The sequence below is a fragment of the Chryseobacterium gallinarum genome (genome assembly GCF_001021975.1).
Classification (GTDB): domain Bacteria; phylum Bacteroidota; class Bacteroidia; order Flavobacteriales; family Weeksellaceae; genus Chryseobacterium; species Chryseobacterium gallinarum.
Map to the genome: position 1 here is coordinate 3,628,772 of NZ_CP009928.1, position 115,343 is coordinate 3,744,114.

The 115,343-nt window shown below is 37.2% G+C and carries 98 protein-coding genes, 1 tRNA gene and 1 pseudogene (2 of these 100 running past the window's edge); 65 read left to right on the forward strand and 35 right to left on the reverse strand.

Annotation, left to right across the window (positions count from 1 at the left end):
• A protein-coding gene (locus OK18_RS16075; RefSeq protein WP_228377628.1) for an RNA polymerase sigma factor crosses the window boundary here: on the reverse strand, positions 1–574 show its 5' portion. It extends 56 nt beyond the left edge of the window; only the first 574 of its 630 coding nucleotides appear in the window; the start codon lies at positions 572–574; its stop codon lies off the left edge, out of view.
• Positions 575–811: 237 nt separating this feature from the next.
• Between OK18_RS16075 and OK18_RS16080 the strand changes: the two genes are divergently transcribed.
• From OK18_RS16080 to OK18_RS16115, 8 genes are all read left to right on the forward strand, one after another.
• The gene (locus OK18_RS16080) at positions 812–1,753 is read left to right on the forward strand and encodes a FecR family protein (RefSeq protein ID WP_053328660.1); all 942 of its coding nucleotides are present in this window, start codon (positions 812–814) and stop codon (positions 1,751–1,753) included.
• A gap of 65 nt (positions 1,754–1,818) precedes the next feature.
• Positions 1,819–5,103, forward strand: coding sequence for a TonB-dependent receptor (locus OK18_RS16085; RefSeq protein ID WP_053328661.1), 3,285 nt, complete (start codon positions 1,819–1,821; stop codon positions 5,101–5,103).
• Positions 5,104–5,396: 293 nt separating this feature from the next.
• Positions 5,397–6,695 carry a hypothetical protein gene (locus tag OK18_RS16090; protein WP_050021429.1) on the forward strand — a complete coding sequence of 433 codons (1,299 nt, stop codon included), beginning with the start codon at positions 5,397–5,399 and terminating at the stop codon, positions 6,693–6,695.
• Positions 6,696–6,770: 75 nt separating this feature from the next.
• Complete coding sequence (locus tag OK18_RS16095; protein ID WP_053328662.1) at positions 6,771–7,694, forward strand: T9SS-dependent choice-of-anchor J family protein; 924 nt, start codon at positions 6,771–6,773, stop codon at positions 7,692–7,694.
• A gap of 152 nt (positions 7,695–7,846) precedes the next feature.
• The gene (locus OK18_RS16100; RefSeq protein ID WP_228377629.1) at positions 7,847–8,587 is read left to right on the forward strand and encodes a hypothetical protein; all 741 of its coding nucleotides are present in this window, start codon (positions 7,847–7,849) and stop codon (positions 8,585–8,587) included.
• A gap of 6 nt (positions 8,588–8,593) precedes the next feature.
• The gene (locus OK18_RS16105; protein WP_053328663.1) at positions 8,594–9,919 is read left to right on the forward strand and encodes a S41 family peptidase; all 1,326 of its coding nucleotides are present in this window, start codon (positions 8,594–8,596) and stop codon (positions 9,917–9,919) included.
• A gap of 105 nt (positions 9,920–10,024) precedes the next feature.
• Positions 10,025–10,294 carry a hypothetical protein gene (locus tag OK18_RS16110; protein WP_053328664.1) on the forward strand — a complete coding sequence of 90 codons (270 nt, stop codon included), beginning with the start codon at positions 10,025–10,027 and terminating at the stop codon, positions 10,292–10,294.
• 167 nt (positions 10,295–10,461) lie between these two features.
• Positions 10,462–11,184 carry a sterol desaturase family protein gene (locus tag OK18_RS16115; RefSeq protein WP_050021226.1) on the forward strand — a complete coding sequence of 241 codons (723 nt, stop codon included), beginning with the start codon at positions 10,462–10,464 and terminating at the stop codon, positions 11,182–11,184.
• Between the two features lie 72 nt (positions 11,185–11,256).
• Here the strand turns inward: OK18_RS16115 and OK18_RS16120 are convergent, their stop codons facing one another.
• On the reverse strand, positions 11,257–11,679 hold the full coding sequence (locus OK18_RS16120; protein ID WP_053328665.1) for a MarR family winged helix-turn-helix transcriptional regulator: 423 nt from the start codon (positions 11,677–11,679) through the stop codon (positions 11,257–11,259).
• A gap of 51 nt (positions 11,680–11,730) precedes the next feature.
• Here OK18_RS16120 and OK18_RS16125 point away from each other — a divergent pair, with 51 nt between their 5' ends.
• Positions 11,731–13,980, forward strand: coding sequence for an ATP-binding cassette domain-containing protein (locus OK18_RS16125; protein ID WP_053328666.1), 2,250 nt, complete (start codon positions 11,731–11,733; stop codon positions 13,978–13,980).
• 130 nt (positions 13,981–14,110) lie between these two features.
• Here the strand turns inward: OK18_RS16125 and OK18_RS16130 are convergent, their stop codons facing one another.
• The 9 genes from OK18_RS16130 to OK18_RS16170 form a co-directional block, all read right to left on the reverse strand.
• The gene (locus OK18_RS16130) at positions 14,111–15,154 is read right to left on the reverse strand and encodes a phytase (RefSeq protein WP_082129213.1); all 1,044 of its coding nucleotides are present in this window, start codon (positions 15,152–15,154) and stop codon (positions 14,111–14,113) included.
• A gap of 2 nt (positions 15,155–15,156) precedes the next feature.
• Positions 15,157–17,967 (reverse strand): TonB-dependent receptor, encoded by a 2,811-nt coding sequence (locus tag OK18_RS16135; RefSeq protein ID WP_053328667.1) that lies wholly within the window; start codon positions 17,965–17,967, stop codon positions 15,157–15,159.
• A 116-nt stretch (positions 17,968–18,083) separates the two neighbouring features.
• Positions 18,084–18,467, reverse strand: coding sequence for a hypothetical protein (locus OK18_RS16140; RefSeq protein ID WP_053328668.1), 384 nt, complete (start codon positions 18,465–18,467; stop codon positions 18,084–18,086).
• Positions 18,468–18,546: 79 nt separating this feature from the next.
• Positions 18,547–19,080, reverse strand: coding sequence for a Crp/Fnr family transcriptional regulator (locus OK18_RS16145; RefSeq protein WP_082129214.1), 534 nt, complete (start codon positions 19,078–19,080; stop codon positions 18,547–18,549).
• A gap of 10 nt (positions 19,081–19,090) precedes the next feature.
• Complete coding sequence (locus OK18_RS16150) at positions 19,091–19,627, reverse strand: TetR/AcrR family transcriptional regulator (RefSeq protein ID WP_053328669.1); 537 nt, start codon at positions 19,625–19,627, stop codon at positions 19,091–19,093.
• Positions 19,628–19,713: 86 nt separating this feature from the next.
• Positions 19,714–20,184 (reverse strand): transposase, encoded by a 471-nt coding sequence (locus OK18_RS16155; RefSeq protein WP_053328670.1) that lies wholly within the window; start codon positions 20,182–20,184, stop codon positions 19,714–19,716.
• 510 nt (positions 20,185–20,694) lie between these two features.
• Positions 20,695–21,417: a hypothetical protein gene (locus tag OK18_RS16160; RefSeq protein WP_050021219.1), complete on the reverse strand. Its 723-nt coding sequence runs from the start codon at positions 21,415–21,417 to the stop codon at positions 20,695–20,697.
• Between the two features lie 159 nt (positions 21,418–21,576).
• On the reverse strand, positions 21,577–22,458 hold the full coding sequence (locus OK18_RS16165) for a cupin-like domain-containing protein (protein ID WP_053328671.1): 882 nt from the start codon (positions 22,456–22,458) through the stop codon (positions 21,577–21,579).
• 128 nt (positions 22,459–22,586) lie between these two features.
• Entirely contained in the window at positions 22,587–23,390 is an 804-nt protein-coding gene (locus OK18_RS16170; protein WP_082129215.1) for a helix-turn-helix domain-containing protein, read from the reverse strand.
• A gap of 217 nt (positions 23,391–23,607) precedes the next feature.
• Here OK18_RS16170 and OK18_RS16175 point away from each other — a divergent pair, with 217 nt between their 5' ends.
• From OK18_RS16175 to putP, 13 genes are all read left to right on the forward strand, one after another.
• Positions 23,608–24,771, forward strand: a complete 1,164-nt coding sequence (locus OK18_RS16175) for a hypothetical protein (RefSeq protein WP_053328673.1) — start codon at positions 23,608–23,610, stop codon at positions 24,769–24,771.
• A 20-nt stretch (positions 24,772–24,791) separates the two neighbouring features.
• Positions 24,792–26,801, forward strand: coding sequence for a hypothetical protein (locus OK18_RS16180; protein WP_156173312.1), 2,010 nt, complete (start codon positions 24,792–24,794; stop codon positions 26,799–26,801).
• Positions 26,776–27,543 carry a hypothetical protein gene (locus tag OK18_RS16185; protein ID WP_053328675.1) on the forward strand — a complete coding sequence of 256 codons (768 nt, stop codon included), beginning with the start codon at positions 26,776–26,778 and terminating at the stop codon, positions 27,541–27,543. The genes OK18_RS16180 and OK18_RS16185 overlap by 26 nt, the downstream gene beginning before the upstream one ends.
• Positions 27,536–28,171 carry a hypothetical protein gene (locus tag OK18_RS16190; RefSeq protein ID WP_053328676.1) on the forward strand — a complete coding sequence of 212 codons (636 nt, stop codon included), beginning with the start codon at positions 27,536–27,538 and terminating at the stop codon, positions 28,169–28,171. The genes OK18_RS16185 and OK18_RS16190 overlap by 8 nt, the downstream gene beginning before the upstream one ends.
• A 3-nt stretch (positions 28,172–28,174) precedes the next feature.
• Positions 28,175–30,421 carry a S8/S53 family peptidase gene (locus OK18_RS16195; RefSeq protein ID WP_053328677.1) on the forward strand — a complete coding sequence of 749 codons (2,247 nt, stop codon included), beginning with the start codon at positions 28,175–28,177 and terminating at the stop codon, positions 30,419–30,421.
• A gap of 10 nt (positions 30,422–30,431) precedes the next feature.
• On the forward strand, positions 30,432–32,402 hold the full coding sequence (locus OK18_RS16200; RefSeq protein WP_053328678.1) for a T9SS type A sorting domain-containing protein: 1,971 nt from the start codon (positions 30,432–30,434) through the stop codon (positions 32,400–32,402).
• Positions 32,403–32,410: 8 nt separating this feature from the next.
• Positions 32,411–42,319 carry a SpvB/TcaC N-terminal domain-containing protein gene (locus tag OK18_RS16205; protein ID WP_053328679.1) on the forward strand — a complete coding sequence of 3,303 codons (9,909 nt, stop codon included), beginning with the start codon at positions 32,411–32,413 and terminating at the stop codon, positions 42,317–42,319.
• A gap of 1 nt (position 42,320) precedes the next feature.
• On the forward strand, positions 42,321–42,833 hold the full coding sequence (locus OK18_RS16210; RefSeq protein WP_156173313.1) for a hypothetical protein: 513 nt from the start codon (positions 42,321–42,323) through the stop codon (positions 42,831–42,833).
• Between the two features lie 370 nt (positions 42,834–43,203).
• On the forward strand, positions 43,204–44,343 hold the full coding sequence (locus OK18_RS21750) for an RHS repeat domain-containing protein (RefSeq protein WP_053328681.1): 1,140 nt from the start codon (positions 43,204–43,206) through the stop codon (positions 44,341–44,343).
• Between the two features lie 8 nt (positions 44,344–44,351).
• On the forward strand, positions 44,352–44,669 hold the full coding sequence (locus tag OK18_RS16220; protein ID WP_053328682.1) for a hypothetical protein: 318 nt from the start codon (positions 44,352–44,354) through the stop codon (positions 44,667–44,669).
• Positions 44,670–44,948: 279 nt separating this feature from the next.
• Entirely contained in the window at positions 44,949–45,290 is a 342-nt protein-coding gene (locus OK18_RS16225) for a YciI family protein (RefSeq protein WP_053328683.1), read from the forward strand.
• Between the two features lie 178 nt (positions 45,291–45,468).
• Complete coding sequence (locus OK18_RS16230; protein ID WP_053328684.1) at positions 45,469–48,036, forward strand: M1 family aminopeptidase; 2,568 nt, start codon at positions 45,469–45,471, stop codon at positions 48,034–48,036.
• Between the two features lie 561 nt (positions 48,037–48,597).
• The gene (gene putP / locus OK18_RS16235; protein WP_050021204.1) at positions 48,598–50,094 is read left to right on the forward strand and encodes a sodium/proline symporter PutP; all 1,497 of its coding nucleotides are present in this window, start codon (positions 48,598–48,600) and stop codon (positions 50,092–50,094) included.
• Positions 50,095–50,159: 65 nt separating this feature from the next.
• Here the strand turns inward: putP and OK18_RS16240 are convergent, their stop codons facing one another.
• On the reverse strand, positions 50,160–50,936 hold the full coding sequence (locus OK18_RS16240; protein WP_053329402.1) for an MBL fold metallo-hydrolase: 777 nt from the start codon (positions 50,934–50,936) through the stop codon (positions 50,160–50,162).
• Positions 50,937–51,294: 358 nt separating this feature from the next.
• Here OK18_RS16240 and OK18_RS16245 point away from each other — a divergent pair, with 358 nt between their 5' ends.
• Positions 51,295–51,843 carry an AAA family ATPase gene (locus tag OK18_RS16245; protein WP_053328685.1) on the forward strand — a complete coding sequence of 183 codons (549 nt, stop codon included), beginning with the start codon at positions 51,295–51,297 and terminating at the stop codon, positions 51,841–51,843.
• 82 nt (positions 51,844–51,925) lie between these two features.
• Here OK18_RS16245 and OK18_RS16250 read toward each other — a convergent pair whose 3' ends face one another.
• A complete protein-coding gene (locus tag OK18_RS16250) occupies positions 51,926–52,258 on the reverse strand; it encodes a nuclear transport factor 2 family protein (protein ID WP_053329403.1) in 333 nt (110 codons plus the stop codon).
• Between the two features lie 184 nt (positions 52,259–52,442).
• A complete protein-coding gene (locus OK18_RS16255; protein ID WP_082129216.1) occupies positions 52,443–53,588 on the reverse strand; it encodes a tetratricopeptide repeat protein in 1,146 nt (381 codons plus the stop codon).
• A 129-nt stretch (positions 53,589–53,717) separates the two neighbouring features.
• Here OK18_RS16255 and OK18_RS16260 point away from each other — a divergent pair, with 129 nt between their 5' ends.
• The 3 genes from OK18_RS16260 (at position 53,718) to OK18_RS16270 (ending at position 56,586) form a co-directional block, all read left to right on the forward strand.
• Entirely contained in the window at positions 53,718–55,484 is a 1,767-nt protein-coding gene (locus tag OK18_RS16260) for a S41 family peptidase (protein ID WP_053328687.1), read from the forward strand.
• Positions 55,485–55,808: 324 nt separating this feature from the next.
• The gene (locus OK18_RS16265; protein ID WP_053328688.1) at positions 55,809–56,303 is read left to right on the forward strand and encodes a hypothetical protein; all 495 of its coding nucleotides are present in this window, start codon (positions 55,809–55,811) and stop codon (positions 56,301–56,303) included.
• 198 nt (positions 56,304–56,501) lie between these two features.
• Positions 56,502–56,586 (forward strand) — tRNA-Ser (locus OK18_RS16270).
• Positions 56,587–56,787: 201 nt separating this feature from the next.
• Here the strand turns inward: OK18_RS16270 and OK18_RS16275 are convergent.
• Positions 56,788–57,405: a Crp/Fnr family transcriptional regulator gene (locus tag OK18_RS16275; RefSeq protein ID WP_050021198.1), complete on the reverse strand. Its 618-nt coding sequence runs from the start codon at positions 57,403–57,405 to the stop codon at positions 56,788–56,790.
• A gap of 198 nt (positions 57,406–57,603) precedes the next feature.
• On the opposite strand from OK18_RS16275, the gene OK18_RS16280 reads away from it, so the two are divergent.
• From OK18_RS16280 to OK18_RS16305, 7 genes are read left to right on the forward strand one after another with little or no spacing between them, the layout of a single operon-like run.
• Entirely contained in the window at positions 57,604–59,079 is a 1,476-nt protein-coding gene (locus OK18_RS16280; RefSeq protein WP_053328689.1) for a hybrid sensor histidine kinase/response regulator, read from the forward strand.
• Positions 59,080–59,084: 5 nt separating this feature from the next.
• Positions 59,085–60,596: a CHASE3 domain-containing protein gene (locus OK18_RS21755; protein WP_228377630.1), complete on the forward strand. Its 1,512-nt coding sequence runs from the start codon at positions 59,085–59,087 to the stop codon at positions 60,594–60,596.
• The gene (locus OK18_RS21760) at positions 60,593–62,692 is read left to right on the forward strand and encodes a hybrid sensor histidine kinase/response regulator (RefSeq protein WP_228377631.1); all 2,100 of its coding nucleotides are present in this window, start codon (positions 60,593–60,595) and stop codon (positions 62,690–62,692) included. Before OK18_RS21755 ends, OK18_RS21760 begins: the two co-directional genes overlap by 4 nt.
• Before the next feature lie 15 nt (positions 62,693–62,707).
• Positions 62,708–63,073: a response regulator gene (locus tag OK18_RS16290; protein ID WP_050021197.1), complete on the forward strand. Its 366-nt coding sequence runs from the start codon at positions 62,708–62,710 to the stop codon at positions 63,071–63,073.
• Positions 63,074–63,904, forward strand: coding sequence for a CheR family methyltransferase (locus OK18_RS16295; RefSeq protein WP_053328690.1), 831 nt, complete (start codon positions 63,074–63,076; stop codon positions 63,902–63,904).
• 11 nt (positions 63,905–63,915) lie between these two features.
• Complete coding sequence (locus OK18_RS16300) at positions 63,916–64,494, forward strand: chemotaxis protein CheB (protein ID WP_053328691.1); 579 nt, start codon at positions 63,916–63,918, stop codon at positions 64,492–64,494.
• Positions 64,495–64,509: 15 nt separating this feature from the next.
• On the forward strand, positions 64,510–64,881 hold the full coding sequence (locus OK18_RS16305; RefSeq protein ID WP_050021195.1) for a response regulator: 372 nt from the start codon (positions 64,510–64,512) through the stop codon (positions 64,879–64,881).
• An 80-nt stretch (positions 64,882–64,961) separates the two neighbouring features.
• Here OK18_RS16305 and OK18_RS16310 read toward each other — a convergent pair whose 3' ends face one another.
• Positions 64,962–65,261 carry a hypothetical protein gene (locus OK18_RS16310; protein WP_050021194.1) on the reverse strand — a complete coding sequence of 100 codons (300 nt, stop codon included), beginning with the start codon at positions 65,259–65,261 and terminating at the stop codon, positions 64,962–64,964.
• 365 nt (positions 65,262–65,626) lie between these two features.
• On the opposite strand from OK18_RS16310, the gene OK18_RS16315 reads away from it, so the two are divergent.
• Positions 65,627–66,322 (forward strand): hypothetical protein, encoded by a 696-nt coding sequence (locus OK18_RS16315; protein ID WP_053328692.1) that lies wholly within the window; start codon positions 65,627–65,629, stop codon positions 66,320–66,322.
• Between the two features lie 145 nt (positions 66,323–66,467).
• Here OK18_RS16315 and OK18_RS16320 read toward each other — a convergent pair whose 3' ends face one another.
• Positions 66,468–67,394, reverse strand: a complete 927-nt coding sequence (locus tag OK18_RS16320; RefSeq protein ID WP_053329404.1) for a Dyp-type peroxidase — start codon at positions 67,392–67,394, stop codon at positions 66,468–66,470.
• Between the two features lie 167 nt (positions 67,395–67,561).
• On the opposite strand from OK18_RS16320, the gene OK18_RS16325 reads away from it, so the two are divergent.
• Genes OK18_RS16325 through OK18_RS16360 form a run of 8 tightly spaced genes read left to right on the forward strand, consistent with a single transcriptional unit; the run spans position 67,562 to position 74,258 of the window.
• The gene (locus OK18_RS16325) at positions 67,562–68,353 is read left to right on the forward strand and encodes a sulfite exporter TauE/SafE family protein (RefSeq protein WP_228377632.1); all 792 of its coding nucleotides are present in this window, start codon (positions 67,562–67,564) and stop codon (positions 68,351–68,353) included.
• A 13-nt stretch (positions 68,354–68,366) separates the two neighbouring features.
• Positions 68,367–68,609, forward strand: a complete 243-nt coding sequence (gene moaD / locus OK18_RS16330; RefSeq protein WP_053328694.1) for a molybdopterin converting factor subunit 1 — start codon at positions 68,367–68,369, stop codon at positions 68,607–68,609.
• A gap of 35 nt (positions 68,610–68,644) precedes the next feature.
• Positions 68,645–69,061: a molybdenum cofactor biosynthesis protein MoaE gene (locus OK18_RS16335; protein WP_053328695.1), complete on the forward strand. Its 417-nt coding sequence runs from the start codon at positions 68,645–68,647 to the stop codon at positions 69,059–69,061.
• 45 nt (positions 69,062–69,106) lie between these two features.
• Positions 69,107–69,976: a formate dehydrogenase accessory sulfurtransferase FdhD gene (fdhD, locus tag OK18_RS16340; protein WP_050021192.1), complete on the forward strand. Its 870-nt coding sequence runs from the start codon at positions 69,107–69,109 to the stop codon at positions 69,974–69,976.
• A 48-nt stretch (positions 69,977–70,024) separates the two neighbouring features.
• The gene (locus tag OK18_RS16345) at positions 70,025–70,378 is read left to right on the forward strand and encodes a DUF7009 family protein (protein ID WP_053328696.1); all 354 of its coding nucleotides are present in this window, start codon (positions 70,025–70,027) and stop codon (positions 70,376–70,378) included.
• 23 nt (positions 70,379–70,401) lie between these two features.
• Positions 70,402–72,798 (forward strand): FdhF/YdeP family oxidoreductase, encoded by a 2,397-nt coding sequence (locus OK18_RS16350; protein WP_053328697.1) that lies wholly within the window; start codon positions 70,402–70,404, stop codon positions 72,796–72,798.
• A 28-nt stretch (positions 72,799–72,826) separates the two neighbouring features.
• On the forward strand, positions 72,827–73,312 hold the full coding sequence (locus OK18_RS16355; protein ID WP_053328698.1) for a molybdopterin-dependent oxidoreductase: 486 nt from the start codon (positions 72,827–72,829) through the stop codon (positions 73,310–73,312).
• A gap of 28 nt (positions 73,313–73,340) precedes the next feature.
• Positions 73,341–74,258: a bestrophin family protein gene (locus OK18_RS16360; protein ID WP_053328699.1), complete on the forward strand. Its 918-nt coding sequence runs from the start codon at positions 73,341–73,343 to the stop codon at positions 74,256–74,258.
• Positions 74,259–74,280: 22 nt separating this feature from the next.
• On the opposite strand, the gene OK18_RS16365 is transcribed toward OK18_RS16360, so the two are convergent.
• The 5 genes from OK18_RS16365 to moaA all read right to left on the reverse strand — a co-directional run bounded on the left by OK18_RS16365 (position 74,281) and on the right by moaA (position 78,691).
• The gene (locus tag OK18_RS16365) at positions 74,281–75,321 is read right to left on the reverse strand and encodes a HesA/MoeB/ThiF family protein (RefSeq protein WP_053328700.1); all 1,041 of its coding nucleotides are present in this window, start codon (positions 75,319–75,321) and stop codon (positions 74,281–74,283) included.
• A gap of 74 nt (positions 75,322–75,395) precedes the next feature.
• Entirely contained in the window at positions 75,396–76,001 is a 606-nt protein-coding gene (locus tag OK18_RS16370) for an NTP transferase domain-containing protein (RefSeq protein ID WP_053328701.1), read from the reverse strand.
• Positions 75,982–76,458, reverse strand: a complete 477-nt coding sequence (moaC, locus tag OK18_RS16375) for a cyclic pyranopterin monophosphate synthase MoaC (RefSeq protein ID WP_053328702.1) — start codon at positions 76,456–76,458, stop codon at positions 75,982–75,984. Before moaC ends, OK18_RS16370 begins: the two co-directional genes overlap by 20 nt.
• Positions 76,459–76,496: 38 nt before the next feature.
• Positions 76,497–77,771 carry a molybdopterin molybdotransferase MoeA gene (locus OK18_RS16380; protein WP_228377633.1) on the reverse strand — a complete coding sequence of 425 codons (1,275 nt, stop codon included), beginning with the start codon at positions 77,769–77,771 and terminating at the stop codon, positions 76,497–76,499.
• The gene (moaA, locus tag OK18_RS16385) at positions 77,702–78,691 is read right to left on the reverse strand and encodes a GTP 3',8-cyclase MoaA (protein WP_053328705.1); all 990 of its coding nucleotides are present in this window, start codon (positions 78,689–78,691) and stop codon (positions 77,702–77,704) included. The genes OK18_RS16380 and moaA overlap by 70 nt, the downstream gene beginning before the upstream one ends.
• Before the next feature lie 353 nt (positions 78,692–79,044).
• Between moaA and OK18_RS16390 the strand changes: the two genes are divergently transcribed.
• The 5 genes from OK18_RS16390 to OK18_RS16410 all read left to right on the forward strand — a co-directional run bounded on the left by OK18_RS16390 (position 79,045) and on the right by OK18_RS16410 (position 85,991).
• Positions 79,045–79,914, forward strand: coding sequence for a helix-turn-helix domain-containing protein (locus OK18_RS16390; protein WP_050021183.1), 870 nt, complete (start codon positions 79,045–79,047; stop codon positions 79,912–79,914).
• A gap of 224 nt (positions 79,915–80,138) precedes the next feature.
• The gene (locus OK18_RS16395; protein ID WP_053328706.1) at positions 80,139–81,191 is read left to right on the forward strand and encodes a helix-turn-helix domain-containing protein; all 1,053 of its coding nucleotides are present in this window, start codon (positions 80,139–80,141) and stop codon (positions 81,189–81,191) included.
• A gap of 117 nt (positions 81,192–81,308) precedes the next feature.
• Positions 81,309–82,949, forward strand: a complete 1,641-nt coding sequence (locus OK18_RS16400; RefSeq protein WP_053328708.1) for a serine hydrolase domain-containing protein — start codon at positions 81,309–81,311, stop codon at positions 82,947–82,949.
• A 264-nt stretch (positions 82,950–83,213) separates the two neighbouring features.
• Positions 83,214–84,683 carry a tetratricopeptide repeat protein gene (locus OK18_RS21765; protein ID WP_053328709.1) on the forward strand — a complete coding sequence of 490 codons (1,470 nt, stop codon included), beginning with the start codon at positions 83,214–83,216 and terminating at the stop codon, positions 84,681–84,683.
• Between the two features lie 897 nt (positions 84,684–85,580).
• Complete coding sequence (locus OK18_RS16410) at positions 85,581–85,991, forward strand: hypothetical protein (protein ID WP_228377634.1); 411 nt, start codon at positions 85,581–85,583, stop codon at positions 85,989–85,991.
• Positions 85,992–86,127: 136 nt separating this feature from the next.
• Here OK18_RS16410 and OK18_RS16415 read toward each other — a convergent pair whose 3' ends face one another.
• From OK18_RS16415 to OK18_RS16440, 6 genes and pseudogenes are all read right to left on the reverse strand, one after another.
• Entirely contained in the window at positions 86,128–86,565 is a 438-nt protein-coding gene (locus tag OK18_RS16415; protein ID WP_228377635.1) for a hypothetical protein, read from the reverse strand.
• A 4-nt stretch (positions 86,566–86,569) separates the two neighbouring features.
• Positions 86,570–86,917 carry a DoxX family protein gene (locus tag OK18_RS16420; protein ID WP_053328711.1) on the reverse strand — a complete coding sequence of 116 codons (348 nt, stop codon included), beginning with the start codon at positions 86,915–86,917 and terminating at the stop codon, positions 86,570–86,572.
• A 216-nt stretch (positions 86,918–87,133) separates the two neighbouring features.
• Positions 87,134–87,538: a hypothetical protein gene (locus tag OK18_RS16425; protein ID WP_050021177.1), complete on the reverse strand. Its 405-nt coding sequence runs from the start codon at positions 87,536–87,538 to the stop codon at positions 87,134–87,136.
• Between the two features lie 194 nt (positions 87,539–87,732).
• Positions 87,733–88,959 (reverse strand): annotated as a pseudogene (locus OK18_RS16430) (MFS transporter); the annotation flags it as partial.
• 106 nt (positions 88,960–89,065) lie between these two features.
• Entirely contained in the window at positions 89,066–89,677 is a 612-nt protein-coding gene (locus tag OK18_RS16435; protein ID WP_053328714.1) for a response regulator transcription factor, read from the reverse strand.
• Entirely contained in the window at positions 89,674–92,676 is a 3,003-nt protein-coding gene (locus OK18_RS16440; RefSeq protein WP_053328715.1) for a sensor histidine kinase, read from the reverse strand. The genes OK18_RS16435 and OK18_RS16440 overlap by 4 nt, the downstream gene beginning before the upstream one ends.
• Positions 92,677–93,472: 796 nt before the next feature.
• Between OK18_RS16440 and OK18_RS16450 the strand changes: the two genes are divergently transcribed.
• Positions 93,473–93,682: a hypothetical protein gene (locus tag OK18_RS16450; RefSeq protein ID WP_053328718.1), complete on the forward strand. Its 210-nt coding sequence runs from the start codon at positions 93,473–93,475 to the stop codon at positions 93,680–93,682.
• A gap of 131 nt (positions 93,683–93,813) precedes the next feature.
• Here OK18_RS16450 and OK18_RS16455 read toward each other — a convergent pair whose 3' ends face one another.
• Positions 93,814–94,461, reverse strand: coding sequence for a DUF1349 domain-containing protein (locus tag OK18_RS16455; RefSeq protein ID WP_053328720.1), 648 nt, complete (start codon positions 94,459–94,461; stop codon positions 93,814–93,816).
• Positions 94,462–94,545: 84 nt separating this feature from the next.
• Here OK18_RS16455 and OK18_RS16460 point away from each other — a divergent pair, with 84 nt between their 5' ends.
• The 9 genes from OK18_RS16460 to OK18_RS16500 all read left to right on the forward strand — a co-directional run bounded on the left by OK18_RS16460 (position 94,546) and on the right by OK18_RS16500 (position 103,365).
• Entirely contained in the window at positions 94,546–95,286 is a 741-nt protein-coding gene (locus tag OK18_RS16460; RefSeq protein ID WP_050021168.1) for a response regulator transcription factor, read from the forward strand.
• Positions 95,287–95,375: 89 nt separating this feature from the next.
• Entirely contained in the window at positions 95,376–95,735 is a 360-nt protein-coding gene (locus OK18_RS16465; RefSeq protein WP_050021167.1) for a helix-turn-helix domain-containing protein, read from the forward strand.
• A gap of 420 nt (positions 95,736–96,155) precedes the next feature.
• Positions 96,156–97,412: an aminotransferase class I/II-fold pyridoxal phosphate-dependent enzyme gene (locus tag OK18_RS16470; protein WP_053328721.1), complete on the forward strand. Its 1,257-nt coding sequence runs from the start codon at positions 96,156–96,158 to the stop codon at positions 97,410–97,412.
• A 6-nt stretch (positions 97,413–97,418) separates the two neighbouring features.
• Entirely contained in the window at positions 97,419–98,066 is a 648-nt protein-coding gene (locus OK18_RS16475) for a TetR/AcrR family transcriptional regulator (protein WP_053328724.1), read from the forward strand.
• Positions 98,067–98,156: 90 nt separating this feature from the next.
• A complete protein-coding gene (gene dnaX / locus OK18_RS16480; protein ID WP_053328726.1) occupies positions 98,157–99,242 on the forward strand; it encodes a DNA polymerase III subunit gamma/tau in 1,086 nt (361 codons plus the stop codon).
• A 32-nt stretch (positions 99,243–99,274) separates the two neighbouring features.
• Complete coding sequence (locus OK18_RS21770; RefSeq protein WP_228377636.1) at positions 99,275–99,856, forward strand: hypothetical protein; 582 nt, start codon at positions 99,275–99,277, stop codon at positions 99,854–99,856.
• Between the two features lie 391 nt (positions 99,857–100,247).
• Positions 100,248–101,330: a chorismate mutase gene (locus tag OK18_RS16490; RefSeq protein WP_053328728.1), complete on the forward strand. Its 1,083-nt coding sequence runs from the start codon at positions 100,248–100,250 to the stop codon at positions 101,328–101,330.
• 160 nt (positions 101,331–101,490) lie between these two features.
• Positions 101,491–102,417 carry a ribosome small subunit-dependent GTPase A gene (gene rsgA, locus OK18_RS16495; protein WP_050021165.1) on the forward strand — a complete coding sequence of 309 codons (927 nt, stop codon included), beginning with the start codon at positions 101,491–101,493 and terminating at the stop codon, positions 102,415–102,417.
• Positions 102,418–102,948: 531 nt separating this feature from the next.
• A complete protein-coding gene (locus OK18_RS16500; protein ID WP_050021164.1) occupies positions 102,949–103,365 on the forward strand; it encodes a nucleoside-diphosphate kinase in 417 nt (138 codons plus the stop codon).
• 58 nt (positions 103,366–103,423) lie between these two features.
• Here the strand turns inward: OK18_RS16500 and OK18_RS16505 are convergent, their stop codons facing one another.
• The gene (locus OK18_RS16505; RefSeq protein WP_053328729.1) at positions 103,424–105,268 is read right to left on the reverse strand and encodes an alpha-L-fucosidase; all 1,845 of its coding nucleotides are present in this window, start codon (positions 105,266–105,268) and stop codon (positions 103,424–103,426) included.
• 183 nt (positions 105,269–105,451) lie between these two features.
• Here OK18_RS16505 and chrA point away from each other — a divergent pair, with 183 nt between their 5' ends.
• Genes chrA through chrI form a run of 3 tightly spaced genes read left to right on the forward strand, consistent with a single transcriptional unit; the run spans position 105,452 to position 107,282 of the window.
• A complete protein-coding gene (chrA, locus tag OK18_RS16510; protein ID WP_050021163.1) occupies positions 105,452–105,667 on the forward strand; it encodes an MNIO class RiPP chryseobasin precursor ChrA in 216 nt (71 codons plus the stop codon).
• 2 nt (positions 105,668–105,669) lie between these two features.
• Positions 105,670–106,767, forward strand: coding sequence for an MNIO family chryseobactin maturase (gene chrH, locus OK18_RS16515; protein ID WP_053328730.1), 1,098 nt, complete (start codon positions 105,670–105,672; stop codon positions 106,765–106,767).
• Positions 106,752–107,282: a chryseobasin maturation helper ChrI gene (gene chrI / locus OK18_RS16520; protein ID WP_228377637.1), complete on the forward strand. Its 531-nt coding sequence runs from the start codon at positions 106,752–106,754 to the stop codon at positions 107,280–107,282. Before chrH ends, chrI begins: the two co-directional genes overlap by 16 nt.
• A 272-nt stretch (positions 107,283–107,554) precedes the next feature.
• On the opposite strand, the gene rpe is transcribed toward chrI, so the two are convergent.
• Both rpe and chrP read right to left on the reverse strand, forming a co-directional pair.
• Positions 107,555–108,205, reverse strand: coding sequence for a ribulose-phosphate 3-epimerase (gene rpe, locus OK18_RS16525; protein ID WP_053328731.1), 651 nt, complete (start codon positions 108,203–108,205; stop codon positions 107,555–107,557).
• A gap of 101 nt (positions 108,206–108,306) precedes the next feature.
• Positions 108,307–109,380, reverse strand: coding sequence for a chryseobasin maturation metalloprotease ChrP (chrP, locus tag OK18_RS16530; protein ID WP_053328732.1), 1,074 nt, complete (start codon positions 109,378–109,380; stop codon positions 108,307–108,309).
• A 51-nt stretch (positions 109,381–109,431) separates the two neighbouring features.
• Here chrP and OK18_RS16535 point away from each other — a divergent pair, with 51 nt between their 5' ends.
• Complete coding sequence (locus tag OK18_RS16535; RefSeq protein ID WP_053328733.1) at positions 109,432–110,136, forward strand: DUF4294 domain-containing protein; 705 nt, start codon at positions 109,432–109,434, stop codon at positions 110,134–110,136.
• A gap of 22 nt (positions 110,137–110,158) precedes the next feature.
• On the opposite strand, the gene OK18_RS16540 is transcribed toward OK18_RS16535, so the two are convergent.
• Both OK18_RS16540 and mnmD read right to left on the reverse strand, forming a co-directional pair.
• Positions 110,159–110,575 (reverse strand): NUDIX domain-containing protein, encoded by a 417-nt coding sequence (locus OK18_RS16540; RefSeq protein ID WP_053328734.1) that lies wholly within the window; start codon positions 110,573–110,575, stop codon positions 110,159–110,161.
• A gap of 84 nt (positions 110,576–110,659) precedes the next feature.
• Positions 110,660–111,334 carry a tRNA (5-methylaminomethyl-2-thiouridine)(34)-methyltransferase MnmD gene (gene mnmD / locus OK18_RS16545; RefSeq protein WP_053328735.1) on the reverse strand — a complete coding sequence of 225 codons (675 nt, stop codon included), beginning with the start codon at positions 111,332–111,334 and terminating at the stop codon, positions 110,660–110,662.
• Between the two features lie 85 nt (positions 111,335–111,419).
• Between mnmD and OK18_RS16550 the strand changes: the two genes are divergently transcribed.
• From OK18_RS16550 to OK18_RS16565, 4 genes are all read left to right on the forward strand, one after another.
• Entirely contained in the window at positions 111,420–112,490 is a 1,071-nt protein-coding gene (locus OK18_RS16550) for a branched-chain amino acid aminotransferase (protein ID WP_050021160.1), read from the forward strand.
• Between the two features lie 406 nt (positions 112,491–112,896).
• Positions 112,897–113,409, forward strand: coding sequence for an FKBP-type peptidyl-prolyl cis-trans isomerase (locus tag OK18_RS16555; RefSeq protein WP_050021159.1), 513 nt, complete (start codon positions 112,897–112,899; stop codon positions 113,407–113,409).
• Between the two features lie 81 nt (positions 113,410–113,490).
• Complete coding sequence (locus tag OK18_RS16560) at positions 113,491–114,528, forward strand: peptidylprolyl isomerase (protein ID WP_228377734.1); 1,038 nt, start codon at positions 113,491–113,493, stop codon at positions 114,526–114,528.
• A 316-nt stretch (positions 114,529–114,844) separates the two neighbouring features.
• The gene (locus tag OK18_RS16565) at positions 114,845–115,066 is read left to right on the forward strand and encodes a hypothetical protein (protein ID WP_053328737.1); all 222 of its coding nucleotides are present in this window, start codon (positions 114,845–114,847) and stop codon (positions 115,064–115,066) included.
• Between the two features lie 84 nt (positions 115,067–115,150).
• Here OK18_RS16565 and OK18_RS16570 read toward each other — a convergent pair whose 3' ends face one another.
• Positions 115,151–115,343, reverse strand: the 3' portion of a protein-coding gene (locus tag OK18_RS16570; protein WP_050021158.1) for a hypothetical protein. 53 nt of this gene lie beyond the right edge of the window; the window shows 193 of its 246 coding nt (coding positions 54–246); its start codon lies beyond the right edge, outside the window; the stop codon is at positions 115,151–115,153.

Below are 115,343 nucleotides of genomic sequence, written 5' to 3' on the forward strand. Positions count from 1 at the left end.
ACTTGTATTCAGGACTGAGTTGTTCCCGGATTTCCCCAAGTGCCTTACTGAGCTTATTGCTTACCGTTTTATTGCTTATTCCCAGTGCTTCTGCTGTTTCGTTCACAGACATATTTTTCCGTATCCTCATATCATACACCAGTTGTTCGGTGGAAGGAAGTTGTGAAACTACCTTGTCGATCATCAGTAATAGAGAGGAAATTTCATTTTCTTCGAGAATTTCAAAATATTCGGTATCGGTTATCTCTACTTCTTCAGGAGAGGTGAATTCATCAATGCTCAATGTTGGTGAAGCTTTTTTAAGGCTGTTGTAATAATCCAGGATCCTGTAATGAAGATGGCGGATCAGGTAGCCTTTAGCGCTTTCCGATTCATCCGTTTGTATGGTATCTGTGTTTTCCAGAATTTTTATCCAAAGGTTTTGAAGCAGTTCTTCAGAGATTTCCTTGTCTTTGGTCCTCACAAAAACAAAACTGTACAGGGAGTCCCAATATCGTTCATAAAGCAGCATAAATGCAGGACGGTCGCCTGATTTTATTTTCTTTAATAAAGTGGAGTCTGTTAGGTTCATCATACTCTGACAAAATTACCTAAAGGAAAATTAACTTTTTGTGAACTTTAGTTATGGTAAGGTTAAATATTTCTGGAAAATGAAGGCTTGAATATGAATTTAATGTTGAGTAAATGTAAAATAGGTTAAAAATGATTGGAATTTTGGCTTTAATATAAACGGAACGTTAAGAACCGGACAGGGAAGTTTTTCAATTTCACAGTTTTATAGATAGAGTATCTGTGAATACGATGAATATTTATGAAACGGTTAAACAATAAAAATATCAAAACTTTTGTTTTCAGACTTTGGGAACGGGAGGTTTCGGAAGATAAAATTTCCGAAAAGGAAAAAGAAACTTTAAAACACTGGAGGCTCCTTGCAGAAAAAGATCTGGATACCCATCATAGAAGAGAATCTAAAGAGAGGGTACTATCTGCTCTGGAACATTATTTTGCTGAAAAACCCCGTCATATAAAAAGTTTAAAACAAAGCGCCTACAGAATAGCGGCGGCTATTGTGATACTATTGACATTGGGGAGCTTTTTTACTTATACCATTTTCTTTAAGCCTGATGTTTATATGGCAGTATCCGGAAACCGGACTGTTCATCTTAAGGACGGATCTGTGGTAACTTTATTACCCGGTGCAGAGCTTACGGTAGCTCAATCATTTCCTGCTTCTACCAGGGTTGTTGATCTGAAAGGTGATGCCATATTCTCCGTTGCAAAATCAAAATCACATCCTTTTATAGTCTATGCTGAAGGCTTCAGTACCAAAGTCCTGGGAACGGTATTTAAGGTTTCACAATCCGGAAAGAAAAAATCCGTGGACCTTTATGAAGGTAAAGTAGCCGTATCTACTGAAGGAGTACCGGTTTCTTACCTGAAACCTAATCAGAAATGGACCAACCTGGGGATTGCCCGCACCACGGCTATTATTTCTTTTGCTCCCTCTGAAACGTCAGGGAAGCAATTTCCCGAACTTTTGTCTTTAAGCTTTAATGATGTTTCTGTAAAAGATGTTATTACCATTCTGGAAGGAAATTACAGCATAAAGATATATTACCCTAAAGAAATTGAAAGTAAAAAGATCACTGCTGACTTCACAGGAGGAACAGCCGCAGAAAATATTGAATCGCTGGCCTTTATATTAGGAATGGAAGTCCAGAAAAAAGAAAACATCTATACTTTGAAAAAATAGATCCCCTTTAGTAATCAACATAAAAATAATAATCAGATAACCTTATCAAAAAGAGAACGCAACGTATGAAAAGTTTGAAATGTGGTCTTACCATAGCAGCATTGTTTTTTACTGTCACAGCAGAAGCCCAGGAATTGGTCCGGAAAGTATCATTTTCCGTACCGGCAAGCAAGCCATTAATTGAAGTTCTGGAAGAGTTTGCCGGAAAAACCGGGATGAGGCTAGCTTATTCAAAACAGGATATTAAAGAGCTTAAAGTAAAAGGGGTAAAATGCGAAAACTCCTCCATCAGCAGCTGCCTGAAAGACATCACTAACGGACTTCCTGTTATTTTCCGCCTGAATGGTGACCTTATTTCAATAAAATATGAGAACCCGGATGTTTCGGTACCGGGAAACGGACGTATATCCGGGAAAATTGTTGATGAAGTGGGAAGACCTGTTGCCGGTGCAGAGGTTCGTATTGCTCAGAAAACTATAATAACTGATAATAACGGGGATTTTACCATAGATCTTCCTTCAGGGCTCTATACTCTTACCATAAAAGCACCAAGATATAATCCGCTCAGGGTAGAAAAGCTATCTGTTACTAATAAAGAAACCAATACCGTTTCATTCGCATTGAATCCGGCTTCCGATAAAATTACAGACATTAAAGAGGTGGTGGTGACAGCAACCCGGAAGGCCGACACGCAGGCAGGATTACTGGCCCAGCAAAAAAAAGCCGCCCAGATGAGTGACGGAATTTCGGCCGAACAAATCTCAAAAACACCGGATAATGACATAGGCGGAACATTAAAAAGAGTAACCGGAATTACCACTATAGATAATAAGTATGTTGTGGTACGCTCAATGGGAGAACGCTGGAATACAGCCGCAATGGATGGCATCAACCTACCCAGCACCGAAGCATATAACCAGAATTTTTCTTTCGATATTATTCCTACCGCCATGGTGGAAAGTGTTGTGGTGAGTAAATCTGCCACTCCTGATATGAATGCCAATTTTGCAGGAGGTTATGTGGAGGTAAGAACTAAAGATATTCCTAACGAAAACTTTACAACAGTAACCTTGGGTACTTCCTATAATGACCAGTCGGCATTTAAAGAATTTCTGACCCGTAAACGGGGAAGATATGATTATTTCGGGTATGATGACGGAACAAGGGATTTCCCGAAAGGACTCGAAGCAATGAGTGTGAGCAATCCTATGTTCTTTGAACAATCCAAACAGTTTACGAATGATAATTTCACCACTTATAAAACAAAAGGTGATATGGGATCAAACATTCAGCTGGCATTAGGAAGAACATATCGCCTTGCCAACAACAATAAATGGGGTTTTGCCGGTGCTTTTGTCATTCGGAACGAACAGAACAAACTGAATATTGATCATACCGGAAGAGGAAACTGGCTGGATACGACGGGGCCTTTGGACGCCAATGGACAAATTCCTTTTTATGACTTTAAAAATAAAGGGGCATCCTATCAGTATAACTCTACGGTGGCAGGAATGCTTAATTTCGGTTTGCAGCTTAATAAAAGCAGGATCTCTTTCCGGAACTCCTATACCCATATCTATGACAATACCCTGACAAGAATCACGGGATGGAACGAATATACCGGTGGAAGTGGTTTGCCATCCAATGCAGAAGCTTCCTATCATTACTTTTATAATGGTATCATCCCTGATAATGATCCTTCAAAAATCAAATCTTTAGATAAACCTTTTACAGGGAATACGGACTATCCGGTTTACCAGATGTTTTTGCAGAATAAACTGGAAGGTAGCCATAAGACAGGGAATATGGAAATTAACTGGTTTGCTGCCAGGACCGGGGTTTCCTCAGATACCAAAGATTATACGCTGCACCAGACATTATACAATTTTATAGGCCGTGAAATCCTTAGCTATCATGAGGTTAATAATTCCTCAAGTGATTTTGCAAGAGGATATATCATGAGTAAAGAAACAGATTACAACTACGGTGCATCTTTCAAATGGAGTTTTGATCGGGAGCTATTTAAAAATGATATTAAAATAGGCTATGCCGGGGCATCCAAAACCAATACGAATCAACAGCAAAAGTTTTTACTCAGGGTGGATGAAAACAGAAATGTCCCCAACAGTAAAATTTTACAAATGTACGGGGCACTCTCTGATTGGTTTGATGGCTCTCATTATGCTCCCGGAGGAATAGGGTGGCAAACCAGACCGCTCTATAAAAATGAAAAATATGAAGGTAAAGTAGAGCAGCATGCCATGTATGTAATGTTTGATAACCGCTGGAAAAATAATTTCAGGTTAGTATGGGGGGTACGGGCAGAATATTTCAAATATGATCTGGTTTCCCAGCAGCTTGATCCCGGTGACTCACGCAATGTCAATAAACCGGGAGTAGATGACCAACCCTGGCAATGGATGCCTTCTGCCAATTTTACCTATAGCCCTACCAATAAAATCAATCTGAGGCTGGCATATAATAAAACGGTAATCCGGCCTCAATTTAATGAAAGAATTGGATTGCCCTATTTTGACCCTATTGCCAATGGGCATATTTACAATACGGAAATGGTGTCCTCTGTAGTGAATAATTATGACTTTAAATTTGAATGGTTTCCGGGGCTGGGAGAAATTTTTTCTGCAGGAATCTACTATAAAAATATAGATCACCCCATTGAGCGTGAAGGCTATCTTTCCAGTGAAGGAAATCTTTACCTGTATAATGGGAACTCAAAAAATGCAAAGCTGAAGGGACTTGAAGTGGAAATACGGAAGAATTTAGGTTTCATTGCAGAGAATTCGATTCTATCGGATCTTTTTATCAGTGGGAATTTCACCTATAACGATACTAAAGTCATTGCCTTTAAAGACAGGGAAAAAACAGGAGACGGGGATGCCACCTATGAAGTAGCCAGGCCCTTGTACGGACAGACTCCTTATGCATACAACATGGGGCTCATGTATGACGGAGAAAGGCTTGGGTTAAGCTTTCTTTATAATGCCAAGGGCGATCAGTATATCACTGTAGGTTACTCTTTCAACGGGGAGGAAATACAGCGCCCCTATGCCGTAGCAGATGGGCAGATTTCTTATAAGTTCCTGAGAAACCGGAATCTGGAAGTGAAATTAAACGTCAGAAATCTTTTTAACAGGGTAAAGGAATACTATAACAATTTTAATTCTTACGTAGCCAGGAAAGACGGAGGCGGAAGTAATCTGGAAACAGAAAGAGAATCCATGGAATTATTACCTGGAGCTACAAACAAATACGATAAGAATATTGATAAAATCTTATTCCGGGCCTATAGCGGAAGAATGTTTGGTTTGAGTGTGAATTATACATTTTAACCTGCAAAAAAATAAATTAAGAGCTCTTGATAGAGAAGCGTACAGGTTTCGGAATCCTGATAAGAGCCGGATTGATACTGATGATGCGCACAGCAGTACCGGATCAGCTAAACCGAACACTATTGTCTTTTCCCGGGCAGTAGTGGCAAAGAAGGGAACTCAGGCAGGCCAGCTCCTCCTGGTCTGCAGGATGAAAACAATAACCAAATCGCAGAAATATAGAGGCGGATATTTCTGAATATTAAAAATTTCCGGCCATAAAATAAATGCCGGATCTATCAAAAATTATAACAATGAAAAGATTAACCCTAATCGCAGCTGCTGCATTATCTCTTACAGCTTGCCAAAATGATCATTTGGCAGATTCTTCGACACCCTTCGAAATGAAGCCTACTTCAGCTGAATACCTTACAGCTTCTTCACTACCTGTGACTACAGTAAGTGGTCCGATTACTTCTGATACTACCTGGAGCGGAGTAATAGAAATTGATGGTACCGTAGCCGTTAAAAACGGAGCAACACTTACCATCCAGCCCGGTACTTTTATCAAAGCAAAGCCTAATGCAATAGGTGAAGGTTCAGGAATTCTGGTGATTACCAAGACAGGTAAAATCAATGCTACCGGAACAGAAACCCAGCCGATTGTTTTCACAAGTTACAAACTATTGGATGGAAATGAAGATACAACTGCTTCTCCCGGGGATTTCGGAGGAGTGATCCTTTTAGGGGATGCTCCTACCAATGTTCCTTCTACCACAACAATTGAAGGTCTGACCGGTAGCGATTACTATTTCGGAGGAACCAACCCTTCTCATAATGCAGGAATCATGAAATATGTACGTATTGAATTTGCAGGCTATGATTTCGTTGGAGCAAACTCAGGAAATGAAGTGAATGCCTTATCATTAGGAGGTGTAGGAAACGGCACAACGCTGGATCATATCCAGGTATCTTACGGTCAGGACGATTCTTTCGAATTTTTCGGAGGAACTGTAAATGCATCCAACCTGATTTCTTTCGCAGCGGAAGATGATAATTTTGACTTTGATAACGGATATACAGGAACAATTACATGTGCCCTTTCTTTGGCTGATTACAATTCTGCACATACGGTAAGCGGAGGAAGCCCTGATTCTAACGGTATCGAATTGGATAACAATGCTACCGGTACAGCGACTTCATTGATTACCAATCCTGTTATTAATAACCTTACGATTGTAGGTCCTAAATTCGGTAACGCAGGACAAGGTGCTGCCTACGAAAACGGAATTCACATCAGAAGAAATGGTAAGCTGACATTACATAACGCTGTAGTTACAGGATATCCTGTGGGAATCAGGGTAGAAGGTACAGGTTCTGAGCTTTCTTCAGCTTCAACATTGGCTTCCATCCAGGTTCATGGCTTCACTACTTCCGTAATCGGAGCAGGTACGGCAGGAATACCGGCAACCAATCTCCTTACAGGAAATACTGCTGCATTGTGGGGCATGAGCCAGCCATTCTTTAACGAAGGAAGCTGGAATGTTTCCCCAAGAAACTGTGGCAACTTCCAGGGATCCTGGACAAAATACAATTTTACGGCTGTAGAATAATTAAAACTTTAAAAAGCAGGGAACAACGCACGCTGTTCCCTTGCTTTTATTTTCAAAATCTTAATAATCAGTATTATGAAAAAAATAATTTTATCATCTGTTTTGCTGGTATCTCACCTGGCTGCAGCGCAGTCTCTGGTATGGGGAAACTCCTTTGATACACCTGCTGATCTTCAGGGATGGACATTCCATGATCTGAACAATAACAACAACGGGTGGGTACAGGGACAGAATATTTACCACAATGGTACTTCTCTGGTCTACGGAACAGCAAATGTTCTGCGTCATTCCATCAGTCTGGTTCCAAGTGGCAGCGCAACAGGTTTTGCTACAGAAAATGACTGGATTATTTCTCCTCAGATTGATCTGACAGGTGCTGCAGGAACAATTACTTTAGCAGCTTATATCGGAAGACAGAGATCTTCCCATACTATTGTTGCCAGAGATCTCTATATCTACGTAAGCACCCCGCAGAAAGAGGTTCCCGCTTTATCTGACTTTCAGGCAATGACCATAGATGCAGGGGGAAATGATATTCCAAGCCCTTATAAAATACAGGTAGGAGATTCTACCAACCCATTTCCGGCAGATCTTACCCAGTTTGTAGAATCCCTTGTAGACCTTTCCGCTTTTGCAGGAAAAAAAATCTATATCGGAATGTGGGCCAACAGAAAAGCAAACGGTAATAATATTCAGAATATCAATATTGATGAGATCGGTATTTATGCGACTTCGTTTTTAGGAATTAAGGAAGTAAAAAGAAACAAAAATTTAACACAAATAAAAGAAAATCCGGTACAGGATAATTTGCAGCTCCAGCTTAACCCTGCATTGAAAGAAAATACAGCCATTGTCAATATTTACAATATGGCAGGCCAGAAAGTCCTTAGTGTTCAGTATTCCAGGTCTATTCCTGTAGCCGGATTAACCGCAGGAACTTATATCGCAGAAATCACTGACGGAAAGACCGCGGAACAGTTGAAATTTATTAAAAAATAATCATTCGTAAATGTACTTATAAATTGGATTACTGCCTTTACAAAGCAATTGTCCGGAACATATCCAAGTAGTTTTTTTATAATTGTTTTATTGCCCTGCACTATTGGGCGGGGCAATATTTTTAACCTTCATACTATAATTTAATAATAAAGATGAATAAGATCTTTGCATTGCTGTTTTTTATCATATTAGTTTCCTGTACCGGTAATACGGTAATAGAAAAATATGATACAGCCCAGAAGCCCGGTGAGATAAACATCAAGGGATACTCTAAGCCCGATGTACTTCAGCTGAGATTCAACGGGGAACCTGTAGCCATCAACGGGAAAACTTCCTATACCAATAAAATAGAAACCCAGCTTCAATTTGTACTGGATGAAGGAGAAACCAACAAACTGGCTATTTATAATAATGAAACAGGAACTGAAATCACACAATATACCATCACTTATACCAATGCTGAAGATTTCAAAAACCTGTATTTTTTTAATCTGCCGGGAATTTTTTTGCAAACCTATGTGGTAAAACCTCAGGTAAATCTTGGAAAAGTGGGCTTTGAGTTCATATTTCCGAATCTTGGGGAATTTTCAGGATCTTCCCTAATCAATGTTAAGGGGGTATTAAAAAGGGAAAACGGGGTAGTACTCGCAGAATTTGATAATATCGGGAAAGATAATTTTACGCCTGTGAAAATCTATAGTTCCTTCAGTCCTTCAGCACCGGTATATCTGGAACTTTATAAACCGGGAACCACAGAACCCTACGCAGGATCCGGGATCGTTAAGGTAACGCTCAAGCAGCATATGGGAGCCAATCTGATTGTACTTCAGGAAAAGCAGGAAAATGGCGCCTGGATTGTAAAAGGAGATATCGATGTATCAGAATACCTGTAGTCGGCTATGAATAATTTTCTAACCATTCCATTTGTTATCATTTTCACTTTTCTCATTGCATGCACGAATAATGACGAAAGTGTTCCCGTATTCCCTGAAGGAAGCACAGAATCTGTGAATGTATGGGTACAAGACAGTATGAAGCGGTATTATTACTGGGCTGATCAGATGCCTGCCAAACCGGATTACAGACTTCCCGTAAAAGACTTCTTTAAAAGCCTGCTGTCTCCACAGGACCGGTTTTCTTTCATTGTCAATACGGCAGATGCTTCTTCATATCCCCGTTCAATCCGGAATATGTATGGCTTTGATTATACGGTTATTCAGCAGAGCAATGGAAACGTGATCACTGTTGTTAAACTGGTCCTTAAAAACTCCCCTGCATTCAACGCCGGGCTGGAAAGGGGGATGATTATTACCAAAATCAATGGAACATCTGTCACAGCAGCCAATGCAGAAGCAATGGCCTCATCTATGAAAGAACTCACCATCCTGAATCTTACCGTAGGAAGCTGGAAAAATGGCAGTGTTGCAGATGAAAAAGAAATTAAAATATATTACGGCTTTTCCATGGAGCAGCCTCTGTTATCTAAAATTTTTGATAAAAACGGGAAAAAGACGGGATATCTTTATATTTATGATTTTCCTGATGGAATGACTTCCACCCTTTATCAGAAGTTTGCTGAGTTCAAAGGGGCCGGAGTACAGGAACTTATCCTGGATCTCCGCTATAATTATGGCGGGTCGGTATCCTCTGCTGCGGCTCTGTGTTCACTCATTCCTTCAGGTATAACGTCCGCTTCACCCTTCATTATATTTAAAGGAAATAAAAACGGTGGTGAAGTAAAAAGGACATTTGCCCAGCAGATTGCCTATGATCCCAAAGCACTTGATTTCAACACCTTACGTGCTAATGCCTTAGGATTGGGTAAAGTGTATATTCTTACCTCAAACAGTACGGCTTCAGCTGCTGAAATAATCATCAACAATCTGAAGCCCTATATACAGGTAATCCAGATCGGGGATGTTACATTGGGAAAAGATATGGCGGGATTCACGGTAGAAGACAAACGTAAACCACGGAAAATTTCCTGGCAGATCCATCCGGTCATTTATAAAGTCTTTAATGCCGGTGGAGCCGGGGAGTATCATGATGGAATTTCCCCACAGATTGCTGTAAGCGAATATTCTGATTTGCCGCTACTGCCTTTAGGTGATCCCGGGGAAACGTTAATTTCTACAGCATTGGACAATGTTTATTTAAGGTCAGCAAATAAAGCAGCCTCACCTCAGAAAGTAAAGATTCTATATCAGAGTGATATACTTCAGTAATGAACAAATTAATTATGCTGAAATAGAAAACAGATTTACAATTTGCGGTTTTGCCATTTACCTGAAATACCTTTACCACCAACACAATCACATAAAACCAAATCCATGCAGGGAATAGAACCAAAATTTCATACAAGCCTCACCAGTCGGGTAGAACATTACCGCCTGTTAACAGAAGCGATGGATGATCCTGAACTTCGTTCCACTGAGGTCATTGCACAGATTTCAGAATTGAGAGATCTGTATGAGGAATATTTGCTTAACAAAAAGAACCTTGAAAAAAGCATTAAGAATTATAGGGAATATCATAACGAACTGAGAAAGAAACTTACGGTAAGATTCCGGGAACTTAAAAGAAAGGCCCGGCAGAAATAGCTTTCCTATAATCAAAAAACTCCATCATTAGGCTCATAATGAGACACTTTTAGGTGGCTCATTCTTTTGACAGTCAGTTTATACATGATGTTTAAAATCCATTTTATTTATTGCTTTAATCTCAAAATTCTTATTTTTATAACATTAAGTTGAAAGATGGTGTGTCTATGAATTTTAATGGAGCTGTTTTTTCCGGTTATTTAGAAATATTTTGGCAGTTTTCCTGGTTGCAGTGGCTTGTGTTCAGTGTGATTATTAATATTTTCCTGTATTTCTTTTCAATAAGTCTCTATATTTTTATTGACAGAACCTGTCGCAAAAACGTACTGCAGGGAAAAAATCATCCTGTTACAAGATCTGATCTTTACCTGAGTTTTCTTACCATTATCTGCAATAGCCTGGTCATGCTGATTGGAGTTTTTTTATGGAAAACCGGCTGGATTGAGCTTACTATACATCCATCGGTAACGGAAATTGTTTCAGAAGTTATTGCATTGCTTCTTTTGATGGATGTATTGATGTATTTTTTTCATTATGCCGCCCATCTGCCTTTTGTCTATAAACGGATACATGGAAAGCACCATCAGCATGTAAGCACCAATTTCCTGAGCCTTTTTGTTTTACATCCTTTGGAAACAATTGGTTTTGGACTCATGATGCTGGTTTTACTGATGTGTTATGATTTTTCAGCGGTTTCTATTTCAGTTTACCTGTTAGTCAATCTGGTCTGGGGAACTATCGGCCATTTGAACAGGGAGTTTTTTCCGGCTTCTTTTGACCGTATTTTTGTAGGAACCACAAGATTTCATAATCAGCACCATTTGGATGAAACCAAAAATTTTGGCTTTTATACTTCTATTTGGGACCGACTGTTTGGAACTTACAGATAGTGCAATTTGTAGTAAAAGACTATTAAAATTGTTGACGTTTCATCAAATACAAATAAATAAAGGAGACTTTGGTTAAAGTTTTATATGATTTAAAACTTTACCTAGCAGGTGATTAAAATTTTCCAATTCCTTAGCTGTCAGTATAGAAGCCGTTTGCCGGGTGATATTTTTCCTGAAAGTTTCCGAATTTTCTATGATAAACCTGCCTTTTTCCGTTACGGAAAGATTGAACTTCCTACGATCAGCGGCATCCTGTTTCTGAATAATAAAATCATGATTAATCAGAAATTTCAGTTGCTTGGAAACAGCAGCCTGACTGATATTAAATGCCGTGGCCACCTCTCTTCCCGTGGCAATTTTCTTCCTTAGAATAAACTCAATGATATTATAATGCCCTGCAGTAACTCCATTAATATCACCTCGGTTCATATGAGCCAGAATAAGGCACTGGAAATCAGTGAATGTGTTAAAAAAATCTTTTTCAATGGATTTCATAATAAATATACTTAACTTAGTTAATTATTAACAAAGTTAATCATTTTAGACATGGAAAATATAGAAATTACAAATGCCAGGCAAAATAATCTCAAAAATATTTCCATAAAAATTCCAAAACATCAGATTGTTGTTTTTACAGGGGTATCGGGATCCGGGAAATCCTCGTTGGTTTTTGAGACCATCGGGGCAGAAGCTCAGCGCCAGATTAATGAAACCCAGAACAGCTTCATCAGAAACCGTCTGCAACATTACGGGGTACCGGATGTGGACAATATTAAAAACCTGAATGTTCCCATTATCATCAATCAGAAACGTTTGGGAGGAAATGCAAGGTCTACAGTGGGTACAGCTGCAGATGTCTCTGCCTCTTTACGATTATTATTTTCGAGAATGGGACAGCCGTTTGTCGGATACTCCAATGTTTTTTCATTTAATAACCCCCAGGGAATGTGCCTTGAATGTGAAGGCCTTGGATTTGTTCAGACCCTGGATGTTACTGCCTTATTGGACAAGAATAAGTCTTTGAATGAAGGTGCCATCAGATTTCCGACATTCCAGCCGGGAGGATGGCGATTAACGAGATATACCTTATCCGGATATTTTGATAATGATAAAAAACTGAAAGACTTTACGGATGAAGAATGGAATATGCTTTTAAATGCAGAAGAGCATAAACCTAAGCATCCCTATAAAGAGTGGGGGAAAACCGTAAAATACGAAGGCATTATTCCCAGAATTGAAAAGGCGTTCCTGAAAAAGGACTCCAAAGAGAATATAACAAGAAAAGATGCTCTGAACCATGTTGTCATTACGAAAACATGTCCTGTCTGTCTGGGAAAACGGCTGAACAAAAAAGTATTGTCCTGCAAAATTAAAGGAAAAAGTATAGCCGACTGTATGGCGCTGTCTGTTGACGAGCTCCTGGAATTCATCTCTTCACTGGACTCCGGTACCTATGACGTGATTATAAGGGAACTTTCAGCAAAGCTTCAGAATATAATAACGATCGGATTACAATATCTGACATTGGACAGAAATACAAACACTCTTTCAGGAGGAGAATCCCAGCGGATAAAAATGGTAAGAAGCCTTGGAAACAGTTTGGTAGACCTGCTGTATATTTTCGATGAGCCTAGTATTGGTCTTCATCCGAAAGATCTTCAGAATATTATTTCCATTATCCGGCAAATCAGGGATAAAGGAAATTCTGTTTTAATAGTGGAGCACGATCCCGACCTGATTAAGATGGCAGACCGAATCATTGATATGGGACCTAGTTCAGGCAGAAACGGAGGAGAAGTGATATACGAAGGAACATTTGAAAATATAAAAAATTCCAAAGGCAAAACAGGCTCTTATTTTGCAAGGAAACCCGTAATAAAACACATATACAAAAAAGCGGAAGGACATCTGAAAATCCGGAATGCCAGTCTGTACAATCTTAAAAATATCAGCATCAACATTCCTGCCGGGGTAATGACTGTGGTGACCGGAGTGGCAGGATCAGGGAAAAGTACACTCATCAACCGTATTTTGCCTGATTTCTATCCTGAAGTCACTATTATAGATCAATCCCTGTTTGCTGCCAGTGCACGTTCCAATCTGCTTACCTATTTAGCGATATCAGATACCATACGCAAACTGTTTGCGCAATCCAATCATGTTTCAGATAAGCTGTTTAGCAGAAACAGTGAAGGAGCCTGTCCCAATTGTAAAGGATTGGGAGTGGAGAGGATAGACCTTGCTTTTATGGATGATATTGAACAGCCCTGTGAGGTCTGTGGCGGTTCTGGATTTAATCCTGATGTACTGCAGTATGTATACAACGGAAAAACAATTGTAGAGGTAATGGATATGACCGTTTCTGAAGCGGTCTGTTTCTTTAGGGAAGAGTCTGTGCTTAAAAATTTTGATCTGCTCATACAATTGGGGTTGGATTATCTGACACTCGGACAAAGATTGGATAGCTTTTCAGGAGGTGAAAGACAACGTATGAAACTGACCAGGGAATTGAAAAACACCAACCAGATCATCGTTCTGGACGAACCTAGTACGGGCTTACATCCAAGTGATACCAAGAAGTTGCTGACTTTTTTTAACCATCTGGTAAACCAGAATAATACCCTGATTGTTATTGAGCATAATCTGGATATTATTGCACAGGCAGACTGGATTATTGATATGGGCCCCGGGGCCGGAAAATACGGCGGAAAGATAGTGTTTGAAGGGACACCGGAAGACCTGCTGACCAGCAAAACATCAGTCACTGCAGAATTTCTGAGGAAGCATATTCAGTAAATGAAAAAGAATTAAACCATTAAGATAAGCTAGCAGGAATAGTAAAAGTTTTACTAGTCTATACTTTATAACAAGTATAAATTACATTATTTAATTTTCCTGGAGCTTTATGGATCTTAATGGTTTACAATTATTTTGTCCGGGCGGAAGATTTTGCAGCAGATTGTATTTTTTCTTCAATCAGTCTCCAGTCATATAAATGAAATACTCTGCCATTGCTCATTGCAACAAATATCCCTTTCGGAAATTGTGGGCCCAGATTAATATGGGTTACTTCAGAACCATCACTTTCGCTGGTAGAAACAGGTATTTCTGCAATTCTTCCTTTTGAAGGATCTTCCCTCAGGTATACATTAAATGTATCATTCTGTTGATTGGAAACCAGGATATATCCCGTCTCTTTAGAAGTAGAGTAGATAGAAATTCCTTCTACGTCAGACTTAAAATCTCCTTTTCCGAAAACCAGCAGCTCCTGATTTCCTTTATCCGGATCAGCGTAGTACTGATGAACTCCAAATTGTTCGTCAGAATAATAAATATATCCCATTTCATCATCTACAGCGATACTTTCGATCTCTTTCAGCCCACTGTATTTCCCGAACTTACGGACAACCTCTCCCGTGATAATTCCGTTTTTTTCATAAAGTTTATATTGCCAAAGATAACCATCGGCAGGGCCGGACTTTCTTCCGACAATAACAAACTGGTCTCCGGTTGCCGGGCTTTTATATAAAGAAATTCCCATCGGTCCCCGTTCTGTTTCTCCTTCAAATACAGCAATTTCTCCGATCTTCTTCAAATCGGGTAATGAGTAAAATTTTACTTTATTGGTTTCTCTTTCCGTAACGGCAGCAATATCAGTTTTTTTGCCGTTAAGGGTAAATCCATATTCAATATCCACATTATTGGGGCGTTTAAGCCCTGAAACTTTCCGGATGATCTTTCCGTTGAGATCAAAGGCGTACAATCCGCCATCAGTATCTTTATCCGTTCCTATAATGATGCTTTTTGAAGTATCTTCCGGATTGATCCATATTGCAGGATCATCAGTGTCATGAACCACAGCTTCTGTAATGATTGTGGGTTTTATTTTTTGTCCAGGTGTTTGCTGTCCCGTACAGCTAAACAGAAAAGCCGCTGCCGGAAGTGAAAGTATATATTTTATTTTTTTCATTATTAAAAATCAAATTTTATCCCTACAGTAAATCGGGGTCTGTAATATTCTGCCTGGGTTGTTCTGCTCTGAATTCCCTGGTAATATCTTAACGGCTGGTTGGTCAGATTATTGGCTTCAGCAAAAATTCTCAACTGGTTTGTTATTTTGTAAGAAGCATTTGCATCCAGGAAAAACTGTTTGTCGTAATAACGGTCATCAAAAGCTTTACCTCCTAATTCATCAATGTAATGAGATGCATAATTCATAGAAATTCTGGCCGAAAAACGTTTGTTTTCCCATGAAAGAGAGCCATTAAACATATGAGGAGCCGTACCCGGAAGACCTACATCGGTTCTTTCAGCACCATCTTCATTGGTAATTCCTTTTGCTTTGGATTGAGTGTAGGTATAGTTAACATATACGCCCAATCCTTTCCAGAATGCTCCCGGAATAAAATCCATCTGTCTCTGCAAAGCAACTTCAAATCCATAAATATCTACATTATCTCCATTTCTCTGTTGGGTAAACTTCCAGTTGCTTTCCCCGGCAGGGATAGGATTAGACTGTCCCGCAAAATCCGTTGCAAAATCATCGGCTGTGTAGTTTCTTTTGGAATAGGTGTAAATAAAATTATTCAGGTTTTTATAAAAAATCCCCCCGGAAAGAATTCCTACGGACTTAAAATATTTCTCTGCCATAAAATCAAAGTTATAAGCATAGGTCGCTTTTAAACCCGGATTCCCGGCGGCTACTATTTCATCTTCCGGAATGACATTAAGGTAAGGGACCAGCGAATAATAATTAGGACGGGCAAGAGCGGTGGTAAAAGCTGCACGAAGCACCAGATCCTGTACCGGGACATATTTGAATGAAATATTAGGAAGTACGTTGGTATAGGTATTGGTATTGTTGATCTGGCCAATCAGGTCTTTTTCATTCATAACGTAGTTTCCGGTGTAATCTATCTTTGTGGTTTCAATACGGGCCCCTAAGATCATGGAAAGTTGATCGTTTAAATCCTGGTCCCAGCGGATATAGCCTGCATAGATCTGCTCCTTTGCAGTATAATTGCTTGAAAGGAACTTTTCAGGCCTGGATTTTCCATTGAAAAGATTAGGGTTAAATAAATCTAACCCTCCAAGATAGGAAGGATCAACAAATGTCCCGGGGACATAATGGCCGGCCTGGAAGTTATGCCCGTCAAGATATATTGTAGGTACGGAAAGAAGGCTTCCCAGACTGCTGACCGGCTGAAAAGCATAGAAATCATTATTCCTTTCCTTTTCTTTTAAACGGAGACGGAAACCCGTACGTAACCTTCCTTTCCGGCCATCAATTACGGAAAAAGGAAAGCGTACATTCATTTTGGCACCCAATTCCTTCTCCTGTGTAAAACTGTTGGCATCCGACAGATCACTCAGTTTATAACTTCCCAGATCATCCGCAGCAAGAGGAGTAATGACAGGCTTTTCAGGACTGATGAGGTCCTGGGAAAAGGTCATCTTACTGTTTTCAAATTCTATATAACGCTGATGCGGTTTATCTTCACTGGCAATGGCATAGTTTACAGACCAGTCAAGATCCACTTTGGATCCCAGCAAATGCTCACCTCTTAAAGCATAATTCTGAACTTTTTGTTTTTCAAAACGGGTATTGTCATTGTCAGCATCACCGCCTTTATTTTGTCTTGTAATGCTTCCTTTCCAGCCTGTAATTTCGGTTTCATCAGTATTATAAACAGGTTTTATCTTATATCCGAGCGCATACCGTGTTTCTTTATCATTCCTGAAATTATACATGGCGGAAGCATAGATTTTATTCTTTGAATTGAATTCATAATCCATATTAAGGTCAAAACTATGCCTGATACGGTGCTCATTATAATAACGGACACCCATTTTGCTGATATAAACCGTTTGGGTGGCATCATTGGCAAGACTCCATACCGGTTCAATATTGTCTGAACCGAAATTATTATTGTTATAAGAAAAACTGAATACCGCACCCAACTTTTTATCTAAAAAACGGTTTCCATATACCAATCCAGCTGTATAATTTCCCTTTTCGCGGATAGGACTGTATCCTCCCGCTAATGTTGCTGAAATTCTTTCGCCATTGGGCGAAGCTCTGGTAATAAGATTGACAGAGCCCCCTATGGCATCAGCGTCCATATCCGGTGTTAAGGTCTTATTTACCTCTATGGTAGAAATCATATCAGAGGGGATAAGGTCCATCTGAACATTACGATTATCACCCTCAGCAGAAGGAATCCTGTCACCGTTCAGGGTAACAGAGTTGAGATTTGGAGCAAGTCCTCTGATGATAAGGTTTCTGGCTTCTCCCTGGTCATTCTGTATGGTAATACCGGGAACACGTTTCAGCGCATCTCCAATGTTGGCATCAGGAAAACGCCCGATCTGGTCGGCCGAGATCACATTGGTAATATTGGCGTTATTTTTCTGCTTATTCAAAGCCCTTGCCTGGTTTTTTAACGTAGATCCGGAAACCACAATCTCATCAATCGTAGTTTCTTTTTTTGCAAAAATAATATTCTGCCTGGTGTTTTTTTCAGGTTCTACCGTTACATTATATTCATGGACACCATAGCCAAGATAATCTACTTTCATGGTGTAGTTTCCGGGAGGAACATTCAGGAATACAAAATTTCCATGCTCATCGGAAGTCGTATAGATGTTACCGGGACTCAAGGAGATTTTAGCTCCCGGCAAGGCAATCTTTGAGTCGTCGTTGATGTTTCCGGACAGACTACCGGTTTGTGCATAGAAAAAAATAGATGCACAAAATAAAACAGATGTAAAAATTTTCTTCACCTTCCTATATTAGATTAAAATTATGAACAAAATTAAACGTACGTTTGGAAAATGATTTAAAATGAAAATTAACATTGTTTTAAAATTTGTTAATACACAGACGGAACGGTGTTTTCCTAAACTTCAGAACCCAGATTTTTTGCTGTATGATCTCCCTCTATTAATAAAGTTAATTCATTACATTGTATAATTTTTCCATCAGCAATGGTAAACTCCGCCAGTACTTTATGCCTGACCGTACTTCCATCTTTTAAGACAGACTTTGCCAGATGATGGGTAAAAATGATATTCCTGTTTTCAGCGTGGTTAATGATTTCAATTTGTTGTTGCGTTACTTTTTCTTTAAGTTTTTTAATATGCAAAACAAATTCGTTATAGTTCAGACAGGTTCCATCAACATACTGGATATATTCTTTAGAAAAATATTTTTCGATCAGAATCTGATCAAATACCGGATTTTCCAGCACTTCACTGAAAACTTCTTGGATAAAATGCTTCATAATGTTAATATTGTGAAACAAAATTACATCCGGTATTCATGACGGAACGATAACAATTGTAAAGAAAAACTCCAATTACTTATCTGCGATTCCGGATCCTGCTTAAAGAAACACTGGTAATCCCAAGGTAAGATGCAATATAATGTTGTGGAAACCGGAGTAAAATTTCCGGTCTCTTTTTGAGAAGCTGCTTATATCTTTCCTGAGGAGAATCTTTAATAAAAGACATCAGTCTTTTACTGATTTCACTAAACCGCTTATAAAATAAAGTATTAAAGGTTTGTTGAAATCCTGGATTTTCCAGCAATTGCCGGAAAGCTTTGTAATGCAATTCATAAACAACAGAAGGTTCCAGCGTTTCTATCAAAAAATCACTTGGGGTACCGTTCACGAAGCTGTCAAAAGACGCTACAGCCTGATTTTCGGTTATAAATTCGAGGGTAAGTTCTTTTCCATCCTTATAAAAATATTCCCTTAATGCTCCGCTTTTGACTAAAAACATGTTGGCTGAAACCTGGCCTTCTTCAAGGAGTACCTTTTTAGCAGGATATTGTACTTCCCGGAACAGATGAGGAGCGGTATGAAGGAAGGATTTAATATCAGGTATTTGCATGGAGAGTCGATTAGCAGGAAGATAAAAGCAGTCCTTGTACTATTGATTTGGTTTTTTTGATTAATTCATTTGACCTGTAAAGCTGGCTGGTCACTATACAGCTTTCAAAAAGAAGGTAAATATGGTCGGATAGCATATCATCTTTAAGATCCTTGTTAAAGGCATCCCGTAACGCTTTTTTATGGCTGCGGATCACCTTATGAATCTCCACTTTTTCAGAGGGAATTTCAGATAATATATTCAAAAAGCTGCAGCCCCGGAAATTTTCTTTTTCGTTCATGAAGATCAAAAAGTCAAATGATTTCAAAAACCTTTCTTCTACAGTCTGCGCTCCGGAAATAAAGTTCTTTAATTCCGATATCCAATAAGCATATCTTTTGTCAAGAAATTCAATACACAGGTCATCTTTCGATTTGAAATGCTGATAAAAACTGGCTTTTGAAACCGCCGACTCTTCAATGATCTGATTGATGCCGGTATTGTTATAACCTTGTTGATGAAACAAGATCATAGTGGTATTTAGTATTCTTTCACGAGGTTTGGACATGAAGGCTATTTTTAGCAAATTTAAATAAATCTGAACAGACTGTTCTTTTTTGTTTAAACGAAATTACAAGCTATTTCACGATATTTTCAATCATCTGCCGGAGTAGATTGCAATGAAATCAGTTTTTTTTCTGAAGAAGAATATTTTTCGACCCACTTATACAGGGTGGTTTTGGGAATACGGTATTCCGTAATAATCTGCTGTTTTGTTTTGGCCCCGGAACTGATAAGGTCTAGTATAAATTCAATGATTTCAGAGGTGTAAATGTTTTTCCTGAATTGCGGCATGGGATTTTTTGAGACAGCTCCTTTTTTTTGATAATTGACAGCCGGTGGCGAGTAAAAAATCAGATGTTGTGAATAAATCCTGAAAAAATCATATTCCAGCAGCTTGCTCCATTTTAAAAGTAATTCACTTGACATGCTCTTTGCCTCATACATCCTTTCAAGTTCATCCTCTGTACATTTAAGATAACTGCATATCCGGTCTTTATCCAGTTTCTTTTCATCGGTCCTTATCTGTATAAGTTTACCAATGTGTATTTCCTTAAGATTCATCTATATATGTTTGTGTTTTTAATGGTTCACTGCGGCATAATCTTTTTATTGCATGCAGTTATATTGCCTGTGCATCTATAAATAGCCATGACTATCCGGTACAAAAGCATTTTGAAAAATGTGTTCATTTCAACTTGTGCGTCAGGAGCCTGTCAATGGAAAAATTATTAAACTGATAAAGTATTTTCCATCTGAATATTTAAGAACATATTCCGGAATGGCGTCTAGTTGTTACAATGTTAACGAAAAACCTGTTTCAATAAAAAAGAATAGAAGATACATAGGTTCTACTTTTTTTAATGTGTTGATAATCATTGGTTTTAGGTTTATTGTGAAGGAGTTTTGTCGGGCTATCTAACGAAAAATGAGAAGGTTTTTTGATAAAATATTACTCTGTTAATCCGGTTGAACCCCAGATAAACCTCTAAACCTATAAAAACTGTGGATTTCTATCCGGGTGATCACAAGGAAATAAGCAGCAGCAATAAAGTTTGTTGACAGAGGTAAGTTTTATACAAATCCTCTTGCATAATAAACCTGTATAAGGAAGAACAATAAGGTGAAAAACCATATCATATAAGGATGATAGCGGAGGTTTTCTTTCAGAATATAATGCAGGGCTTTAAATAGTTTTATCAATCCGATAATTCCTATAATAAGAAATACAATGAAAATGATGAAAAAGAAATAATCCCTGGAACCATAATTTCCGGAAACAGAAAGTTGGTCAAGATGATTCAAATAAGACTGAACATTCACAGTTTGTCCCAGAAACATGGCAGAAAGAATCAGTATAAAGAAAGGAGTAGAGGTATATACTGTAGTATAAATGAATGAAAATAATAAGGTGCGGAAGGTTATTGTATTGACCTTTTCTTTTTTGTACCCTAATAATATCACACTGAAAGCAACGGCTGTAAAATTGTTCATCATAAATATGAATAAAGCTTTTTCCACCATGCTCAGCCCTTTAATCCTGGAAATAAAGTTGTGTTCCCCGCTGTAATCCATTAGAAGAACGGAAACAATTACCGAGGTATATACCGAAAGTTTGATGGGAGATAAATAATCAAGGAAACGTTCTGCTTCCTCTTTTTCCATTTCCTGAACGGCAAAGTCATAGCAGCGATGAGGTTCTTTAAACAATTTATAAATAGTTACGGGAACCAGTAATATTTCGATAATAATCTGTAAACAGAGTTTTTCAAAGCTATCAATCAATTTTTCAAACATATATCATCCGGTATTAGGCAAAGATGGGCTGACTATGCAATTTAATAATTTTTTAAGTCGTTATTGCCAATCATTTGTTGAATGAAATAAAAGAGTTTAACTTCAGAGACTGATAAATAACGGGCTGGAGATAATTTCCGGCCTGTTATTTATGAATACTTATTTAGGTAATCCTTTTTTTAAAGCAATATTCGCTTTTTTAACAGCTTTTTTCTCCTTCCAGTCCATGTACCTTTTCTTATAACGGGCTTTCATGAAATTATCAAAATTTCGCTGAACGGCTAAGTTCCAAAGTGAGTGTGCTTTTACAGCCCAGCTTTTATCCCAGGCGCGAAGAGAGATGGAAAAAGATCCATCCAGATATTTCATCCAGTGCCACCAGCCGGTAGGCATAAATAGAGTGTCTCCATGCTCTAAATAGCATTCGATGCCTTCAATACCATCCAATGCCGGAAATTTTTCAAAATCGGGATTTGCAATGTCATAGTCTTCCAGGGCGTAAGTTGCATAAGGAAGTTTGTACAGGCGGGTTTTCCATTTATATTCAAAAAGGAGAACATGCTTTCTTCCGTTAAAATGCGTATGGAAGATATGAGGCATATCAATATCATAATGCAGGAAGGTTACGGATCCCTTACCTCCAAAAAACATACTCGGATATTTATCTAGAAAACCTCCCATCAGATTTTTTGGAGGGATGTAATCATCCAGTAATTTGGGCGCAAATTTTATAGGATCAAAGAAAAAGATCCTAAGATCGGTTGGTTCCCTTTGGATAAGGTCAACATATTCGCTGAACGGCATTTTTGTTGTCGGAGTGTTAATAGGAGCTGCAGGATCAGCCTTGGAGCTATCATATAATGGAACTTCAACATCGCCTACTACCTCTTTCATGTATTCCATTGTCCATTTTTGATAGGCCGGCCATTTTATCGCCATATTTTTGATTACCACTGGCTTACATGGCTTTAAGTATTTTTCACGGAAATCTTCCTGTGAAATGTCATCTACAATATCAATCGGTTTAAGGAGTATTCCCATTTGTTTAAATTATCAGGCTAAATTATTAAATATTTATGAAAAAAAATGAGAATCATTGAAATAGTATAATAAATTGAAAAATATTTATTGAACAATTTATAATTGATGTAAGTACAATTGCTGATTATTTAAGCTATATTTTTTTGAATATTCTGATTCAGATCCTTCAGGAAATACGTAGGGGTTGTTTTATACTTTTCATGAAATTTTTTAGAAAAGCTTTGGGCCGTTTTAAAGCCTACCATATCTGCCATCTCCTGAATACTTTTATAGCGAAGCCTAGGTGTGGTTTTCCATAATTCTACAGCATGGTTCAACCTTAAATTATTAAGATAAGAGGCAAAATTATTTTTCTTATAATGATTGATTACTTTTGACAGATATGCGGTGTTTGTTCCACATTCCTTTGCCATATTTAAAAGAGAAATATCTTTTATCAAATATTTTTTTTTCAGCTCAAAAGTATTAAGATAAGACAATATATTTTCCACAATCAAAGGGTTGATGTCTAATTGGTCATGGATTGGGTTGCTAATTTCAACTTGTGTATTTTCATATTGATATTCAATATTTATTTTTTCCCGGTTTGTAATGGCTTCAAAATATAAGGTCTTATAGTATTTCTGTTTTCGGTAATACGTGTATGTGAGCCCTAACAGTATAAAAAATGAAAGAAGGGAAATTACAGCAATACTGTTACGGAATTTTTTTTCCTGGGTATGAGATTTTTTTAAGATGGCGTTCTCATTACTTATTTTTTTGAGTTCATCATCCCCGTCTAAAAAACCTGATATGTATTGAACTTTTTTTAGTGGTAAGGTTTTTATGGTGATTTTATCTTCAATGATAGGATATAATCCTCCAACTCGACTTTTTGTAAAAAGCTGATAATAACTCATAACGAATAGTATAACCCATAGAAAAATTCTCATATAGAGGAATTAATATCATCAAAAGTACAAAAATGAATTGAATTTTTTAAAATTTTGATTATCATATTTTTAAGTGTTTTTGCTTGAGTATTTTTACGTAAATATTTTCTGTTTTTACCCATTAAATTTATGAATTTAAATATTTTCCTACCTTATATATTTGCTTGGAAACCGATGCTTATTATAGATTTATATAGGTCAAAAAAACACAATCGCTATGAAAAAAATCACATCTGTTTTCACTATACTTACTATCACTTTTAGTTATTCTCAAATACAACCATGGAATACGACAGGTAATGCCGGAACTAATCCTTTTGATCATTTTATTGGAACTATTGACAATCAACCACTAATTCTAAAAACAAATAATATAGAGCAACTAAGAATTACACCGAAAGGAAAATTTATTCCGTCAGGAACAGATGCTTCGTGGGGCAAAAATCTATTTTTTGGGGGAGGCAATGAAAGCATAGCAGAAGGAAATGGAAGGAATACGATTTTTGGTCTGGATAGCTTTAATTCTGCTGCTGGGCATACTAATACAGCTATAGGATATCAAGCTTTTGTAAATGTAGAACAGTCCACCTATAATGTAGCGGTAGGTTCTCAAACAATAGGAGGTAAAGGGTGGCTATTAGAAAATACTGCAGTAGGAACTTTTGCCTTATCCAGAGATCAGGTTTCAGACATAAATTTTTTTGTAACTGGTAATTCTGCATTTGGATCCGGGGCTTTACAGACTTTAAAACACGGAAGATATAATGTGGCAATAGGTACTCTGTCCTTGTTCTGGCTGGCCTCCCAAGCTATTTCCAGCGAAGATAATGCACAATATTCCAATAATATTGGTATAGGTTATCAGGCTGGTTACAATTTGATAAAAGGCACTAATAATATTTTTATAGGAAATGAAGTGAAATCTTCTCGGTCTATAATTGATAATGAGCTCAATATTGGTAATTGGATTGTTGGGAACAATGGTATTATCGGAATCGGTCAATTTGCTGATTTACTGCCTGCCAATGGAATATCGGCAGATGGCCGTAAATATAAACTTTTTGTAAAAGAGGGAATTAAAACAGAAAAAATAAAAGTTGAAGTGGCTTCTGCAAATGACTGGGCAGATAATGTTTTCAAAGAAGATTATCAGTTAATGCCTTTATCAGAGGTAGAAAAACATATTCAGAATAAAGGACATCTTCCTAATATCCCTTCTGCTGATGAAGTGGTAAAAAATGGAATAGATCTCGGAGATATGAATTCTAAGCTTTTGCAGAAAATAGAAGAACTGACTTTGTATCAGATCCAAATGAGTAAGGATATTAAAGAATTAAAAGAAGAAAATAGAAGGCTAAAACATGTGTTGAAAAAAGAATAACACTTAAAAAAAATATAACCATGAGAAAAGAATTATTTACTACTTTTTTACTGAGCTTCTTTTGCTTGGTTTTCATTCAAGCTCATATTATTAACCGTAGGGATATAAATAACATAACTCACCCACCGAAAGCTTTGGCTGATGTTTGTTTCAACCGTGTACACAATGGCTGGGCAGAAATTATCATACCAGTTAGTCAATGGACCTCGGATAAAGTCACTCTGAAAATCTATGGACAAAATGGAAATCTTATAAATGGGACCAATGGGGTTACTTTCGATACGAATGTTCTTACCAAGGTCTCTACCAATGGGCAAGAATATTATTTTCTGAAAGGGCGACCTGTGAGTGGTGTCCAAAATGTAGAAACTTTCACTTACGAAGTCTCCAGTCCACAGGATGCGGCAGTATCCAAAACTTTTGATGCATTGCCATCAAAAGAACAAGCGAACATAGCAGGAGCCTCTACAGTATGTATTCCTAAGGCTGCCGTTTGTTTCAACCGTGTACACAATGGTTGGGCAGAAATTATCATACCAGTTAGTCAATGGACCTCGGATAAAGTCACTCTGAAAATCTATGGACAAAATGGAGATGCTATAAATGGAGCTAATGGAGTTGCGTTCGATACAACTTCTCTCACTAAGATCTCCTCCAATGGGCAGGAATATTATTTTCTGAAAGGGCGACCTGTAAGTGGAGTTCAAAATGTAGAAACTTTCACTTACGAAGTCTCCAGTCCACAGGATGCGGCAATATCCAAAACTTTTGATGCATTGCCATCAAAAGAACAAGCGAACATAGCAGGAGCCTCTACAGTATGTATTCCTAAGGCTGCCGTTTGTTTCAACCGTGTACACAATGGCTGGACAGAGATTACCATACCGGTCAGCCAATGGAAATCGGATAAGGTTACTCTGAAAATCTATGGACAAAATGGAGATGCTATAAATGGAGCTGATGGAGTTGCGTTCGATACAACTTCTCTCACTAAGATCTCCTCCAATGGGCAAGAATATTATTTTCTGAAAGGGCGACCTGTAAGTGGAGTTCAAAATGTAGAAACTTTCACTTATGAAGTCTCCAGTCCACAGGATGCGGCAGTATCCAAAACTTTTGATGCATTGCCATCAAAAGAACAAGCGAACATAGCAGGAGCCTCTACAGTATGTATTTCTAAGGCTGCCGTTTGTTTCAACCGCGTACACAATGGTTGGGCAGAGATTACCATACCGGTCAACCAATGGAAATCTGATAAAGTTACTCTGAAAATATACGGACAAAACGGAGATGCAATAAATGGAGCTAACGGGGTTATTTTCGATACGACTTCTCTTACTAAGATCTCCTCCAACGGGCAAGAATATTATTTTTTGAAAGGGCGACCTGTTAGTGGTGTTCAAAATGTAGAGACATTCACTTATGAAGTTTCCAGTCCGCAGGATGCGGCTGTGTCAAAAACTTTTGATGCATTGTTATCGAAAGAGCAGGCAAACATAGCAGGAGCCTCTACAGTATGTATTCCTAAGGCTGCTGTTTGCTTCAACCGCGTACACAATGGTTGGGCAGAGATTACCATACCGGTCAACCAATGGAAATCTGATAAAGTTACTCTGAAAATATACGGGCAAAACGGAGATGCAATAAATGGAGCTAACGGGGTTATTTTCGATACGACTTCTCTTACTAAGATCTCCTCCAACGGGCAAGAATATTATTTTTTGAAAGGGCGACCTGTTAGTGGTGTTCAAAATGTAGAGACTTTCACTTATGAAGTTTCCAGTCCGCAGGATGCGGCAGTATCCAAAACTTTTGATGCTGTACCTTCAGACCAGTGGAATGATTTTGAAAAACAAAAAACTTGTGCTACAAAAGCAGGAGGAATTTGTGTGGATCGAAATAAGAATAATTATACCATTTATATTCCGGTATCTGAGTGGAAAGGGACAAGTGTAAAGATAAGATTCTTTAATATCAATGGAGATGTAATAAGTTCACAGGATTTTGCGAGTCCTGCTACAGAAATATAATGGAAGAAATTGTTATAAAATTACCACCAATCTGAACTTAAATGAACAGGTTATTATTGAAGCGTCCAGCTCTACCAATGCAGCAGTTCACATGCTATTGGATACTGTTCAGTCATTATGCTATGAAGGAGCTTGTGGAGGTAATAATAACTGGGAACTTACCGGTAATACAGCTACTGATCCGGCTTATAATTTTATTGGAACCACCGATAAGCAAAGTTTAGTTTTCAAAACCAACAATGTCGAAAGCATGCGTATCGATTCTAATGGAAAGATTGGAATAGGTACTAAAAATCTTTCATGTACTGATTGCTCTAATTACAGACTTTTTGTAAAAGACGGAATTAAAACAGAAAAGGTAAAAGTGGAAGTTGCTTCAGCTAATGGCTGGGCAGATTATGTATTCCGTCCGGATTATAAGCTCCTCAAGTTAGAAGATGTAGAGAAACACATTCATGAAAAAGGCCACTTGCCTAATATTCCTTCTGCTGAGGAAGTCGTGAAAAAAGGGATTGATCTTGCAGAAATGGATGCCAGATTATTAGAAAAGATTGAAGAACTTACTCTTTACACCATCGATTTGAATAAAAAAAATACTGAGCTTCATCAAAAGAACGCTGAATTAGGGGGGAATGTAAAGAACAGAGAGGAAATAATTAAAACTCTTCTGAAAAAAGTGGAAGCTTTGGAAGCTGGAAATAAGAAAATTGTTGACTCTAAAACTTCGAAGAATAATGAATAAATATAGCTTTTTAATAAGTATCATCTTCTTCCAACATGTCTACTCTCAGACTACTCCTAAATATTGGAGCGCAAGGGGAAACGCCGGTACCAGCCCTGATACTCATTTTGTAGGAACTACAGATTCCCAGAAATTACTTCTCAAAACAAATGGTACGGAAGCAATGCAGCTGGATATAACCGGTAAAGCGGGCATTGGAGTTTCTAATTTTTCCTGTACAAGCTGTTCCGGCTATAGACTTTTTGTGAAAGGGGCTCTTAAAGCAGAAAAGATAAAATTAGATATCGCTTCTGAAAATGGTTGGGCAGACTATGTATTCAAGTCGGATTATCAACTTCCAAGACTGGAAGAAGTTGAACAACATATTCAGGAGAAAGGGCATCTACCCAATATTCCATCTGCAGAAGAAGTGGTAAAGAATGGAATTGAACTCGGAGAGATGAAAGCAAGGCTTTTGGCTAAAATAGAGGAGCTAACTCTTTATACAATAGATCTTAATAAAAGGAATCAGAGCCTTACCCAGCAAAGTTCAGAATTAGATAACCAGATTAATAACCAAAACAAAGTCATTGATACACTTCAGAAACGTATAGAAAAGCTGGAGAATGATCATCGCCAAACATTTTAAAATATGAAATCAGCAGTAACCTATAAATATAGCCTGGGCATTGCCATATTGTTTTTTCAGTATTCAAATGTCACAGCACAAATAAGTGAGAAAGATTTCCCCGTTGAAAAGAAAGCTGCTCTGCGAAATATTCTCGCTGCACAGGAAAGACAGTCTGTACAGAGAGAGCAGGCAGTGAGCCGGTTGAAATCCAAAGGATTTAAAGAAATTATTGTAGAAGGGGAGAATGTGAAGCAATTAATTAATGAAGATGAACAAGGGCACCCGATGTATTATACAACATTAAATGCTAATCCTTCCAAACGGATTAAAGCCAATAAATTCTACTCAGGGCAGGGATTAGGGTTGAGTATTTCCGGCCAGGGAATGATCATTGGTCAATGGGATTATTCTAAACCAAGACTTAGCCACCAGCTATTGACGGGAAAGATTACTTATAATACCAATCAAAATCAAACTATTTCCCGTCACAGTACCCATATCGCCGGTACATTGATTGGTAATAATACGAGCAATCCTAATGCTACCGGTATTGCCTATGATGCTACTTCTAAAGCCTATGACTGGGTGAATGATACAGCAGAAATGACAGTAGAAGCTTTAGGAGGTATGCTCGTTGCGAATAACAGCTACGGATTTGATCCGATATACTTACAAACATATCAGTTCGGAAAGTATAATACAACAGCAAAGGAATGGGATAATATTATGTATAATGCTCCTTATTTTCAGATTGTGAAAGCAGTGGGAAATGCCCGGAGTATTGATCCTGCTATTGCCCCTCAGGTCGCTGCAAAACAAGGCTACGACCTGTTAGAAGGAGGAGGAATTGCCAAAAATGTGTTGGTCGTTACTTCAGTCAATGAAAATAGTAATCCTAATGGGGATTCCGACTTTAGTATTTCTTCTTTCAGTAGCTATGGGCCAACCGATGATGGGAGAATTAAACCGGATATTGCCGCTCAGGGAGAAAATGTATATTCTTCTATAGAAACGTATAATTCTGCTTATGGCTATTATAATGGAACTTCTTCCGCATCTGCTTCTGTAACCGGAGGAATTACGTTACTCCAACAATATTGGAAAACCCTTAATCCTAATTATATGTGGTCGTCTTCCGTGAGAGCAATTCTCGCCCATACAGCGAATGATAAAGGCGCTTTGGGACCTGATTATATCTATGGTTGGGGACTGATGGATACGGAGAGAGCAGCACAATTGATCTATAGTAATAACAAAAGTACTTTAGTTAAAGAAGAAAATTTAGCTAATGGGCAAGAATATCGGCTATATGTTGTTGCAACAAAAGCCGATCAACAACCACTGGTAGCTACTTTAGCATGGACAGATCCTGCCGGGAACCTTGGAAATACAGTTACAGATGATGAAGCTAAAGCATTAATTAATGACTTGGATATTACCATCGTTAAAAAAGATGATGCCGGGAATGCACAAACTTTTTATCCCTGGAAGCTGGGAGGAATTAATAACTATACTGCTGTAGCAACGCGAAATTCAGCCAATTCAGTAGATAATATTGAGAAAGTGGAAATTGAAAATCCTGACGGACTCTATCAGGTGATCATTAAACATAAGGGAACTCTTCAGCAAGGAAATCAGAACTTTTCTCTGATCCTTTCAGGAGTATCTTTTTGTTATTCCGATGATTTATATGTATTGGTAAGAGAAAAAGACAATATTGATGCCCCTAATTTTGTAGGAACCGCTAAAGAAATTAAAGCGTCCAATGTTATTAAGAGTACAGCAAAAGTTACTTATAAGGCCACTAAGTCTGTAGAATTATTATCTGATGCATCAGGAGGTAATAACACAGTAGGATTTGAAACAGAACCGGGAGCAGACTTCTTAGCTTATATTGATCCGGATTGTGGCAATATCAGCCTTCCTTTACTCTATAAAGCACAATCATTGGCCAGAACAGCCAATAAGATCACAGCATCCGTTCCTGCAAAACAAATGGAGATTGATAAGCAGGATGAGATTATGCTGTATCCTAATCCCGCTCATGAAGAAGTGAATGTGAAATTCAGATTAGGAAAGACTTCTAAAGTTGTGATGACCTTATATGATGTATCAGGTAAAGAAGTATTGCGTCAGGAAAGTTCCCAGGATTTCCCTGGCGGAGAGTTTATGAAAACATTAAATGTAAGAGGGTTGCCAAGTGGAGCATATATCCTGTATGTAGAAACGGCAACTCAGAAAACCGGTAAAAAACTAATCATTAAATAAAAAAAAGACCATGAATTATTTGCATAGAATCATCTTTCTGTCTTTCAGTTCCCTGGCGTTTTCCCAAAGTCCCGGTGGAGTAGGAGAAGTAAGCCTCTGGCTGAAATCTGATGCAGGGCGAACAACAACACTGTTGTATACGGATTATAGTAGTAATCAACATGCTATATCAGCTGAGGCAGAAAAGAATAAACCCCGGTACAGCTTACTGAATTATAATGATGCGCTGGATTTTGACGGGACTTCTAATTTTCTGAAAATCCCTTACGTGATGGAAACCCTGAACAAGGTCAACCTGTTCATGATTTATCAGAATAAAAATACGAATAGGGAAAGTGCTCTGCTTTCTACGGATTTTTCAGGAGAAAAGGAAATGTACTACAGTACAGCCAACGTTTTCAGGTATAACAACGAGCAAATTAATGATATAGAACCTGGAAAGCTAGATAGCACAGCTTCTTTAAGTATGTATTCCAAATTTGATGTACCCTCTCAGAAAATAGGATATGTGTTGGGAAGTTCAGGAAAAAGCAATATTTATATCGGAAAAGATGCAGGAACAAGAAACTGGGCTGCTTTCAAAGGAAAATTACCGGAATTCTTTATTTACCGTAAAATTTTAACTCAAAATGAAAGAGACAGGGTTAATTCTTATTTAGCCATAAAATACGGAATTACCATACCTATGACTGAATATCTGAGCTCTAAAAGTAAAAAAGTATGGAAAAAAGAAGACTATACAGATTACCCTGAAAATATAGCGGGGATCGGTATAGATCAATATTCGGGGCTTTACCAGAAACAGTCTACCAGTACTTCTGAAAATAAACGCTTAATTATCGCCAGTAAAGAATTGGCTGTGAGTAATAAAACCAATACGGCACAGTTGCCTGATCAGACATTTCTGATTTGGGGAAACAGCCGGGATGGTTTGGTGCTTGATCAGGAAGTATTAGGACAGCAGCTTTTAAAAAGGAAATGGAAAATCCGTTTATCCGCTGAAAAGAAAGAAGAGGCTTTTCCCACAGAAGTTGTTTTCTACATCAAGGATATTATTCCTGTGATTCCTGAAGGGAAAAAATTATCATTGGTGATCGACAGATCCGGAAAAGGGGAATTCAATAGCACAGATCTGGAAACTTACTCTGTAGGATTAATAGATGATAAAGGATTTGCCCATTTCAAAGATGTAGTATTCGACAAAGACTTTTCGGGAACGGATGTGTTTACTTTTGCTTTAGGTTCAAAACTATTGTTGACAAAAGAAATTATACAGGCCAGTTGTAATAATAATTTTGGTGCCTTGAAACTTAATATTCAAGGGGGATCGGGACCTTATAAAATTAATCTTACCAAAGATAATGTACTGGTACAGAATCAGACTTCCCAAAACTCAAAAGTGGATTTTAATAATCTTGCAACAGGAAGTTATACAATGGAAATTTTGGATAAAGCCAATACTTCTTCGCGCTTTAGTTTTGAGATCAACAACTTTGGCTCCGTTCATAATAGTTTAGCTGAAAGTTATGTACTTCCTCAAAATGGATATATTGAACTCGATGCTTCCAAAAATATTGATAACAGGGGAACTCATTATCAATGGACTTCAGATAACGGATTTACAAGCACGCGTCCTGATGTTAAGCTCTATGAACCGGGAGAATATACCATTAAGGCAACCACTTCTGATGGCTGTGTGAGAATAAGTAAAGTGACCGTAACCCAATCATCAGAGAACGGTATTACTATTTTCCCTAATCCTACACGTGCCGGAGAAAGTTTTACGATTCGTGCCCGTCTGTCAAAAGCAGAAGATATTTATGTCAAAATCCTGGATATGTCCGGAAGACTGGCTAAAGAAAGAAAAGAATCCGGCAAATCATTCTATGAAATTAAGGATTCGCTTCTTGTGGGAGGAACATATATCGTAATCGTGGAAACCACTACCCAGAAAAAAACTTTTAAACTAATCATTAATTAGTAACGACTATGAAGACATCTTTATTTAACATAATCAGAAAACAGAAGAAGCTGGTTAATTCCTTTATCTTGCTTATCTCATGGTCGCAGATACATGCCCAGGCCAATCATCTTTTCCTGACGAAAGAAGAGAGGCAACCGGGAGGTAAGGAGTATAAAAGTATAGCCGCAAAAGATCCTAAATTTACCTTTTCTTCAGTTGAAAAGAATTTAGCCGATGCATCAGAACCTTCACCAGAAGTGTCAGATAATAAAGAGAAAGTTGCATCTCAATCTGAAGGAGTTTCAAAAAGTATTAACATTGAGAGAACAACATTTAATACCAGCCATACAAACAGCTCCAGATATTATATTTCAGATATCAAACAAGGTGTTATTGGTAAAGATGAAGCCCATCCTATAGACCAGGTGTATGATAATATCTTTACCGTAATCGTTGATAATGCAGTAAAATCAAATTCTTCCGCCTGGCTGGAATATGAATTGTATGGAGTGACTCATTCCTCCGGAGTAAGCAAATACATCAATGATGAATTGGCTACCGGAGGTAATGCTGTCGAAAAAAACAACCAATGGACTTTCCATTCGGAAGCATTATCAACTTCTGCAATTCTTCAAGGGAAAAACAAAATTACTTTTACCATTCCTTCTGAAGCAGATTATACCTACAAAGTCCGTAATGTCCGTATCAGAGTTGATAAGGCAATTCCTTCATCCTACAAACCGGAGAAAACGGTAGTTTCTGCATTGATCAAAAATATAGCAGCCGGGGAAGCCGGAGAATTACATTGGGAAGGAGCAGGCCTTGAAGTCAACAAAGGAATTCTGAAAACGTCACAGAATTTTTCGGTAACTCCTTTGAGGGATATTGATATTCCGGCTACAACACCAGAATTCGTCAATGTAACCAAAGAACATTTTGCTTATCGTTTTCTTCCGCATGGAGAACATTTCAGTATTCCTGCAAAAGTGACAATGGCGTATGATAAGTCTAAAATTCCTACAGGATATACAGAACAGGATATCAAAGCTTTTTATTTTGATGATATTCAGAAAAAATGGATGGCGTTAGAAAAGGATTCCTTAATGACTGAAAAGCAGATTTTGGTTTCCAAAACAACGCATTTTACAGATATGGTTGCAGGAATCATCAAGGTTCCGGAATCTCCGGAAACCGGGAACTATGCACCTAATTCCATAAAAGATATTAAAGCTGCCGATCCATCTACAGGAATTGTAAGTATAGGAGCGCCTTCTCCTAACAGTATGGGAACGGTAAATACGAGCTTCCCTATTAAGCTTCCTGCCGGTAGACAAGGAATGCAGCCCTCATTATCTGTCAATTATAACAGTCAAGGAGGTAACGGATGGATGGGATTAGGCTGGGACCTCTCTATTCCTGCCATTAGCATTGATACCAGATGGGGGGTACCAAGATATGATAGTGCCAAGGAAACTGAAATCTATTCTTTTGGAGGGGAACAATTGACCTTTAAGGACGGAGATAAATTTGTATTACCCAATCGTACAGAAGGTTTTGATAAAGACAGAACGGCGGAACGGCAGTTTTATCCTAGAATAGAAGGAGCTTATAACAAGATCATCAGACATGGAAGCAGCCCCTCCGATTACTGGTGGGAAGTCATCAGCAAGGATGGTACCAGAAATCTTTTTGGAGGGGATGGCACTGCGGTAGCGGAAAATGCAGTATTGAGACAGCTTGGTACCCGTAATATTGGACATTGGGCACTTTTCAGAACTATCGATACCAATGGGAATTATATAGACTATCACTATAATACCGATGACAGAGTTTATCAGGGAAATCCGGGTAACGGAGGGCAGGAAATGTATATTAAAGAAATCAATTATACTTTACATAATACACAAAATCCACCTAAAAATTATAAAATAGTATTTGAAACAGTTGCAGGAAGATCTGATGTACAGATTAATGGCCGTCTGGGTTTTCTTCAGGTAACTTCCAAAAAATTAAATAAAATTGAAATAACTTATGGAGGAGAGCCGGTAAGAAGTTATCATTTTATATATAAAGAAGGAGCTTTCTATAAAACATTGCTTGAAAGTATTACCGAAAAAAATGCAGAAGGCGCTGAGTTTTATACGAATAGAATAGAGTATTTTAACAACATTGAAACATCCCAGTATGCACCGGAAACCACCATAGACGGTGTGGCTAACGATGCAGGAATCAAGAGTTCTTCATTATTGGGACATGGTGATTCAAAAAATAGTACGGTTGGTGGAGCTCTTACATTTGGTCTTGCAAAAGTAGGAGATACTCAAGCGTATAATCCAATTACTAAAAGTGCAACTCTTGGAGGAGATTATCAGTATACTGAAGGAGAAGGTGGAGGAAGATTGACTATCACAGATGTGGATGGTGACGGACTGCCTGATAAGATTCTGAAAAATGAATGGAATTCTCCGGATACTACTTTTAAATACAGAAAAAAAGGTCCGGATACAGGTGCATTTGGTAGTAATTTATTAACTCCGGAAAATTCAAAATCGTTTTCTTATTCAAAAAGTTATACGAATAGTTTCGGTTTACAAGCAACAGCTTCAATCCTTTTTCAGGCAGGAGCTTCAGGTGGAACATCCAAAACAAAAGATCTGACTTATAATTACTTTACAGATGCCAACAGTGATGGGATTCAGGATATTGTAAGTAACGGGCAGGTTTACTTCGGAAGAGTAGAAAATGGAGTTTTAAAGTACAGTACAGATGTTTCATTAACTCCCAATCCCATTACGAAAGGTGCAGCAATAAGTACACCTGCTGTAGATTGTAATGAGGTATTGGAAGATTATAAAAACTCTCCATTGCATGATGTTGTTAAAGTCTGGAGGGCACCGTTTGACGGAATGATTGGAATATCCGGTTGGATGCAGCTAAAAAATCCTTCATCAAGTCCGGATGGTGTAAAAGTAAGTGTACAACACTTTAAGCCGGAGACTAACACTTCAAGCTTCCTTACACCATTCACGGTCCTTACGGGTACAGCAAGGGCTAATATCACTACAACTTCATTACAGGTAAAACAAGGGGATTATATTTATTTCAGAGTAAACTCAAGGGATAATGGTGTCGGCGATCTTGTTGAAATGGTTGCTGGGATTTCTTATCTTTCAACTCCTATCTCATATCCCTATCCGGGAGCTCTTTCAGACTGGTACAGAGATTCATCAGAAACTCCTTTGGGACAATTAGATAATGTGAGCTTGGTAAGCAGTAAAAATGGTACAGGTGTTCCTGTGAATGTTGCTTCCGGTACTATTACGGGAACTTTTAATAAACCTCTGACAGTACAAGATATTACCGTTAAAATTGTAAAAAAACAATCAGATGGTACGGTAACAACAATAGGAAGCCAGCAGTATCCATATACAACTACAGGAAATCAAACCCTTCAATTGAATACCGGGGCTTTGACGGAGAATGATATTGTATATTTCCAGGTACAATCTAATTTGAATGAGAAATGGGAGAATTTAAAATTTAATAATTTAAAATTGACCATCAATTATGAAGGAAGTGATATAGAGCTTCCTATCATTCCGGATTTCCAGTTTTATAATTTAAGAAACAATACAACGGCTACATTTAAGCCATGGATTGACATGCGTGGTCGTGACGGAAATTATTCACTCTATGCAAAGTTAACAGGTAAACCAGCCGGAAGATATACTTATATCGTAAGAAATAGGGTAATGCAGCGTGGAAACTTTGTAGACCCAATTATTACTACGATCAATTGGACAGGCAGTGTGAATTCTATGCAGGAGCTTTCTATTTCTCAGCCGATCATACGTTGGAATGATTATTATGTTGAATGTTATACGGACTTAGCTTCTGACGCCGGATTGGATGGAGCAATTCCTAATATGGAGGTGGAAATTCGTGAATCTGTGAATGTGAATCCTGCTGCTCCTACCGTATTTGAAACCCATGGTATCAATGTCTATGGAAAAGATACTGATAAAATATACAAAGAAGGTTCCAGTACAGATTTGTCCACTGATAATGGAAGATTTGGAGCAATGTACAGAAGCTGGGGGCAATTTATTTACCATGGAGGATATGGTACATTACCTACTGCTTGTAGCCAACTACAGGATCAGCTACCAGATTATGGAAGTCAGCCTATAGATCCTGGTAAATTAGTTCCTCCTAGTGATGAGAACGATTCTACACCTTTGAATTCCAGGCTTTTCATCATGATGAATGCTTATAACGGAAGAGATTTCAATACTCCAAGTAATACCGACTATGTTCAGAGGTATATTGGAATGAGTAAAACGACTTACGTACAAGGATCAGAGATTTCTTCATCACGAATGGGAATGAATGATATGAGCGTGCTTTCACAAGGTACATCTGCGAATACTCCGGGAGTTTTTAATGCTCCTGTGAAGCAATCGAAAACCACTAATAAGAATGGCGGGATTTCGGGAGGTTTCTCTGTTTTCTCATTGAATAAAACAACGTCTTCAGGTGAAACGATCAACACTCTTGATTATTTTGATATGAATGGCGATGGGTATCCCGATGTCTTAAGTGGAAATAATATTCAATATACCAATATGATTGGTATGCTTTCCGGAAATACTTTGCCGGGAGCAAACGATAATCCACATAGAACCAATCATAAAAATACAGGGGTAGGAGTTGGTCAAAGCTATCCTTTGTCTGGAAAATCCAATGAATCCAGTAATAAAAATGCCTTGAAAGCCGTTGAGCCAGGATTTAATTTTTCAGCGGGAACATCTGATGGAACAGATTTCTCTAATTACAGTTATATTGACATTAATGGAGACGGGTTATTGGATAAAGTAGCGAATGACGGGCAGGTTCAGCTGAACTTAGGGTATTCTTATGCTCCGGCTGAAAGCCTTTCATATGGTAATTTCAGAAATGGAACCACCACTTCAACGAATCTTGGTGCGGGAGCATCTATTGGAGGTACGGTAACAAGTGGTTTACCGAAGGGTGTCAATATGTTTAACGGAAGTATTGCTTTTGGAGCAGGAAAATCTGAAACGTTTACTGATCAGAAAACATCCCTGATCGATATCAATAATGATGGTTTGGCAGATTTGGTAACCAATTCAGGCGGAAACCTGAGTGTACAGATTAATACAGGAAATAAATTTGTTTCCATACCATGGAACGCTTCATCCAATATTCAACAGGATGTTTCCCGTGGATTTAATATGAATGTCGGATTTACAGCATCTATCCTCATTCCTCTTGGAACTACCGGAAATTCACTAAAAATTTCTATAAACCCTAGTACAAGCTTTGGAGAAGGAGATAGTAACGTTAAGCAGCAAATATTAGATTTAAATGGAGATGGTTTCCCGGATTTATTAAAATCACAGGCGGATGGAGACGGTAACTTTAGCAATACGAGCGCACTGGTACAATATTCCACAATAGGGACTACGAATCTCCTTAAGAAAGTAACGACTCCAATGGGAGGATCTTGGGAAGTTTCCTATGAAAGGGCAGGAAATACCTACGAGCTTCCTCAAAATAAATGGGTAATGTCTTCTGTAGTTTCTTATGACGGATTTACTGGGGATAGTCAGTTTAAACCTGATTTTTCTAAAATTACAGTTACTTATGAAAACCCTTACCACAGCAGAAGGGAAAGAGCCTTTTATGGATTTGAGAAAGTAAGAACCAACCAAATCAATACAGGAAACGGAGGAGCTGCGGCTACTGAAATATACCGTTATACATTACAGACTTTTAACAATAATTCATACTTTTTAAAAGGAGCTTTATTGTCTGAGGTATTGTATGATGCTGCGGGAAATAAATGGACGGAGAAGATTAATGACTATTCTGTACGCTTCATCAATAACACCAATACACCGGAAACTAATCTTTTCAAAGGCGATGCAGAAAAAAGTTTGCAAAATTATGCCTACTTTATAGCTTCGGTTAAAACGATGTCCAACTTTTACGAAGGACAAAGCACAGCAGGTAAATCCACCTTCACTCAAAATGTCACATTCGATAACTATGCGAATTTAACAGGATATTTTGATAAAGGAGATGAGAAGATTGGAAGCACAGACGAATTAACAACAGAAATTCAATATCAGATTACTGATAATGCCTCCAACTACCTTATACTACCTACTAAGGTGAAATCAACCGCCACAGGGTTAGTAAGAGAAAGAACGGCTCAGTATGACGGTAAAGGTAATGTTACAGCCATTACAATGATAGGACCTGGAAATCCTGTCAACAGTTATGAGTATGATATCTATGGAAATATTAAAAAAGCAACTGGTCCTGCCAATTATCAGGGACAACGTTTCTTCCATGAATATACTTATGATACCAATGTAGCAACATATCCGACAGTGGTAAAAGATGCTTTCGGGTACAGCAGCAAATCGGAATATGATTTCCGGTTCGGAGTGCCTGTCTTTACTGAAGACATGAATTTACAGCCAACGCAATATGCATATGATGCAGCGGGAAGAACTACTGAAATTACAGGGCCTTATGAATTGTTTAATGACATTCCGTGGACGATACAGTTTGAGTATAAGCCTATTACAAATGCACCATTGAATGCTACAGGAGCACAGTCTTACGCCATAACCCGTCATTATGATCCTGATAATGCTAATAATACTATTAATACGATAAGTATTTCAGATGGTCTGGGTAGTCCTATCCAGGTGAAAAAGACAGCGGATCTTTATCAGAAAGGACTTAAATATGTTATATCCGGAAAAGTTGAGAAGGATGCTTTTGGAAGGGCATTAAAAATGTATTATCCTACAGAAGGACAAGCTTCAGTGAATACTTATGATGCAGCAGTAGATAATATTGTTCCTACGATTAACACCTATGATGTTCTGGATAGGGTACTTACAACTAAGCTACCGGACGAAGACCTGATTTCTGAAGTAGAGTATGGTTTTGGAAATGACCGTGAAGGAAGAAAGATGTTCCGTACCATGATGACGGATGAATTAGGAACAATCAAAAATACATATACGGATATCAAAGGACGTATTACAACAATACACGAACCATCCAATACAGGGGATATCTTTACCAGCTTTACTCATGATGCGATTGGAGAATTATTGAAAGTAAGGGATGTACAGAATAACCTGACCACCAGTATTTATGATGATCTCGGAAGAAGGACTTCCATGACCCATCCGGATAATGGTACTTCAACTTTCGCCTATGACCCTGCAAGCAATATGACTTCCAGAACCAACGCGGAAAATGAAACAGCTACCTATGAGTATGATTACAAACGTTTAAAAGCAATTAATTATCCAAAATATCCTGAAAATAATGTGAAATATTATTATGGTCAGGCGATGGATGCCTCAGCAATGGATAATAATGCGGTGGGAAGATTATGGTATCAGACTGATGCTACCGGTACCCAATACCTGAAATACGGAAGATTAGGCGAATTGACACATCAACGTCGTTCTGTAGCTGCTCCTGGAGCAGGAGTATACTGGTTCGGTACCGAATGGGAATATGATACCTGGAACCGTGTGAAAACAATTACGTATCCGGACGGAGAAAAAGTAACGTACAATTATAACCTGGCCGGAAACCTTAAGAGTATGGCTTCCGTAAAAGATGGATTTGCCAGAAATATCATCAATGAATTAGGCTATGATAAATTTGACCAGAGGGTATTCCTGAAATACGGAAACGGAACCACAACCAGCTATGAATACGAAACGAAGAGAAGAAGGCTACTGAAGCTGAATGCCCAGACTCCTACGAATCGTTACTTCATGAAAAACCTATATCAATATGATGTAGTAAGTAATGTCTTGCAAATCCACAATAATGCTCCTGTAGCACAAGCTGGACTATTAGGAGGAGGAACCAATCATGCCTATGGGTATGATGATTTATACAGATTAACTTCTGCAAGTGGAAACTGGCGTGGGATGAACCCACAAGGTCAGGAAGAGCGTCAGCGTTATACGGTTACAATGGCTTATGATAATATGCATAATGTGATGAGTAAAACACAGAAGCATGAAAGAGCCATGGGCAGTACCGGAACAGTCTGGAATAACATTGAGGCTACTTCTTATCGTTTAAATTACCGGTATGAAGGAACAAAACCACATGCTCCGACAACAATTGTAGATGAGCCTAATGTACCGGGGGCCTTATGTTGTGACGTCAACAATCCACAGGTGAAGTTCCAGAATTACACCTATGATAAAAAAGGAAACCCTACGGCAATTGCACAACAAACCTGTACCGTAACAGAACCAAAAACCAAGTACTTATGGGATGAGGAAAACCGTATGCGTTTTGTAGATACCAATCCTTCCACTCCGGAAGTAGACGGTTCAGCGATCTATACGTATGATGCGGGAGGGGAAAGAATTATTAAAAACGTTCTTTCTACAGCAGTGATCACAGGATCTAACGGAACTTCTCAAACGATCACCAAAAATGATTATAGCTTGTATCCTAACGGAATGGCTGTCGCAAGACTAATCTTCAATACTCAGACCCAGAAATATGAACTTTCTTATACCAAGCATTATTATGCCGGAGATCAGCGTATCAACAGCAAGCTGGGGAAAGGAAAAGATGTAGGATTATTTAACTGTGCATGGTTAATCATTCCTTACGGTGCTGGAGCGTCTTCCATCAATGAAAAAGTAGTAGCCAAAGAAAAACTGGAAGCCAATACTACAGCAAGTTTAGCGATTATGGCAGCGAACGGAATTACGCCACCCCCTAATTACGGACAAAATGCAGGATATACAGAAAATTGTGTACCTTCGTATACAGGCGTGGAAGAGAAGGATACCTATTGGTACCATCCTGACCACCTTGGCAGTAGTTCTTTTATTACCGGTTTAGATGGTGAAGTAACCCAAAATATCGAGTATTTCCCAAGCGGAGAGGTTTTTGTGGAGAATCATAAGAATTCTTACAATACACCTTACAAGTTTAATGGTAAAGAGCAGGATGATGAGACAGGATATTACTATTATGGAGCGAGATATTATAATCCTAGAGTGAGCTTGTGGCTGAATGTAGATCCGTTGGCAGAACAGTTTCCAGGACGGTCTCCATATGAATATACATTTAGCAATCCAATTAAATTTGTTGATCCAACAGGAATGGCGCCAGACGATCCTAAACCAGGATTTTGGAAAAGCTTTTTTGCATCTGTTGGAAGAGGATTGGCGGGTATTGGACGTCATATAATGAATAATCCTAATTATGCTGGTTATGGATATTCTCCAAATATGAAAACTCCTAAAGTAAGTGATTTTTCAGCATATCAGATTAATTGGAAACAGCAGTTAGATCCATATTATCAAATTAATAGTTTTTCGAGGTCATTAGTTGGTGGTACCGTTAATTTTGTGGGTGGTTTATATACTTTAGATGGTGCAAGAACTGCGAAGGCAATACCAGATGTAGCATCTTCATGGGGAATTCTTTTTGGATTATCAAAAGCCTTATCTGTCAATAGTACAGGTATAGCAAGAAGAGCATTATTTGATAAAGCAGGAGATATTTTATCATCTTCAGGTAAAAAGCCATATGTTATCTCTGCCGTTATAGATTCAGAAACAGGAAGAGTATTTTATGGAACAAATCGAACAATAAAATCATTGGATGATGTGAATGATGTTCTAAAACAACATCTTCCTAAAAATAGTCTTGAACGTTGGCCAACCTATAATTGTGCAGAATGTGATGCTTTTAATAATGCTTTAAATGCTGGTGCAAAATGGAAAAATCTAAAAGATATGCACACAATGAGATTAGAAAATGGAAAATATATTGATTTTACCAGATGTCAAAACTGTCAACAAACATTTAAGAATAGAAAACCTACTAGTGAATAATATGGAAAATGATTTTTTTAATAACATATCTATAAATGGTAGATATATATATGGATACTTATGTTTAAATTCTTTTTTTAGTAGTAAAAATACCCCAGATTTACCTGAAAGTCTGAAAAAAGATATAGAAGAGTTTGTAAGCTCAGATAGACTTGATATATGGCATGAAAATATAGAAGAGGTTTTGCCATCAATAATCATTAACAATTCTTTTAATTCAGGATATTATGAAATAATAGATGAAAAATATTATAATGATCTACGAGAATATTATACTAACATAGGTAGTGATTCGTGTAATTTAATAGAAAATTTATTAAATATAGGAGCCAGTAATTTGTTTGGAGCTTTTGATTCAACAATTTCTATAAAATATTTGAATAATATAATTAGTATATTAAAAGATAATAATGTTTATTTGCCAGATCCTGAACGTGTTGCTGCTTTAAATGTAGAAGAGAAAAATGGATGGGGAAATACTGTAAGTATGAAAGATTATTTGCCTTTTCAATAATTGATCGCCCGCTGTGCAAAGTCTTTGACTTTGAGCAATAACAAAAACATAGCCACTATAATTTGTAGTGGTTATGTTTAATAATAATGTTTTTTTAATAAGTAATATAACCTCCGCTGTCGCGAGTTTCTAACTCGTGTGCCAAATAAAAGAAAAAACCACTGTTTTTAGGCGGTGGTTTTTAGTATGATCCTGTCTTGTACCAATCGGCAGCCAGCATATCAACAGCAAGCTAGGAAAAGGAAAAGATGTAGGATTATTTAACTGTGCATGGTTAATCATTCCTTACGGAGCCGGAGGTTCTTCTATTAATGAAAAGGTAGTAGCTAAAGAAAAACTGGAAGCCAATACCACTGCGAGTTTAGCCATTATGGCAGCGAACGGAATTACACCACCTCCTAACTACGGACAAAACGCAGGATATACAGAAAATTGTGTACCTTCGTATACAGGCGTGGAAGAGAAGGATACCTATTGGTGCCATCCTGACCACCTTGGCAGTAGTTCTTTTATTACCGGTTTAGATGGAGAAGTAACCCAAAATATCGAGTATTTCCCAAGCGGAGAGGTTTTTGTGGAGAATCATAAGAATTCTTATAATACATCTTACAAGTTTAATGGTAAAGAGCAGGATGATGAGACGGGATACTATTACTATGGCGCGAGATATTATAATCCTAGAGTGAGCCTTTGGTTGAATGTGGATCCGTTGGCGGAGAAAATGCCGAGCTGGTCGCCGTACAGTTATAGCTTTAATAATCCGGTGAAGTTTATTGATCCAGATGGAAGGTATCCTATTTTACCTTTGGTAGGAACAATAGCTACATTTTTAAAGACCTTCAATAACACTCCTTCTAGGATGGGTACTCTTTCTGGTACAAATGCTGCTGCTGCTATGTCAAGATTAGGGAATACAGAATTTAATTGGAGTCAAGGAAGAAGTCTCCCTACTAATACTGCTTACTTTAATAACAGAGATGGAAGGTATGTTTATACCACTGCAGGGGGATGGATTGATATGGTACATTTTTTATTCTATGCGGGGAGAGCTTATAACTATAAATTAGAAAAAGCTCAAGCTCAAGCTGAAGTTTTGAAAAGTGGAGGTTCTGTATCTCTCAGAACTTTAGATAGATCTAAAATGAATCCTGTTGGAGAATCTTTACAGGATGGATATATGCAAGAAGCGTCTGACGTAATGTTTGCAGCACATTCAGCATATAGTTATGAGGATTTGCCGAGTGATAAATTTGGTGCTGAATTTGGTGCAAATTATTTTGATCCTAAAAGTAAATTATCATTTGGAGAGCAATTACAAAATTATATGAATTCATTAGGAGCAACGGATCCTAAAAATGCACCTAATTATAATGAGCTTCCTAAACAAGATAATCTCAAATCTCCACCTAGAAAAAATTATAACAAAAAACCAGTATATATTAAAGGAGATACAGGAGGCTCAAATGATAAGCCTTGTACATTATGTCAACCAACTAGAGCAAGACAATAATATAAAGTATGATGAAAATTTTTAATACTTTGCTATTTAATATTTTATTATTAGCAGTAAGTTGTACATCTAAGAATATAAAGGAGGCAAACCAAATTATTCATAAAGTAGAGGAGTATAGAAAGTTAGAAAATAGGCTTCCTGATAACCTTAATGCTATAGGAATAAAAGAAACAGAAGAGGGACCTGTTTTTTATAAAAAAATAGATTCATTAAATTATATTGTTTGGATACAAGCCAATTCTTCAGTAGGAGACTCTAAAATTTATTATTCTGACAGTAAAAAATGGGAAGAAGGATATAGAAAAATCAAAACCTCTCATTGAGTGTGTAAGCCCCCTGCTGCCGCGAGTTTCTAGCTCGTGTGCCAGATAAAAGAAAAAACCACTGCTTTTGGCGGTGGTTTTTAGTATAAGCTTGTCTTATATGTCGAGTATCTTGCTAGTGCTCAGAATAAGAATAAAATCCTTGCAACAGTAAGGTTTTTGTTATTTAATCTAATTCTTTTAATTTTATAATATGTGCAGAAAATACAAGTTTCATGAAAAAAGAAGCTTTTACAAGCTTTGCCGCGGCATATTAATCCAAATTTAAAATATAAAACAATGAAAAAGTTTATCGTATTATTCAGAGAACCTGATGGTAGGTCAATACAGCATTCTGAAGATGACATTAAAGTTCATCAGGAAAATTGGAAGAACTGGTTTTCAACCTGGGGACAAAAGGGAAAGCTGGAAGGAGGGAGTGGATTGACCTTAGAAGGAAGAATTATAAAAGATGGAAATACAGTGTCAAATGAAATTTATAAGAATCATAATGAAATCGTTGGAGGGTATTTGCTGCTGAACTGTACTGGTTTTGATGAAGCGGTAGAAATAATGAAAACCTGTCCTATTTACGAGTTTGATGGTTATGCAGAAATCAGAGAACTGCAAAATCAGGATTAAAAAGTCTTTGAAGGATGAGCATTACAATTAATTATATACAATCAGTGGGGATTACGTAAAAAAAATCTGCTGAATCTGAAAATCTGCGAGAAAAGATGGAATATATCGGAGAATTTTTCTTCGATACGAAGGGATATTTCTACACTGTTTATACAATTTCAATCCTTATATTTGATCTATGAAAAAAACAGGTATACTCACATTATTTTTAGTTGTTTTCAATACAGGGTATCATGCACAAATGAAATCTTTACCAAAACTGGAAGCCGGAGTTTCTTATGATCTGGCCCAGTTTCGAAAGAATACATTAAGTGAAATTATATATGAGCTCAACCTGAAAATTCCGGAAAACAAATCGGAAAGGATTGCAGGAACAGAGATGTTATCCTTCAACTATAAAAAGCAAAATGATGCCCCGTTACAGATCGATTTTAAAGAAGAACCCTCTTCTTTAATGGCTGTATCTGTAAACGGACAGTCCATACAACCTGTTATGGAAAATGAACATGTGATTATTGATGCAAAATACCTGAAATCAGGAGCTAATCAGATTCATTTTACCTTTCTTGCCGGAAACGGTGCTCTTAACAGACGTGACGGATACCTGTATGCCTTATTTGTGCCGGATCGTGCACGAACTATGTTCCCATGTTTTGATCAGCCTAACCTGAAAGCGAAGTATTCTTTAACCTTAACTATTCCTGAAAAATGGAGCGCTATAGCCAATGGAAAACTGAAAGAAACTACTGTACAACAGGGGAAAAAAACGCTGCAGTTTAACCAATCAGATCTTATTCCTACCTATCTGTTTTCTTTTGCTGCCGGGGATTTTAAAAACTTTACAGAGAAAATCAGTGAACAGGATTCCAGAATGTTATACCGTGAAACCGATTCTGTGAAAATTAAAAGCAGTATGGATTCCATTTACACCCTGTACCGGAATTCTCTTGATTATTATGAAAAATGGACAGGTATTAAGCATCCTTTTCAAAAACATGGAATGGTTGTCATTCCCGATTTTCAATTCGGTGGAATGGAACATCCCGGAGCCATTTTATTTCAAAATTCTACCTTGTTTTTAGATCAGAATGCTACCCAAAATCAATTGAATAACCGTTCCAATCTTATTGCCCACGAAGTTGCCCATCTCTGGTTTGGAGATATGGTGACCATGGATTGGTTCAACGATGTCTGGATGAAAGAGGTATTTGCCAATTTTATGGCAGATAAAAGTACCGGAGCTTCTGCAGATAAAAGCGTATATGACCTGAAGTTTCTAACGACGCACTTTCCGGCGGCTTATGGAGTAGACCGTACCTTGGGAGCCAATCCAATCCGGCAGGTTTTAGATAACCTGAAAAATGCAGGAATGATGTACGGTTCGATTATTTACAACAAGGCACCGATTATGATGCGTCAGCTAGAGTTACTGATTGGGGAAGAAAATTTCAAAAAAGGAGTGAGTGAATACCTTAAAAAATATGCCTACAGCAATGCAACGTGGCCGGACCTGATCACAATCCTTGATCAACATACTCCGGAAGACTTACAAAGCTGGAATAAAGTATGGGTGAATGATCCCGGAAGACCCGTGATTGATTACGATATACAATATAAAGGCAATACAATAGACCGTTTCACCATCTCTCAACATCCGGAGTACGGGAAAGAGCAGAAAGTATGGCCACAGGAGTTTCAGATAAGCTTATTTTACACAGATAAAGTAGAAAAAGTGAATGTGAAGCTATCAGGAAAGCACCAGGAAATATCAGCATTTAAAGGAAAAACAAAACCTCTTTTTATCCTGCAAAACTCATCAGGAACAGGGTATGGAGTGTTTGGAATTGATAAAGCAATGATGCTCAACTTTTCTGTAATAAAAGATCCGGTAAACCGGGCAAGTGCTTATATTTCGTTGTATGAAAATATGCTGGCGGGGTCAGGTGTTTCCCCATTAGAATTATTTCAGTTTTTTGCAGGAGAATTGCAAAAAGAAAATACAGAGCTGAATCTTCGTTTGATCACCGGATATATTTCTACTATTTACTGGGAATTTTTACCGGAAAATATGCGATTGAGAGAATCCGAAAATATAGAAAATAAGCTATGGGAAGCATTACAGGTACAGAAAGCTAAGAACAATAAGAAAATTTTATTTGATAGCTATCAAAACATTTTCCAGTCTCAAAAGGCATATGATAATCTGTTTACCATTTGGAAATCCCAAACTCCGCCACAAGATGTATTTCTTAATGATGAGGACTTTACAAGCCTTGCGCTTTCTTTATCTCTACGAAGTACCAATAATAATGATTTGTTGCAAGAACAACTGACCAGAATTAAAAATCCGGATCGGGTAAATCGTTTTAAAATTATTATGCAGGCGGCTTCATCGGATCAAAAAGTTCGTGACGAGTTTTTTAATGGGCTTATGCAAAAACAGAACAGAGTGAATGAATCTGCTGTGGGGGCGGCATTGGGGTATTTACATCATCCTTTAAGGCAACAGACCTCTGTTAATTATCTTCCGAAGACTTTAGATGTATTACAGGAAATTCAAAAAACAGGAGACATTTTCTTTCCGGATAATTGGCTTCGTTCTACGTTTAGCAGCTATCAGACCCCAAAAGCACTTGATATTGTGAATCAGTTTCTTTCACAGAATCCGGATTATAATGCCGTTCTGAAGAATAAAATTTTGCAGGCTACAGATAATCTGAGAAGAGCACAAAACTTGGTGAAATAGAATATTTCCCGCAGGTTTTATAAACATAGCTGATCAGAAATATTTCTGTTCGCAGTATAAAAAAACTCTGATTTTAAACTTATGCGCTCTTTTCAACTCAATGCTTTTAACTTAAAATACTAAACTGTTCAAAAAACTTTTTGTGGTTTTAATTTTAACCACAGATGACCCAGATATTCACAGATGTTTGTAGATAATTTTTTGTTCGCTGATTATCCGGGTATAACTGATTATAAAAAGTCTTTGATTTTTAAACTTCTGTGTACTTCTCGCCGCAATGTTTTTAACTTAAAAAGACTAAAGTGTCAAAACTTTTGTGACTTTTATGGTTTTAATTTTAACCACAGATGACCCAGATATTCACAGATGTTTATGGATAATAAAAACTTAGTGTTCAAAGGCTTTTGTAACTTTGACTTCATCAAATCTTCGATTGTGTTTGTTTTCTAAAATCTGAAAATTCATCCTTGAAGTACAGGTTGTATTTGCCGTATAACAGTCTGTGCATCATTCTTCCATTTTTTAAAAAATAACTATCTTCGGCTTCATAAAAAAAATGATATGCAAGTATATGAAGGGATTTCTGTGGGGTTGTATCTATTGCTAATGATAGGTATAGGCATATATTCTTATAGAAAATCAACAAGTAATTCAGAAGAATTTTTAATAGGGGGACGAAAGATGGGCGCTGCTGTTACGGCATTGTCTGCAGGTGCTGCTGATATGAGCGGATGGTTGCTGATGGGAGTTCCGGGAGCCATGTATTTATCCGGGATTTCAAGTTCGTGGATTGCAATTGGCTTAACGATAGGGGCTTTTCTCAACTATATCATTGTAGCACCAAGGCTCAGAATTTATACAGAAGTTGCTCAGAATGCCATTACCTTACCCGTGTTTTTTGAAAACAGATTTAAAAATAAAAATCATCTCCTGAAGATCACTTCTTCTATTTTTATTCTGGTGTTTTTCACCCTTTATACTTCAGCTGGTATGGTATCCGGAGGAAAGCTGTTTGAATCTGCTTTTGGAATGGATTATACGGTAGGGTTGCTGCTAACCAGTTTAGTGGTAGTTTTATATACCTTTTTAGGAGGATTCCTGGCAGTAAGTCTTACAGATTTTGTACAGGGAACCATTATGGTTCTGGCATTGGTGATTGTACCGCTTGTAGCCATTTCCCAGATTGGAGGTTTTGGAGAAACATTCTCATTAATCCAGGCAAAAGATCCTAAATACCTGGATTTATTCCGGGGAACCACTACTGTGAGTATTGTGTCTTTATTAGCCTGGGGCTTAGGGTACTGTGGGCAGCCTCATATTTTGGTGCGTTTTATGGCGATTGATAAGCCAAAAGATCTTGTGAAAGCAAGAAGAATCGGGATTACTTGGATGATCTTTACGGTTGCCGGAGCTCTGGCTATTGGTTTGGTAGGAATTGCTTATCTGCAAAAATTTGACCTGGAAACCATGATGAAATTTGATGGATCGAAGACGGAAGCAGAAACTATCTTTATTTATTTCTCCCGTATCTTATTTCATCCGTTTATTGCGGGATTCCTGCTCACTGCTATTTTAGCTGCTGTAATGAGTACTATTTCTTCCCAACTACTGGTAACGTCCAGCTCATTAACGGAAGATATTTATAAAGCCTTTCTAAACAAAAAAGCCACTCCAAAGCAACTATTGATTGCCAGCAGACTCTCCGTTTTATTGGTTGCCGTGATTGCTGTCCTTTTATCATTGAATCCTAAAGATAGCATCCTTAATCTGGTTGGGAATGCCTGGGCTGGTTTCGGTTCTGCATTCGGGCCATTGATCCTGCTATCCCTATTGTGGAAAAAAACAACATGGCAGGGAGGCCTTGCCGGAATGCTGGTAGGTGGGATTACGGTACTGGCCTGGGTTTACCTTCAGCATCCGTTGAAAGAATGGTATGAAATAATACCGGGATTCGTTTTATCTTTACTGACCAACATTATTGTTTCATTATCAACCTATAAGCCTGATATAATCATCGAAAATGAATTTGATGAAGTTAAAAAAATCATGCAGGAATAAAAAATGATGTGATTAAATAAAAAAATATAGGCTGTCTCAAACGTTAGACAGCCTATATTTTTAAGCTATACTAGCTGGCTTTTCACAGTATATTTTGAAAACTCTTCCCGGTCATGATATCCGAAAACTTCTATCTCTGGATGTTCATTAATGAGTTTTTTTATTTTTACCATAGATTCCAGACGTCTTGTGTTGTCATCTGCTCTGGAAGCTGCGAGTTCTCCGGCAGGATGTTGTTCATCTTCCAGTTCTGCTCTCAGATAATAGGCATCTCCTACATATAAAATCCATTTTTCTTCCCATCGGATAGCAACTCCACAATGGCCTAAAGTGTGGCCGAATAAAGGAATTAAAAAGATTTCAGTTTCTGAGGAAGCATCAACTTTCCTTGCTTCCAGCCCAAACCAATGCTGATCTGAAGCCGGATACTCTTTAACAAGAGGATGATGGGCAAGATGACCTTGCAGATAGCGGGGATTTTCACTGTAAAAATTGATCAATTCTTCCGTGGAAACATGAACTGTAGCATGGGGGAAATCTGCAAGGCCACCTGTATGATCCGGATCCAGATGGCTCAAAACACAATCTTTTACGTGGGCTGGATCTAGTCCTAGTTTCTGAATTTGATGGAAAGCTGTCCGCTCCATATCCAGCTGAAAACCTACAGCTTCTATCAATTCAGCGCCAAGCCTTTCATTAGGATGTTCTACATCCTGGACACCCACTCCGGTATCAATCAGCAGCAGGTTATCATCTTCTTCAATCAGCAAACAGTGGCCGATAACGTCATTGTTCATAGGTATTGAAATCTTTACACAGTTAAGATGATGTATTCTTTTCATATTTTTATGTTGGTTAAACTTCATAACAAGATACTCAATAAAACGTAAATGTGCTGATGGTTTGGAAATTAAAAAATAGTATACCTGATAAACTTTACTTGTATTGATACTGTTTTGAACATTTAAATTTTTATATCTTTATTTTTATAAACCTTTCTCAAAAGGGGTCGAAGCTAAAAATCAGGGTACAGGATTAGGCCTCGGTTACGATGGGAAAAGTGCTGTATCAGCTTTAACAGACAATACCAGCTTGTCTTGTCAGCAGGACGGGTTTTCAGAATCTGAGGCATACAGGTATCACGATGTAAAATATTGCTCTCGATAAAACAAATAGAATTAGCAGATAATAAAACAAAATATGTCAGAATTATATATCATGACCGGAGGTCCCGGTGCAGGAAAAACAACCCTGTTGACTGAACTTGAAAAAAAAGGTTTTATCACGGTGCCTGAAGAAGGACGGAGAATTATCAAAGAGCAAATGAGCGTCGATGGAAACGCTTTACCATGGATGAACAAAGAAAAATTTGCAGCACTGATGTTCGAAGCGTCTGTAGAGACTTACAAGAAAATGAGTGAAATGCCAGATGGAAAAACAATTTTTTTTGATCGTGGAATACTGGATACGATAGGATATATGAGGCTGGAAAAAATCCCTGTTCCTGAAGTGATGGAACTCAAAGCCCGCAGAATGGCCTATCATAATAATGTTTTTATTCTCCCTCCCTGGAAAGAAATTTATGAAAATGATCCGGAAAGAAAGCAAACCTTCGAAGTAGCAATGTCTACGTTTGAATGTATGCTGGCAATCTATCAGGAATATGGTTATAATACCATTGAAGTACCCAGGCTTAAACTCGAACAACGAGCCAGGTTTATTCTTGATATTATTAAAACAAGATGCTGAATCCCGGAGCTTTGGATCAATAATTATTGTACCTGAAAAGAGCATATCCAGGTTCCTTCAAAGCGAACTGCTATTTTGATGGCTAATTATTCAATAATGGTCTTGGGTCGAATACAACTTTTAAAGAATGAATTTTCCCATCAGTAATTTCATACCATCCTGAGGTTAATATTATCTTTTCGCCCATATTGATATTATACCAGAAGCACACGTCTTCCCCTGAAGTAAAGGTTTGAAGAATTTCATATTTGAATTTCATTTTTTTCATATCACTGATATAAACGGAAGCACCTTCTCTGCTGCCTAATACCCCGTTGAATTTAAAATCAGGAGCAAGACAGCTTTCTGCCTTTTCAAAATTCTCTTCATTCAGGTATTGAATAAACTTTTCTGCTACGTTAACTGTATTATTCATAACTATTTTTTGTAAAGCTAATAAGTTTTTTCCGGTTTTGTTTGTGACGCCCGTCATAAAATGTCTTAGAAGTTATCATTGTCACAATTGATAATGACAATAGCTAGCCTCATATATTTAATATGAAAGCATAGTGAACTATAAAATGATTAATATACGGATTAAACCAATCTTTATGGTAATTCTATTTCACTCCTGTTAAAAAGGTGATTCTGCTTTTGGCATAAGAAATCTGTTCATTTTCTTTTTCCTGGTCAGGTTTGTTTTTGAGGTAGAGCTGATAATAGCTTACCGCATTTTTAGGCTGTTTGAGGTTAATATCATAAAGAAGTCCTAAACGGTAATAAATGATATTGCTTGGACCAAAAGTAAGACCTCTTTTATAAGCTGTTATCGCATCATTATATTTATTTTCAGCTTCATATATACCTGCAAGTGCTGCGTAATAAAGCGTAGTGTGATCAGAGATGGCTTCATCTATAGTTTTTTGGGCATAGAGAGCAGCTTTATTATAATCTTTCAGTTCGCGGTAGCTTAAAGCCATATAATATAAAGTTCCTTCATTTTGTACTCCCTGTTCTTCCAGCGTTGTATACAGATTAATGCATTTCTGATAGTCTTTCAGATAGAAATAAGCCTGACCCAGCTCATTGATGATATTGGGATCAGCATTGATTTTTAATAATCTTTCCCCTGTTTCAACAACTTCGGAGTATTTACCCAATTGGTTAGCCAATGGTAACTGGGCCTGTTGCAGGCTGAAGTTTTCCATATCAGCAGAAATAGCTGTCTTTAATACATCATAAGCCTGCTGGTATTGTCTGAGTTCACGGTAAACCATAGACAGGTCATAGGCCACATCAGGATCAGTGGCATTCAGGGTATTGGCTTTTGTAAGGAGCTTAAGTTTGGCTTCAGAGGTATCTTCATAAGCAGCAAGTTGTTTGTAGGCGCTGAAGTTATTAGTATCCAGCTGAATGATTTGCTGAAGGTATGATTTTGCTTTGAACGCATTTCCCCGTTTGGAATTGATGCCGGCCAGGCTAAATAACGTGGATAAGTTATCAGGTTGCAGGGTATTAATTTTCAGATAGCTTTTTTCTGCATCAGATAATTTACCGGCCATCAGTTGACAATAGGCGATCTGGCTTAGTCCCTTTATATCCTGTGTGTCTTCGGTGTATATACTTTGCAGATAACGGGCTGCATCAGCATAGCGTTGAGTTTCATAATACTCCAGAAGCTTTTCAGAATCAATTTTTGCAGACTGGGCGGTCATGTTTAAAAAGCTGATCAGGGCGATAAGCAGGAAAAGTCTGATTTTCATCATTATTAATTTTTATCTAAATTATCAGTTATTTGATAAGATTCCAAATTTTGATCCTGATTATTGATGCAGCTCTGCTTTTGTGGCTATTCAGGCTAAGGTTATTCGTATATTAGCCGCTAAAAAATAATAATGACCAAACCTTTCATTATTCCGTTGTTACTGTGGGTCAATTTCGCTTATGCTCAAACCAGTTTCGAAGTGAAACCGGGAGATACCCTGAAATATTCTCCCCGATCTGCAAAACCTGTCTGGATATCAGTTCAGTCTGCCGAAGCTAATATGGCTGTAGCACTGTTTGTTGACGGTAAAAAAGTAAAAGAACAGGATGATTCCAGAGGAATAAAAAGTGTTGAACGATTACATTATAAACCGGAAAAAGGCCGGAAATACGAGTTTAAAATTTGGGCCAAATCCTATATTCAAAAAAGCAAACCGGCAAAAGTTTCTATCAATGAATCCAAAAATGCAGAGAGGCTGGAAACATATTTTAGTCCGGATCAACTGATAGAAGACCTTCACGTGTTCCGTTCTATCAGAGAGCAGGTGAATTCGGGGTTATATGTATACAGAAGCAAAAAACAAATTGACAGCATGTATCAGCAGGCCGAAACAGAAATCAGAAACAGTAAAACCATCTTTGACTTTTATAAAGTGATTGCCAGGCTTACCGGATTTGAAGGCAGCTGTCATAATTATACTGATCTGCCTAACCATGCTTCTTATTATCTGACGCGGAAACCGGAATACCTGCCCGTTACTTTAAAGAATATTGACGGCCGCTTGTTGCAGGATTCAAAAGATGTGGCATTGCCTCTTGGTGCGGAAATACTTTCCATCAACGGGATTCCCGCAAAAGAAATAATCAGCCGTTTTGCCCAATATTATTTTTCTGATGGATTTTCCACACCCTATAAAGAAACTACCGGCTTTGAAAGAGGAATGCTTGATAAATTTTATATAGAATTCGGAACACACAAAAATTATGTGATCAATTATCGATGGAAAGGGCAGGATCATGAGGTTTCTTTACCGGGAATATCTTTTGAAAATTTCAAAAAACTTCAGGATTCACGTCATTCATTGGCATTTGATAAGAAATTGCTCTCTGAAAAATACAGTTTTACTAAAGAAGGGCAGGGGATATACCGCTTATCTTTAAGAAGCTTTGATTTTGCGGTCGATAAAGAAGATCCGGCCTATAAAAAATTCAGTATTTTTCTTGATCAGATGATGGATACACTTGAAAAGGAAAACATCGAAAACCTGATTATTGATTTAAGAGGAAACACAGGCGGCACAGGAGCCTTGTATGAGAAAGTTTTTTCTTACCTTACTGCAAGGCCATTCCGGGACAGTCAATATGCCTATACAAAATTTAATGAAGTACCCATGGAGGAAAAACTGGTGATCACTCCTCTTTTTCTGTCTAATGGAGTACATGATAAACAAGGATTAAATGCTTATCTGAAGCAGCTGTATCCGAAAGCTGTTCAGGGAAAATATTATTGGGCGGATGATAAGAATCCCTCAATTTTACCTGCGGAAAAAACTTTTAAAGGCCAGATTTACCTGTTAACAGATCAACGTGTAGCCTCGGCAGCATCACACCTTGCCTCATTGATCAAATCCTACACGAATGCCATTGTTATTGGGAAAGAAACAGTAGGAGGGTATTACGAGCACAACGGACATCTTCCTCTTGTATATGAGCTCCCTAATACCGGGATTCAGACCGGTTTTTCCATTGTTCATGTTATCCAGGATGCCCAAAGTCTTCCGGATCAGAAAAAAGGGCAGGGGATTATTCCCCATATTGAAGTTTATCAGTCTGATCAGGAATTTTTAGAACAAACAGATGTCTATCTGAAGAAAGTTTCTGAACTTATGAAAAAGTAAAAGAATAAGATAACGGGGTCTTGCTGTTTGCCGGTGAGATCCCTGTCAATTTTAGCAGTATTATAGTGGAAGGAATCATTTAATCAATGACTTCAGAATACTTGAACGCTACTATATAAAGTCGTAGAATTACTACAAAATTTCAGATTAGGATTGAAAAATTTTCAGAATCTAATTGTCCACTCTATATTTGTGTTACCATCATATAATTACAAAATAGTATTAATCATCAATAAGCAGATTGAAATCCAATCCTATAGGACTTAAAGTGATCATTTGATTGGAATCAATTATTGGCTTAGAATTAAATACCCTTCATTGAATATGAAAAAAATATTTTCTGAACTTAAAGGCTTTGTTATCTATAGTCCGGAGCTTTTAACGCAATATTTACAGGAACATCATCTTCCGGGCAATAATATCCTGAAATATTTTGTAGAGAATGAACATGGAGACGAAATTACCAAAGCAGGGATTGCTATCCCCGTTATAGGAGTGGAAGAAGACTATTACTCCTTCCGGATCTCAACTCAAGGAGAACATATTTTAAATGATCATGAGATAGCTACCCAGTCAGAAGGCTGGATTTTTCAAAGTGCCAGTCATGAGGTGAAAATTGTAGGAATCGGCTACCTTAAAGATATATCTTCCATTAATGAAGAAAATAGCATCACCTTGCCTTTAGAAAATGGCTGGTTCTCTTTACAAATACTTGCCGGCAACAAAGACGGGGAAAGACTCTTTGAACTCCATATGCAGAGACACGAAGAAAAACCGGAATTTAAAGGTGATGTTAGCACAGAGTATTACTATGGATAAAGAAATTAGATTAACAGAATATTTTAATAATAATGAATTGTTTTCTAAACAATTGATGTTTAGAACTTCATCCGGAACAGATGTTCATATTATAAAAAGAAAATAAAAGGAACATTTTTTTCTTGATAAAATATTTTGTCAGTAATAAAAAACTTTCTATATTTGCACCACTGAAAACGACGATATAGTCGCACTTCAGGAGAGTTGGCAGAGTGGTCGATTGCGGCAGTCTTGAAAACTGTTGACTGTAACAGGTCCGGGGGTTCGAATCCCTCACTCTCCGCAATAATAAAATGAAAACCTACTGATGGCAGTAGGTTTTTACTTTTTAAGATTTTCCCTATATCCAACTTTTGCGCTTGATCCTTGATCTCCCATTAACAAATATTTTAATTTTAGTTATGTATAAATCTTGTAAAACTGCCTTTAACAGGTTGGTTTATTACGTTATTATTCTATTTGTTCAAATTGTTGAAAAATTTTACTAGTATAAGATTCTGTGGCCGTCAAGTTTTATAATCTCACTATTGGCCATTTTTCTTACGGTCCTGATAACAGTCTCTACCCTTAACCCGGTAAGGTCAGCAATTTGCTGGCGGGTAAGTTCTATCGGAAAAGAATGCCGGCAGTCATCATCATGATAACTCTTGAGATAATCCAGTAACCCTTTCAGACGTTGAGCTGCATCAGATGACGCCATATTGTTCACCATTAAAATATTGTAATATAATCTTTGTGACAGGCACATATTCATTTCCAGTGAAAGATCGGGTTTTTTCTTTAGCATATCCATAAAATTATTTTTAGACATTCTCACTACTTCTGTTGTCTGTAAACTTATGGCATTGATAGGAGAGAGCTTTTCGATAAAAAGTAACGGATCCCCAAAACTTTGATTTTTTCCTAAAATATTCTGGATAAACTCTTTTCCGTTTTCATTATAGATATTTAGTTTTACCCTCCCGCTGATAATCTGGAAATAATATTGTGGGTATTCACCTTCCCTGAAAATAAGATCTTTAGCACTATAGATAACATTTTCGCCTCCAAATGAATGAAGAATACTCTCATCGATATTCATACAACTTACCGTTTTTTTCATAGACTAATTTTTCCTGAAAAGTAGGAATAAGCTTTCAAAAAAAATAATAAATAATTCAATCTTTCCGCTATGGATATTTTTAATCATAAATATGATGTGGAATATATAGGATAAACATTTAAAAAATGCTATTTTTTGAAATATTGTGAGTATTTTTGGAGCTAAAGTACCTATAATTAATTATTGATTTTAACTTCTATGATTTTAATTGTTGATGACAATCAAAGTAATCTTTATTCATTGCAAAAATTACTTGAATCTAAAGATTTTCAGGTAGAAACAGCCAGTTCCGGGGAAGAAGCTCTTGGTAAAGCCTTGAAAAATGACTATGCCTTAATTATTCTAGATGTTCAGATGCCGGATATGGATGGTTTTGAAGTTGCTGAAACCCTGGCAGACTACAGTAAAACGAAAGAAGTTCCCATCATATTTTTATCCGCTGTCAATACAGATAAAAAATTCATAACACGGGGGTATGCCTCCGGAGCAAAAGATTATGTAACCAAACCTGTAGATCCTGAAATTCTTTTACTTAAGGTGAAGACTTTCTATAGCCTTCAGGAGCAAAACATGGCTATGAAAAAGACCCAGCAGAATCTTGAGCTGGAAGTGAAGGGAAGGCGCGAATCGCAAGTGACGATGAAGTCTCAGATAGATCATTTTCATTTAATGCTGGAATCCCTTCCTCAGATTGCATTTACATTGAATGAAACCGGAACCGTTGATTTTGTTAACGGTAAGTGGTACCAATATTCAGACTCTGAACAGCATTTTCCGGAAGCCCATCCGGACGACCCTGTCATCAGTGAGGAATTTGAAAGATGCAGGAGAAAAGGAAAAGCATTAGAATTGGAGATCAGGATTAAAAATGTCATTTCAGGTGATTACCGCTATCATTTGCTTAGGGTAACTCCTGTATATGATGAAGAGCGTATCAAAAACTGGGTAGGAACTTTTACCGATATTGATGACCAGAAAAAAGTAGAAAAAGAAAAAGATGAGTTTTTAAGCATTGCAAGCCATGAATTAAAAACTCCTTTAACCAGCATTAAAGCATATGTTCAGTTATTGGAAAGAAAACTAAAACTGGATAAAGAAAGCCCGGAAGCTGGATTTGTAATGAAAGTTCAGGGACAGATTGAGAAGCTGAATACGCTGATTACAGATTTGCTGGATGTATCAAAAATTGAAAACGGAAAGCTGAAGATTAATAAGAAACCTGTTAATCTGGAAAATGTTATCAGTAATGCCATTGAAACAATCCTTCAGACCCATGACGAACAGAAAGTAAAAATTGAACGCCACGGGACCAGGCCGGATATTGTAATTCCTTTGGATGAGATCCGTATAGAGCAGGTGTTGATTAACTTTCTGACAAATGCTATTAAATACTCTCCCAATAACAACCAGGTAATTGTTACCACCTTTGTAGATGATGAAGCTCAGGAAGTAAGAGTCAATGTAACTGATTTTGGAATTGGGATTCCTGATTTTAAGCAGGAAGCCGTGTTCAAAAAATTCTATCGTGTGGAAGAATCTTCGCTGCAGTTTCAGGGAATGGGGATTGGACTATTTATCTGTTCTGAAATTATCAAGCAGCATCATGGAAGTGTAGGAGTTTCCAGTAAAGTAAATGAAGGTTCCACCTTCTATTTCACATTACCTTTAAATTAATTTTTATGCCGAAAAAAATTATAAGAAACCTTCAATTTGGAGTAGGACTTTCACTTTTGATTTTAATAACCAGCTCAATAGCTTCCTATTGGAGTATCCGGAACCAGATAAATCACCGGGACAGTCTTTCTAAAAGCAGGCGTTCCGTAATAGCCGTTAAAGATGTATTGGTCGCCTTACTGGATGCGGAAACAGGCAACCGGGGATATCAGCTGACCGGTAGGGAAGACTTCCTTGAGCCATACAAACGCGGTTTAAGAGAATATCCCAGGGCACTGGTGCGTGCAGAATCATTAGGTCTGGAAGACCGGAATCAACTGGAAAGGCTTGCAGGATTAAAAACAGCAGTTAATCAGGTGATGGAAAATCTGAAATATCTGGTTGAGAACAGACGTAAAGGAACTGTAATGACCCAGCAGCAAATCGTTATTGGTAAGAGCTACATGGATCAGTGCCGGAAAATCGTAAGTGATTTTGTACAATACGAAGAAAACCAGGTTGAAATTAAAAACAGAGAACTGAACCGTTCTTCCAACACTACTGTTCTTTTTATAATTTTTTCAGCGTTGGCAGCAATAGTAGTGACTGTTTTCTTTTATATCAAAATGCGGGCAGACCTTATCCGCAGAGATAAGCTGGAGAAAATGCTCAAGGAAAAAGATCAGGAAATGACCCGCAGGGTAAGTGCTATTCAAAAAATTGCAAACAGGGTAGCTAATGGTGATTACAGTGAAAGGGCAGTGGATAATGAACAGGATGATCTCGGAGGTCTTGTAGAATCCCTGAACCATATGACAGAATCTCTCAAGATCTCTTTTGATAGAATTAATAAAAGTGACTGGCGTCAGAAAGGTCTTGCCCTACTGAATGAATCGCTTGTAGGAAATAAATCTGTAAAGGAGGTTTCAGATAAAGCTTTAAGACAATTAATAGAATACGGAAATTGTATCAATGGCTCACTATACCTGTATGATGAAGGAATATTAAAGCTTAATAAGGCATTCGGGCTGGAAGCTAATATGAAAAAAGCCTTTGAGCCGGGAGAAGGAATGGTAGGACAGGCCTTCATTAATGCTAAAACCCAGGTTTACAATAACCTTCATGAAGATGATTTTGTAGTCACCTTCGCCAGCAGCACTATTAAGATTTACGGGATAATATTAATTCCTGTTTTTGCGGACGGACAAGTGATCGGAGTTCTGGAACTGGGTTCAACATCTAACTTTGATGAGGACAGGGTCAACTATTTTGAAGAATGCTGCATCAATATAGGAATTGCATTAAGTGCTGCCAAAGGAAGAGAAAAAGAACAGCAATTATTGGAAGAAACCCAGGCTCAGTCTGAAGAACTGCAGGTACAGCATTCTGAACTCGAAAACCTGAATACGGAATTGGAAGCACAAACGCAAAAACTTCAGGCTTCTGAAGAAGAATTAAAAGTGCAGCAGGAAGAACTGATGCAGGCTAATGCTGAACTGGAAGAGCGTTCAAGACTATTGGAAGAAAAAATCATTTGATTGCAGAACGCAATAATGAAATTCAGAAAAAAGTAGAAGAACTGGCCTTAAGTACAAAATACAAATCTGAATTCCTGGCCAATATGTCCCATGAATTGCGTACTCCTTTGAATTCAATTCTTCTTTTATCACGGCTGATGGTAGAAAACCCTGATGAAAATCTCAACGAAGATCAGGTGGAATCTGCAAGAGTAATTCAAAGCTCCGGAACAAGTTTATTAACATTGATAGATGAAATTCTTGATCTGGCAAAAATAGAATCCGGTAAAATGACCCTGGAATACCAGGATGTGGTTATTGAAGAAATAGTAAAAGATCTGAAGAGCCTTTTCAATCCGGTATTTCAGGAGAAAGCTCTTCAGTTTAATATCCAGATCGACCAGGATGTTCAGAAAGTTATTGAAAGCGACCGTCTTCGCATTGATCAGGTATTAAGGAATTTATTGTCCAATGCCTTAAAATTTACCACGCAGGGAAGCATTGGGTTACACATCAGGAAGCATTCAGAAAAACCTGATTTTATTGTATTTTCAGTAAAAGACACCGGGGTGGGAATTGCAGAAGATAAGCAACAGATTATCTTTGAGGCATTCCAGCAGGCTGACGGGTCTACCAAAAGAAAATTCGGAGGTACCGGTTTGGGGCTCTCTATTAGCCGTGAAATAGCAAGACTTCTCGGGGGTGAGCTCGTTCTGAAAAGTGAACTGAACAAAGGGAGTGAGTTCAGTTTCATCATTCCTGTACATGCGGTTGCCGAAGTGGTTCAGCCTGAAACAGATCAGAACCTGGTGGAAATAATACGGGAAGACGTTGAAGAAATTCAGCATATTCTGGATGAGGGCGAAACCGGATCACTTCCATTGAATACATTGGAAATTCCGGAGGATGTAGCAGATGACAGAGACAAGATCAGGGACGGAGACAAGATTATTCTTATTATAGAAGATGATGTCAATTTCGCAAAAGCCTTGTTAAAATATGCCCATTTACAGAATTATAAAGGAATTGTTGTTGTAAGAGGGGACCATGCATTGTCAGCAGCCCGGAAATATCGTCCGCATGCGATTTTGTTAGATGTTCAGCTGCCTGTAAAGGATGGCTGGGAAGTAATGGACGAATTGAAATCGGATCCTGATACCAAGGCTATCCCGGTACACATGATGTCTGTTCTGCACCTTAAAAAAGAAAGTCTTATGAAAGGTGCTGTAGATTTTATCAATAAGCCGGTTGCCCTGGATAAAATGACGGATGTATTCGGGAAAATTGAAGAAGCACTGAAGAAAGGTCCTCAGAAAGTCCTGATTGTTGAAGAAAATGCCAAACATGCCAGCGCATTATCCTATTTCCTGAGCAATTTTAATATTTCCTTATCTGTAGAGCATAATGTAGAAGACAGTGTAAAGGCACTTACTTCCGATATTATCGACTGTGTTATTCTTGATATCGGAAGCTCAAAAGGAGATGAATATCATGTGATAGAATCAATAAAAAGCTATGACGGGCTGGAAAATCTTCCGATCATTATCTTTACAGAAAATAATCTATCGAGGGAAGAAGAACTGAAAATAAAACAGTATGCAGATTCTATTGTTGTAAAAACAGCACATTCGTATCAAAGAATTTTAGATGAAGTAGGTTTATTCTTACATTTGGTGGAAGAAAAAAATAATGCTTCTGAAAATACTACAGGCAAAGTCCTGGGGTCCTTAACGGAGGTTTTGAGCGGGAAAAAAGTACTTATAACCGACGATGATGTCCGAAATATTTTTTCATTAACAAAAGCCCTTGAAAAGTATAAAGTGGAAGTGATTGTTGCAATGGATGGAAAGCATGCCCTGGAACAGATTCAGCAGAATCCTGATGTGGATGTCGTTTTAATGGATATGATGATGCCGGAAATGGATGGCTATGAAACTATAAAGGAAATCCGGAAAATGCCGCAATTCAAAAGGTTGCCGATTATAGCCATTACCGCCAAATCGATGATCGGAGAACGTGAAAAATGTATTACGGCGGGAGCTTCAGATTACATTTCAAAACCTGTAGATATTGATCAGTTATTATCCTTGCTTCGCGTTTGGTTATATGAAAGTTAAACAGATAAAGTTCTGATGAAGAAGAAAATTTTAATTGTGGACGATGATCCACGTAATATATTTGCATTGAAACTCACCCTGAAAGCCCGTGGATATGCAGTTGAAACCTGTACAACGGCCCAGGAAGCATTTGATATCCTGGGTTCCGGTCATCACTTTTCCGTTGTTCTGATGGATATGATGATGCCGGGAATAGATGGTTATGAAGCAGTCAGGATAATACGGAATACGCCGGAAATAACGAATATTCCGGTTATTGCTGTTACTGCCCAGGCTATGCCGGAAGACCGTCAGAAATGTATGGAGGTAGGCGCTGATGAGTATGTCTCCAAGCCAATTGATGTGGATCTTTTAATAACGACAATAGAAAAATTTTCATAGATGCTGGAACCAAGTATCATAAAAGATCAGGAAGTAGAATATCTGATCAGTGATGTCTATGAGATGTATGGCTATGATTTTTCTGGCTATAGCAGGGCCTCGTTTAAAAGAAGGGTAAACCGGATATGCCTGTTAGACAGATTTACCAGTTTCGCGGAACTCAGATATACCATCATGAATGATCCCGAATATTTAAAACGTTTTGTGGAAGAAGTTACGGTGAATGTTACAGAAATGTTCAGGGATCCCTCTTTTTTTAAAGCTTTGAGAGAGAAAATTTTACCACAGCTTGGTACCTATCCCCTGATCAGGGTTTGGGTGGCAGGTTGCTCAACAGGCGAAGAAGCCTATTCCATAGCCATTCTGCTGAAAGAGGCCGGGCTTTATCATAAATCCCTTATTTATGGTACTGACTTGAACCCTTCTGTACTGGAAGCCGCCAGATCCGGTGTTTTTCCACTACAGCAGATGAAATTGTATTCTGAAAATTATAGACTGTCAGGAGGAATAAAAGATTTCTCGGATTATTATACAGCTAATTATGATAGCGTAAAATTTGACAAGAGCTTACAGGAAAAACTTATTTTATCCACTCATAACCTGGTATCAGACAGTTCTTTTAACAGTTTTCAACTGATTATCTGCAGGAATGTTCTGATTTATTTTGACAGAGAATTGCAGGAAAGAGTATTTCGCCTTTTTGACAACAGTCTGGAAAATTTGGGATTTCTCGCCTTGGGAGCCAAGGAAACACTCAGGTTTTCTACGATTGATAAAAATTATCATCAGGTTGACGGTCAGAAAATCTGGAAAAAGGTTGATCATCATTAATAAGATACACTATGAGGTTATTAAAGGACATAGAATTAATCGTTATCGGAGGATCTGCAGGAAGTCTGCAGGTTATCATTGAGATGATCAAAAATTTAAATGATGCTATACATATCCCGATTGTGCTGGTTATTCACCGCAAAGCCCAGTCAGGTGATGTGTTGCGGGCTTTACTGCAGCAGTTTACCCAAATTCCTGTGGTAGAAGTGGAAGATAAAACCGAAGTCCGGGAGCATGCCATTTATATTGTTCCTGCAGATTATCATTTGCTGTTTGAGAATAAAAGAAATATGTCATTGGACAGTTCAGAAAAAATGAATTATTCCCGTCCTTCAATAGATGTCACTTTCAGGTCTGCAGCGGAGGTTTATAAGGAAAATATGCTTGGAATCCTTTTATCGGGAGCCAATGCTGATGGGGTGGAAGGACTTGGCTACGTTAAGAAATATAATGGCTATGTATGGATTCAGGATCCTGAAACAGCTGAAGTGGAGTATATGCCTAAACATGCTATAGAAGAAATTGATTATGACCTCATTATAAAACCCGGTAATTTGGCGGGTTATATCAATCAATTATTATCTGAATAAAGTAATCTAAATAATATGAGCAAAAAGAAAATTTTAATTTTTGACGATGATGCGGCTATTTTAGAAGTAGTTACCATCATATTTGAGGAAAATGGATATGATGTTAAAATCTCAGAAACATCACACGATATTCTGGAGAAAGTGGCAGAATATAATCCTGATGTTATCTTAATGGATAACTGGATTCCGAAAATTGGAGGGGTGGAAGCCACAAAACTTCTTAAAAGCAGTGCAGAATTCAGACATATTCCGGTAATTTATGTAACGGCCAATAATGATATCGTTGCTTTGGCAGCAGAAGCCCAGGCGGATGATTATGTGTCAAAGCCTTTTAACCTGGATGATCTTGAAGAAATAGTAGCAAAACATATTAAAGAGCAGGTGTAAACATTTTCGGATTCACCTTTGGATCTTTAAAATAAACTAAATCTCTCAAAATTTTGAGAGATTTAGTTTATATGGTAAGCTTAATGATTTTTCCTGAGGTTTTCCAGCTCGGTAATAATCTGATTTTTTGATAAAGAACGGGTGTTGATTTTATAGATTAAAGAACTTAATAAAATATAAAGCTGTGGATTATCCAATATAAAATCCGAAAATGTTTTGACAAGGATTAATTTTTTTGAAACAATATTTTGGGTGATAATATATTCAAAGGCAAAATCAATATCCGTATCCAATTCTTTCTTTACAATTAAATTGAAATACTCATCGATCAAATATTTATCTGTGATCGGATTTAATAGTTCAGTTTTTACTTCATCCATACCTTTGTTGTTAGGTTTTTAAATACAAATTTTATACCGTATGAATAAAATATGGAGTTTAATGCATTCAGAATAAGATTTATATAAAAAATAGGCTTACAGTTGAAGATACCTCCGCCTCATTGTATAGGATTACCGTTGCAAACGCTTTGAAAAAAACATTTTTCTGTTCATAAACATAAAGTATACTTTTTGTTTTCGGATGAAACAAAACTATTGTAACCGCTGATCTCATCAATAAGAAAGTGATGAACTGAGGAAATGAGAAATGAAACAGGGATTTTAAGCAATGAATGTATGCAATATGAATTTTTAATAATAAATTAGAAGCGGTATTTCCTGAAAATGTTATAATAGCTCAAAATATGAATGAGACTTTTCCTGAAATGAAGTCCGAAATATATGGTGACAGATTATTCCCCCTGCTGCGGTGGATAATTATTATTATACTGACCGGTGCAGGAGTGGGTCTGCTGGTTGGTTTGATCACTGCGATGATTACCGGACCTGTTTCTTCCATTATTATATTCTTTTTTCTTTTTATCATTACAGGATCATTAACCGGCTTTTTAATCTATGAAACCGTCGGGTTGAAAGATCAGCGAATCTGTAATATCCTCGTCAATGACAAGGGAATTTCTTTTCTTAACAGAGAGGATACTACCATTTTTGAAATTAAATATGAAGATCTGGCATTTGATGCGGAAGGATATAAGCAGGATATACTGTCGGTGTCTTCCGGTGTCGGAAAGTTCAGTTCTTTTAAAATGAATCTATGTGTTTTCATTAAAGGTAAAGATCAGAAAATCAGAAAGAGATTTGTTAATTTTAATAGCATTCCTCTTAAAAATAAATATGCTTTAATGGGACATTTTCTTAAAGGAGTACGACTGTTCCGTCCTGAGTTGAATATTGACCCCAGAGTATACAGGGATTTTTACCTGGACGAGAAGTCACTACGTTTTGATCCGGAAATCCGCCGTAAGGATTTTATCATAAAAGCTATTAGTATAACGGTGGCATTCCTGATATTGATATTGGTTTTTTATTATACCGGATAGAACCGTAAAATCTGAATCATAAAAAACAGCCTTCAGCATCTGAAGGCTGTTTTTTATTTAAAATACTGTTTTTTCAATCAGCTAACCCATAGAGTCTAGATCTGTTCGAAGATGAATAAGTATTTTATCATTTAAGTTACACCTGTTATGATGAAAAAGCATCCAGCATATCTGCAGAAGGAACAAAGAATAAGGTTCCTGTCCGGGCCGTACTGAAATCGAGGATGCGGTCATAATTTCCCGGTGGGCTTCCGATAAACATATTGGTCAGCATCTTTTCTACCGTACTGAAAGTGCTTGCATAACAAATAAAATAAGTTCCCATTTCATTAGAAGAAACACTTCCGAAAGGCATATTGTCCCTTACGACCTTAAAGTCATCCCCTACATTGGCCAGAGCAATATGGGAATTGGAGGGTTTTACATCATCACTCATTTCTATATCCTGCTCCTTGGATCTGCCGATTACTTTTTCCTGTTCCTCAACAGGCAATGCTTTCCAGGCGTCCAGGTTATGAATATATTTTTGAACAAAAAGATAACTTCCACCCTGGTATTGAGGATCAGAATCTCCGATAATGGCAAAATAATCACGGTCTTTGCCGTGTGGGTTTTCCGTTCCGTCTACAAACCCCAGAATAGACCGGCTATCCCAATACCGGAAGCCCTGAACTTCAACAATACAATCTGCAACTTCTTTCATGAATCCGGAAATAGCAGATGCCATATCATAAGCAAGGCTTTTCACATCTGCACGGATATGGAAATGCAGGTCGCCCCGTGTGCTTACCGCAGTATGTTTACTACCTTTTATTTCCTCAAATCGTTTAAGTTCCTTAGGAAGTGGAGTAGGAAGCTCAAGCTGTAACCATGCCTCATAACCTATACCCAATACACAGCTCGCTTTGGAATCGGGAAACCGGTCAAGGGCAGAGTTATTCAGATTAGTAACTAATGCACAGATCCTCTGAAAAACAGATTTAATCGTATCGAGAGCTGCATTTTGTCTGAAATTCCAGACCAGGAAGTAAGTATTATTGTTCGGATAATCCGTAACATTTTGAGAATTCATGTTTTTTTCAGTATTGTTTGTTGCCATGTTGATTATTTCCGGTGAGTCAAATTTAGTAAATGATCATACCTCTGCATTGTCTTATTCTTCAGATAAACAATTTAAGACATTTTTTTCACAAATCATATTAATTACTTTTACATATATCTTATCAAAAATCTGGTAAAATGAAGTATTATTGTATAAAATTAATCTTCAATAGAGACAGCATGCATTGGGAGATCTTTTTCTTCTTTTTAATAATAGCTTTTGTTTATTCATCGGTAGGTTTTGGAGGAGGTTCCAGTTACCTTGCCGTACTGGCTATGTATAATCTTCCCTATCAGGAAATACGCCTTACGGCACTTATCTGTAATATAATTGTAGTGATAGGAGGAGTTTATATTTATATTAAAAATAAACAGATAGACTGGAAGAAAGTCATTCCTATTACCCTTGTAAGTGTGCCAATGGCTTATTTGGGAGCGGTATTGAAAATAAGCCAGGAAACTTTTTTCCTGGTTCTGGGAATTACCCTGGTGATAGCAGCTCTGTTGCTATGGATAAAAACAGAAACAGCAAATGAAGATTATTCCGTAAAGGATTCTGGTCCTTCATCTCTTTTTAGAAACATTTTTTTAGGGGGAGGAATTGGATTTTTATCAGGACTGGTAGGAATCGGAGGGGGAATTTTTCTTTCTCCTTTGCTCAATTTGCTGAAGTGGGATACAGCACGGAAGGTTGCAGCAACTTCCAGTGTTTTTATTCTCGTCAATTCAATATCCGGAATTGCAGGGCAATTATCAAAGTTGTCTGTAGATATAGACTATTTCAGGATTTTAAGCTTATGTCTGGCTGTTTTCATCGGCGGGCAGATTGGCTCCAGAATGTCCCTGAAATGGAATCCTGTGATTATCAAGAGAATGACTGCTGTCCTGGTTCTGGTGGCAGGAATTAATGTTTTAATTAAATATTGGTAGACCCGTTAAAGAAATGAAACTTAAAATATTAGCGTTTGGAATAACGAAGGACATCTTCGGCACATCACAACAAGAAATAACAATAAAAGATGCTATAACCGTACAACAATTAAAAAGTATCCTGGAAGAAGAATTCCCGGAACTCAAAAAGCTTAGATCTTATTTTATAGCAGTGAATGAAGAATATGCGGAAGAAGATCGGATGATCACAGAAACGGACGAAATAGCTATAATTCCTCCCGTAAGTGGTGGGTAACAGAATGGTTTACATCTCTTAGTAAAAAATAGAAAATGATTGATATAAAAATAACGGAAGATATCTTGAATATCACAGATTGCCTTGCTGCCGCCCGGGACCTGGAAAGTGGAGGAGTGGCAACATTTATAGGGACAGTCCGTAATATAACCGGAAATAAGCCGGTTACCCGGTTGGAATATGAATGCTACCGGCCAATGGCGGTAAAAGAGATCCGGAAAATAATACAGCAGGCTATTTCACTGTTTTCTGTGCGTAATATTGTTGTTCATCATCGTATTGGTATTTTATTTCCTGGCGATGCTGCGGTTATTATTGTAGTGAATGCAGGGCACAGGGATGCTGTTTTTGATGCATGCCATTATGTAATTGATACGATAAAAGAAAAAGTTCCGATCTGGAAAAAAGAAATTTTTGAAGATGGCGAAGAATGGGTTTCTGCACATCCTTAATTTGAAGAAGTAATTTTTGTATATTTACTATACCAGTTCTCAGATATGAAAACCAACACATCAGAAACTACATCTGTACGCCGGATAGATATTATCAGGGCGAAAGATCATGACAGTTATGCCTGTACGGATGATATTTCAATAGAAGAGCCCCTCGAAATACGGATTTCTTATGGCTGTAAGGAACAAAAAGAAAGTAAAAACATATCTGTAACCATGAGGACACCGGGTAATGATACTGAACTGGCAATAGGCTTTCTGTTTACTGAAGGAATAATTTCCGGCTATCATCAGATTCAAAAAGCAGAACATCCGGAGGCAGAATGTTCCAGAAACCGTGAAAATATAATGGTCGTACATCTTACAGAGGATTTTATTCCCCAGCTGATGAAGGCCGATCGCAATTTTTATACAACGTCCAGCTGCGGGGTGTGTGGAAAAGGTTCTATTGAGTCCATAAGGACTGTCAGCTCTTTTCAGGATCTTCAAAAACAGCCGTGTGCAGTAACGTTGGATACTTTATACCAGCTATCAGGAAAGCTGCAGTCTTTTCAAAATAATTTCAGTGCTACAGGAGGAATCCATGCATCAGGAATTTTTGATATACATGGTAATTTATTGGCCTTGAGGGAAGATGTCGGAAGACACAATGCATTGGATAAGCTTATCGGACATAGCCTGATGACCGGGCAGCTTCCTCTTCAGGATAAAATTTTAGTATTGAGCGGAAGAGCGAGCTTTGAACTTATTCAGAAGGCAGCTATGGCAGGAATCTCTTTTGTAGCAGCTATTGGGGCTCCATCCAGCCTTGCTATTGACCTGGCAAAAGAATTTGATATAACCTTACTGGGTTTTCTTCGGGATAACCGGGTGAATATATATCATAAAAGTAACTGCCACGAAATTATAAAATAAAACCTTATGAACCACGAATGAACCGTGTGTCTGTAAAAAAATAAAGAGATGAAAATTAGAATAAAAGATAATTCAGTCAGGTTCCGTTTAACACAGTCTGAAGTTTCGGAATTAGGTGAAAAAGGCATGGTCTCCAGCTTTACTCAGTTTGTAGACAGACCGTTTATCTATACGATTGAAAAGACACAGGATGAAGCATTATCCGCTGCATTTATTGAAAACAAAATCGTAATGAAGATACCTGAGACTATGGTTAATGCATTGGTATCTACAGATACGGTAGGATTCGACGGGCAAACCGGATCAGTAAAACTTCTGGTAGAAAAAGACTTCGTATGTATTGATAATACCATGGAAGAAGATCAGAGTGACAACTATCCGAATCCGAACCTTACATGTTAATCACACAATAAAAATCCAAGGGCATGGAAGACTATAACAAAAAGAAAGAAATAGAAGAAGCAATCAGAAGGGAACCTAACGCTGAAAATCCCTTTACTTTACTTGACCTAAAGCTGACCCATGTGGAAAAAGCTGCAGCAGGAGTACCGGCTGTAATGGCCGCTTTTAGTGATCTGTTTGAAGAAAAAACTCCGGTCAGGGGGATGAGGGCACTATTCAAAATGAATCAGATGGATGGCTTTGACTGCCCGAGCTGCGCATGGCCTGATCCCGATGATGAACGCTCCGTGCTTGGAGAATATTGTGAGAATGGCGCAAAGGCACTTGCTGAAGAAGCAACAACCAAAAGAGTAACACCTGAGTTTTTTAAACAAAATTCGGTATACGACCTTGCCAAACTGGATGATTATCAGATAGGCAAGATGGGAAGGTTAACCGATCCCATGTATCTGGCACCCGGAGCTACCCATTACGAACCGATCAGCTGGGAGAATGCTTTTAAAAAGATTGCAGAGCATTTAAATGCCCTTGAATCACCGGATGAAGCCGCTTTCTATACTTCAGGACGAACAAGTAATGAAGCTTCATTTGTGTATCAGCTGTTTGCAAAAGAATTTGGAACGAACAATATGCCTGACTGTTCCAATATGTGCCACGAAACTTCCGGATCTGCATTACGACCTACTATAGGAATAGGAAAAGGTACCGTAACTCTTGAAGACTTTCATGAAGCTGAAGTGATCGTGATCATTGGACAAAATCCAGGGACCAATGCTCCAAGGATGATGAGCGCTTTAGCCAAAGGAAAAAAGAACGGCGCCAAGATTATTGCCATCAATCCATTACCGGAAGCCGGTTTGATGGGATTTATTAATCCGCAGAGTGTAAAAGCTGTCCTTAGAGGAGGCGTGCAGCTTGCAGACCTTTACCTGCCTGTAAAGATTAATGGTGATATGGCATTGTTGAAAGCCCTTGAACTATTACTCATAGAATTTGAAAAAAATAATCCGGGTAAAGTCTTCGATGAAGGTTTTATCAAGGAAAAAACAGTAGGGTATGAAGACTTCCTGAAGCAATTCGATCATTACCAATTAGATGAACTGGCAGCCCTTTCAGGAGTCTCCAGGGAAGATCTGGTAAAAGCTGCAGAAATACTGGCGTTCAAAAAACGGATTATTATCAGTTGGGGAATGGGGCTTACCCAGCAGCCTAACGGAGTAGATATGATCCGGGAAATCCTTAATATTCTTTTACTGAAAGGAAGCATCGGTATTCCGGGAGCAGGAGTCTGCCCTGTACGGGGACACAGTAATGTACAGGGAAACAGAACAATGTTGATCGACGAAAAACCTACTGATGAACAGCTCGACCGTCTGGAAAAATTCTATGGATTTAAGATGCCCCGTAAACATGGATATGATGTAGTACGGGCCATAAAAGCAATCCATGAAGAAAAAATAAAAGTAATGTTTTGTATGGGAGGAAATTTTATCTCAGCAACTCCCGATACCACATATACCGCCAATGCTATGAGAAAGCTAAACCTGTTGATTTGTGTATCCACCAAGCTGAACAGAGGACACCTCGTCCATGGCAAAGAGGCATTAATCCTCCCTACCTACGGACGAAGTGATAAAGATATCGTCAATGGAGAATTACAGATTATCACCACTGAAAACTCAATGGGAGTTGTTCAGAGCTCAAGAGGCATGCTGGACGCCGTTTCAGACAATCTGATCAATGAAACCCAGATTGTATGCCGTATGGCTATGGCAACATTGGGAGAAAGATCTGTAGTAAACTGGCAACGGTATCATGACAGCTATGATGCAGTGAGAGATGATATTGAACAATGCATTCCGGGATTTGAAGATTACAATATCCGGGCAAGGAAAAAAGGAGGATTCTACCTTCCCAATGCGGCAAGGGATGAACAAAGCTTTGCAAAAAACCTGGGAGGGCGGGCCCCGTTTACATTAACGGAAATACCGCATAATACTCTCGCCCCCGATGAATATATGATGGCTACCACACGTACCCACGACCAGTTTAATACAACTATTTACGGACTGGATGACCGGTATCGGGGAATTAAAAATGAACGCCGCGTTATATTTATGAACCAGAATGATATTGATAAAGCAGGCTTTAAGGCTGGAGACAGGGTAGACCTTTATAATTACGATGACGGTATTGAAAGAGTAGCGCCTTTGTTTATTATTGTTTCCTATCAGATCCCTGAAAAAAGTACCGTAACCTATTTCCCGGAGACAAATGTATTGGTATCCGTGAACAATGTTGTGAAAGAAAGCAATATGCCGGCCTCTAAATACGTAAAAATCAAAATAAAGAAACACGACCCTGAAGTGTATAAAAAAGTAGATGAAATGCTCTACCGGGGAGCGGTTCAAAGACCATAACACTTGATAATCCGATATAGATAATAATATGAAGAAAATGTTACCTGTGGCATTCCTGTTGGTTTCAGGATGGATGTGGTGCCAGTCAGGATTTAAACTCAAAGTGGGCGGAGAGGTATCTCAACCTTTAGAACTTACAGTATCCGATTTATCAAAAATGCCGGAGAAAGAAGCCTCATTACGGGATAAAGAAGGAAAAACTCATACATATACAGGGGTTTCGTTACAGGATATACTGGCAAAGGCTGGAGTTCCTTCAGGAAAGGAGCTGCATGGTGAAAACCTTGCAAAATATGTGCTTGCAAAATGTACAGACGGGTACCAGGTATTATTTTCATTGGCCGAACTGGATGCTTCCATTGCAGATAAAAATGTCATTATTGCCTATAAGATGGACGGAAACCCGTTACCGGAATCAAAAGGCCCACTCAGGCTCATTGCTGAGGGAGAAAAAAAGCCTGCAAGAAGTTCCTACCAGCTGGCATCGTTGAGTGTAGGACATATTAAAAATTAATTCTAAACAAAGGCTTTACAGATACTGTATGATTATCAGGAAAAAAGAACATTGGTTTAAAATGCTTTTTGTCTGGCATGGTTCCGTTTTACCGGGATTATTGCCCCGTCTTTTTATACTTTTTATTTTGTCCCTGGTAGTGGTTTACTTTCACGGGATCATTTTTTCATTTAAAATTCCTCTTAATCCTGCACCATTAACACTATTCGGTTTTGTGCTTGCCCTGTTCCTCGGATTCCGGAATAATGCAAGCTATGAAAGGTTCTGGGAAGGACGTAAGCTGTGGGGAGCCTTACTGAATACAGCACGATCATTGACACGCCAGGCCCTTACATTAAAAAAGCAGAATGAAAATAATCTTGCTGTTCATGACTTTGTAGAGCTGTTAAGTGCCTTTATCTTTGCATTGAAACATCAGCTCAGAGGAACAGATCCTTACGATGATCTGCAGCATAATCTTAAAGAAGATCAATTGGCAATAGTGATGGAATCAAAATATAAACCTGCCGTTATCATGAGGCTAATGGCGGAGTGGGTACAAAAGAGGAAAGATGAAGGAATTATAGACTCTATTCAGCAGGCACGGTTGGATGAAAACTTTGATAAACTTTCAGATATTGTAGGAGGCTGTGAGCGTATTGTTTCTACTCCGATTCCTTATAGCTACAGGGTTTTATTGCATCGCACCGTTTATATTTACTGTTTTTTGTTACCCTTTGGCCTGGTAGATTCATTAGCGTGGTTTACACCGCTTATTGTTGTTTTTGTAGCCTATACATTTGTAGCCTTTGAAGCAATTGCAGATGAAATTGAGGAGCCGTTCGGAACAGAGGCTAATGATCTTGCTCTTAACAGTATGTGTATAATGATTGATGAAACCATCCGTGAAATTGCAGGAGAACATATTGCAGTTTCACAAAAAATTAATCAGAATATTATTGACTGACAGCTCCAACATAATTTCGTTTTTATTTTCGGATCTTGTTTAAACCGCCTTGTAGGGAAAACACTTCCTTTTCAGGAAAATTCTTCTGAATAAGCTGAACAGCTTCAGCACTTCGTTTCCCTGATTGGCAATAGAAAACAATAGGCAGGGAAATATGGGAAAGCCGCTGAAAATGATCCTGTAATTCATCCAAAAGAATATTCTCCCCTCCGATATTAAATTCCCGGTGTTCATTTCCGGTACGAACATCGATAACCTCAAAACGGGTCTGATGCTCCATCAAATCTTCGAAGGTAATGCAGGGAACCGATTGCGGTAAACTGGTGATTTCAGTAGTTTTGTTTCTGAGTTTAATAATTTGTGTTTTGCCACTTAACAGATTGATCATCCATAATTTTCCTGCTAATATATCTTCTGACCGGGTTAAGTACTTTATTGCTTCGTTGGCCTGCATACAGCCTACTATTCCTGCCAGGGTAGGAATTACCCCGGCTTCTCTGCAATTAGGAACCTGCGATTGCTCGGCCTCAGGAAAAACATCACGGTAATGAGGGGAATAGGTGCCGTCTTTTTGCAATACGTTCCAGATGCTTACCTGTCCTTCGTGTTGGTAGATAGCTCCATATACCAAAGGTTTTCCGGCCAGTACACAGGCGTCGCTGAGAAGGCATTTTGTTTCAAAATTATCGGTTCCTTCAATCACCAGATCATAGGCTGAGATCAGTTCCATAATATTGGAAGAAGAAACCCTCAGCCGGTAAGAGATAACAGAAACGGAAGGATTCTGCAATTGCAGTCTCTTTGCAGCTACATCCACCTTAGGCAATCCTATATCATCCTGAGTATACAATATCTGGCGGTGTAAATTACTTACAGATACAATATCATTATCCGCAATACCTATAGTTCCCACACCACAAGACGTAAGGTATTGAGCGGCCGGACAGCCTAGACCACCCATTCCTACGATCAGGACTTTGGCATTACTAATCAACTCCTGGGATGATATACCAAATCCCGGTAAGGCAATCTGACATTGATAGCGATCAAATGAATTATTCATAACTTTTTATTTTAGCCGTGACACATGCATATTTCAGGAAACTTCAATTGTACGGTATAAATATTTTTCAGGTATTATTTTTTTAAGATTTCATGCGCTTTCTCTGCTTCTTCAGGAGTATTCACATTCATCAATGCTTCCGGATTGATAGGTTGCAGAATATGAGTATCACTGTTTATTAATACCTTTCTTGGGCAGGTATTTCCCATCCCCAGAAAATTTAACAGGAGAGGGTAGCTTTTAGGTTCCCAGATGGTAATTAGTGGTTCCGGTAATCCGTCAAAAGGACTTTGATAGGTAGTGGCAACTTTCTCCGGATCCCGGGATTTTACCAGCAATTCTAATGATTTTTGATCTAACAAAGGCAGGTCACAGGCTACCACCAGCCATGCGGTATCCCGATGGGCACGAAGTGCAGAAAGAATTCCGCCAAAAGGCCCCATATTCAGGAAAGTATCTGTAAGCGGCTGGTAATCCGGATCGAAATTTTCAAGTTGATCTTGCCTGCATGAAATAAATACCTCATCACAAAACGGAGCCAGTAAGTCTGCTGCGAAATAGCGCTGCTCTTTTCCATGCCAGGTAAGCAGGTCCTTAGCCTGTCCCATTCTTGTACTTTTTCCCCCGGCTAAAACAAGCCCTTTTACAGGAGGGACGATATTATGTTCTTTTGAAATCATTTTTTCCGCCGGATTTTTCTATTAGGGTAATTTCTTTGATCACGATGTCATGGCTCAATGCCTTACACATGTCATAAATGGTTAATGCTGCTACTGAGACTCCGGTAAGGGCCTCCATTTCCACGCCGGTCTTGGCCTCAATACTTGCTGTACATTCGATCACAATTTCGTTGTTATCATTCAGCTCTATTTGTAGATTGCAGTTATCAAGTCCGATGGGGTGGCAAAGAGGGATCAGTTCACTCGTTTTTTTAGCGCCCATAATTCCGGCAATAATTGCAATCTGGAAAACAGATCCTTTTTTGGTTTTGAAATCGTCTTGCTGTAAAGCCTTTAGGACATTTTCAGGTAATGCAATAATTGCCCGGGCTACTGCCTTTCTGTTGGTCACAGTTTTATTGCCTACATCTACAATGGCAGGTTGTCCGCTTTTATTAAGATGGGTAAAGTCTGACATATTTTTCTTTTAAATCTATAGTGTACAATTAAAGCTTTTCAAAAATTATACTTCCATATTTTGTACACTTCGCCTTTTCTGAAGGTACTTTGTTCCAAAGGAAGCTCCATAAAAGCATGGGTGATGGCAAGGTTGGAAAAGTCTCCGGAACCATTTGTACTGACAGGTTCAGCAGTTAGCTGTCCCGATTCATTCACATTAAGCTTTACCTGTGCAAAATATTGAAGCGGAACAGGAAAATCAATATCGTCTTGTAAAATGGCAAATTGTGGAGAGCTTCCGGAAATATTCAGCGATTTTTCCAGCCAGGGAATAAAATACCGGTGAAGGCACATAAATACAGAAACCGGATTGCCCGGGAATGCGAAAACAAGCTTCCGATTTTTATTTTTACCAAACCAGAAGGGTTTTCCGGGTCTCTGTTTGATTTTGTGAAAGAGTTTTTGTACTCCCAATTCATCGCAAATTTCAGGTAAATAATCAAATTTCCCCATTGAAACGCCACCGCTCATGAGTAACACATCATATTCATCCAGACAGCGGGAAAGTTCTCTTTTAATTTGTTCATAATCATCATTAAGATGGATCATATCTGCTTTAATCTTATATTTTTCTAAAACAGACTGCATGGTGATTCCGTTGGAGCGTCTCAGCTGAAAAGGGCTGGGATCAGATTCCGGGAACACCATCTCATCTCCTGTTGTAATAATAACTACTTTCGGAAGCCTTTTTACGGATAAAACCGTCTTCCCGGCAGAAGCAGCAATTCCGATAATGGAAGGAGTAATCAACTGACCGGACCTGACAAGAGTTTCGCCCCTCTTCTTATCTTTTGCTTTCCAATGGACATTCTGCCCCTTTTTAATATCAACATTAAGATAAGCCACACCCTCAATAATGGAAATGTCTTCATATCTGATCACTGTATCTACCGAAGGATCCAGTGCTGCACCCGTCATTATTTCTATACATTCATCTTTTGATTGGATTGATATTGAAGGCTCTCCTGCAGATTGTATTGCGTGTACAATAAAAGAGCGGTTTCCTTTTTCATAAGAATCATAGTGGATGGCAATGCCATCTACAGTGGGTCTGTCAAAAGGAGGAAGGTCTCTGTCTGCAAGAATATCTTCTGCAAGTACCCTTCCTGATGCACGGTCATAGGAAATATTTTCCTTTCCAAAATCCTGAACCTGGGAAAGTACAATATCTTCTGCCTGTTGTACGGTAATCATTTCCATAGTTATCCTCCTATTGTCGCCATAGACTGATGAATTTGAGAAGCGTTCATCGTTTGTTTTTCCGCTTCCCATCCGTCCCTGGGTTTTTGTTGTATGCTGCTGATAATAATATTCTTAAGTTCTTCATCGGTTTTCCCCAATCGCAGTTCATCTTTCAGATTAATACCTCCTCCCTCGTATAAACAGTTTCTGAGCAGCCCGGTAGGAGTAATTCTGATCCTGTTACAGTCTCCACAGAATGAACGGGTGTAGGCCGCAATAATTCCAACTTCACCTGTAAACCCCGGAACTTTATAATGATATGATGTGGAACTTTTAGGATCTTCCGTTTTTATAAGATCAGGAAAATGTTCTATGATATAGGTGTAAATTTTCTGATGATTCCAGCTTAGAGAAGTTTCCATATCCTTGTTTCCATTAAAAGGCATTTCTTCTATAAAACGGACATCTACAGGAAGTTCCCGAGTCAGCAATACCAATGGGATAATATCTTCAATATTCTGTTTTTCCATCACTACCGCATTGATTTTAACCCTGATACCATGCCTTAGTAAAGAGTCCAGTGTTTTCATTACTTTATCAAAGCCTTTCCTGCGGGTTATTGTAAAGAACCTTTCTTCATCTAGTGTATCAAGGCTAAGGTTGACAGATCGTATTCCGCATTTTTTAAGCTGCGGAATATATGGTTCCGTAAGGAGGCCGTTTGTTGTTAGACTGATATCGGTAAGCCCTTCCAGTTGTGATATTTTTTCAATAAGTTCAATGCTGTTTTTCCTTACAAAAGGTTCACCTCCCGTTATTCTTATTTTATCAATGCCCAGTGATGTGAAAACAGAGCATAGGCGCACCATTTCCTCATCGGTCATCAACTCATTCTGTTTAATCCATGTAAGACCCTCTTCCGGCATACAATACATACAGCGGAGATTACAGCGGTCTACAATAGCCAGCCTGAGATAATTAATTTGCCTTCCGAATTTGTCTGTCAACATGGTAATAAGAAAAAAGAACCTTATACAAATATACTTATTGTTTTCCCGAAACGCCAAAAAACCCAATAATGAAAAATAAGTCTTAAAAACTGAGCTATACACCTTAAAAGTCAGGAATAAAAGAGATTAGATAGAATTTATATAAGCCTTAAAATATAAAATAACGGATCCAATTGTGTGAAAAGATGATAATTCTGTCACAATTCCTGATATTTCAGAATCGGGAAGAGGGTGTATCTTTGCACGCTGCTGGCGGGTTATAAAAATATATTGCCAGACAGAAGAAAACAAGATATCGGGTATTTTCATAAATTAGTATATGATAATCCGCCTTGTGTTGAAAAAAGAATAAAATGATAATAGATAAAGAACTGATTAATAAAAATTCGGTAGAAGAGGTCTTTAATAAGGGAATAGATGTTGTTTTTCAGGATGAAATCAATGCCGCATCATTAAATTTTTTCCCGGAGAACTGCTTTACCATTATCTTGCTGGATCAATGTGATGGCGGAAAATGTATTACGGGACTGAATCAATATGACCTGAAGGCCCGGCAATTATTCATACATCTTCCTAAGAGAGAATATAAATGGAACCTGTCTCCGGATACTGTTGGAAGAAGGCTCATCATTAATGATGCAATACTGAAGACATTCTCTCCTACACTTAAATTTACATTTTCTTCCTATAGCAAGTATGAAATGATTCAGCCGGATGATGAAACCTATCATCGGTTCAGCCTGGAGTTTAATGCAATCAGGAAAGAAATTGCTGCCGATGTTGTTTTCCCGGAACTTATTAATGCAAGGGTACGTCTTCTGGCCCTTATTATTAATCTCTGGGTAGAGCATGCTTACGGGCATAAGGCACTCAGTACACCGGATAATTTGGCATTTCGCTTTCATATGCTGGTAGACAAATACTATAAAACCCAGAAAAATGTATCTTTTTATGCTGAAGAGCTATGCATTACCCCTAATTATCTTGGCGTTATCTGCAGAAAACAATACCAGATTTCTCCTCTTGAGTTCATCAAAGAAAGAATTATTCTCGAAGCCAAAAATTTATTGCATAGTTCAGATAAATCCATTAAAGAGATTGCTTTTGAATTAGGCTTTCAAAATTTTTCCCACTTTTCATATCTATTTAGGGTAAAAGCAGGGTTAACACCCAAAAATTACAGGAAGAAACTTGAAAACACCGGTCAGCAGCCTGCTGAATAACAGGTTAGAGCAAATTAAATGAGCCAAAACAATACTTTATAATTGATCGTGCCTTTCCCAAAGCCGATTTGTAAATAATTTGCCTGATACTACGAAATGAGGAGAGACCATAGGGCACATTAAAAATAAATAGTAACCGGTCGATTTTTAATGCAGGAAAACAGTAACTTTATAAGTGAGTATATTGAACCAATCAGCCCCTATTATTTGTTGTTTTTTGCGATATGAAATTAGAAGATATGACCCTCATCCATGACGTAGGCAAAATTATATTCTTCCTGTTTTTGCTTTTAAGTGTTTTTCTGATTACGGCAAAGTCAGGAAGAAAACTGCCTGATTATTTGTTTGCTGCCTTTTTGCTGGTTTCTGTTATAGATCTTTCAGGTTTTTTTCTTATGCCACCGGATAACAGAATGATTAAGGCATTCAAGCTGGCCAGTATTTTGTTGCAAATGCCTTTATATTATTTATATGTTAATGCGGCATGCTACTATAATTTTACCCTCAGCAAAAAGCATCTTTTACATGCAGTTCCTTTTGTATTCTTTTTTTGCTGGTTTGCCGGCAATGGGATTACAGAACAAAATGACCGGGTATTTGACATAATTTCGATCATTCAATACTATTATTATATCATTGCGGTATTTGTAACACTGAGAACTTTCCGGAAACAGTATCAGGAAAACTATTCCGGTGATTATAATCTTACCTACAGATGGCTGATGCAGACTACTATCCTTTTTTTGATCGGGAACTTCTTTGTACTGATAAGGGGAATGGTAAAGGATAATGAAAGGGTTTTTCTTTATTTATATACATTCAGTTCTCTGTTTGTTTTGTTTATCATCAGCTGGTTTGTATTGAATGCTTTATATCGTCCTAACCTTCTGACGGGAATCAATAAGGAACTTGTTCCTGTACAGCCCGGGGATAAGCCTAAGGAAGAGCCGGCACAGCTGAAAACCCTAGTGCAGTTTATGGAGGCTGAGAAGCCTTACCTTGATGATAAACTTACTTTGCAGAAGCTGGCATACCAGATGAATATGCCTGAAAAACAATTGTCTTCATTAATAAATCAACATACAGGCAGGCATTTTTTTGACTTTATCAATGAGTTTAGAGTCAACGAAGCCAAAGAACTTCTTGGAACCCAGCCACAGTTAACAGTACTTGAAGTGCTCTATCAGGTAGGATTTAATTCCAAATCATCATTTTATACCGCCTTTAAAAAAGAAACTCAAATGACTCCTACAGATTACAGGAAATCAATAGGTTAAATAAGGTCCGACTTTAAGTCGAACTGATTTATAAGCTAAAAAAGGGTCCGACTTTCTGTAGTCGGATGTTTAAATCGTTTTAAAATTCCAGATTTGTACCTCATTAAAATTAAACAGATGAAACCACAAATCAAACGGATAGTATGTATTTTCTGGCTGCTGAGTTCAGCATTATATTCAGGGCAGGACCGTCAAAAGGAACTCCTTAAAAAGGTCGACTCATTAATCAATAGCTATGCAAGGGCAGATGCTCCGGGAATGGCAATAGGAATCATTAAAGATGAAAAAATAATTTACAAAAAAACGTATGGATTAGCCAATCTCGAATACAAAATTCCGGTAACGGATTCCACAGCATTTGATATCGCTTCCGTATCCAAACAATTTACCGCATTTATTATTTTGCTGGCTGAAAAGGAAGGAAAACTTTCCCTGGATGATGATGTAAGAACGTATTTGCCGGAATTAAAGAGCCTGCCTTATAAAATTACTATCAGACAGCTGGCCAGCCATACTCATGGATTGCCGGATTTTTCAGTGATCAAGAGAATTCGGGGATTTGGAGATGAATTCCGGGTTACCCATAATGAAGCGGTAAAAACGATGCTGAATATTAAAAACTTTGCTTTCCGTCCCGGGGACCGGTATTGGTATAATAATACAGGTTTTATGCTTTTGGCAGAAATTCTTCAGCGTATTTATAAAAAAGACTTCAATGAAATACTTAGGGAGTATATTTTCATTCCGTTACAAATGAACCATAGTATGGCGGTAAATGATCCTGAAAAAATCGTTCCTAATAAGGCAGAATCCTACAAGGAAAACGGAACTGTCTTTTCCAAATCTCCCCTAGGCCAGATGGAATATGGCTCTTCCAATATTTTTACTACGCTGGATGATCTATGCAAGTGGGCCCGTAATTTTCAAAAGCCATTAGTTGGCAGCCGCGAGTTATATAACGAAATGCAGAAAAATACAATATTGAATAGCGGAGAAAGAGTAGAGTATGGGCTAGGATTGCAAACGGCAAAATATAAAGGACTTGATATTGTATTCCATGGAGGAGGTACAGCCGGTTACAGATCTTACATCCTACACATTCCGGCATACCGTTTTTCTATTGTACTGGCAGGAAACAGGAGTGTCTTTGACGGGTTATCCATCACCTACAAACTAGTTGATCTGTTTTTTGGAGATAAACAGACTCTTCCACCTTCCCCTAAGAAAAAGACCTATACCCAGGCAGAATTAAAAACTTTTGAAGGAACATATGAAATAAATCCCGGCAATTACCTTAAAATATTTACGAAAGAAAATAAGCTATATCTGGAAAATGATGCCACTCCTTTAACCATTGTTGGAGATAATCAATTTACTATCCCCTTTATCCCTACAGGGCGTATTACTTTTCAGAAAAATACAGCCATATTGGGCATTGGGGATTTCGAGTTCAAAGGAAAAAAGGTGGATTTAAATCCTGAAAATACAGATAAAATAGATTTACACCAATTTACAGGCTTTTACCGGAACGAAGAATTTAATACCATCTATCAGCTTGTTATTGAAGATAATAAATTGGTAGCAATGCACCCGATTAATCCAAAAATACCATTATATCCATTGAATCCAACAACGTTCTATTCTTCAAAATCCATTTTTGGGCAACTTGATTTTCAATATGATAAAAATAAACAGATTATGGGCTTTAAACTTTCCGGAGCCAATTTTTCTAACCTTGAATTCAGGAAAATAAAATAACTGTTAGAAACTTCAGTATATAGAGAGATTATCCACAGGGGTAATCTTTTCTTTTGCTATAACGTCAATCAGCTTAATTCTGTATTTTAACAGTCATGATATAGAATTTTGTTTTAAAAAAAGAGATATAGTGGGATTGGAATACTATTTGTAATGCAATACTGAAATTTCAAATGATCGGATTACTCACAACCAAAAATTGATTAATAATTAGCAAATGATTAAAAATTTAACAATAATTACCTTATTTAAAACGAATTAAACATGTTCCCTCCCTCAAATAAATTAAACAGAGTATTCAAATTATATACTATTTTTCTATTACCATGGCTATGCTGTGCCATCTTAAGCACAGGACTGGTCTATGGACAGGAAGGGGCTTTCTCTCCAAAACGTTTTGACAGCATATTGCTTAAAAAAACGGAATCATTACGTATTCAGGGAGATTACGAAAGCCTTGTCCGTCTTAATAAAGATTATTTAAATGTAGCTGAAGAAAAAAAATACAAAGAAGGTATCATTCTTTGTTATATTAATATTTCCAATATATCTGCCACCATCGGAAATTACAAACGGGGCCTGTCCTATCTCTCATTAGCTGAAAAAGAGCTTAGAACAATCAATAATCCTGTTTTGAAAGCAAGATTTTATCAGGAACATGGACAATTGAACGGAGTGATAGGGCTCTATAAAAGCGCCCTGGATCTGAATGCCAAAGGAATGTATTATCTGAAGAAAACTTCTGATAAAGAAAAAAGAACGTTTTATTTATACAGGTTGTATGCGAACCGGGCAGACTTTTTATATAAAGCCAATAAAGCCGATTCAGCCTATATTTACCTCCAGAAAGGAAAAAGGGTTGATAGCCATGGTGTTCTTCTGAATGCGTTGCTGGCTAAACACCATCTGCAGTATACCAAAAGGAAAGACTCTGCCCTGATTTATCTTCAAAGGGCATCTGAAAAGGCTGTAAATACCGGTAAAGTAAATATTCTGAGCGGGTTTGTATTTTTAATTTACGGAGATTATTATTTTGAATTAAAAGATTACCACACTGCTTTGGAATATTATTACAAGGCTTTGGATAATTATAATAAGACCAATAGGTTATATGGGATACCGGGAGTTTATGAATCTATAGGTAAAACATACAGAATGCTGAATGAACCTCAGAAGGAACAGGAAGCAATGATGAAGTATACAGAAGAAAAGACGGCATTGGAGAATATTCAGAATGAAGCGATCAATATTTCCATAGACCATATGCTGACCGATAAAGATGAGGAATCAAGCGGCCTTGAGAAGAAATTGTACCTGTATGGAAGTATTATTACCCTCTTATCAGCAGCCATATTTATTTTATTGTACAGACGTAACAGGGCTCTTAGAAGGAGAAAAAACATATTCAAAAGTGAAGCACTTTCGCTGAAGAGTAAAATTAACGATTCTTTTGACGAGCTGGTTAGTTTAGCCAAAAAGAATGATTCAACATTTTTAACGAGATTCCAGGAAATTTATCCGGACTTTTGTCCAAAGCTGTTGGATATCAATCCAAAACTGGGGGCTTCTGAACTGGCGTTTTGCGCAATGATTAAACTTAATTTCACCTCAAAAGAAATTGCGGAATACACTTTTATACAGCATAAATCGGTTCAGCAAAAAAAGCACCGCCTGCGAAAGAAACTTAATGTTCCAAGTGACCAGGAACTCTTTATCTTCTTCGATACTTTATAATCAGGTTAAAAAAATTATTATCGCCAATTTTGTAAAGCAGCTGTTAATTATAGCTGCTTTTATTTTGTAAGTTATTGTTAATGAGTGTTATATTTTTGTTGCTGTATCTATGTGGTATCTGAATGTTCCTTATAATTTATTTTATTCCTCGTTTTTTTATTACTTAGCGCTACCAATCACTTTTTATTTTCTATACTTTCTCATATAGTGATTGGGATGTGGTTTAAAATCTTAGTGTTGAGAGGTTGCTCATGTGATAATGCAGCAACCTCTCTTTTTTTATCAACAGTTTACAGATTAGCCTAAAAACGGGTCAAGCAGGATTGACCGTCGTCCATTGTATAGAAATCTTGTCAGGTGTTTTCTAAATGAACAAGAAAAGCAGCCATGCCATTGCAATTGATTCCATATTGGTCTTCGAATATATTCTTAAGTCAGTTTTGTATCAAGCAAGTGTAGGCTGCCATTCAAGCCCGGATGGATGCCTTCATGAATCTTTAATAGATATTTTTTTAATGTCTTTGTGATCCTCAACTTTTTTTGCATGTGTTTCAACGATTAGAAAACCATTCAGATTGGTTTTTGAAATTAAATAATAATGAATATGGTGTTTCTCATGAAAAAATTCATCAAAAAACATCTTGTAGACAAAGAAAACGCAAAATGTGGTACATATGTAGTAGTATGATGTAGTTGTTTTTTTTAATAAGTTTTTAAAATTTGCAAAACAGAAGAGGGGCAAAAAAAATAAACACATGAAAAAACAAAAAATTCTAAAAACACAAAATGATGCGCCCCTCTTTATTTATTAAGAAAGTTCAGTGTGCTGAAACAAGTAACAGCTGAAATTTCTATTATATTTTTTTAATACAAATTTTAACAAATAATAAAAGACTCATGAAAAACGTAAAGCATGCAATAGCAGCTATGGCAGTTGTCCTTTTTACTTCAGGCATCTCAGCACAAAAAACGGTAATGCCGGGCTCAGATACGGATAAGCATGGCTGTAAAGGCTCAGCGGGATATACCTTTTCAGTAATAAAAAATGATTGTGTAAGGCTTTTTGAACAAAAAATACAATTAAAGGAAGTGGCCTCCAGGAAGTCATATACCTCTGGTGCTGCTGTGATTTTAAGTACGGATGAAAAGAAAGCGGAATTATTTCTCCCTTCTGCTACAGGAAGTATTGTACTTTCTAAAGTTTCCTCTAGAAATGCTGTTGTTTATAAAAAAGGACAATATACCCTTACAAGGATGAAGGATACCTATACATTGAAAAAATCAAACAAAATAATCTTTAAAAGTTAAATACAATTTTTCTAAACAATCTTCATTAGTATCTGCACGATTTATTTCATAGTGGTGCATGGAGAGATTACCCTGGTAGTCTCTCCTTTTTTATAAATAACCGTAAAAATTAAATAGATTATGTATGCTGCTATTTTTAGTGGGCTTGCCCAATGTCAAGGCGGTCAAACTTTCCTTCAGCATTTTTATGAAATTTAAAAAATACCGGAAATGTTCCCCATTGTCCCGCTTTAAAATTACCATAAATATCTTTTCCGTTATTTTCTACACGATCTATGGTAAGAAACATCTCTTTGCCAAGTGCATTAGAAAAAAACGATTTGAAATCTACAGTATTGCCATCATCTGTCATTACCGGGTTTTCTGTAAAGAAACCATACCAGCTTTTATCACCGGTTTGCAAAGCTTCTATAGCTTGTTTTACTGTGGCGTCAGTTATTTTTGATACATCCATTTCTTGTTTTTTATTGGAAATTGTTGAGTTTTTTGAATCTTGTTTCTCTTTTCCTGTATTTTGTCCACAGGCTATAAAGAAAAAACTTATTGCAAAAGCTGCTGCCAGACTATACTTCATTTTTTTAATGTTTAAGGGGGTGTTGCAGGTAAATAATGATACCGTTTAACAGAAGGAACGGTAATTCAATGAGTACTCCTTTGAAGTCTTTGTCTGCAAGATGAAAACAAATGATCAGTAAAATCCCTGCTGCCATCAGGAAATTTCCCCATACAAATGTTTTGGGAAATAATATCATAAGGGAAGCTGCAATAGTAATAATCCCATTGATCATAAGTCCTGTTTTGTCAAATCCCCATTTTCCAAACATGGCTGTCATTTCAGGTTTTCCCGAAACCATTGCCATTCCCTGTTTGAATCCCATAAAAACTGCAACTAAAATAAGTGCGGAATTAATAATTTTCAGAATCATCGGAGTTGTATGTTTTTAAATTGCTTGATAATGGATCAGTTTATGAATGATCCTTTACAAATATGCATTAAATGAATGAGTTATAAATGGTGAATTTTTCGGAACTTGCTGATGAATTCAGATGAGGTAGATCTGGCCGGATGAAGTAAAAGCATTTTATAAAAAAAACCACTGTAGAATAGCAGTGGTTTTTTACAATAATTAAGAACTATAATATTATTCTGTTTTCAGGTAATGTAAAGCAGGCTCTTTTCCGAATAAAGATGAAAAGATATTTTGAAATTCATGAATATATTTACATTTTATAGTATTCCCGTATATTTTTAGACCTTCCAGTATTTTCCTGGAACTCAGGTCAATGTCATATTTTATAAATGTTTCCGGTCTTTCATACCGTATGATTTCCGCAGAATTATAAGTTCTTGAAAAGCCGAATTTTTCAAGCCATTCCTCTGTTATTTTAATAGGTTTAATGGAATCTGCCGGAACAGAAATACTGTGAATATCATTTTCAATTTTTACAAAATAGGATTTTCCGATACTCTGAAAAATTTCAGTGATCGTGTATGTCTGATTTTTGTATTCAACTAAATTTTTGATTTTAAGATCTGCTACATTCATGATATTTTGATTTTAGTAAAGATTTGGTGAAACTGTTATAGTATCTTAAAAAGAGCAAATATTATGCCTCACATTATATTGTAAATAAGTAATATCAACAATATTATGTTAATTTTTCATTTAAAAGTTAAGAATGTGTTAAAGCTTGAATGATATACCTATATTCATACAGCTGTTGAATATTGTTGTTGTATCTATTTTTTCACAGAAGGGTGGGCTGTTGCTAATAAGAGAGCCAGAATAATACAGATCATAAGGATGGCAACAAAGACTTCCCAGGAAAAGCCATGAAGAAGATAACCTGTACCGCTTCCCAGAACACTGGAACCAAAGTAATAGAAAAGCCAATAAATAGAAGTGGCGGACGATTTACCCCGCTTTGCATAGAGAGTTGTCATCTGACTTGCCATTGTATGGGCTGCAAAAAATGAAAGCGTGAAAAGGCCGAGCCCTGAAATAAGAATAAAGATGTTTTTTGAGAGCAGTAATAAGATGCTTAACAGCATAAACAAGATAGATCCCTTGAGGATATTGTTGGCAGGATACCTTTTTGAAAGCTTACCAACAATCATCGTCCCGACAACACCGAAAATATACATTAAAAATATAAAGGCAATGATAAAATGACTGAGTGAAAATGGCTTGTCTTCTAGTCTGAAAGTCAGGTAATTGTATATACTTACAAAAACGCCCATCAATAATGCAGCTATAAAATATAAACGAAGCATATACGGATCCGTTAGAAAAAGCTTCATTTGTTTCACCTTCTGATGATAATCTGTTTTTTGAGGAGTGAAAAACCTGGATTCCGGAAACAATTTCCAGAATATAACACCCAGGATCAGGCTTTCTATTCCAATGATAAGAACGGCATTCCTCCATCCGAACTCACCTGCTAAAAGAGTTGCCAGTATTCTTCCGCTCATTCCTCCGATGGTATTTCCGCTAAGATACATACTAATGGTTGCCGCTACTGCCGCCGCCTGTACTTCCTCTGTAAGATAGGCAAGGGCCACGGCAGAGACTCCCGAAACCACAAAGCCTTTGAAAACTCCAATGCCAATCAATATACCGAGACTGGGTATCCAGGTAGAAATAATGGTAAGCAAAGACGAAGAGATAAGAGAAAAAACCATCAGCCTTTTTCTGGAATAGCTGTCTGCTTTAAAAGCAAAAAACAATAATCCCAATGCCATCCCTATGGTAGATGAAGAAACGAGTAAAGAGGTATCTCCGACACTCACGTGGAAATTTTCTGCTGTCATGGGAAGTATAGGCTGAAAAAGATACAGCTGGGCAAATACAGAAAGTCCTGAAAAGAAAATACAAAGTTTTATGTATCGTAGACGGCGGCTTCCCTGGTATGCTTTTTCAGATATATCCATGAGTTTTGCAATTAAAAAGGCATTGATTTCTGCAGAAGTATAACCATGTAAATTTGCTGATTATTTTTTGATTAAAAAAATCATTATTTCAATTATAATCATAGGTAATGATCAACAATAAAGTACTTTTCCAATGCAGATATCAGTGCATCATTTCATAGACTTTAATGAGCTCTGCAATGTTTCCTACATCCAGTTTCTGAAAAATTCTTTTTTTGTAGGTGCTTACAGTGGACATTTGTATGCTGAGCTTGTTGGCAATTTCGAGATTTCCGTATCCGTCTGCGAGAAGTTTAAAAATTTCGTATTCCCGTGAAGACAGTTTTTCCACAGGATTGTTTCTTTTATTCTGAATGATCAACCCGATGAGTTCTGCCGGATAAAAATATCCTTTTTCAATAATAGTCTTTACTGCATTTTTAATGTCTTCCTCACGGCTTTGTTTATTGAGATAACCTTCTGCTCCCTCTCTGATGTATTGGATGGCTACGTCCTTATCATATCCGGAGAATATAAGGATTTTTAAATCTTTCTGGATGCTTTTAAGCTCAGAGATCATTTTTTTATATCGGGTCCCGGGCATATCAATATCCAGAATAAGAAGATGGTAATGTTGGGATTCCAAAGCCTTTTTCGCCTGTTCATAATTTTCTGCAAAATCTATTTCCAGTTTTGGAAAAGCTGATTCCAGAACAAGGGCGGTGCCTGCTCGTACAACATAGTGATCATCAGCGATTAAAATTCTTTCATTCATAGAAATTGGTTTTTATTAAGCGTTATTTCGACGACAGTTCCTTTAGGATAATTCTGTTTAAAATTGATCTCGGCACCGATTTTTTTAACAAGGTGGATAACCATATGCAGGCCAAGCCCCTTTCCTCTAAAGCTGGGAGTTTCTATTTTTGGATTTTTAAACAGGTTTCTGTATATAGCTATTTGCTCCAAAGACATTCCTGTTCCGGTGTCGGATATTGTAATAATGGTTGTATGTTTATGGCTGGTAATATGAAGGATAATTTCCCCGTCAAAGGTATTCTTTACTGCATTGTCCAGGATATTGTGAATAATTGCAGATAAAATACCCTCGTTCACTTTAGAATAAGAGTGTTCACGGGCTGTAGTGATTATAGAGGTTCCTCTTTCTTTCGCAATTTCATAGAATAATTTTTTCTTACTTTCGAGAATCCTGTTAACCAGATATTCCTTTTCCTCAAAAATATTCTCAGTCCGGTAGAGCTCCGTATATTCTTTTAAATTCAGGGTAAACTGATAAAGCTGTTCCGAAGACTTGTAAATACTGTCAAAGTATTTTTTCTGCAGCTCTATATCATCTGATTCATAAAGTTTTTGAGAAAGCATGGAAATAAACCTGATAGGTGTAGTGATATCATGGCTGATCGTTTCCACCAGCTTTTTCTGGTACTCTGCTTCTTTTTGCAGATTATTTTGTACCACTTCAAGATTCAGATAAGTTTCCTTAAGCTCTGAATTTTTATTATGGACAATCTGTTTTAAAGCCTTATTTTTTATCCTTAAAAAATTGGTGGCCAGCTGAACAATGACAATGATGATAACCAGTAAAGTAATAGAAAAAGAAACCCTGAACAGCAAGGTTTGATAAAAAAGAGGTTGAATGTTGAACTTTACCGTTTTTACTTCATACTCTCCACCCGGTGATACCAGTATTCTTACATTCAGAGTATATTCTCCCGGGCTGAGGTTACTGATGGTATATTTTAAATCTTTTCCTATGGGGATCTGTTCCCAATCGGAATTTTCCTTACCTGATATTTTAGCTTCTATGTATAAATTTTCCAGATTGGAAAAATAGGGAAGATCAATAAATATATCCGCTGTTTTGTAATTGTTCTTCAGGTCCAGAAAATTATTGAAATATACCACTCCGGAATTTCCTATTCTGGCCCTTTCCATATAGATTTTTTTCCTGTCCGGATAGTAAGTTTTAATATCAGACGGATTGAAGAAAACAAAACCATCCATGGATGGAAATACAAATTCTCCATTTTCCAATATGTGCGCATTGGGTTGTGAGCTGCCATTGAACTCATTGGTCAAAAAGCCGTCTTTTTTAGTATAACGGTAATAAAAAACAGGGGACTTTCTGTCTTGCGCATACTGGAGCAGCTGTTTTTTAGGAACTTTAAACAAACCATTATTAGAGGATATCCAGTAAAACCCTTGCTGATCTTCCAGAATATAATGGGCAGACTGAAGATATCCGTTCCGGTCCTCAGGCATCTTGATCATTTTTCTGTTTCTTAGGAGATAGAAACCGTCTTTATTGGTCATTACCCAAACCAGATTATCCTTTGTTCTGATAATACTTTTTATATGAGTGTTTTTAAGAACCGGGTTCGGAGTATTTTTGCCCAGTGTTAAAAGATATAATCCGTCACTGGTGCCTGCCAGTACTTCATTCCTGTTATACTGAAAAAATGTGTTGATAAAACCATTGAAGGTGTATGTGAAATCGGGTGTTCCAAAAGTTTCTTTTTTAGAAAGATACAGGTGATTACCTGAGGTAGTGGATGATGACGTAGCAAACAGGTTTCCGCTTTTCATAAAATTTTCAAAGCCAGGCTTTAACAATACCGAATCTTTCTTTTTATACCCGGAATTTTTAAAAAACCTTATAACGCTGTTTCTTTTTTTAATGAGGATATTTTCTGAGCTGTCATACATCATAAAATAGCTGTCATTATTTCCAAATGCATATTTTTGGACAATGCCGTTTTTTCCAAACTCAGTCCCGTTTTCCGTAATAATTGTTTTTTTACTAAAAGGAAGAGAGGCATAAGCTACATTGTTTGAAAACTCAGTTTCCTTTCTGGCAACATAAAAGTTGGATAAACTAAGAATATTAAAACCATTATTTAAAGTTCCCAAATAAAGCTTGTTAAAATCTTTGTCATAAAACATCGAATAATAAGAGTGGTTTCCTATTTCATTATATTGTACAAGGAACTTCAGTACCGGTTTGTTCTCCGTGTATTCTACGATATAGATATTATTATGATTAATGATAAAAGTCTGGTTGGTAATTTGCTGCCAGTATATTTTTGTATCGGGATCATTAATAAGACTTGGCTTTTCAGAAACAGAAAGTTTTCCCTGGCAGATGGAATAGGTTATCCTGTCTTTAAAATTATTGATGAATAATGTTTCGTTATATACAAAGATATTGCTCAGGTCTTTATTGGAAAAGGGAATGTTTATCCTCGTTTCATTACCTTTCCCGTCTTTGTAAATAATGGTGTTTTTTTCTCCGAAATGATAGGACGACTTTTTAAGCTGTATAAAATATTGAACATCATTATAAAAATGAGATGATATGGTATTGGTTGCAATCCGATAAACAAAACTGTTTCTGTTGGAAAAAAGCGTTTTATCATGACTGTACCGTTGGGTGAGCCGGGGGATTTTGTTCTTAATGATGACTTTGCTTTCCTGAAAATTATTCAGCACTGTAATGCTGTCTGAAAGAGGATCTCCAATGAATTCTCCAAAGTGCAGATTATTTATTTTAAAATTATTAAATGTGACAAAAGAAATACCGTCATATCTTACAAGACCATCGTCAGTGGATATCCAGATAAAGCCATATTTATCCTTGACAATAGCTTTTGCGCTGCTTTGCGGAAGTCCATTGTCAGTATTATACCATTCAGAAGTATATCGTTGTCCGTAAATATTCAGATACAAGAAAGCAAAAAACAATGCCCAGGTCCTCATACGTGCAAAACCGATCTATGTCTTTTGCATATTACTGCAAAAAACGGTTAATAATAGTTTGTGTATAAGTCGAAGTTTTTTTAAGATGCAGGAACAGTTGAGAATAAATTTTTATCATTGAATTTTCTTGGCTTTGTGTTTTAGTTTAAACAAAATTGATTTGCGGGTGTAAAAGTAATGAAATTATACACATAAATCATTATATTTTATTTCGTTTTAATATGAGTTTTATCTGCATTTATAAGTAGTTAGGCCTTTTAATTCTATATTTTTGTAGTAGTAATTCTACAGTATGTGAAAATTAATTCTACAAATTAAACTTAAAAACGCCTGCAATGGTTTTTCTGATGGTTTTATCGGTCTTTCTGTGCCATATAATCATATAGAATATGGGCTGGAATTTAAAGTGAATAGTTCATCAGGTTCAGGAAGGCTGTTTTTGTAGTAAAAGTTTTACAGTGCAGTGAGGTTTATTCTATGTGTGATTTTTGAAAAAAATGTGAAACAAAGCTATTTTTGCAGCATAATTCCCACCCTTGAAAAGGAGACCTGCATTACAATTAATGATTCTAAGGACACAAAGAACGGTTTAAAACAAAAGGATTTCTTTACAGAGATTCTTTTTGTTTTTTTAACCTTTTATATGTATTTGTATTCCGGCACTTTTAATGTATGCAAAATGCAGTGGTAAAGAAATAACTCCAACAATTATATTTGTTGATTTTGTGTAAAATTATGAGAGAATATCAATATTCTGGCCTCAATTTTGATGATAAAGAACACAAAACACAACATTATGAAAAAAGAAAATTTTAACCATTTGATTGGAAAAAATCGCCATGAAATTAAAAAAGAATTAGGAGACGGTTTCAATTTTTTTATGAATGATACCTGGACGTATGAATTAGGCCGGACATGGATAGGGAAAAGGATTATATTATCTATTGTATTCAAAGATGGCAAAGTCACTATTGTAGATTTATACAAAACCTTTAGCCGGAACTGATCAGGCTCATTACATAACCTCGGAATAAAAAATAGAATGACATCGGATCATTCTATTTTTTTTGTAGATGATAAAAACCTCTCAAAATGAGAGGCAAAAAATTGACTGTATATTGAAATTATTTCAATCGTTTATTGATTGTTTTTCAGCCACTTTAGCCGCCGAAGGTCTGGTAAGTGCTTTACTGTGAAGTTTTCAAAAGTTGCCATAAATCCATCTCCATCAGGACAGGCCGCCATTAAACCTACCATTACAGGAGTATGGTCCTGAAAAGGGGCATTTCTCATCAAACTGTAATTTTTGTCATCAAAAGAATAAAATATCTCAACGGCATCCAGTCTTCTTATTGCTTTAATCCAGACAGCAGGAGGTATTTTATCAAGAATAATAACGCTCCAATCACTTTTATCATGGGTAACAACCGTACTCAGGTTATATTTTCCGTCTACAAATTCCACACCGGCTTTGATATAATGATCTTTGTCTGTTCGCAGCATAATCCCCATCTGATCAAATCTTGTTTTATAATTCCCGCTGATCTTTACTTTTGCCTCAAATTCTCCACCATACGTGGTATAATAAAAAGGAGCGTCATCTACCGTGAAACCATAATGCGAAACTCTCCAGTAGTCACTCTGAGGGGTGACAAACATTGATAAACTGTTGTTTTTGATTTCCCACTTTTCCGGTTCATTAAACCAAATCATTTTTTCCAGGGTCTGGGCAGGTATCTTTTCAATTAAGAATAATGCGCAGAAGCTTAAGATCAATTTCTTCATTTTTATAAGTAAATTCTAGGTAATTACTATTTTAGCAAAAGTATAATTTAACCTGAGCCATATCAATACTGATAAATAACCATTATGGAAATCCTTGATCAACTGAACCACAAATTGCTGAACAAAAGTATAGAAAAATGTAAACTGGACACAGAACTGTATAAGCAGAGAGCTGTGATGTACTCTCAAATAGAAGGCGCCATATGTGTATTAAGTGATATGCAGGAAGATAAAAGTTATATTTACCAGTCTAAAACAGCTTTGGAATTGGGGTTACAGTATAGTGAAAATCATCTTACAGAGATCGGTGGCATATGGGAAGAAGAATTGTTGAAAAAAATTCATCCTGATGACCGGCTTAAAAAATACATCCATGAACTCAGGTTTTTCAATTTGCTGGAACCAATGGAGCAGAAATCCCGTGCAGATTATTGTGTAGTATCCAGAATCCGGATGAAAGACAAGCATGATGAATACAAATGGATGGAACACCGGATGTTTTATATCTACTCACCCAATAATGGCAAGCTGAGATTTGCCCTTTGCCTTTATAATGTTGCATTGCTGCAGCCTCTCATTTCTGAATTTATGATTATTAATACTATAAAAGGAGAGATGATTGTAAAAGATAAACTTGATTATAAAAATATTTTAAGCCCAAGGGAATTAGAAGTTTTAAAATTTGTAGGAGAGGGATATGCCAGTAAAGAAATTGCAGTGAATCTTTCTATCAGTATCAATACAGTAAACAGGCACAGGCAGAATATTCTTGAAAAACTGAAAGTAAGAAATTCTGTTCAGGCATTTAAAGACAGTTTTTATTAGAAGATAATTGAAAAGCCCGAAAAGTTCACCATATTATTTTAATTCTCATTAGTTAAATTTATGATTTTAACTAATTATAAGAAGAACAAATGATTAAAAGAAGCGAAGAGATTACCCAGCAATATTTTGCCTTTTTGGAAAAACATATCAATGAAGTGATTTCAGGTATTGTTGCTGAATTTATGGAAGTAAATGAAATAGCCGGCCAGCTCGCCATTTCTCATAAACATCTTACAGATACCGTCAAAAAAGAAACCGGGAAGCATCCGTGTTTTTTTTATGATGAAAAAATTATTCAGGAAGCGCAACTGATGCTCATTACATCTGATAAATCAGTAGCGGAAATAGCACGTATCTTTACTTATGACCCCTCTAATTTTTCAAAATTCTTTAAAAAAATGACAGGGATTACCCCGGGTGAATTCAGAAGATCCAGAATTAAGGGATAGTAGCTTGTTACAATACGCTTACGTATTTTTTTTGCTGCTTTATTTCTCTTTTAAGGGACTTAAAAGGCGTCTTTTTTGATGGTAATGAATGCTTTTGAATAATAAATACCAGGAATTTAAAAGAAATTAAAAAGAATAATGTTTTATAAATGAGATAGTTGTAAAAAACAATGGTCTTTTTTATTATTTATTTATTAGTGTCATGTTCTCATTTTCTTTTTTTTCATAATTTTAGATTAACAAAAAACGAGTTAATCTAAAAAGAAAAATATACTAGAAACTGTAAATATATGAGTAAGCTGGTCTTTAGAAATAATAATAATAGATTTATCTTTAATGATATTTTAATCTTATAGGAAAGCTAAAGCCCTTTGAATAATTATATATTTGCTTCTTTGAACCGCACAAACAACATTAAGGATGAGTATTGATTTTACAACAGCAACTTTTAAGGACTTTGAGAATATTCCCGGTTATGATATTGCTCAGAGAGCAGAGTATTTTTATGAATTCCTGGAGCATATGAAATCCAGGGGACACATGAATTACAGATTGAAAAATACTTCAGGAGCCAATGCAACCCTAAATATAAATATTGCCAACCACGACAAAGAATATATAAGCTTTGTTTCCAGTGACTATTTAGGATTTACCCAGCATCCGAAGGTAATACAAGCTGCTATTGAAGGACTTGAGAAGTATGGCACCGGTACGGGAGCATCCCCGCTCATTGGAGGGTATTTTGATTATCATAATGCCATTGAAAAAAAGATTGCCGGTTTTTTCGGTAGAAATGAAGATGAAGTAGTCTTGTTTACTACCGGCTATTCCGCTAATAGTGCTACTTTACAGATCCTGATGCAGAAGGAAGATATCGCTATTTTAGACATGGGTGTACATGCCAGCGTACACGAAGGATGTGCTTTTACCAATAAAAAAACATTTCCTCACAACAATTTGGAAGCTTTGGAACATATTTTGAAGGTATCTGAAAATACGTACCGTACAAAGCTTGTTATCGTGGATGGAGTATATTCCCAGGAAGGCGATACTTCACGCGCTAAAGAAATATGTGACCTTGTCAAAAAATATAATGCCTATCTCATGGTAGATGATGCACATGGTGTTGGAGTTTTGGGGAAAACCGGAAGGGGAGCCCTTGAGAATGATGGCCTATTAGACAAAGTTGATTTTATAACAGGGACATCCAGCAAAACCTTTGGTAATCTGGGAGGATACGTCATTGCCAATAAAAAAATTGCGTCATTCCTTAAATTTCAGTCCAGACAGCATATTTTTTCCGTAACAGCACCTCCTTCTTCATTCGGGATTTTGAAAGCAATCGATTTGATTGATGAAGAGCCGTTCTGGCAAGAAAAGCTGTGGGATAATATTAATTATTTTAAGAATGGACTGAATGATATGGGCTTGGATACAGGAATTACCTGTTCAGCAATTATTCCGGTGAAAATCGGAGACCAGAATAAAATGTGGGATATCGGAAGGATCCTGCTTGAGCACGGAGTCTATACCAATCCTATTATGTATCCTGCTGTTGCGAGAAAAGATGCCCGTATAAGGATGACTGTAACGGCAAGACACGAAAAAGAACATCTTGACAAAACACTAAATGTGTTTGATGATATTAATAAAAAATTGCATATTGCGAAAAAATAATAAATTATGCCTAGAAAAGTAGTGCAAGGCCCCATTAGGGACAAAGAAAAAACAAAACAGAAACTGCTTGCCGCAGTTGGTAAAATTTTGAGAGTAAAAGGTTATGCAGGATTAAAAGTAAGTAAAATTGCTGCAGTAGCCGGATTTGACAAAAAGCTTATCTATGAGTATTTTGGAAGTACTGATAAGCTTATTGATGAGTATATCAAATCTCAGGATTACTGGAGCAAATTCAGCCCGAATATTGAAGAAGAAATACAGGTGGGAAAAGGGAAAGAAGCATTAACCCAGGGAATTCTTACGCAATTTGAAAGCCTGAAGAAAAACAAAGAACTGCAAAAAATTATTCTTTGGGAGCTTTCCGAAAGCAAGCCCATCCTTAAAAATATTTTAAAGCAAAGGGAAGAAGTAGCAGCCAACCTGTTTGAAAACGTAACAGATCCTTATTTCGGGGAAAATGCTACCAATGTAAGAGCCATGTTGGCTTTGATAGCAGCAGGGGTATATTACCTGAACCTGTTTCCTGCCTACAACGGAACTGAATTCTGTGGTATTGATATGAGAACGGAAGAAGGAAGGAAAGAAGTTGAAAAAGTGATCGTTGAAATTATTGATCATTATTATAAAACAAAAAAAGCAAAAACTGAAAATTAAAAAGCTTTCCTTTTTAAATCAGAAATAAGTTTGTGGATAATTTGGAGCTTTTAATTTTCAAATTAAAACTTTATTGCTTATTTTTGACCAATGGAAAATTTTATCGTATCTGCAAGAAAATACCGCCCACAAGAGTTTGATACTGTTGTTGGACAATCCCATATTACGGATACTTTAGAACATGCAATTGAAGAAAGTCAGTTAGCACAGGCTTTGCTTTTTTGTGGTCCTCGTGGGGTGGGCAAAACTACCTGTGCCAGAATTTTGGCCAGAAAAATTAATGAAAAAGACGGTTCTGTTTCAGAAGATGGCTTTGCCTATAATATCTATGAATTAGATGCCGCCTCCAATAATTCTGTAGATGATATCAGAGAACTCATTGACCAGGTACGTTTTGCCCCTCAGGTAGGAAAATATAAAGTGTATATCATAGACGAGGTGCATATGTTGTCTTCTGCAGCATTCAATGCTTTTCTTAAAACACTTGAAGAACCGCCTGCCCACGCTATTTTTATTCTGGCCACAACTGAAAAGCATAAAATTATTCCAACAATTTTATCCCGATGTCAGATCTATGATTTCAAAAGAATCATTATTGAAGATATCCAGGGACATCTGAAAAATATCGCCGTAAAAGAAAATATTCAATATGAAGACGATGCCCTGTACCTGATTGCCCAGAAAGCAGATGGTGCATTGAGGGACGCTCTTTCCATTTTCGACAGGCTTTCTACATTTTCCCAAAAGAATATTACCCTGGCAAAAGCTGCTGAAGTATTAAATATTCTGGATTACGATCAATATCTGAATATCGTAGATCTGGCGAAAGAAAATAAAATTCCTGAAGTACTTTTTGCATTTAATGAAATTGTAAAAAAAGGGTTTGACCCCCATATTTTCATTGCGGGACTCGGAAATCATTTCAGAGATCTTATGATGGCCCAGAACACAGCTACAATAGATCTTATTGAAGTCGGTGAAAAAACAAAGGCCAGGTTTGTAGAGCAAAGCCAGAAATGGAATGCCCAGCAGCTCATCGATGGCATTGAAATCTGCAACCATGCTGATATCAATTACAAGAACTCAAAAAATCCAAGACTTACAGTTGAAATTGCACTGATGCAGCTGGCTTCCCTGACAGCTAATTCAGGTGATACTAAAAAAAAAAGTTCCTGATATTAGCGCCGTTTCTCAGTGAAAAGCAGGAAGTGAAAACTCCTGAAAAAACGCCAGAGAAAGTAGCAGCTGTAGCTCAGCCTTTGCCAGTACAGGCGGAAATAGCATCCGAACCTGCTTTCCGTAAGGCCAATAAACCGTTATCCAGACAAGGAGCTTCTCTGGGATTTAGCATTAATTCTTTTCTGAATACAGAAGAAAAACAAACGATAGAAGAAACGGTAACTGTAAAAACAGAAAATCTTCCCCAGAATCATTTCACAGATACAGATCTGCAGATGGAATGGAATCTTATGCTTAAACAGCTTCAGAAAAAAGACGGCTTCATATTCAATGCAGTCAAAACGTTTAAACTGGTAAAAAAAGAAGAAAGTAAGATTAAAGTTCTATACCCTTCAGAATCAGCCAAAGTAGAGTTTGACAAAATAAGCGGAGAATTTTTTAATCATTTCAGAAGAAAAGTTCACAATCATGCTATTGAGATAGAGTATGAGCGGGACGTTGAAAATCTGAAGATTGAGGTGATGACCAAAAGAAAAATATTTGAAAAATTCATCGAGAAAAATCCACTTTTGAAAGATCTTGATGATTTAATGAAGTTTGATTTGACATAATTTTTATATATTTGTCAAATATTTTTGTAGAAATTAAGTCTGCAACAAAAATAAACAGTACAAGAAAACGCTAAAACAAGACATTTCCAGACAAAAATGGAAAAATTATTATCAACATATCTGTCTTATTTTACACCCGCTAATTACTTTAGCGGTTATTTTAGCTTTTCTGCTTCTTATTATAGAAATTTCAGAACATATTACCGATTTTACTGGTATTGTTAACTGAATTTCTTTCCAAAAAATACAGGAGGAGCTAAGCCCTTTAATTCTCCTGATTCCTTTAAAAATTTTTGAACGGCATTTTTTGAAAAGAATTATAAAGTAAATTTTATAATGAAAGGGCCGTGCTATGATTTTATTTAAAAATGTAAACAATAGATTTTAGAATATGAACTTAAAAGATTTAAAAAATGAATGGATGAGTGGTCTTACACAACCATTAATGATTGCCGGACCCTGCAGTGCTGAAAGTGAGGCTCAAATGCTTGAAACAGCCAAAAGAATTAAAGAATCAAATGCCCAGGTATCTGTTTTCCGGGCAGGAATCTGGAAACCGCGTACAAAACCGAATGGCTTTGAAGGAGTAGGAGTGATCGGCTTGAATTGGCTAAAAAAAGTAAAAGAAGAATATGGTTTTAAAACCGCTACGGAAGTAGCCAATGCTCACCATGTATTCGCAGCTTTGGAGGCTGATGTAGATGTGCTTTGGATAGGAGCAAGGTCTACGGTAAATCCTTTTACAGTACAGGAAATAGCAATGGCTTTACGCGGAACAGACAAGCCGGTATTCGTTAAAAACCCTGTAAACCCTGATTTGGCTTTATGGATCGGAGCCTTAGAAAGACTACTTGGGCAGGATATTAAAAATCTTGGTGTAATTCACAGAGGATTTTCTACCTACCAGAAAACAAAATACAGGAATAATCCCAACTGGCAGATTGCTCTTGACTTCAAAAGCCAGTTTCCTGATATTCCAATGCTGATTGATCCATCCCATATTTGCGGTAATAGAACAGGCCTTGCCGATATAACCCAGGAAGCCCTTAACGTTGGATACCAGGGAGCAATCATCGAAACGCACTGTAACCCTGATGAAGCCTGGAGTGATGCCGCACAACAGATTACTCCCGAAGTATTGGCGGACCTTATCAGCAATTTAAAAGTAAGAAGTTCAAATCTTGCAGGTTTTGAAGGAGAAATGGGAAGGCACAGAACACTGATTTCTGATCTTGACTTCCAGTTAATAGAGCTTCTTTCTCAAAGGATGAGGATCTCTGAAAAAATAGGAAAGCTTAAAAAAGAAAACGATATTGCTATTTTTCAGCCGGAGCGTTGGAAGGTTATCACAGAATATGCTAACCAGAAGGCTATAGAAACAGGAATGTCCCAGGAGTTTATTGAAAAAATCTTTAAGGCGATCCATGAAGAATCTATTGAAGTTCAGAATAACATTATGATCGACAAGAAATAAATTGCACACAGTCCTGAATCAGTAAATCTTTATGATTCAGATGTTGCCATCAATACATACAGGGCTTAGATAAAGCGAACTAAGGGAAAATTAAAGCATTTGTTTTCATCTGGATCCGCTATCTAAGCCCTAATTGCGTATATTTGCAGAAGTATTATCTATGAAAGGAAAAATCATTAAATCAACAGGCAGCTGGTACCAGGTTTTGGAATTGGAAACAAATAAAATTTTTGAAGCCAGGATCCGGGGGAAATTCAAGCTGATTAAAACAAGACTTACCAATCCACTTGCTGTAGGAGATTTTGTCGAGTTTCAGCTGGAACAGGATGATATTGCATGGATTACGAAAATAGAGCCACGTAGAAATTATCTGATCAGAAAATCAGTAAACCTTTCAAAAGAAGCACATATCATCGCTTCCAATATTGATCTGGCATGTTTTATTTTTACTCTGAAGCATCCTGAAACATCATTAGGATTCCTGGACAGGTTTCTGGCATGCTGTGAAGCTTATAATATCACCCCATTGATTCTTTTCAATAAAATAGATGTTCTGCATGAGGAGGAGATTGAAATTGTAAAAGATATTGAATTTCTTTATCAGGAAATTGGTTATGATACATTGGAAATTTCATCCTATTCAAGATTAAATCTGGATCAGCTTCAGGAAATTCTAAAAGATAAAACTTCTGTGTTTTTCGGACATTCAGGATGTGGAAAATCTACCTTGGTGAATGCATTGCAGCCCGGCCTGAACCTAAAAACCTCTGAAATATCAGACACTCACCTTAAAGGTAAACATACTACCACTTTTGCTCAGATGCATTTCTGGGATTTTGGAGGAAATGTTATTGATACTCCCGGTGTTCGTGAATTTGCAATGATTGATATTGAAAAGGAAGAAGTTCAGCATTATTTCCCCGAAATTTTCAGGAAAAGGGAAGAATGTAAATTTCATAACTGCCTGCATATTAATGAACCGAAATGTGCTGTTGTAGCCGCTTTGGAAACCGGGGAAATCCAGTCTTCCCGTTATTCTACTTATATCAAACTAATGGATGAAGCGGAAGAAGCTTCCCAAAAATAAACTTCAGACACTTCCTTCATTTATTATTGCCAATTCTTATTTGGGAACCGATCAGTTTTTAAAATTCCAAAACAAAGTTTTATTTATTCAGCACCTATATAAGTTACAATTTCTTGTAATTTAAAAATAACTCCACTTTTGTCATTAAAAAATCTGCCATTTTTGTATTTCTTCTCTGTAATTAGACTGATTTTAAAATAGCAATTAAAAAAATAAAAAAAAGTTCATTTATTTCATTGATTAAAATGGAAGCAATAGTGTATTAATATGATTTTTTATGCTTTTTATTTTTGTTAATTTCGCAAAAAAACAATCGATTTATTGTCAATAAAAAACCCAGCCGAAGCTGGGTAAAAACTAATAACCATGAAAACTCAAATTAAACATGAGAATCGCAATAGAATAAACAATTACTGTGCCAAAGTTGAATTCATAATTTCTTAATAAAAGTTATTTTTATGTTAAATAAAAATTAAAATTAAAACAAAAGATATTTTTTGTAATTTTGCGCCATTAAAAAAATATACATTTATGTCTAACATTACATTCACTATGATTAAGCCTGATGCAGTTGCAGACGGACATATCGGTGCTATATTGGGAAAGATTGCTGAAGGAGGTTTTAAAATCAAAGCTTTAAAATTAACCCAGCTTACAGTAGCTGATGCTAAAAAATTCTATGAAGTACATGCTGAAAGACCATTTTATGGAGAGCTGGTAGAATTCATGAGCTCTGGTCCTATCGTAGCTGCAGTTTTAGAAAAAGAAAACGCTGTGGAAGACTTCAGAACATTAATTGGTTCTACCAATCCTGCTGAAGCGGCAGAAGGAACAATCAGAAAAATGTTTGCAAGAAGCATCGGAGAAAATGCAGTTCACGGTTCAGACTCTGACGAGAATGCATTAATCGAAGCTCAATTCCATTTTTCAGGAAGAGAAATTTTCTAAGTAAATTTTCTTACATCATAAAAAATCCGGAGACCAATCTCCGGATTTTGTTTTATGGCTAAAGATTGCTTTCTATAGCACCTACTTTCCCTTTGTAAAGTTCCAGCGGCTTGTCAAGCAACACAGCAATGACCGTCATATTTTTATCTAACCTGTCTTCTGGAACATCAATGTAAACGATTCCCGGTGTTTCGCTCCAATAAAGCTTATTGTAAACAGAATGAGAAATCAGGGTACCTTCCCCCACAATCCTTATTCTGGCAATACTATTTTTTATTCCCTTTAAAGCAATAGGACCGGTAGGAGTTCCTTCTACAAAGAGATAAAGGGTCTGCCTGTCTTTGGAAAGTGCACTCATCCCTGAATAATAACCGCCCGGCAATCCTTTTCCGGTTTCAAAAAGGGCTTCAGCATGTTTACTGATCCATTGCAGGGTTTCAGAGTTTGTTCTGGCGGTTTTTTTGATAGTCATATCAAGACCGTCACCTGTAAGTCCCGTGTTGTTCAGTAGATTATTACCAAGGTGGAGCTGGTCTGCAATTTCATAACTGGCCAACTGACTGTTTTTACGTTCCAGAATATCTGTAAGCTGGGCTTTCTGTTTACTATTTTTCAGGAAAATTGGAGGGGTATCAAAAGTAAGTTCCACAACGGTGACGTCCTTGTCAAACTTTGCTTCAGGAAAATATAGTGTTGCTGTTTTATCTGCATCATAATCTACTTTTACCACGGCCCGTTCATCTCCTATGATTTTGGCAGATACAGGCCTGGAATCCAAACCATAGATCCGGGTAAAACTCTTGGCTTCTTCAAGGTAAAGAAATAATGACTTTTTAGAAGCAGATAATGCCGATTTTCCTCTGTAGTTTTCAAAAGGAATACCTTGTTCCGTTTCATAAATGGCATCTTTATTCTTTAATGTCCACCTGCCCAGGTTTTTCAGGATTTCTACCTGTTTCTCAGGAATAGTCCCATCGGACTTAGGACCTATGTCTAACAGCAGGTTACCACCCATACTGATCACATCAGCCAGTGTCCTTATAATCATATTGGACGTCTTATAATTATTGTCATAAGGCTGATATCCCCAGGAATCATTCATTGTATAGCATAATTCCCAATAGGGGTTATGTGGGGCTGTCACTGGAATACCTTGTTCAGGAGTATCATAATCCCCATGACTATTGAGTCTGGAATTGATGATAATATTGGGATTATATTCTTTTAATAGATTTAAGGTCTGAGGAGCTTTCCATTCGTCTGAAGTGTGTTCCCAATCTCCATCAAACCATAGTAGATCAGGCCGGTAGGAGGATGAAAGCTCCCGGAGCTGGGTTTGGTAATAATTGATAAAATTTTCCCATCGTTTCGGATCATTTTTGAGTTCATATCTCTTTTTTGTCCGGGTGTTGACATCATAATAAGGATGGCTCCAATCAGGAAGTGAAAAGTATAACCCTGTTTTTAGTCCGGATTTTTTCAAATCAGATATAAAAGGACTTAAAACGTCTTTTTTGGCGGGAGTATTGCCTGGAACGGTAATAGCCTTATCTGCTTTTGAATTCCATAGTGAAACCCCATCATGGTGTTTGGTGGTAATAACCGCATATTGGGCTCCCGATTCTTTGATGAGCCTTGTCCATTGTTCCGGGTGATATTGTGAAGCTGAAAAACCGTTAAGCTGCTTCATATAATTATCATAATTGATGTAATTGTTGAAGAAAGACCAGGATTCGGAAATTCCATTGACAGAATAGATTCCCCAGTGAATAAAAATACCCAATTTGGCTTTTTTAAACCATTCCATTTTTTGGGTGTTATCAACAGATTGCGCTTGTATATTGATGCTATATGCAGATAATAACAAACCAAGGGAAATAGCTTTGATCAGCCTGTTTTTCATAATTTTTCATTTTAAGGCTAAATATAAATAAAGAATATTTATTTTCCGGTATTTGTGAAAATCTTCTTTTAAATATGAATGCTTTGACATAAAAATCAAATTGTATAATCTTCAAATGAAATTGTTGTACTTTTAAGACAAATAAATGGAACGCTTATTGTAAATTTTATCAAAAAAACAAGTATGAAACTTCCAGCAGTATTAATGGCTAGTTTGTTAGCGGCAGGAGTGTCAGCGCAAACAAAACCTGTTTCCAAAAACAAAAAGCAGGTAAAGAAAATGAAAAAAGAAATTATTCTGGATACTTCCAAAAAGCCAAAACCTACACCAAAAGTGATTGTTAAAAAAGATACGCTTATACGTGTTCCACATCATTGTCCGGCCTGCGGAATGGGATAAGAATGGAAAAACCTTTTTTAGGAATATCAATGATGGCAGAAGCAGACTTTCTTACTGCCATTTTACCTTTATTAAGAGACGGTTCTATTGATGTATTAGAATGGTCTTTTGATACTTTTTACCATGCAGAAGAGCCGGATTGGCTTACCCGTCTTTTGAATTTCTATTCACAGAACAATCGTTTGCTGGGGCATGGTGTTTACTATTCATTATTTGATGCAAAATGGACCGAAAGGCAAAGCATGTGGCTTCAGAAATTAAAAGAGGAAGTTCAGCAGCGAAAATACAACCATATCACGGAACATTTTGGATTTATGAATACAGAAAATTTCCATCAGGGAGTTCCATTGCCGGTTTCTTTGCATCCCAAAACTTTAGAAATAGGAAAAGACAGGTTGTGCAGACTGCAGGAAGTATTGGAAATTCCGGTTGGGATAGAAAATCTGGCGTTTTCCTTTTCTATAGATGACGTTAAACAACAAGGCATTTTTCTTGAAAAATTAATAGAAGATACAGATGGTTTCTTGATTCTGGATCTGCATAATATATACTGCCAGGCATGCAATTTTGGATTAGGTATAGAAGAAATCGTCAGACTTTATCCTTTGGAAAAAGTACGGGAGATACATCTGTCCGGAGGAAGCTGGCAAACAAGCCCTTATGGAAAGAGACGAATTCGGAGAGATACTCATGACGATACTGTTCCTGCGGAAATACTGACTGTTTTACCGTCAGTATTGTCACAATGTGAAAATCTGGAATATGTAATTATAGAGAGGCTGGGACATACAATACAAACAGAAACTGAGGCAAAAGACTTCCTTGACGACTTTCTCAAGGTAAAGGCAATTATCGGGGCTTCAGAATGGAACAGCCGTCATAAAGAAATAAAGATCAAAAAGAAACCGGAGTGTGCTGGCCGGCCTGTTGAAGATGAAGGATTGTACCGGGAACAGACGATACTTACAAAGCTTCTTTTTGATAATGTGAAAGCTGATCATTTCAAAGATTTTGATTTCCAGTATTTTAAAACTGAAAATTGGGACCCGGAAATGATACGGACGGCCCAGAATATCATTAAAAAATGGAATCCTTACTAAAATTCAATAACCATCAATCAAATTATATGAAAATGACTACGTTATTACTGCTTATTACAGCTGTGCTTACTGCGCTTATTGCCGGACTTTTTTATGCGTATTCCTGCTCTGTGGTACTAGGGCTGGGAAAATTGTCCGATACGGAATATCTGAAAGCAATGCAGAGTATTAACCGTGAAATCTTAAATCCTGTTTTTTTCCTGAGTTTTATGGGAACACTTATTCTGCTGCCGGTATCAGCTTTCGTTTTTCGTGGGCAGCCTGCTTTTATTTTTCTTTTACTGGCAAGTTTAGCATATCTCACAGGTGTTTTTGGGGTTACGGTAGCCGGAAATGTCCCGATGAATAACGTCCTGGATACATTCGATATTTCCGGATCTACAGCTGAAGCTGTTAAAAAAATGCGCGACAGTTTTGAAAACAGATGGAATCTGCTGAACATTATAAGAACAGTTTTTTCCGTGATAACCATTGCGCTGGTGATTAGTGCCTGTATCTGGAATAAAGAAGTATAATTCCGTAAAAATACGGACCAATCAAATTCCGTGTTTCTACGGATGGTTTCATTATATTTTATTCAGATATTTGAGTGGTAGCAATAAGGAATTAAAACTAAAAACCACAAAGCTCGAATTCCAAAAAATGTGAAAAAGGCAGGTCTTCAGACCTGCCTTTTTCTTGTCAGTTTTTAAGTGAAAAATTATCCTGATAAAGAGTACGATACGAGTTGTTGTAAACAATAAAGGCAGCTCGCAGGCTGCCTTTATTATAATGTTTTCTATTTTTTTCAGATCTTTAAAAGTTCTATAGTTCTCTCCGGGCTTTCTGCAGAGAAAACCGCATTTCCGGCTACAAGGACATCTGCTCCGGCTTCAAAAAGTTTTGAAGCGTTATCAAGATTGACTCCGCCGTCTACTTCAATAAGGGCAGTAGAATTGTTGCTCAGAATCAAATCTTTGGTTTCCGCAATTTTTTTATACGTGTTTTCAATGAATTTCTGTCCTCCAAACCCTGGGTTTACACTCATCAATAAAACAAGATCTACATCTGCAATAATATCTTCAAGCATTAATACAGGAGTAGAAGGATTTAATACAACCCCTGCTTTTGCTCCTTTACTCTGAATGTGATGGATGGTCCTGTGAAGGTGAGTACACGCTTCGTAATGTACAGAAATCAGATCTGCACCGTGATTGATGAATTCATCAACATATTTTTCGGGTTCAACAATCATCAGGTGAACATCTACGAATTTTTTAGCATGCTGTTGAACAGTTTTCATCACAGGAAAACCAAATGAAATATTAGGTACAAATCTGCCGTCCATTACATCAATATGGAACCAGTCGGCCTGAGATCTGTTTAACATTTCAATGTCTCTTTGCAGATTCCCAAAGTCTGCAGATAAAAGGGAAGGAGCAATAAGCTTCGTTTTCATTTTTACTTTTTACTTAATATTAGATTTAAGATGTTAGACCTCAGATATCAGACGTAGAATTGTTATCATAATCTATTGTCTGATATCTTTATCTAATGTCTTTAATGATACTTCAGTTTCATCTCCGGCTTGATTGCCAATACTGTTTCGTAGATCAGTTTGATGACATTGGCGACATCTTCTTTAGATACCATTTCTACTGTGGTATGCATATATCGCAAAGGTAAGGAAATCAAAGCACTTGGTACACCACCGTTGGAATGGGCAAAAGCATCAGTATCCGTTCCCGTAGATCTGCTTGCGGCTGCTCTCTGGAAAGGAATTTTCTTTGTTTTTGCCGTGCTAATTATTAACTCCCTGATCGTATGGTGAACGCTTGGCGCAAAAAACACAACGGGGCCAGCTCCGCATTTCTGATCTCCTTCTTTTTTCTTTTCGATCATCGGGGTAGTGGTATCATGGGTAACGTCTGTTACAATTGCAATATTCGGTTTGATTGTATCTGCAATCATATCAGCACCATATAATCCTACTTCTTCCTGAACGGAATTGGTAATATAAAGACCAAATGGTATAGATTTTTTATTTTCCTTTAAAAGTCTTGCCACTTCAGCAATCATAAAGCCTCCGATTCTGTTGTCCAGTGCCCTGCAGACAAAATACCTGTTATTCATTTCAAAGAACTCATCAGGATATGTAATCATACAACCTACAAAGATTCCCATTTCTTCCACTTCTTTTTTAGAAGTAGCCCCACAATCAATAAAAATATTTTCAATTTTCGGTGCAGGCTCATTTTGATTGGTTCTCGTGTGAATAGCCGGCCATCCGAATACCCCTTTTACAATTCCGTTTTCACCATGAATATGAACTACTTTCGAAGGTGCAATTGTTTGATCTGAACCTCCGTTTCTGATAACGTAGATAAGCCCGTCATCAGTGATATAATTAACGTACCATGAGATTTCATCGGCATGAGCTTCAATCACTACCTTAAATTCTGCTTCCGGATTGATAATACCATAACAGGTTCCATAATGATCTACTTCTACTTTGTCTACATAAGGTCTGATGTAATCCATCCAGACTTCCTGTCCTTTGTGTTCGTAACCGGTTGGTGATGAGGTATTTAAATATTTTTCTAAAAATTTTAAAGATTTCTTTTCAAATTTCATAAAAAGGAATGATTTTTGCGTTCAATTTTTGCTATTACAAGTGTAAAAATAATGAATTTTAGTAAGATTGTCTGTCTTTTTATTTTCTTTTTTGGAGTCAGTGTTTTCGGTCAGAAAGATACTATTGTGGCTAAACCACTTAATCAATACCCGGCTGAATCCTTGAAGGTGGATGAGTTTGGCAATAAATATTATTATGATGAGCAGCAGAAGGTGAAGGTTTATGAAGTTAATGGTGAGCCTGTGGTCGTATTGGATGAATTGGTTTTGGTTAATAAACCGAGATTCAACAATCAACTGGATAAAAATTACTATTATTTCCTGAATAAGAAACTGTATAGAGTATATCCGTTATTTTTAACTGCTTTACAGCAATACAGGGACATTCAGAAAGATATGAATGACATGGACAGCAAGGCTAAAAGAAAATTTGTAAGAGAAAGACAAAGCATGCTTGCTGATCAGTATGAAAAGCAACTGCGGGATCTGACTACTACAGAAGGACAGGTTTTTGCAAAGCTTATGAACAGAGCTACTGATAAAAGTGTTTACGAGATTATCAGAGAATTAAGAGGAGGATTAAGTGCTTTCTGGTGGAACTTAAAAGGTAAAATGGCTGATATTGATCTGAAAGATCGCTATGATCCACATAAAAACAGGACAGATGAATTTGTTGAATCATTACTCCAGTCTAACTGGAATTCAGGATATCTGAAACCTTATCCCGGAGCCAGCGATTTTAAAGTAAAGAAATAAAATATAATTCCTGTAAGATTGCTTACAGGAATTTTTCTTTTAATTTATCAAATACGATCTTATCGATAGGAAGTGGAAAAGGATTATCCGGCCTGTCAATATTTATCCATTCTGTTTTTTCTATACAGGGATCCAGGATCAGAAAGTCCTCTTCATTTACAATGTTGACTATATAATAAATGGTGAGAAGCTGTTCGTTTTCCCTGAAACGGGATACCAGGAAATTTTCCTGGGTATAAAAATGTTCTACCACATCTATTTTTACATTAAGCTCCTCATCAAACTCGCGATGCAAACACTCCAGGACTCCTTCACCATATTCCAGTCCGCCACCAGGGAATTTCATTAAAGGCTCGCCGGCATATTCCTCAAATAAAGTCAGTACTTTTTTATTTTTTATTGCGCAGGCATAGACTCTGATATTGATCTTGTCTATCATATATAAGGTATAATATTTTGTATAGCTAAGGTAAGAAAATTATACAGAAGTGAGAAACCGGAATTTTCTAAAAAGATTTGACTTCTATAATTTAATCGCATTAATCATTTCCCTTTTTCCAGGCGGCCCCTGCTTTTTCTCTACTTTAAAATTGAGATCCTGCAGGATTCTTCTTACACTTCCTTTAGAAGAATACGTTGTTAATAATCCATTAACGGACATTTTGTCAGACACAAGCTCAAATAATGGCTTTTCCCAAAGATCAGGCTGTACCCTGGCTCCGAAGCAGTCAAAATAAACAAGATTAATTTCAGGCAGATCAATGTCTTTGAGATCAAAAAAGTCACATTCTATCTTTTTTAAGTTGAAACCACTAATAATTTCAACTGATTTTTCCCAATCTGCCAGATGAATTTTCTGATAAATATTTTTAAACTCAGGGTTATCAAAAAGTTCAAAATAAGCTAAATCGTTAACTTCGGATTCATTTATGGGATATTTTTCGAGTGAAAAATAATTGATGACATGATTTTTGTCAGTTTTTAAATATTCATTAATTGTCACTAAAACATTCAAACCTGTCCCAAAACCGAGTTCTAAAATATTAATTTCGCAATCATCTATTAAATTTAGTCCATTTTTAATAAACACGTGTTCTGCTTCCTGAAGAGCTCCGTGATGAGAATGGTAATTTTCATTTAAATCATTGATATACAATGTTTTGCTTCCGTCGTTAGTGGTCTTAATTTCTCTTTTCAAGCTATTTTTTTGTCAAATTTACTCTAAAATTTTTATATTTAGAAAATTATGTTAAATTTGTAGAACATCGTAAAAATTTTAAAAAATGATAATTCAAAAAACTGAAAACTCCAGAATTTCTACATTTGACCCAAACAATTTTACATTTGGAAGTACTTTTATTGATCATATGATTATATGTGAGTATGAAAATGGAAAATGGGGTGATGTAAAATTAGTTCCTTATGGTCCTATACCATTTACCCCTGCTATGATGGGAGTAAACTACGGACAAGCTTGTTTTGAAGGTATGAAAGCCTATAAAGACAAAGACGGGCAGGTTTTCCTTTTCAGGCCTGAAAAGAATTTTGAACGTATCAACAAGTCAGCGAAGCGTCTTGCCATGCCGGAGGTGACTGAAGAAATGTTTTTAGGCGGATTAAAAGCATTAGTGGATATCGACAGAGACTGGATCCCTCAGGGAGAAGGAATGTCATTATATATAAGACCATTGATTTTTGCAACAGAGGAAGCTTTGAAAGCTAGAGTTGCTAATAAATATATGTTTGCTATTGTTGCTACCCCTGCAAAGAGTTATTATTCAGAACCTGTTTCTGTAAAAATCTCTGATCACTATTCAAGAGCGGCAAATGGTGGAGTAGGATCTGCTAAGGCAGCCGGAAATTATGCGGCCTCTTTCTATCCTACGCAGCTGGCAATTGAAGAAGGATACGAGCAGATTATCTGGACAGACGATGCTACACATGAGTATTTTGAAGAGAGTGGTACAATGAACGTATTTGTAAGAATCAATGATACTATTTATACACCGCCAACCTCTGAGAAAATCCTTGATGGAGTAACAAGGGATAGCTTCATTCAGCTGGCTAAGAAAAGAGGAATTGAAGTAAAAGTAGAACCTGTTGCTGTAAAAACAGTGATTGATGCTTTAAAAAATGGTAGTCTTAAAGAAGTATGGGGAGTAGGTACCGCTGTGGTTACTACTGAATTCCAGGCTTTAGGTTATCAGGGTGAGAAGTTGGAACTTCCAAGATTGCCTGCAGAGGAAAGTTATGCAGCCATCCTTAAAAAAGATTTGGTTGACTTGCAAAACAACCTTTCTGAAGATCCATTCGGATGGAGAGTAGCTGTGGACCATGTCCTGGAAACAGTTTAAGATTAATTAAATAACTATATTGAGTCGGGATTTTTCCCGGCTTTTTTATTGGCTTTTAACCACAGATGACACAGATTGACACAGATGTTTGTGGATATTTTTCTTGTAGATTAAACAGGTAAAGGTTTGTAATAAAAATCTTTGATTTTTAAAACTTTTGTGTACTTCTCTGTGCTATGCCTTTAACTTAAAAAACTAAAGTGTTCAAAACTTTTGCGACTTTTGTGGTAGGCTTGTTAACCACAGATGGCATTGATCAACAGAGATGTTTATGGTATAATTATATTAAAAGTTTAAAGCTTTTTATGGAGGTTGGTAATTGATTTTGATTATCATTAATTAGTTCTTGTAAATCCTGTATAAATTTTGTAATTGATTCCTGAAATGTGTATTTTCGCAAAAGTTTATGAGAAAATTACTCTTCATATCAGCCATAAGCCTGCTGAGCTGTAACAGAAATGCACAAACCGTCCATCCTCCGGTAGGCGGTATTCTAAGTCAGAAAGACCTGGAGGTTTCTAAGAACAGAATGAAAAACCTGAATACGATAGAAAGGAATCAGATTCAGGAATGGATCAGCAGTCAGAATGTAAGGTATTATCCTACACAGCTTAACTATTGGGTATCGGTAGAAGGGTATGATCAGAGAGAAAGGAGAGCTGATAACACTTCGATCTCATATTCTTATGATTTGTATGATTTTGACCAAACCAAGATTTACGATCAGCCTGTTGAAAGAAGAGAGGCCAGATTCGGGCATTTTGATGAACTGAAAGCAGTAGAGAATGCTTTGCGTTTTATACATGATGGAGAGGAAGTGACGCTTTTGGTGCCGTCTGCATTGGCCTATGGAACTTTTGGAGACGAAAAGAAAATAGATAACGATATCCCATTAATCATAAAATTAAAAGCTTTATAATACATGAAATTGTTTAACAAGAATATAATTCTGGCAGCGGCAAGTGTTTCGCTGATGAGTTGTACCCCAATTTATAAAAAAATGAACGTAGACAAAGAAACTTACGAAGGTCTTAATGACGGACTTTATGCTAATCTTCAAACAACTAAAGGCAATATGATTGTGAAGTTTGAGGACAAGAAAGCACCAGTAACTGTAGCCAACTTTATCGGTCTTGCAGAAGGTAAAATCGATAACAAAGCTAAGGCTAAGGGAGTTCCTTACTATGACGGAACTATTTTCCACAGAGTAATTAAAGATTTCATGATCCAGGGTGGTGATCCCCAGGGAACAGGAATGGGGGATCCCGGATATAAATTCGAAGATGAAAAAAACGATCTTAAGCACACAGGAAAAGGTATTCTTTCTATGGCGAATTCGGGACCGAATACAAATGGTTCTCAGTTTTTTATCACTGAAGTTGCTACTCCTTGGTTAGACGGAAGACACACAATCTTCGGAAAAGTTGTAAAAGGAACTGAAGTGATTGATGCCATTGCTAATGTAGAAAAAGGAGCGCAGGATAAGCCTAAAACGGATATTGTTTTAGAAAAAGTTTCTGTTTTCAGTAAAGGTGATGAATATAAAAACTACGATGCAGCCAAGACTTTCAACGAAGGAAAAGCTAAAATCGCAGAAAACAATAAAGCTTTCATCGCTAAAGAAGAAGCAGAAAAAAAGAAAAGAGAAGAAGAATTCAGAGCAAACCAGGAGAAATTAGTGGAAAACCTGAAAGCGGGTATGCAGAAAACTGAATCAGGCCTTTATTATAAAATTACCAAAAATACTGATGGTAAAGCTCCTAAAGCAGGAGATAATGTATCTGTGCACTATGCAGGGAAATTGGTAGACGGAGCTGAGTTTGATTCTTCATTCAAGAGAAACGAGCCGATCGAAATTCCAATCGGAACGGGAAGAGTAATCAAAGGATGGGATGAAGGAATCTTATTATTGAAAGAAGGTGAAACAGCTACTTTATTGATTCCGCCGGCAATGGCTTACGGAGAAAGGGGAGCAGGAGGCGTGATTCCGCCAAACTCATGGCTGATCTTTGATGTTGAACTTGTAAAGGTAAAATAATCGCAGTTTTTTAAAGATATAAGACCACCCGGAAAAGGGTGGTTTTTTATTGGATTGGAAAGTTGATGCGATCTCACAAAACCGGAAATAATATGAAAGCATGTGCTGTTTCCAAAGATCAGAAAGCATGAATATTTTATTATTGAAAAGGTCCCCTGAATCTGCTGATGTTTTACTGAAGAAAATCTGTGAATATTGCAGAATATGCTCTATAAAGAACGTTTTTTTGTTTCTATAAATACCGTATAAATACGGATTTCCTAAAAGAACAATTACCGATATCTTTATCAGACACTTACATTAATAAACAACAAATATGTTTGATCTGAATTACGATGTAATAAAACAGGAAATTGAATCAGAAATCTGTGGAGAGCATGGTATTCATCCTGAGTTTATAAAAACAGAAGAGGGATTTGGAATTAAAGCCTGCTGTGATCCTTTCAGGCTGGCGTTGGTTCAAAAGTCTGAAAAAAGTATTGAAGAGCAGACGGAAAAGCTGCTTAATAAGATCATGAAGGATATGTTTAAAGAGTAAATTTTGTACGATGTGATAATAGACCTGTTATTATCAAAAAACCGCCCCTTGGGGCGGTTTTCTAGTAAAAAGAAAGAATTAAAGTTATGTGTTTCTGCCGGATCTCTTCTTCATACCGTTTCCTGCAAGGGAACTGATGAATACAAGGCCAAAGCCGATATAAGCGGCAAATGCGGTCAGATATATTATTAAGCTGTTTAAGCTAGGTTTTGAGCTGTATACCAATACGGAAAAGGCAGCAAAACTCAACACCAACATTAGGCTCCAGATATGCAAT

Excerpts from the sequence above, each read along its gene's own strand:
- chrA (WP_050021163.1), top strand. The coding sequence starts at position 105,452 with ATGAAACTTCCAGCAGTATTAATGGCTAGTTTGTTAGCGGCAGGAGTG.
- OK18_RS16260 (WP_053328687.1), top strand. The coding sequence starts at position 53,718 with ATGACCAAACCTTTCATTATTCCGTTGTTACTGTGGGTCAATTTCGCT.
- rsgA (WP_050021165.1), top strand. The coding sequence starts at position 101,491 with ATGAAAGGAAAAATCATTAAATCAACAGGCAGCTGGTACCAGGTTTTG.
- OK18_RS16200 (WP_053328678.1), top strand. The coding sequence starts at position 30,432 with ATGAATTATTTGCATAGAATCATCTTTCTGTCTTTCAGTTCCCTGGCG.
- OK18_RS16280 (WP_053328689.1), top strand. The coding sequence starts at position 57,604 with ATGATTTTAATTGTTGATGACAATCAAAGTAATCTTTATTCATTGCAA.
- OK18_RS16565 (WP_053328737.1), top strand. The coding sequence starts at position 114,845 with ATGTTTGATCTGAATTACGATGTAATAAAACAGGAAATTGAATCAGAA.
- OK18_RS16085 (WP_053328661.1), top strand. The coding sequence starts at position 1,819 with ATGAAAAGTTTGAAATGTGGTCTTACCATAGCAGCATTGTTTTTTACT.
- moaD (WP_053328694.1), top strand. The coding sequence starts at position 68,367 with ATGAAACTTAAAATATTAGCGTTTGGAATAACGAAGGACATCTTCGGC.
- OK18_RS16180 (WP_156173312.1), top strand. The coding sequence starts at position 24,792 with ATGAGAAAAGAATTATTTACTACTTTTTTACTGAGCTTCTTTTGCTTG.
- rpe (WP_053328731.1), bottom strand. The coding sequence starts at position 108,205 with ATGAAAACGAAGCTTATTGCTCCTTCCCTTTTATCTGCAGACTTTGGG.
- OK18_RS16205 (WP_053328679.1), top strand. The coding sequence starts at position 32,411 with ATGAAGACATCTTTATTTAACATAATCAGAAAACAGAAGAAGCTGGTT.
- OK18_RS16380 (WP_228377633.1), bottom strand. The coding sequence starts at position 77,771 with ATGGGAAGCGGAAAAACAAACGATGAACGCTTCTCAAATTCATCAGTC.
- OK18_RS21750 (WP_053328681.1), top strand. The coding sequence starts at position 43,204 with ATGGCAGCGAACGGAATTACACCACCTCCTAACTACGGACAAAACGCA.
- moaC (WP_053328702.1), bottom strand. The coding sequence starts at position 76,458 with ATGTCAGACTTTACCCATCTTAATAAAAGCGGACAACCTGCCATTGTA.
- OK18_RS16225 (WP_053328683.1), top strand. The coding sequence starts at position 44,949 with ATGAAAAAGTTTATCGTATTATTCAGAGAACCTGATGGTAGGTCAATA.
- OK18_RS16355 (WP_053328698.1), top strand. The coding sequence starts at position 72,827 with ATGAAGAAAATGTTACCTGTGGCATTCCTGTTGGTTTCAGGATGGATG.
- OK18_RS16555 (WP_050021159.1), top strand. The coding sequence starts at position 112,897 with ATGAGAAAATTACTCTTCATATCAGCCATAAGCCTGCTGAGCTGTAAC.
- dnaX (WP_053328726.1), top strand. The coding sequence starts at position 98,157 with ATGGAAAATTTTATCGTATCTGCAAGAAAATACCGCCCACAAGAGTTT.
- OK18_RS16220 (WP_053328682.1), top strand. The coding sequence starts at position 44,352 with ATGATGAAAATTTTTAATACTTTGCTATTTAATATTTTATTATTAGCA.
- OK18_RS16310 (WP_050021194.1), bottom strand. The coding sequence starts at position 65,261 with ATGGATGAAGTAAAAACTGAACTATTAAATCCGATCACAGATAAATAT.
- OK18_RS16550 (WP_050021160.1), top strand. The coding sequence starts at position 111,420 with ATGATAATTCAAAAAACTGAAAACTCCAGAATTTCTACATTTGACCCA.
- OK18_RS16410 (WP_228377634.1), top strand. The coding sequence starts at position 85,581 with ATGAAAAACGTAAAGCATGCAATAGCAGCTATGGCAGTTGTCCTTTTT.
- OK18_RS16145 (WP_082129214.1), bottom strand. The coding sequence starts at position 19,080 with ATGCAAATACCTGATATTAAATCCTTCCTTCATACCGCTCCTCATCTG.
- OK18_RS16415 (WP_228377635.1), bottom strand. The coding sequence starts at position 86,565 with ATGAAGTATAGTCTGGCAGCAGCTTTTGCAATAAGTTTTTTCTTTATA.
- OK18_RS16245 (WP_053328685.1), top strand. The coding sequence starts at position 51,295 with ATGTCAGAATTATATATCATGACCGGAGGTCCCGGTGCAGGAAAAACA.
- OK18_RS16360 (WP_053328699.1), top strand. The coding sequence starts at position 73,341 with ATGATTATCAGGAAAAAAGAACATTGGTTTAAAATGCTTTTTGTCTGG.
- OK18_RS16125 (WP_053328666.1), top strand. The coding sequence starts at position 11,731 with ATGGAAAATATAGAAATTACAAATGCCAGGCAAAATAATCTCAAAAAT.
- OK18_RS16440 (WP_053328715.1), bottom strand. The coding sequence starts at position 92,676 with ATGAGGACCTGGGCATTGTTTTTTGCTTTCTTGTATCTGAATATTTAC.
- OK18_RS16275 (WP_050021198.1), bottom strand. The coding sequence starts at position 57,405 with ATGAAAAAAACGGTAAGTTGTATGAATATCGATGAGAGTATTCTTCAT.
- OK18_RS16325 (WP_228377632.1), top strand. The coding sequence starts at position 67,562 with ATGAAGTATTATTGTATAAAATTAATCTTCAATAGAGACAGCATGCAT.
- OK18_RS16130 (WP_082129213.1), bottom strand. The coding sequence starts at position 15,154 with ATGAAAAAAATAAAATATATACTTTCACTTCCGGCAGCGGCTTTTCTG.
- OK18_RS16535 (WP_053328733.1), top strand. The coding sequence starts at position 109,432 with ATGAATTTTAGTAAGATTGTCTGTCTTTTTATTTTCTTTTTTGGAGTC.
- OK18_RS16455 (WP_053328720.1), bottom strand. The coding sequence starts at position 94,461 with ATGAAGAAATTGATCTTAAGCTTCTGCGCATTATTCTTAATTGAAAAG.
- OK18_RS16300 (WP_053328691.1), top strand. The coding sequence starts at position 63,916 with ATGAGGTTATTAAAGGACATAGAATTAATCGTTATCGGAGGATCTGCA.
- OK18_RS16195 (WP_053328677.1), top strand. The coding sequence starts at position 28,175 with ATGAAATCAGCAGTAACCTATAAATATAGCCTGGGCATTGCCATATTG.
- OK18_RS16350 (WP_053328697.1), top strand. The coding sequence starts at position 70,402 with ATGGAAGACTATAACAAAAAGAAAGAAATAGAAGAAGCAATCAGAAGG.
- OK18_RS16175 (WP_053328673.1), top strand. The coding sequence starts at position 23,608 with ATGAAAAAAATCACATCTGTTTTCACTATACTTACTATCACTTTTAGT.
- chrI (WP_228377637.1), top strand. The coding sequence starts at position 106,752 with ATGGAATCCTTACTAAAATTCAATAACCATCAATCAAATTATATGAAA.
- OK18_RS16240 (WP_053329402.1), bottom strand. The coding sequence starts at position 50,936 with ATGAAAAGAATACATCATCTTAACTGTGTAAAGATTTCAATACCTATG.
- chrH (WP_053328730.1), top strand. The coding sequence starts at position 105,670 with ATGGAAAAACCTTTTTTAGGAATATCAATGATGGCAGAAGCAGACTTT.
- OK18_RS16230 (WP_053328684.1), top strand. The coding sequence starts at position 45,469 with ATGAAAAAAACAGGTATACTCACATTATTTTTAGTTGTTTTCAATACA.
- OK18_RS16315 (WP_053328692.1), top strand. The coding sequence starts at position 65,627 with ATGAATGAGACTTTTCCTGAAATGAAGTCCGAAATATATGGTGACAGA.
- OK18_RS16390 (WP_050021183.1), top strand. The coding sequence starts at position 79,045 with ATGATAATAGATAAAGAACTGATTAATAAAAATTCGGTAGAAGAGGTC.
- OK18_RS16435 (WP_053328714.1), bottom strand. The coding sequence starts at position 89,677 with ATGAATGAAAGAATTTTAATCGCTGATGATCACTATGTTGTACGAGCA.
- OK18_RS16460 (WP_050021168.1), top strand. The coding sequence starts at position 94,546 with ATGGAAATCCTTGATCAACTGAACCACAAATTGCTGAACAAAAGTATA.
- OK18_RS16400 (WP_053328708.1), top strand. The coding sequence starts at position 81,309 with ATGAAACCACAAATCAAACGGATAGTATGTATTTTCTGGCTGCTGAGT.
- OK18_RS16105 (WP_053328663.1), top strand. The coding sequence starts at position 8,594 with ATGAATAATTTTCTAACCATTCCATTTGTTATCATTTTCACTTTTCTC.
- OK18_RS16540 (WP_053328734.1), bottom strand. The coding sequence starts at position 110,575 with ATGATAGACAAGATCAATATCAGAGTCTATGCCTGCGCAATAAAAAAT.
- OK18_RS16255 (WP_082129216.1), bottom strand. The coding sequence starts at position 53,588 with ATGATGAAAATCAGACTTTTCCTGCTTATCGCCCTGATCAGCTTTTTA.
- OK18_RS16170 (WP_082129215.1), bottom strand. The coding sequence starts at position 23,390 with ATGAGAATTTTTCTATGGGTTATACTATTCGTTATGAGTTATTATCAG.
- OK18_RS16320 (WP_053329404.1), bottom strand. The coding sequence starts at position 67,394 with ATGAATTCTCAAAATGTTACGGATTATCCGAACAATAATACTTACTTC.
- putP (WP_050021204.1), top strand. The coding sequence starts at position 48,598 with ATGCAAGTATATGAAGGGATTTCTGTGGGGTTGTATCTATTGCTAATG.
- OK18_RS16265 (WP_053328688.1), top strand. The coding sequence starts at position 55,809 with ATGAAAAAAATATTTTCTGAACTTAAAGGCTTTGTTATCTATAGTCCG.
- OK18_RS16370 (WP_053328701.1), bottom strand. The coding sequence starts at position 76,001 with ATGATTTCAAAAGAACATAATATCGTCCCTCCTGTAAAAGGGCTTGTT.
- OK18_RS16560 (WP_228377734.1), top strand. The coding sequence starts at position 113,491 with ATGAACGTAGACAAAGAAACTTACGAAGGTCTTAATGACGGACTTTAT.
- OK18_RS16165 (WP_053328671.1), bottom strand. The coding sequence starts at position 22,458 with ATGGGAATACTCCTTAAACCGATTGATATTGTAGATGACATTTCACAG.
- OK18_RS16140 (WP_053328668.1), bottom strand. The coding sequence starts at position 18,467 with ATGAAGCATTTTATCCAAGAAGTTTTCAGTGAAGTGCTGGAAAATCCG.
- fdhD (WP_050021192.1), top strand. The coding sequence starts at position 69,107 with ATGAAAACCAACACATCAGAAACTACATCTGTACGCCGGATAGATATT.
- OK18_RS16345 (WP_053328696.1), top strand. The coding sequence starts at position 70,025 with ATGAAAATTAGAATAAAAGATAATTCAGTCAGGTTCCGTTTAACACAG.
- OK18_RS16090 (WP_050021429.1), top strand. The coding sequence starts at position 5,397 with ATGAAAAGATTAACCCTAATCGCAGCTGCTGCATTATCTCTTACAGCT.
- OK18_RS16450 (WP_053328718.1), top strand. The coding sequence starts at position 93,473 with ATGAAAAAAGAAAATTTTAACCATTTGATTGGAAAAAATCGCCATGAA.
- OK18_RS16365 (WP_053328700.1), bottom strand. The coding sequence starts at position 75,321 with ATGAATAATTCATTTGATCGCTATCAATGTCAGATTGCCTTACCGGGA.
- OK18_RS16465 (WP_050021167.1), top strand. The coding sequence starts at position 95,376 with ATGATTAAAAGAAGCGAAGAGATTACCCAGCAATATTTTGCCTTTTTG.
- OK18_RS16150 (WP_053328669.1), bottom strand. The coding sequence starts at position 19,627 with ATGTCCAAACCTCGTGAAAGAATACTAAATACCACTATGATCTTGTTT.
- OK18_RS21755 (WP_228377630.1), top strand. The coding sequence starts at position 59,085 with ATGCCGAAAAAAATTATAAGAAACCTTCAATTTGGAGTAGGACTTTCA.
- OK18_RS16420 (WP_053328711.1), bottom strand. The coding sequence starts at position 86,917 with ATGATTCTGAAAATTATTAATTCCGCACTTATTTTAGTTGCAGTTTTT.
- OK18_RS16210 (WP_156173313.1), top strand. The coding sequence starts at position 42,321 with ATGGAAAATGATTTTTTTAATAACATATCTATAAATGGTAGATATATA.
- OK18_RS21765 (WP_053328709.1), top strand. The coding sequence starts at position 83,214 with ATGTTCCCTCCCTCAAATAAATTAAACAGAGTATTCAAATTATATACT.
- OK18_RS16470 (WP_053328721.1), top strand. The coding sequence starts at position 96,156 with ATGAGTATTGATTTTACAACAGCAACTTTTAAGGACTTTGAGAATATT.
- OK18_RS16290 (WP_050021197.1), top strand. The coding sequence starts at position 62,708 with ATGAAGAAGAAAATTTTAATTGTGGACGATGATCCACGTAATATATTT.
- OK18_RS16155 (WP_053328670.1), bottom strand. The coding sequence starts at position 20,184 with ATGAATCTTAAGGAAATACACATTGGTAAACTTATACAGATAAGGACC.
- OK18_RS16080 (WP_053328660.1), top strand. The coding sequence starts at position 812 with ATGAAACGGTTAAACAATAAAAATATCAAAACTTTTGTTTTCAGACTT.
- OK18_RS16475 (WP_053328724.1), top strand. The coding sequence starts at position 97,419 with ATGCCTAGAAAAGTAGTGCAAGGCCCCATTAGGGACAAAGAAAAAACA.
- OK18_RS16250 (WP_053329403.1), bottom strand. The coding sequence starts at position 52,258 with ATGAATAATACAGTTAACGTAGCAGAAAAGTTTATTCAATACCTGAAT.
- OK18_RS16120 (WP_053328665.1), bottom strand. The coding sequence starts at position 11,679 with ATGAAATCCATTGAAAAAGATTTTTTTAACACATTCACTGATTTCCAG.
- OK18_RS16100 (WP_228377629.1), top strand. The coding sequence starts at position 7,847 with ATGAATAAGATCTTTGCATTGCTGTTTTTTATCATATTAGTTTCCTGT.
- OK18_RS16425 (WP_050021177.1), bottom strand. The coding sequence starts at position 87,538 with ATGAATGTAGCAGATCTTAAAATCAAAAATTTAGTTGAATACAAAAAT.
- OK18_RS16490 (WP_053328728.1), top strand. The coding sequence starts at position 100,248 with ATGAACTTAAAAGATTTAAAAAATGAATGGATGAGTGGTCTTACACAA.
- OK18_RS16395 (WP_053328706.1), top strand. The coding sequence starts at position 80,139 with ATGAAATTAGAAGATATGACCCTCATCCATGACGTAGGCAAAATTATA.
- OK18_RS16335 (WP_053328695.1), top strand. The coding sequence starts at position 68,645 with ATGATTGATATAAAAATAACGGAAGATATCTTGAATATCACAGATTGC.
- OK18_RS16500 (WP_050021164.1), top strand. The coding sequence starts at position 102,949 with ATGTCTAACATTACATTCACTATGATTAAGCCTGATGCAGTTGCAGAC.
- OK18_RS16095 (WP_053328662.1), top strand. The coding sequence starts at position 6,771 with ATGAAAAAAATAATTTTATCATCTGTTTTGCTGGTATCTCACCTGGCT.
- OK18_RS16505 (WP_053328729.1), bottom strand. The coding sequence starts at position 105,268 with ATGAAAAACAGGCTGATCAAAGCTATTTCCCTTGGTTTGTTATTATCT.
- moaA (WP_053328705.1), bottom strand. The coding sequence starts at position 78,691 with ATGTTGACAGACAAATTCGGAAGGCAAATTAATTATCTCAGGCTGGCT.
- OK18_RS16295 (WP_053328690.1), top strand. The coding sequence starts at position 63,074 with ATGCTGGAACCAAGTATCATAAAAGATCAGGAAGTAGAATATCTGATC.
- OK18_RS16305 (WP_050021195.1), top strand. The coding sequence starts at position 64,510 with ATGAGCAAAAAGAAAATTTTAATTTTTGACGATGATGCGGCTATTTTA.
- OK18_RS16190 (WP_053328676.1), top strand. The coding sequence starts at position 27,536 with ATGAATAAATATAGCTTTTTAATAAGTATCATCTTCTTCCAACATGTC.
- OK18_RS16160 (WP_050021219.1), bottom strand. The coding sequence starts at position 21,417 with ATGTTTGAAAAATTGATTGATAGCTTTGAAAAACTCTGTTTACAGATT.
- OK18_RS16110 (WP_053328664.1), top strand. The coding sequence starts at position 10,025 with ATGCAGGGAATAGAACCAAAATTTCATACAAGCCTCACCAGTCGGGTA.
- OK18_RS16115 (WP_050021226.1), top strand. The coding sequence starts at position 10,462 with ATGAATTTTAATGGAGCTGTTTTTTCCGGTTATTTAGAAATATTTTGG.
- chrP (WP_053328732.1), bottom strand. The coding sequence starts at position 109,380 with ATGAAATTTGAAAAGAAATCTTTAAAATTTTTAGAAAAATATTTAAAT.